This is a genomic window from Granulibacter bethesdensis CGDNIH1 (genome assembly GCF_000014285.2).
Classification (GTDB): domain Bacteria; phylum Pseudomonadota; class Alphaproteobacteria; order Acetobacterales; family Acetobacteraceae; genus Granulibacter; species Granulibacter bethesdensis.
Genome location: NC_008343.2, coordinates 2,032,501 through 2,145,891, shown reverse-complemented (window position 1 = coordinate 2,145,891; position 113,391 = coordinate 2,032,501). Strand labels below are relative to the sequence as shown.

The window sequence follows — 113,391 nt, the reverse complement described above, 5'->3', positions numbered from 1 at the left end:
GCATGCTGTGGTTCGGCGGCCTGATCGGGTTGGGCCTGATCATAACTGCTGGTGGCAGCGCAATTGCTGCGGGTAAGGCAATGAGGTTCTGGAATACGACCTCCGACACCATCGTGAAACTTCAGATGGCTCCTGTCGGTACGACGGCATGGGGCAGTGATCAGTGCAAGAACGATAAGGATGGAGAGGTTGAGGCGGATGAGCGCCTGAAAATCCTCGGTATTCAGCCGGGCCGCTATGACGTGAAGCTGAAACTGAAGCGCGGGCGGAGCTGTGTGGTTCATGATGTCGAGGCGAAGGAAGACGGCCCCTATGCTTTTGCAATCGGCGATGCCGATTTGAAGGACTGCTCACCCTGAGCCGGTAAGACAGAGATCAAAAAAGGGCGGTCCGGAGACCGCCCTTCATGATGATACAGGATCAAGCCGTTTCAGAAGGAAACGCGCACACCGCCATAACCGGCGATGGGAGCGCCCGGGCTGAGGCTTCTGGTATTGGTGGCATTGGGAGCCTGAAGCATCGGAACTTCACCAACCGGGGAGAATGTGCCGAACGTGGCATAGTTCTGGTTGGTCAGGTTCCGCACCATGCCGAACAGCTGCACGTTCTTCGTGATCTGGTAGGCGGTGTTGAAATCCATCACGAAGTAATTGCCGGTCCGCTGGTTCTGGTTGCCTTCATCGCCGATCAGATACTGGCCGCTTGCGGCACGCCCGATCAGACCCACGACCCATTTGGGCGTCACGGCCCATTGTACCCCGACCTTGAACACATGGGCGGGAATACCGGTGATGTAGTTGCCCTTGCGCACATTGACGAGCCCGTCATCAGCGTAAGGATTATCCTCGGAATTGAGCGTGAAATTGCTGCCATAGCGGGCATCGGTGAAGGAATAGTTGGCGAAGACCGACCATGCGCCCGCAATCAGGTTGACCGAGGCTTCCACGCCCTGCCGTGTGGTGGGGCCCACGTTCCGGAAATAGGCGCGCCCGGAGGTCTCGCTGGAGACGAAGGCCAGATCATCATCACTGCCGGTATGGAAATAGCCGGTATGCCAGTTGACGGTGGCGGTCTCGACCTTGTGATGACCACGGAACCCGGCTTCCCAGGTATGGGCCACAACCTGCTTCAGGGGCGGGTCACCGACGAAGAAGTTGGTCAGGCTGCACGGGGCGGTGGGATCGGCGCAGGAAAGCTCCGCCGGGGTCGGCGCGCGGTTCGATTCGGCATAGCCGGCATAGGCGGAAACGGAGCGCGTGATCTTCCAGGTCAGGCCGGCTGCGGGGTTGAAACGGTTATAGGAATGCTGCCCGTTCAGGCTGGTGCCGATCTGGTCGTTCAGCGCGATCTGGGCGGAGTTGAAACGCCCGGAGACGGTGGCGGCCAGTTTTTCGGTAATGTCGAACGTATCCGTGAAGAAAACACCGTAATAGTCGTTGCTGGTGTTCACCCGCACCGGCAGGACATTGGCAGTGGAGTCATCAACCTCGATGCTCGGGCCGCCAAAGCCGCGATCCAGGGTCAGCGGGCCGATCAAAGTGTTGGCAGTGAAGGTGCTGCGCCCGCCATCATAGCTGACACCGGCCACGAAATGGTTCTTATGGCCGAACACCGTGGCGGTATTCACGCCCTGTGCCGAGGCTCCGAACCCGTTGGTATCGGTCGCGGTGCGGTTCAGATAAGCGTAGGGGCCGCCCTCGTCATAATCGAAGCCGTGCTGGTTATACGGGCTGTTCTGTACGAAATTCGGAACATATCCGCCACGACGGGATTGCAGCGGGGGGCCATCCTCTGAACAGACCAGAGTGGGGTCATTATCGCACGGCTCGACCTCGGCCGCATCGCCGTTGAAGGTGCGCTGGGACAGATTGCTGTAATAGACATTTCCCTGCACCGACCACTCATCGGTCACTGTCACCGTGGTGCTGCCGACGACGCGGACATATTTGTTCCGGGTCTGGTCGGGATAGGTGAACACCGCACTCCGGTCTGCGGCAAGCAATTCAACCGGAGTCGTGCCGTTGCCGACAAGGATATTGTTGGCATAGGTCACGTTGACATGCGCTTCGGCACGGTCGCTGCGCCAGCCGATATCACCGTAAACCTGACGCGCCTGAGAGGGAGAATGCTGACGCCAGCCATCCTCGTTCATCCCGCTGGCAGCGATATAGGCGGACATCGTGCCGTCTTTGGACTTTACGCCATATTGTCCGGACAGGGTGATATTACCGAACGAACCGCCCGATACCTCAACCTGACCGCCCTGATAGTTGAAGCCGTCCTTCATGCGCACGGACAGGGCACCGCCCAGCGCATTCAAGCCGAAAGCAGGATTGGCACCGACCAGCTGTGTTTCATCAATGGCGATGCTGGGGATCAGATCCCAGTTCACCGTATCGCCAAAGGACTGGTTGAAGCGTGTGCCGTTGACATAGACCGCAAGGCCCTGCGGATCACCGGCCAGCGGAGAGGCGGAAAAGCCGCGATAGATCAGATTGGGCTGAAGGGAATTGCCCACCGCCTGATTGAAGGAAATACCGGTGCCCTGCTGTTCCAGCGAACGCAGCAGGTCCGCCGGGCCGGTTTTCTGGGTATCAAGCCCGGTATAAACCTGAGTGGCCGCGGGTACTTCCTCCCGGTTCAGGCCTGATCCCTGAAGAGGGGTCGTTCCCACTACCTGCAAGGAAGGCAGCGTGAAATTGGGTGTGTTGTTCTCAGCGGTAGACGAAGCGGCTGCCTGATTGCCTTGGCTCGCGGCATTCTTCATCGTTCCCTGTGCCATTGCGACGGCAGGAATAAAAGGCGCAACGGCGGCAAGTACAATTCTTTTTCTCATTGTGACCCCCTTTAACTCGTTGCGTCCTACAAATTAGTTTTTGGTAATGTCTATGGTATTTTGACCTTTAAAAGTATTTTGTTGGAAGCTGTGGCACATAAAATGAATATATATTTGCCGTATATGATATAGAATATGCATAAAATGCAGAAACTATTCTTCAGGATGCCATTCTGGCCTTGTTTAACACGCTCTTTACAAGGGCGACTGGTCTTGTTGCCGGCCTTTATCCTGCTGGTTGGTCTGATTGTTTCTCTGGCGCTGAGCCTTCACCGGGCCAACCACCGAATCCGGAATGAAATGGAGTCAGGTTTTCGCCTTGGGCGTGTGCTGGTGGAGGCCGTGCTGGTGACGGCCCGCGCTATGCCGACGCAGCAGGATGCGTTGACAATGGTGGCGCAACAGTTGCCGCGTGTCCGGCATCTGGACCTGTTACTGCTGCCTGCGCCTGAGATGATGGCGATGGGGATGCCGCCTTTGCTGGTCGGGCAGCGTCCGCGTGTGCCGCACTGGTTTGTCGATCTGCTGCCCCAGCCGATCGTCGCCCGGTCGTTTCCGGTGCTGTATCACGGTGCGATCATTGGCCAGATCATCATGATCGCCAATCCGTTCGATGAGATGAAGGAGGTCTGGGGAGAGCTGTGCCTGATCGCGGTGGAGCTTGCCGCAATCTCGGTTGCCATCGTGCTGCTGATCATGTTGGCCACGTCCCTGTCGCTGCGTCCGCTCAAGCGCCTGGCGGAGGGGTTCGAGGCTCTGGAGGCGGGGGAATATGCCACCCGTCTCGGCCCGGTAACGGTGGCGGAGTTGCAGCCGATCGCGGTTCGCTTCGACAGTCTGGCCGCACGGCTGCAACGCATCACGCAGGATAACCATCATCTGATCGACCGTTTGATCTCCATGCAGGAAGCGGAGCGGCGTGATGTCGCGCATGAGCTGCATGACGAGTTCGGCCCGGCTTTTTTCGCCATCCGGGCCGAGCTGGCCTCCCTGACCCGTTGGTGCAGGGATCAACAGCAGCGTGAGGAGCAGGCTGGCTTACCGATCCGCGAGGTGGAGAAGATCGAGTCGCGGGTCTTGTCGATCGGGTCTCTGGTCGATGCCATCCAGAACATAAACGCGGCCATGCTGGAGCGTTTGTGCCCGATGGTGCTGGAGGAAATGGGCCTGCCCGATGCGCTGGAGCGTCTGGTGGAGGACTGGCGGCGGCGCGTTCCCCAAACACAATGGGATATCATGCTCTGTACCGGGCTGGAGCAGACACAGACGGATCTGGCTCTGACCCTGTTTCGTCTGGTGCAGGAGTGTCTGACCAACATTGCCCGTCACGCCGATGCCAGACATGTGGAGGTTGGTTTTTTCTGGCTGCCTCCCCGGCTTCCCCCGCGGGAGAAACCAGCCGGAGCCGCGCAGGATTGCAAGACGGAGCCTGCATGGCTGGGCGTCTATGTGCGCGATGATGGCACCGGATTTTCGGGAGCCCCTTCTTATGGTTACGGTCTGCTGGGCATGACGGAGCGTGTCCGTGCGGCGGGGGGAAAGCTTTATATCGGCGATAATGGCCAGCCCGGTGCCGCAGGCAAGCTGGCGGAAATGATGATGGCCTCACAAAAGGCCGGGCTTTCCCCCGAAGAATGGGGGGAGGATGAGCCGGATGATGGTCACGATCTCTGGCTGCACGGCGGTGCGGTGATTTTTGCCGGAATTCCATGGCATGCGAAGGGCGGGGGAGTCGCTTCCCGTAGCCAATCGGCTAATATCCACGATCTATAAGAGGGTATCCCGCTGACGGTGCCGTCCGGGTGGTGCAGTTCGGTGGTGCTGTCCGGTCTGCCGCTGACGGCGCTGACGGTCTGAAGGATGCCGTATGAACGCGGGGAAGGAATACAGGATGAAGGTACTGCTGATCGAGGATCATCCGATTGTTCGTGCCGGATGCCGACGCTTGCTGACGGATTATACCCCTGCGCGCAAAATGGTTGTCGGCTCTGCTCAGGGTCAGGCTCAGGATCATGCCGAGGAGCGGGTTGAGGTGATCGAGGCCAGCACAGGTGCTGAAGGAGTGCGTCTGAACCGGGAGCACAGCCCTGCGATTGTGGTGCTCGATCTCAATCTGCCGGACATGCCGGGGCTGGAGGTTCTGGCCGCCATGAAGGCGGACATGCCTTCCCTGAAAGTCATCGTGTTCAGCATGTATGAGGATCCCGCTTTCGTCTCCCGCGCGCTGGAGGGGGGGGCTTCCGCCTATCTGACCAAGAATGACGATCCGTTCAGCATGCTGGAGGCATTGGACAAGGTGCTTGCAGGGGGAATGCATCTCGGCCCGAGGGTGGCCGAGAAAATCGCCCTCCACACGCTGCGGGAGCCGGATGACCCCCTGCGCCCGTTATCCCGACGGGAGCGCGAGGTGTTCGATCTGCTCGGTCAGGGACGCAGCCTGAACGAGATTGCCGTGATCCTTGGCGTCAGCTACCGCACGGCGGCCCACGCAGCGTTACAAATCCGCAGCAAGCTGGGCTATAATTCCGCGGCGGCGCTGATCAAATATGCGGTCGAACGGGCCAAGGGTAATGTTCCGGCCTGACGCGGCAAGGCCGGGATGTCAATGCATCCGGGGGGTTTTGTCATACAGATAGCGGTCAATGGCCTGAACCTGCGTATGCATGGTCTGGCCATCCCGCAGGATGGTGATGGCAACCCCCACGGGGGGCGCACCGCTTTGCCATAGCAGCCGCCACAGCGTCGCCAGATCACCCGGCTCCTTGCCATTGATGGCGATGATCTGGTCGCCCTGCCGCAGACCGGCGGCTTCTGCCGGGCCGTGTGGAACAACGTCGCTGATGAGGATTCCCGCTTCCTGTTCAGCGGCCAGCAGGCCCAGCCATGGCCGACTGGCCAGCCTTCTGCCATGGGTCAGCAGCTCTGGCAGAATGGCCTGCAGGTGAGAGACCGGAATGATCAGGTTGATGTCGAGCTGTCCTGCACCGACATCGCCCTGCTGCAACACCACGGCAGCAATCCCAAGCAGGCGACCGTCCATGCCGATCAGGGCGCAGCCACCCCAGACGGGATGCGGTGGGGTCACCAGCAGTGCATCGGGAATGTGGTATTCCCAGTATCCGGCAAATTCCTGACGGGCAATGATCCGCGTTTCCATCGCATGGGTGATGCCGCCGGAGGCTGCCAGAATCGCGCCGCTTTCGCTGGCGACGCTGGAGGAATCGCCGATCTGGATGGAGGGGCAGGCCAAGGCGTCAGCCGGACGGATCAGCGCAAAGCCGCTTTCATGATCCAGCGCGATGATATGACCCGGCGTGACCTGACCGTCCTGTGTCGTGATCCAGATCGCATCGGCGTCGTTCACCAGATAGGTCATGGTGATGACCATTTTTGTCTGGCTGGAACCGACCTCGATCGCGACACCGCTCCCGGTCCGCTGTGCGCCCTGATCGTCGCTGCCATCGGGATCAAACCCGTCCGGGCCAAGACAACGCAGGAAGACAATGCCTTGCAGGACAGCCTCCAGATCGAAGCTGTAATCCGAAGGATGAGGCTGCATGTTCTGCGGTATTTGCCACTGGTCTTCCGACATTGCCTGCCGTTTGCTCCTTCGATCCGCCTGCGCCAATGCCGCTGTAGCCAGCGGCACTGAAAATCACCAGCCCTCCACTGCACCCTCTGCCTGTCAGAGTCAGGAAATATTTTCATGACGATGGAATTGTCCCGAAGCTGCGGGCTTGATTCTTTCGGGTTTCGCTTTATCAAAACCTCGCTAAACTCTGATCCTCAAGGCATTTTTGGTCAGAGATAAAAGACTTGCCGCGATGACTCGCCTTGCCGGTCGTAAGTATCAGGCAGCGAGGAGGCTCGGGAGTATCCGCACGCTGGCTCCTGAGCCGGTGTAAACAGATGCAAGGGATGATATCCATGCGCGCCGTCCTTTACGGATTTTGCTTTTCCGCAAGCCTTGCCGCCGCAGCAATGGGGGGGGCTGTCCCGGCTGTGGCCGCTTCGGGTTGCTCCAGTCAGGCAGAGCAGGCGGCCTTCGATACCGTCGCCCTCCAGAGCGAATTGCAGGTGATCGCCAAGGCCTGCCACACCGAAGATGCGTATAACAGCTTTGTCACCCGCTATCGCCCGGCTCTGGCAGCGGCGCATCAGGATGTCAGCGCCTGGTTCCAGAAGGCTGCCGGGAAGTCCGCGCAGAAAGTCCATGATATTTTCATCACCGGCCTTGCCAACGGGCAGTCTACCAGTTCCCTCAAGGAAGGCAGCGATTTCTGCGTGCTTGGGACGCCGCTGTTTACGGAAGTGATGGCGTTGCCGAAAGACAGCATGCTGGCCAGCTATGCAGCCGGGAAGGATACGTATCCCGCCACTGCACCTGCCTGTCGGGTGTTGCAGGATGGGCCTGCCGTCTCCACCCCTTCTTCTTCCCGTCGCAGCAAGAAGCACTGAGCTGATCAAGGCAGGGTGCGGGAATGTTTTCGCACTCCTCTCTCTGAGCGATGGCATTAAAAAACCGCCGGGCTGTTGTCCGGCGGTTTTTTGTTCGGGTCGCGTCTTTACGTTTCAGCGCTTCTTGCTGCTGCGCTTATGCGCGGCCGTTGCCTTGGCAGGCTTCGGAGCGGTGACGGCGGGTGTGATATTCGTCTTGCCAGGGGTCACGGTCACGTTCACGCGCAGGATAGCATCCCCCGGCAGCAACTGGACCACATAGCTGTCAGCACCCTGATAGCCCGGATCGGGTGTGTAATCGGTGCGGGTGTCATAGCCGACACTGTGCACAACCACCTTGCCATGAGCCGGACGGGCGATCAGCAGGCCGGCCGTATAGGGGGTGCGATCAGGCTCCGTGACCTTGGCTGCGCACCAGCCACCGTCATTCTGGACGGTCATGGTGATGGCGCTTTCCTTGCCCGGGGTCAGGGTGACGTCCTGTGCGGAGCAGGACGGGGCTGCACCGACCGTATCCGCTTCATAAATGTAGGCAGGTTTGGATGGGGCTTCCGGCGGCTTCTGGCAGGCCGACAGGGCAAGCGCCATACATGCGATTGCAGGTCCAGTATAACGAAGAGTCATCAAAATCCTCCGCCGTATTGTGGCGCTTGTGCCGATCTGTGCGGTGACACTGCCATTCGGCCGCACCGTGGCATGCTTTATCGTTTGATCCTGTAAGGGGGAAGGCTGTCCGGGTATAATCCGTGCGCTTTTTCAAAAAAATAGCTGTGATTGATGACAGATTGTACGAAGGCCGCCAGGCTGCATAAAAAAACCGCGAGAAAAGAGGATTCTTTTCTCGCGGTCGAGGTCAACGGCACTCCTCCAACTTGCCGGGGGGCAGGAAAGGAAGGGGAGCCGTCTTTATTCAGCGGCCATCGGAATGATCGAGGCCGCATCCTCATTGGCGGCATGAATGGCGACCGGCAGGCGGTGATCCATCACTTCGTGATAGCGTCCGGTTTCGCCATCCAGCGCATAGACGCCGCCGGATTCGATGTTGAACACCCAGCCATGGAGCCTTAACCGACCATCCGCGACGGCTTCCCGTACGACGGGGTAGCTGCGCAGATTATTCAGCTGCAAGGCAACATTGCGCATGGCCAGGGTACGGACCGGATCGCCGCCGGTTTCCGTAGAGGGCAGGCCCTCGCACAGACGCTGGTGATCACCGCAGCCGTGACGCAGCCAGGATTTGACATGCGGCAGGGGTTCCAGCGCGGACGGGTTCATAATGGCCTTCATCGCGCCGCAATCGGAATGGCCACATACGACAATGTCACTGACCCCCAGCACGGCCACGGCGTACTCGATCGCAGAGCCGACTTCGCCGGTGAGAGAGGATTCATCTACATAAGGCGGAACGATGTTGCCGACATTGCGGGAAACAAACAGCTCTCCAGGGCCGCATTGGGCGATCATTTCCGGAATGACGCGGCTATCGGCACAGGAAATCATCAGCGCTTTCGGCTGCTGGCCTTCACGCGCAAGCTTTTCATACAGGGCCCGGTTCTGGGGAAAGACCTCGCCACGAAATCGGGCCATACCGCTGATGAATGTATCCATGGGACGGTCTCCTGTACTGTCCTGAACGATCCTCCTCAGGAGGAAGCGACCACCCGGCCGCCCCTGTGTTATGGCGCATGGATTTTTCGCAGTTGCAAAAAGCCCGTGACAAAATATGGCTGGCTGAAAAAACGCTTCAGCCGGTCTGTTGATCTTTGGTCGGGGTGGAATGCAGCGGCAGCACGATTTTGGCCTGTAATCCGCCACCTGTGCGGTTGGACAGGGTGATGGTCCCGCCTTCCCGCTCCACGATCTGCCTGACGATGGCAAGGCCCAGCCCCATACCGCCCGTGTCACGATTGCGGGAGACCTCGATGCGGCGGAATGGCTCCAGCACGTTTTCCAGCTCCGCCTCCGGGATGCCGGGGCCGTTATCCTCGATGAGGATTTGTATGTTGTGGTCGGTCGAGAACAGGGTCACATCGGCCCGGCTGGCATATTTCAGCGCATTGCCGATCAGATTGGCGAAGGCCCGCTTCATGGCTACGGGGCGCACCGTGTGGACACAGTGTTCAGGCCCGGAATAAGTGGCAAGCTGTCCGGCATCACTGGCATCATCCACCAGCGTTTCCAGCATGGTGGCCAGATCGGCGGGGCGGTGTTTTTCAGGATCCGTATCCCCGGCCAAAAAAGCCAGCACGGAGGAGACCATGGCCTCCATCTCGTCCAGATCGTCCTCAATGGCGGTCTGAGCCTCCGTATCATCCAGAAAGCTGGCGCGCAGCCGCAGGCGTTGGATGGGGGTGCGCAGATCATGCGAGACCGCTGCCAGAGCCTGAGTACGGTCATTGATGAGGTGGGAGATACGGGTCTGCATGGCATTGAAGGCCTGTGCCACCTGCCGCACCTCACGCGGGCCGCTTGGCTTGATCTGGACCGGTGGGCCATGGCCGATCGCATCTGCTGCCTGAGCCAGTGTCCGCAGGGGCAGACCCAGTGTTCGCACCAGCATGGCGGCGGCGGCCAGTACGCAGCAGGCCAGAATCGCCGCAGAGAGCAGACCACCATAAAATCCCGGCAACCTGCCCAGAACGCCGGTCGCGAAAAACACGATGGCGCTGTCACGGGGGCCATCCTTGTCGACATGACCCGGAAGACGCATGGTGCCGATCAGATCACGTCTGGTACCGATCAGGCTGCGGCCGCCCCGGCTCAGACGCAGCTCCACATTTTCGAGCAGATCCTGACTGTTGATCAGCAGCCCCTGCATCCGCAGCAGCCCGGCGTCTCGGGGAGATGTTGGGGGCAGGGACAGGGCATTCCCCGGCACGCTGAGCGTGCCGATCTGAACCGGATTGCTCGGAGATGTGCCGGCACCGGAGGCAAACCACCCGATCTGGAGGTCGGGAGAGGACAGGCGTTTCGCAAGGGCCGGCCGTTCTTCCTCCTCCGCCGCCATCAGCACGCGATAGCTCAGTGCCAGACGTTCGGCGACACGCTGGACGGCCAGATCGTCGGCGTAATAGATCTCGGTCTGTTCATAGACGATGGTGCTGCCCAGAAATTCCAGCAGCGTGGCCAACAGCAGCACCAGCGTCACGCGACCGATCAGTCCGCGTGGCCAGAGATGAAACCGCTTCATTCCCGTTCAACGTCGGCGGCGAACATATAGCCGACTCCGCGAATGGTGCGGATCAGGGGGCGTTCCCCGACGCGATTGCCGATCTTGCGGCGCAGACGGCTGACCAGCACGTCAATGCTACGGTCGGAAACATCGCCCAGCCGGGTGCGGGACAGTTCCAGCAGACGGTCGCGCCCGATTACCCGTTGTGCGTTTTCCAGAAAGCTCAGCAGCAGATCATATTCCGCACCGGACAGATCGACGACGGCGCCGCTGGGATCGGTCAGTTCGCGGCGCTTCATGTCGATCTGCCAGCCCGCGAAGCTTATTGTCTCGCTTTTGCCTTTCGCCGTTGGCTCGTTCACCGGGCCGCGTCGCAGGACGGCGCGGACGCGGGCCAGAAGTTCCTGTTTACCGAATGGTTTGGCAATATAATCATCCGCACCGAGTTCAAGCCCCAGCACGCGGTCCATTTCCTCGCCCCGTGCACTGACCATGATGATCGGCACCTGACTGGACTGACGCAGTGCCTTGCAAAGGTCGAAACCACTGCCGCCCGGCAGCATGACATCCATCAGGATCAGATCGGGCATCAGCTGTTCGATGGAAGGCCACATCTCCCGCCCGTCCCGCACGGCACTGGTCCGGAACCCGTTTTCACGCAGCACGCGCATAATCAGCACGCGCATACCGGGATCATCCTCGACCACGAGAATATAGGGGGCTCCGGCATTCTCTGCCGTCATGGCATTCTGTATCGTCTGATCAACCATGAACAAGCTGCCCTGAATGACTAAAAAAGAACGATTAAACTATCATTCCGTTTATTTATCGCCATAGGGCAGGGGACGATTCAGGCGGCTTCAGCAAAATTATGTAATAAATTTGCTGTCCCGGTCCTGATATGCAGCTTGTCTGCGGAGTGGTTGTCAGGAAAATGATGGCCCAGACTGACATCCAGCCCGTGTATGCTGCCCCGTTCAGGAACCTCTGCCCCTGGCGGTAGCAGCACGTCGACCATGCGCCCTTGAAGCGACAGCACAACCCGTGTGAAGGGTCCGGCCAGCGCAATATCCTCGACCCGGGCCAATTGACCCTCGGTCAAACGGATATGATAGGGACGTACAGAGAGCAAAGCCTTGCCATCCGGAAGGGCGGTTGCAAGGGGCGGGTGATGGGGCAACTCGGGCAGTGACAGATGGCTGCCGCGACTTTCCGCGGTGAAAGTAACTGTCTCGCCCAGAAAACGGTGCACGAAGGCGGTCTCGGGATGCGCTTCCAGATGCTGTGGACTGTCGATCTGCTGCAACTGTCCGGCCCGCAGGACGGCGACCCGATCGGCCATTTCCATGGCCTCCCCCTGATCATGCGTGACGAAGATGCTGGTCAGCCCGAGCTGACGATGCACCCCCCTCAGCCATGTGCGGATATCCTTGCGCACCAGCGGGTCCAGCGCACCGAAAGGCTCGTCCAGCAACAGGGTTTGCGGCTCAGTCGCCAGAGCGCGTGCAAGGGCGATGCGCTGTTTCTGGCCCCCGGAAAGCTGATCCGGCATGCGCCCGGCCAGTTCCGGCACCTGCACCAGATGAAGCAGTTCCTCTACCCGCCGGCCAATCGCGGCACGCGACGGGCGGCGTGAGCGTGGCAAAACAGTCAGGCCGAATGCGATATTGTCGGCGACGCTCATATGGCGGAACAACGCGTAGTTCTGAAAGACGAAGCCGATATTACGTTCCTTGGCGGGGGCATGCGTTACATCCCGCCCGTTGATCAGGATCTGCCCGGTCTGCGGTTGCAACAATCCGGCGATCAGGCGCAGCAACGTCGTTTTACCCGCGCCGGAGGGGCCGACCAGAGCGAGGAATTCGCCGCTTTCGATGGGCAGGGATATGTCGCGGACTCCTGCCTCCCCCTCGAAACCCAGGCTGATATGGCGCAGTTCGATGCTCATGGCGCGGCGTCTCCATACAGGGCAGCCAGAAAGGGGAAGAGGATGAGGTTCATCGGTTGACCACCGAGATCAGACGACGCAAGGCCAGAAAAGCAATGGAGGACAGCGCCAGCACTGCCGCCATGGCGAAAGCGGCCGCACTTTGATAGCCATCATACAGGGTCTGGATATGCACGGGCATGGTTTCAGAGACGCCTGGAATATGTCCGGAAATCACGGAGACCGCCCCGAACTCCCCCATTGCCCGGGCGGTGCAGAGCAGCACGCCGGACAGCAGCGCCCAGCCGATATCCGGCACCACGATACGGCGCAGCATAGTGCCGAACCCGGCCCCCAGCATCACGGCGGCTTCCTCCTGCTCTGTGCCCTGAGACTGCATCAGCGGCAGGATGGTGCGTGCGACATAGGGAAAGGTGACGAACAGCGTGGCCAGCACGATACCCGGTGTGGCGAAGGCAATCTGAATACCATGCTGTTGAAGGGCCGCCCCCCACCAGCCGCGTGTGCCGAACAGCAGGATCCACACCAGACCGGCCACGACCGGCGAGATGCTGAGCGGCAGGTCGATCAGCATGGAGAGCAGCTTCTGGCCGGGAAAGGAGAATTTGCTCAGCACCCAGGCGGCGGCGATCCCGCACAGCGTATTGACCGGCACGGCAATGGCGGTCACCAGCAAGGTCAGTCTGATGGCCGAGAGCGCATCCGGGTCGCTCAGGGAATTGAGAGCAACATAAACTCCCCCCCGCAACGCTTCGGCAAACACCGCAATCAGCGGCAGCAGCAGAAAACCGATCACGATCAGTAATCCCGCAAGCAGGCAGAGAATATTGCCGGCGTGCAGATGTTTTTTCCGGGTCATTTCTGACCTCCGGCGACAAGGCGATGCTTGCGGGAGGCGGGGGATGCCCAGTGCCGTTGCAGTGCGGCAACCAGCACAAGGCTGAGAGCGGAACCGGCCAGCATGACCAGTCCTATGCAGGCGGCCGATGCGTAGTGGAATTCCTGTAATTCGGAGACAATCAGGGTCGGTGCGATTTCACTGACCATCGGGATATTGCTCGAAATGAAAATCACGGAGCCATACTCGCCAACCCCGCGTGCGAAAGCCAGTCCGAAGCCGGAGAGCAAAGCGGGCAACAGGGCGGGCAGCATAACCCGCCGGAAGCTCTGCCATGGTGATGCGCCAAGGGTGGTAGCGGCTTCCTCCTGCTCGGCGGGAAAATCAGCAAGCACGGGAGCAACGCTGCGCACCACGAAAGGCAGGCCGATGAAAATCAACGCCAGCACAATACCGAGACGGGTGAAGGCAATCTGGATACCAATGGATGCCAGCGGCGCACCGATCCAGCCGGACGGGCCATACAGCGTGGCCAGTGTAATACCGGCCACAGCTGTTGGCAGGGCAAAGGGCAGATCAACAATCGCATCTGCCACAGAGCGGCCGGGAAAAGGGATACGCACGAGTACCCATGCCAGCAGCAGGCCGAGCGGAAGGTTAATGAGGGCGGCGATCGCTGCCACGCCAAAGCTGAGCTCCAGCGCGGCCAGGGCCCGTGGAGCCAGTACGGCATGCAGCATCTGCCCCATTCCGGCACTGGATGCTTTTGCAAACAGCGCCAGAAGAGGTAACAGAACCAGTGAAGAAACCCAGCCCATGGTCACACCGAAAGACAGCCAGAAACCGGGCAGGACATGATTGTCCGGAAACCGGAAGATGGTGCGGCTAAGGCTCAGGCCGGGCCGGACCGGGTCTGGTATGGTCAGGCTTTCAGGGTGACTCATCGGACAAGCTTACTGTTTCACGGGTGTGTAGATACTATCGAACACACCCCCTTCGGCAAAATGGATCTTTTGAACGGTGGCCCAGCCACCCAGGCTGCGAATATCGAACAGCTTGAGCGGTTTGAATGTCGCGCTGTATCGGGCCAGAACGGCAGGGTCAGACGGGCGGAAATAATGTTTTGCGATCAGCTCCTGTGCCTCCGGTGTGTAAAGCGTGTTCAGATACGCTGTGGCGGCTTCCCGCGTATGATGCCTGTCAACCACGGAATCGACGACCGCCACCGGCGGCTCCGCCAGAATGGATTCCGAGGGATAGACGATCTCGAACTCTCCCTTGCCCAGGTCACGCTGTGCCAGCAGGGCTTCATTTTCCCAAGCGATCAGTACATCGCCGACATGGCGTTGAATGAAAGTATTGGTTGAGCCACGGGCACCGGAATCAAGCACAGGCACATTTTTGTACAAGGCCGTGATAAACTCTTTGGCCTTCTGTTCATTGCCGCCCGGCTGGTGCAGGGCCCATCCATAAGCGGCCAGATAGTTCCATCGTGCGCCACCACCGGTCTTGGGATTGGCGGTGATCACCTGTACGCCGGGTTTGACCAGATCAGACCAGTCATGAATCTGTTTGGGATTTCCCTTTCTGACCAGCAGGATAATCGTGCTGGTATAGGGGGCTGAGAAATGCGGAAAACGGTTTGCCCAGTCTTTTGCCAGCAAACCATGGGCAGCCAGAGCATCGATGTCGATCGACAGGGCCAGTGTCACGACATCCGCCTGCACCCCATCCAGCACCGAGCGCGCCTGTGCCCCTGAACCGCCATGAGATGTTTTGACACTGATATCCGGGTGGCCTTCCGCATGCCATTTCTGTTCGAACAGGCGGTTGAAGTCTTTATAAAACTCTCGTGTCGGATCGTATGATACATTAAGAAGCGTGGTTACTTCCTCTGCTTGGGCTCTTGCGGGCATGCATGTGCTGACCGCACCCAGTCCCAGCAGAACGGTCAAGGAAAGACGTACGGTACTTTTCATGGAGTTGGCGATCCTTAAATTACAATTTTAGTCCGTTAATTACATAATTTTCTTATATCTTCTGTTAAATATATCGGCAATGGATTGTGTGAATTTTTTTTCACAATTTTTGTTGGTTGAATTTTTATAAAGCTTGTTTCGAAGTCGGTTTGTTGGATTGCCATGATTATGAATAAAACAAGTATTAAAGGATAAAAGGTTGCATTCTATGAAAATATGGCTCATTCTTTCTAAAAGAATGATGCTGAAATATGCGATGCAATCGAAAAGATAGTGGCATATTTTGATTAATTAAGTGGTATATTCAGCCTTTTGAAAATCTGTAAGCTTATAGAGTCCTCATTAAACATGCATTTTATGATTCAGCCAGGCTCAGCTTTATCCAGTGATACAGAAGAAGAAAGCTTCTCCGCTTCCGCATTGGATGAGGCTGAAGCACGCGCACGTCGGGCACTGGGCATCGGTGAAGGTGATGCAGCCCGATCGCATCCCGTAAGGGATGCGGTTGCGGCAACGATGCCGGAGGTATTCGCGCCTGCGTCGATAGACAGCCAGCAGACCCGCCATGAGCGCAGCCAGGATCGTAATGCTGCCGTGACGGGTCATGGTGCCGCACCGCGTGGATGGCGGCCTGCGGCACAGCAGATAAAGGGAGGCACCCACCAGCAGGCCAGACGCACACGATTCGTGCGTGACGGGGAGGTGCAGGTGGAGACAATCAATCGTGCGCGCCGTGATCCTGTTCCCGATGAGCGTTCCGCCGGTACCGAGCCCGATCAGGTGGCGGTCAATCTGCTGGAACAGGCACGGTCTGAAATTGATCGTCTGTTGCGGGCGCTGAAAGAGGCTCAGCAGACGGTTGAAAATCAGAAAACACGTCTCTACCACGCCGAACAGGCGAGAGATGAAGCGATTGCTGCTTTGAAGAACATGCGCGATCAGGCGCTAAAGCCGCGTCCTGTTCCGCCTGAACGGATGACGACATCTTCTTTGGAAGATGCGCCTGTTCGCACACGGCAGCCAAGAACATACGTAAAGCGGGTCAAGCGTGAAAAAGAGCCTCAGCCTGTGAAATGGTGGATCAAGGACTGATCCTTATATTTTTGATCCGGTTATGAGACTTTGTCAGGCGGCGCATCATGCGCCGCCTGAATCGTAACCGGAATAGCCTCAGCGGAGTGCCGCCGCGACGGCCGGACGGGCAAGGACGAAGAACAGCCCGGTTGCCAACAGCATGATGGCCGCGAAGATCATGAATATCTCAATATTGTAGAAAATCATGACGGCCAGTGCCAGAACTGCCAGCCCCAAAGCCAGTGCGGGCAGGACGGGATAGAGCGGTGCCGTATAGCTGCGTGGCATATCCGGTTCTGTACGACGAAGGCGGAACAGGCTGGCCATGCTCATGATATACATGGTCAGGGCACCGAAAGCAGACATGGTCACGATGGTGGTGGTCAGCGACTGACCTGCAATCACGATCAGATTATCGCTGTAGATTGCAGCCACGCCCACGATACCCCCGGCGATGGTGGCGATATAAGGGGTGTGGAAGCGCGGATGCACCCGGCCTAGAAAATGCGGCAGGAACCCGGCACGGGCCAGGGCGAAAATCTGTCGTGCATACCCCATGATGATGCCGTGGAAGGATGCAATCAGGCCGAACAGACCCAGCCAGACCAGCATATGCAGCCAGCCGCTGTGATCCCCGACCACGAAACGCATGGCTTGCGGCAGAGGGTCATTCAGATTGCTGAGCTTGCTCCAGTCACCGCTGGCACCTGCGAACAGCATGACGCCGAAAGCCAGCAGAACCAGCGTCACGATCCCGGCAATATAGGCGACAGGAATGGTACGGCGAGGGTTTTTGGCTTCCTCGGCGGCCATAGCCACGCCTTCAATGGCCAGAAAGAACCAGATGGCGAAGGGCGTCGCCGCAAAGATGCCGCCAAGCGTGGCGCTGGAAAAATAATCGCTTCCTGCCCAGCCATTATGGGTGAAATTGCTCCATGAAAAACCGGGTGAGACGACACCCATGAATACCAGCAATTCACCAATGGCGAGGAGGGTGATCACAAGCTCGAAGGTTGCCGCAATGGTGACGCCGATCACATTCAGCGCGATGAACACCGCATAGGCACCGAGCGCGGCTATTTTCGGATCCAGCGTCTGGAACTGCACATGCAGATAGGCACCGATGGCCAGTGAAATGGCCGGAGGCGCAAACAGGAATTCAATCAGAGTCGCAAAACCGGCAATGAAACCACCCGTCGGGCCGAAAGCGCGATAGCTGTAAGCAAACGGGCCGCCTGCCTGCGGAATGGCGGTGGTCAGTTCGGTGAAGCTGAAGATGAAGGCGGTATACATGGTGGCGATCACCAGTGTGGTGATCAGAAAGCCCAGCGTTCCGGCGGCGGCCCAGCCATAGCTCCAGCCGAAATACTCGCCGGAAATAACCAGCCCGACGGCAATGCCCCACAAGTGGAAAACATTCAGGCTTTTGTTGAGGGTGGGGACCGAGGGAGGAGGGGAAGAGGAGGGAGACGCCATGGATGATTCTTTCTCAGGTGGAACGTTTCATGAAGCAGCTGTTTGAAATCGTCGGCGTGATGACGTTTTAAAACGGGCGCTTTCTGCGCTGTTTTTGCGGATCATAGTGAAAAGCGCACTCTGATCCGGGTAGGCAAACCGGTCAGCCGGGCGGATCGGCAGAAAGGGGGGTGGGGACGGCTGCTCCCGGCAGAAGGGGGTCATCCTTCAGCGCCACACCGGTCAGCTTGCGGCTGCGGGCCTCGCTCATCAACCAGGTGAGCTTGTCTGCGGCGGTCGCATAAGACAGACCACCACCATGAATGTTGGAGATGCAGTTGCGTTCGGAATCCCGCCGTCCCCGTTTGGGATCATAGGTCAGATAAACACCGAGACTGTCGGCAGCGGTCAGGCCCGGCCGCTCCCCGACCAGGAGCGCGCAGAGCTTCGCGCCGATCCGCTCGCCAATATCATCTCCCAGCGCGACCCGTGCCTGTGTGGCGATCACGACAGGGGCGATACGCCATCCGGGCAGAAGCGTGATCACCTGTTGCAGAAACGGGGCCGCATGCACCTGCACGGCGGTGGAGGAAAGACCATCGGCGATGACGAACACCACATCCCAATCCCCTTTCTGCAACACATTTGTACAGTCGGGTGAAAGACGCCGCCCGAGATCGGGACGGCGGAGATAGGTGCCACGGCTATCGACATCGGCTTGCACCAGAATAGTTTCGCGTGGGGCCAGGGCCGCCTGAAGGGCTGCGGTATCCAGCGGCGTATGCACGGCATCTCTGGCGCACGCATGGGCGAGCTGAAAATCCAGCACATCCCGGGTGCGCATGGCGTCCCCGGCCCGGCCCAGTCCAATTCTGGCGCTGGTGGCGGCCCGTAGCTTCGCCCATGGATCGATGGTGGGGGTGGTCGTGTGGTCAGGTGGGTTCCCGGCTGATTTTTCAACCATGGGAGGTGGCCTCCGCGATCAGGCGCACCACGCGTTCATCCTGCGGGGGCAGAGCGCGTATGCGTCCGCTCCGGTCTTTCAGGTCCATCTGTTCCAGCCATGTCTCGAATTCCGGTGCGGCCTTCACGCCCAGAACCGAGCGCAGATACAGCGCGTCATGAAAAGAGAGGCTCTGATAGTTCAGCATCACGTCATCCGCACCCGGCACGGCGATCAGGAAGGTGACGCCCGCCACGGTCAGCAGGGTCATCAGCGTATCCATATCGTCCTGATCGGCCTCGGCATGGTTGGTGTAGCAAACGTCGCACCCCATCGGCAGACCCAGCAGCTTGCCGCAGAAATGGTCCTCCAGCCCGGCGCGAATGATCTGCTTGCCGTCATACAGGTATTCCGGGCCGATAAAGCCGACCACCGTATTGACCAGCAGCGGGTTGAAGGCCCGGGCCACGGCATAGGCGCGGGTTTCCACCGTCTGCTGATCCAGCCCGTGATGCGCATCGGCAGAGAGTGCAGCCCCCTGTCCGGTTTCGAAATACATCACGTTCTGACCGACCGTACCGCGTTTCAGGGACAGAGCTGCCTCATGGGATTCCCGCAGGATGGCAAGGTCTATCCCGAAGCCGCGATTGGCGGCTTCGGTCCCGGCAATGGATTGGAACACCAGGTCGACCGGTGCGCCGCGTTTCATGATCTCCAATGCATTGGTAACATGCGTCAGTACGCAGCTTTGGGTGGGGATGCTGTAGCGTTGACGCAGTTCGTCCAGCATTTCCAGCAGGGCAATGCAGTTCGGTACATTGTCGCTGGCCGGGTTAATGCCGATCACCGCATCGCCAGTGCCATAGAGCAGTCCGTCCAATGTGGCGGCGGCGATACCGCGCAGATCATCGGTGGGGTGATTGGGTTGCAGCCTTGTCGCCAGTCGTCCCTCCAGCCCCAGCGTATTACGGAATCCGGCGATCACACGGCATTTACGCGCTACTGCGATCAGATCCTGATTGCGCATCAATTTACAGACCGCGGCAGCCATTTCCGGTGTGATACCGGGGGCGACAGCGGCCAGAGCAGCTGCATCCGCTTCGTGGGAAAGCAGCCATTCCCGAAATCCCCCCACAGTCAGATGCGCGATCGGGGCAAAGGCGGCTGCATCATGCGTGTCGATGATCAGGCGGGTGACTTCATCGACCTCATACGGTACCACGGCTTCGTTCAGAAAACTGCGCAGCGGCAGATCAGCCAGAACAAACCGGGCCGCCACACGCTGCGCATCGCTTGAAGCGGCCAGCCCGGCCAGTTCATCGCCCGAACGGCGGGGGGTGGCAGCGGCGAGAACGGATTTCAGGTCATCGAAACGATGCCGCTCCCCGCCTGCGGTCGCGGTATGGCTTGCCACGGTGTATGTCCTTCCCTGCCGTTTTGGTCATGGAGGGCTGTATGCCGCTCAGGGGAGAATGCCTCCCACGATGCAGACCTTTTTCCAGACCATATCGTCTGCCGGATTGATGCGGCCATGCAATGTAAAAACCGACATTCATCTTTCAGAAAACGACGTGTGCCGTGCCGGAGTCTCTTGCCGGGTTGAAAGTGAGGCAGGATGGCGGGACCAGTATCCAGCCAGCAGCGAACCGGACAAATTGTGCCAGATCGAGAAAAAAACACCCGGAATGGCGGCGCTGGAGGAAATGTAAAGCCGTGCCAGGGTCGCTGCGAGGCCGGAATTCTGCATGCCGACCTCCAGCGCCAGCGTCCGGCAGACGGCTTCATTGAAACCGAGCAGGCGGCCTCCGAAATAGCCGCCGAGCAGCCCGGTGGTATTATGCATGGCGACCGCCAGAATCATCGGCGCGGCCTCGGTCAAGGTATTGTCGGGAACCGCAGAGACGATTGCGCCGATAATGATGATCACGGAGGCCATGCACAGGATCGGCAGCCCCGGCTCCACCCGTGTGATCATGGCGGGCATTGTCTGCCGCAGCAGCAGCCCAAGCCCGACCGGCAACAGCACGATCTCCACGATGCTGAGCAACATCGCTCCATAATCAATCGGAATCGTTGATGAGGTATAAAGCCAGGTCAGCAGCGGCGTCATGGCAACCCCGACAAGGGTCGAGCAGGCGCTGATCGTGACGGAGAGAGCGACTTCTCCGCCTGACAGATAGACCATGACGGTAGAGGCGGTTCCGCTGGCGACACTGCCGGTCAGGATCATACCGGCTGTCAGATCGGGCGGCAGGTGCAGCAGCCGGGCAATTCCCAGTGCGGCCAACGGCATGATCAGGTAATGCAGCCCCAGCCCTGCCAGAACCGGGGCGGGGCGGGTGGCAAGCCTGCGGAAATCATCAAGGGTGAGTGTAATCCCCATCGCCAGCATGACCAGAGCAAGCAATGGGCTGATCCAGGGCAGGGCGACGGCAAAAGGCTCCGGCCAGAACCAGGCGAGGACAGAAACAAGGATCGCAAGGACGGGAAAAACCCGTAATCCTGGTGCAGAGTTCAGCGGGACGATGCTCATGGCGGTCCTTCAATGAAAATAGCCTGATTATGAAATCAGAATAATCTATTTTACGGCTTACCGCATGCAGGCGGCTGGATGTGCGGCATTCCTGGAAATTCTTTGCCCCACCATCATAATCACGGAGCTGGTTCCGACCATTGCCCATGGGATAGAGCGCTGGAACCCTGAATGCCGATCCGGCGCTCCCTGAGACCTTTTTATCCGGTGACTGGCAAAAATATGCACCCGTGGCGGCTACCCTTGTGTGGGGCAAATGTCTGCTGGATAGATGATAGTTCGGCCTGATAAGTCAGGCATGGCGGGGCAATCATGGATGTGACGTGATTTGGTCTGTCAGAGACCCAGTGGATTGTCCGGAGCCGCCAGGATAATGCCAAGCCCATCACTGGTTTTCAGGGCGACGGCAGACAGACAGAGCGGTGTTTCATAGGTACCGTTGAAACTGTCTTTTCCCAGCACGCCATGCAGTGTCACAATATAGGGCGTTTTCCCCGGCGGCTGGGTATTGGTGCTTGCCTGGATGGCCCCGTTTGCCCCGACAAGCCCGGACAGGCGCAGGGCGCCATCGGCCGGAGCAAAGGTAAAGCGGCGGGAGGAGCGATCAATAACCAGCGTTGCACTGGAAGGGCCGGCGCAGCGATCCCCTGCATGACCTGGGCCTGTCGGCACGGTCTGGCCGGTCAAACGCTTGGTATATCCTCCACCCGCTGTGCTGGTGCAGGCCGCTGGAACAAGGAGAAACAATAAGGCGGCAGGTCTTATGACCTGAAAGCGTCGAAGTGCACGGATGAAAAGGCTGGAAGGCCGCATGAATAGAGGAATCGCAGATGCTTAAAGCTGGCTTAAAGTAACTTTGGCAGTGCCCTGGCTGATAATGCCCAGTTCTGCGGCGGCACCCCTTGAAAGGTCGATCACACGTTTGCGTGTGCCGGGGCGATCAGTAATGGTAACATCGACATAGCGACCACTATCGGCCAGTGTGACGCGTACCTTGGAGCCAAGCGGCAGCCACCGATGCGCAGCTGTCAGATTATGCTCATCAAAAACGGTCCCATCAGCGGAAACGCGGCCCCGGAACTTCTTGCCGTACCAGGAGGCAACTCCGGTCTCAATCGGTTTGGGCTGAACATCTTGCCCGGCAATGGTGCCTTGAAACGCAATGGCATGACGTGCCGGGGTGGTGGAAGGTTGAATACTGCCGGAAGCAGAAAAACCGTTGGCTGAATTGAACTTGCTCAGCTCACCGCTGTTAAGATCGTCGGCGCTAACGGTTTCGTCAGCATAAGCAGCATAAACCGAGCGGGGTGTGCTGGCGTGATGGGAAAAGTGCCGCGTGGAAACGTGATGGCTCGGTCGATGGGTGGTCGCGAACGCTTGACCTGCACTTCCCAAGACCAAGACTGAACTTAACAAGGCTGGAAAGCCTCGTTTACTAAGGTGGCGCATCGCCTGCTCCTGATCGGGACGCTCCGGAACGCACTATACCGAAACGCCAAACACAAAGAACGCGCACGCCACAGACGTGCACAATGGTGCTCGGCAGGTTAAAAACCTGACCGGAGGGTAGGGATATAATCTATCCCTTCATCGTGGTGGAGCCTGACTAGCAGACGTAGAGATATCATGTCCAGTCCAAATGACTCATCATTGGAAATATGGCAGGAAATAGGGCGGGTTTGTGGCAGCTATATTTTTATCAATATTTATCAACTGTTTTTTCTTCTTTGATGATGATGTTTTATTTGCTGCCAAAGATGCCATCGCATTGAGGACTGGATAGGTGCGATAAGTCGGGGAACAGGGAAAAGAAAAAATAAAGGACTAAAAACCTAAAATCCTAGGATTTTAGGACTAAATTTTTGGTATTTTTCCGAGATGATCTTATTATTACGAGATATAATCTCGTCTCTTTTAGATAGATCAAAAAAATTCAGATTTTTTCATCAAACCAGTGGCTGGCCTGCATGATGGCACGGGATGGCGGTGATAGAACACCGCCCAGAGCATGGAGGGTGGCCTCCAGTTCCGGCAGCTTCAGGATCAGGACCGGGTCATATTCATCATCGGCCAGAGACCGATGGGTTTTCTGCACCTGGGATGCAGTCAGATTGACCACCATGCGGTGGCCTATATCCAGCACATGGCTGTCTGGATGCTCGATCATAAGCAGGGGAACGCACTCAGTGACGGCAGCCGGAGAGATACCCAGTTCCTCCTGTAGCTCCTTCATCAGCTGTCCACGCAGATCCAGCCAGCCGTCAGGCAGCAAGGCCCCCGCATCTACACTGCCGGCGGGAGGCGTCTGCCAGTATCCGGCCTGATAGACCGAATGGCCTGCCCGCCGTCCGATGATGACGCCGCCTTCTTCGGGCCTGGCTTCCGGGCAGGCCAGAACGGAAGCGCACACAGCCAGGGGTCTGACGTGGAGGGCCTCATAGAGATCAGGGCGCTCCATCTGGGCGACAATGCGACGAAATTCCGTCATATGCCCGGTCAGCAGGGTGGGTGTCAGATCATCGGCGCTGAACACCTGGCCATTGAACAGTCTGCCGCCGGTGCGCTGAAGCGCTGATTGCCATATCCGCTCGACTTCCCGGTCCAGCGAGGCGGCAAGGGCGGGCATGGCGCTTGTGACACGCGCCTTGATCTCTGGTTCCACCGGGTAAACCGGCCATGCTGCCCGCTCTGCATGAGGTGGGGCAGGAGGCAGTGTGGACCGGGCCGGCATAGGTCAGGCTATATCCGCTATCAGATGGCTCAGCCTGATGCAGGCCGACTGGTCGGGAGAGGAATCCGCCGCATTCTCCAGTGAAAACCGGATGTCGTGCAGACCTTGCATCAGAGGGGTGGCGGCATTCCAGGTGGCTTGCTGTCCTGCAGGCAGGCGCAGCTCGCTTTGAAGGAGAACGGCCTGATCCCGGACGCGCCTGATGGTCATGGACAACTGGGCTATGCTGTCGGGATCACCCGGTGAGGCGATGATACCGCCAAGCCGGCTTTGGCCGCTGAAATCGCGTCTGATCGTCAGGCTGGTCGGGGTGGCGCCCATGCGGCCAGCCTGGATCAGAACGGCCTGATCATCCAGAAAACCGCTCTGCGACAGAGCAGGTTCCGTGCCATCCCATAGAACGGGTCGAAGCGTTCCGGTCTCAATCAGCCTGACCGGAGCAGGGCGGGAGTCAGAATGTCCAGCCCCCAGCCGTCGGAGCATCGTGACGCCCTCTCCTTGAACGGGTTCAAAGAGTTCGGCATCGGTCATGGCATTCAGAACATCCAGGGGGGAGTCGGCCTTGCGGCGCGAAATCAGCAGGGTTGTCACTGAATCAAGCCATGTGGAGGTGGAAGCGGAAAACAGGGCGGCCTCATCTCCTGACAGGGCGCATTTGATGGTGTCGGCGCTTTGCCATCCGAACTGATCCAGGATCTGCTTTATTCCATAGGCGCGCAGCTTCCCCCCGGATGGCTGGCCACCAACCGAGAGAGTCTCCCCCTCCACCGTGAAACGTTGCCACCCATCGCGGGATTGACGGTCCCTGCCGATATCCATGGGGCTGGCCCAGCCGGACGCTGCGGAAACTGCGCCATGCAGATGCGCAATCCCGGGGTAAGGCAAGGTGTTCATCAGCAGGGCGCGATAATGGGCTGTATCGGCCTCGACACAGAGAATATGTGCATCAGGGTAACGGTTCGCGAAATAGATCGCTGCAAAGCCTGCATGGGCGCCCAGATCCAGAATATGGCGCGGTGAAGCGGGCAGGGCATGATCGTACCAGCCATCCAGGAAAATGCCCCGGCAAATGGCGCTGTCATCCGTTCCGCACCGAATACGAATTGCGTGGGCAGTGCCCGGCAGATGGACCGTCAGCGGCCCCTGATAGGTTGCTGAAATCTCGCCCAGGACATCGAAATAGCGGCGGAGAAGGTTTTTATCCTCCGGTGCTGCGTGAATGGCGTTTTCAAGCGCGTCTTTCAGGGCAAGTCTGTCAATCTGGCCTGCCCCGATCCCGGTTGCTGTCACGGTCTGATGGCTCCTGCCGCATCGCGCCGGGCTGGAACCGTCAGTTGCAGCTCAGGGCCGGCCGGTACTATGCAGGAAGGGTTAATGGTTCGGTGGCTCATGTAATAATGCCGCTTGATGTGGGTAAAATTGACCGTATCGGCAATGCCCGGCACTTGGTAGAGCGCCCGCATATAATCCAGAAGTTCCGGATAGTCGCTCAGGCGACGAATATTACACTTGAAATGTCCCACATAGACGGAATCGAAACGGATCAGGGTGGTAAACAGCCGCCAGTCTGCTTCTGTGACGCGGTTACCACAGAGAAAATTCTGTCGGGACAGGCGGTCTTCCAGCCAGTCCAGCGTAGCGAACAACGGATATACGGCTTCTTCATAGGCGTGCTGGGTCGTGGCAAATCCAGCCTTGTAAACACCATTATTGACCGTGTCGTAGATACGCGCATTCAGCGCATCAATGTCATCCCGGTATTCAGGGGGGTAGAAATGAACCTGGTATTTTGCAACCGAATCAAAGGCATCATCAAAAAATCTGATGATTTCCGCTGATTCGTTGTTCACGATGGTTTCGCGCTGTTTGTCCCACAACACCGGCACCGTGACCCGGCCGGAGTAATCCGGTTTCGCGCGTGTGTAGATCTGGTGCAGATAGTCTGCACCGTAAAGCGTATCCGGTATGGTTGCTTCGCCCGGTTCGAAAGTCCAACCGTGATCTTCCATCAGCCAGTTTACAACTGAAACGGAAATAGCCTCCGTCAGCCCCTTCAACACACGGTAGATCAGGGTACGGTGTGCCCACGGGCAGGCAAGGGAAACATAGAGGTGATAACGCCCCGTTTCAGGTGGAAAAGGGCCAGCCGGGTCAATACTGTTTCTGAAAGAGGATGCATCGCGTTCGAAGCGTCCATCATGGGAGGCGGTATCATACCAGTCTGTTTTCCAGACCCCGTCTACCAGTAAACCCATGACCCTGCCTTTGGTTCAAGAGACCCCTTGTGAAGGAGTGTCATTCTGTAACCACTTCCTATTGGCTGGCCCACACGATTCTGTGTATCCATACCAGTGAAGTTAAAGAAATACTCCGCTCAGCTTTGTCGCCATTCAGCGAAGAAATGTCCATCCAACGTGCCGAGCGTCTGTGAAAATGACCGAAAACAGTTTCGGATGGTTCCCCGTCATGGGCTGCCAGGCGAACAATAACCCTGTCGCCTCGGCGTAGCGGAGCATTGGGAGAGACGATCAGGATGGTCCCTTCTCGAAAAAGCGGTGCCAGCGAGGTATCGTGGATTTCGATGCCATATGCTTCACGGTCTGCGACATCCGGCAGGCTGGTTTCATCCCGGGCGGAAGGCAAGGCGTTCCCTTCACCCTTGATCGGAAGATCCCGTAATTCGGGCAGGGAGAACAGCGGAATACGCCGGCCATAGTGGGTGTTTTGTCCGCTGTCTGCGGAAAGGGTCTCGGCGCCATTGACCAGAGACGTGAAGGCACCCAGCGATTCACCGGTCGCAACAAGAATTTTGGAAATACTTTCCGTGCTTGGCCAGCGTTGCCGTCCATCCGGCATTTGCCGTTTGGACAAGTTGAATGTTGTCGCATCCAGCCCTGCCCGTCTGGCAAGGCCGGAGGTCGACAGGCCCTTGATGGCGGCCAGAGTATCTATGGCGCGCCAGATATCCTCATGCTTCATATAGGAAGTCCTGCTCTGGACAGGGATATTCCACCAGATTGGATCTGGAGAGAGAATTCGAAAGTCCGGTTACTGATAAAAATCAGAACGCATAAAAATCAGCGTCGTTTCAGCACTTCACTATTATGGCGGGTGACGCCTTCGTGAGTGATCCGAAACTGTCCATCTTTTTCCTGCTGTGCCAGGCCCATCGCCTGCAGGCGATGGAGACAGGCCCCGTCCTTCAGCCCGTCCGGCCGCCCCGCTGCTCCGCTCAGGCTCAGCCGGTGGAGCGCGGAACGGCAGCAGGTTTCCAGATAGGGTTCGTTATAGACAAAGGAAGAGGCCTGGCTCATGCCGTTGAATAGCCACTTCTATGCTGTTCAATGCAAGGGTGTGAATGATGAAAACATCCCATCAGATATAGGATGCAAACGATCTTCTGGCTGGGTGGGCCACTGGCTGGGAGGACAATGTTGCCGCATGTCCCTCTTTCCTGACAGGCCGCTTTCCGGCAGAAGCGGATCATGTTGACTAATCTTCTCCGCCAGGCCGGATTTGCCGCATTGCGTCGTATGGATGCGGAGCATGCTCATGAATGGGGGCTGCGCGCCCTGTCGCTTGGTCTGGCCGGGCGGCAGAGCATGCCGGATGATCCGCGGCTGGCTGTGTCCGCATTCGGCCGGCGTTTTGCCCATCCACTGGGTCTGGCGGCAGGATTTGATAAAAACGCCCGTGTCGTCCTGCCGCTGCTGCGTCTGGGCTTTGCCTGGGTGGAGGCCGGGACTGTTACTCCACGCCCACAATCAGGCAATCCACGCCCGCGTTTGTTCCGTCTGCGCGAAGATCGGGCGGTTATCAATCGGATGGGTTTCAACAATGACGGGATTGCGGTTTTTCTGAACCGCCTGAAGCGGTTGAAGCATCATCCGGCGCCGATCGGTGCAAATATCGGCATCAACAAGGAGGGAGCCAAACCGGAGACTGATTACGCCGAACTGGCAGCAGCAGTCGCCCCTTATGCCGATACGATCACCGTCAATATCTCCTCCCCCAACACGCCCGGTCTGCGAGATCTGCAAGGAGAGGAAAAGCTGGCCGCTATTCTGGCCTCCATTAACCGTGCCGTGCCGCAGAGGCCACCTCTGCTGGTCAAGATCGCGCCCGACCTGTCTGATGAAGGGCTGGAGGGAGTGGTGCGATGCTGTATCGCGGCCGGGGTTGATGGTCTGATCATCTCCAATACGACGATTGCCCGTCCCGCAGGGTTGCGCAGCCCGTATGCGGAGGAGGCGGGCGGTTTATCCGGCAGACCTTTGCTGGCAACCTCCACCAGAATGCTGGGCCGTGCCGCGCTGCTGAGCGAACAATTGGCCCCCGGTCGTCTGACGCTGGTGGGATGCGGGGGGGTTGCCAGTGGTGCCGATCTGCTCGCCAAGATCGAGCATGGAGCGACCATGGTGCAGCTTTATTCCGCCTTTGCCTTGCAGGGGCCGTCTCTGTTGCCGCGTATCCTGAAGGAAACGCAGGCATTGCTGGAGGAACGAGGCTATCGGGATATTGCCGCAGCCAGAGGTAAAGCCTTGCAGGGTATGGTCCTGTGACGCTGTATCTGGACGGTATCGCGCCGCTGGCAGAGCGCTATCAGGGGTTTGTCGTCGATCTCTGGGGAGTGATCCATGATGGTCTGGCCCCTTACCCGGGAGCACTGGAGGCACTGAGGCGGCTGAAGCAGGCCGGCAAGCGGATCGTGCTGCTGTCCAATGCTCCGCGGCGGGCCGCTTCTGCCGCCGCTGCACTTCGTGTGCTGGGGGTAGGGGATGATCTCTATGACGGGATCGTGACCAGCGGAGAGGTCACCTATGATCTGCTTGTGACCCGGCATGATCCGTTTTTCGCTGCTCTCGGTCGGCGTGTGTATCATCTGGGGCCGGAGCGGGATCGCAACCTGTTGGAGGGAAGCGGGCTTGATCCGGTCTCATCGCCCGCTCAGGCTGAATTCTGTCTGAATACCGGCCCGGATGATCATCGTGATCCAACCAGTCTCGAACCATTCGAGGCCGAGCTTGCCGCCTGTCTTGCGGCAGGGCTGCCGATGGTCTGCGCCAATCCGGATATGAAAGTCATCAAAGGTGGCGTCGCCATTCTCTGCGCCGGTGCGCTGGCCAGGCGCTATACGGAGATTGGCGGAATCGTGCGCTCCGTCGGCAAGCCTGATGCGACTGTCTATGAGCCGGTCATGGCTGCGCTTGGCTGTGAGAGGGGAAATGCCGTGGCCATCGGTGACTCGCTGGCCACGGATATGGCAGGCGCCCGTGCCGCCGGGCTGGATGCGTGCTGGGTTCTGGGCGGCATCCATTGGCAGGAGGTTGCTGCCCATAGCGACAGCCTGCACGAAGGGGCCGTTTCAGTCCTTGAGCAGGCTGAGCACGCACCGCGTTATATGACGGCGCGTTTCAACTGGTAAGAAAGTTTCCGGCTTTGCGCCATGATCACTTCAGGCGTGCCCTGCCTCGGTAGAGAGCAGGTTGGGATCAATCTTTAGCTGGGCCATGGCGCCTTTCCATCTGTCCCCCGGACCGGTCTCGAAAATCAGCGTCTGGTTGGCTGGCGCAGACAGCCATGCATTCTGTTGCAATTCACGCTCAAGCTGTCCTGCGGTCCAGCTGGCATAGCCCAGTGCCAGAAAACCATGACTCGGCCCGTCACCGGTGGCGATGGCTTTCAGCACATCCAGACTGGCGGTCAGGGACAGGCCGTTCTGGACCGGCAACGTTCCTTCGCCCGACCAATCGGCAGTATGGAGTACAAAACCGCGTCCGCTTTCCATCGGACCGCCTTCCATGACCTCAATCCGGCGGATCGGCGGTGCAGGTGGCGTATCCAGCTGACTGAGCAGATCATCAAAACGCGGCTTATCGACCGGGCGGTTGATAATGATGCCCATCGCCCCCTCACCGGAATGGGCGCAGAGGTAGATAACACTCCGCGTAAAGCGCTCATCCTCCATGCCGGGCATGGCGATCAGAAGCTGTCCAGCCAAAGAAAGCGTATCCGCTGTCGCAACGGACGGCTTGGTGTTGTCATCAGGGGAGGGCTGTTCGTCTTTCATGCCCTATAGATTGTCAATCTTGGCCAATCCTGCAAGCGACAGGTTGAGATATGCTATTCATCAATCAGTCCAGATTGTCTGCCCAAACTGGGCTGGAGCCGATTTTGCTGGCAGACAGGCTGCTTCTGCGCTTCTGTAGACCGGACGTAAAACAGGGATTCCGCAGGCCGAGAGGGCCGCCGGGATTTCTTGTCGCATCGATCAATGACCATGGGATTGAAAGCAGGTATGACGATCAAAACGGGTGATGTCTTTCCGGCCATCAAAATCATGGCCTCGACGCCGGACGGTCCCAAGGAGGTGGAGACCGGAACGCTGTTTGCGGATAAGAAAGTGGTTCTGTTCGCCGTGCCGGGTGCTTTTACGCCGACATGCAGCGCGAAACACCTGCCCGGTTATCTCAATGCTCTTGAAGCCTTTCAGCAGAAGGGTGTCGATATCATTGCCTGCCTGTCCGTCAATGATCCGTTCGTGATGGGCGCTTGGGCCAAAGAGCAGGGCGTTGAGGAGCGTATCCTGATGCTCGCCGATGGCAGCGCCGTGCTGACCCGGGCGCTGGGGCTGGAGCTGGACCTGACAGCACGGGGATTAGGCGTGCGCAGCCAGCGTTTTGCGATGGTGGTGGAGAAAGGGGTTGTCACCCATCTGGCCATTGAACCACCGGGTGGCTTCGATGTCAGCCGGGCCGAGCAGATTCTGGCGGTGCTGTAGCCGCCGCGATCAGCCTTCCATACGGGCTTTGGTAGCCAGCTGATCGGCCCGCTCGTTCATCGGGTTGCCGGCATGGCCCCGGACCCAGCGCCAGTCGATCTCATGGCGGGCCGCGGCATCCAGCAGGCGTCGCCACAGATCCATGTTGGCGACGGGATCCCCCGACGCATTGCGCCAGTTACGACGCACCCAGCCATCTTTCCAGCGGGTAATGCCGTTACGCACATATTCGCTGTCGGTGTTCAGCACCACCTTGCAGGGCCGGGTCAGGGCCTCCAGTGCTGCGGCAGCGGCGGTCAGTTCCATCCGGTTATTGGTGGTCTCGGGGTCGAAACCGGAGAGTTCCTTCTCGGTGCCGCGATAGAGCAGGATCGCCGCCCAACCGCCGGGACCGGGATTGGGCTTGCAGCCCCCATCCGTCCATATTTCGACGATATTGCTCTCGCCCTGCATTGTATCCATGGCGGTTTGGTCAGAGGCCATAAGCACCTGCATTGGGAGCAGAGAGATGGAAACGCAGGCGATGGACGTAGTCCATGGGGTCTTTGCGCGTCACCATGGCACCCGGAGGTGTGTTCAGCCAGTCGAACAGACGTGTCAGTGCAAAACGCAGCGCGGCTCCCTGACACAGGACCGGTAAAGCGGCTTTTTCTGCCTCCGTCAGCGTACGGATGGCATTATAGCCACGCAGCAGGGCGCTGCCTTTGGTGATATTGTAGGCATGATCGCTTTCGAAGCACCAGGCGTTCAGGGCAATGGCTATGTCGTATGCCAGAGCATCGGTGGCGGCAAAATAAAAGTCGATCACGCCCGAAAGCCTGTCATCCAGAAAAAATACATTGTCGGGAAACAGATCGGCATGGATATGGCCGGCCGGCAGATCAGACGGCCATGCCGTCAGCACGCGGTCCAGCGCCTTCTGTAGTTCCTCGCCCAGACCGGGGGAGATTTCATCGGCACGGCTGCGGCAGATGGCCAGCAGGGGAGGCCAGCCTTCAGGTCCCAGCGCATTGAGGCGAGTCGGCGCATAATCTGCTCCGGCTTCATGCAGTTTCGCCAATACCTCTCCGACGGGATGACAATGTGCGACCTGCACCTTGCGTGGCCAAACGCCGGGCAGGAAGCCGGTTATGGCGGCGTGGCGGCCGCAGAGCATGCGCAGGGCCTGCCCATCCCGGCCCCGCACCGGCTGGGGGCAGGTGATGCCCCGTGCAGCCAGATGCTCCATCAATCCGAGAAACCAAGGCAGATCGTTCGGATCCACCCGTTTTTCGTACAGCGTCAGGATGTAGTCGCCGCCTGTAGTACGCAGCACGTAATTGCTGTTCTCTACCCCTTCCGCGATTCCGCGAAAGGCCACGGCGGTGCCGATATCGTATTCAGCCAGAAACGCGGCCAGCGCCTCATCGGTGACTTCAGTATAGACGGCCATGGGTGCGGTGCGGCCTGTAACAGGAGAGAAATAGGAAGGGTTACAGGGTATGGTATGCCATACCCCGAGGAGAAGAATTTAATGCAGGCGGGATCGGATGGCGTTCAGTCGCACAGGGGCGCAGGCAGCTTGAACACCACATCCTCACGGGTCACGCGGCGTTCTTCAATATCCAGATGATAGCGTTCGCTCAGCCGGTCCAGCAGCTCGTCAACCAGCAACTCGGGAGCGGAGGCTCCGGCGCTGATCCCGACGCAGTTGACGCCGTTCAGTACGGTCCAGTCCAGCGCACTGGCATTGGGCAGCAGAATAGCGCGCGGCGCACCGGCGCGTTCCGCCACTTCCCGCAGGCGCTGGCTGTTGGAGGAGTTGGGGCTGCCGATGACCAGCACCAGATCGGAATCCTCGGCAATTGCCTTGACGGCAGCCTGCCGGTTGGTGGTGGCATAGCAGATATCCTCGCGCTTCGGCCCCTCGATATCCGGGAAGCGGCGACGCAGCACGGCGACGATCTCGGCCGTATCATCCACGGACAGGGTCGTCTGGGTGATAAAGGCCAGCTTGTGCGGATCCTGCGGCTGAACGGCTTCAGCCTCTTCCGCATTCTGCACCAGCGTCATGGCACCGGGGGGGAGCTGGCCCATAGTGCCGACCACTTCCGGATGTCCGGCATGGCCGATCATCAGAATATGCAGGGAATCGGCACCGCCCCCGGCATAGTGGCGCTCGGCCTCCCGATGGACTTTGCTGACCAGCGGACAGGTGGCATCCAGATAGGACAGATCGCGCGCCTCGGCATCGGCGGGTACGGATTTCGGCACCCCATGGGCGGAGAAAACCACATGGGCATGCGGCGGCACTTCCTCCAGCTCCTCGACGAAGATGGCGCCTTTCTTTTCAAGGCTTTCGACGACATAGCGGTTATGGACGATTTCATGACGGACATAAACCGGCGCGCCATAGCGCTTCAGGGCTTCCTCCACCACGCGGATGGCGCGATCGACACCGGCGCAGAAGCCGCGCGGGCCAGCCAGCAGGATGCGCAGGGAGGGTTTATCGGTCATGAGCATTCACCGGCATGAGTCCAAGGAAAAGCCGCAAGCCCATCACGGACCGCAGACCGAGAGATAGAGAAGCTGCCGTTGCATCGCAACTCCGCCTGACCGGGGTGGAGAACATCCCTTGCCTGCGTACCGACTTATCTTGTCACCGTTGCAGTCGCGCCACCCGCTTCGTGCCTATTGTGATGTGCCTTGGGTGCATCATCCGGGGCAGGCGTATCAGAAATGGTTTTGGGGGACCTGATTAGTGATTTCCTTGCAACAGAAGGGGGATCGTTGCGTTATGCGATACGATCGTTCCTGTCCCGCTCAATGTAGCCAATTGCACCTTGGGAATGGATGGGCTGAAAATGTTCCCGGCCTGTAGGATCGGGTTCCCTTCCTGTCGGATTCTCTGACCGGTTGCTTACAAGGAGATGGTTTCCATGCTGAATCGTCTGACGAAAGCTTTCATTTTTGCTGGTGGCATGACTGCCGGTGTGGCGATGCTGGGTCTGCCGGCACAGGCCCATGATGCTGCGAAGCATGGTGACACCAAGGCAGCGGCCCATCATGCGCACAAGGATTTCAAGCATGCCGGCACGTATGGCACTGCCAAGGAAACGGAAGTTGATCGCCTGAACCAGCAGAGCCTGCAGGCCGCCCAGAAGGGCGTTGCCGATGTTCCGGCTGGTACCACGCCTCCGGCCGCTGCCGGCGTTCCGGACACCGGCACCAGCACGGGCGTTACAAAGTAAGACGCCGCTGGATCAGAACAGGAAAAACCCGGTAGGCTGTTCCTGCCGGGTTTTTCTATTGGCAGGCCCGCCGGTTTTGGGGTCGGTGACGGACTTGGCCGTCTTTCCACCGGAACAATGGCAATGGGCAGAAGTCGATTATCAAAATATGGCCTGAATGTCTGTCTGACGCTGGGCATAATGCTCCTGCCTGCTCCGCCCTGTCATGCCGCCTCCCTGCCTGAAAATTCCAGAGACCCGTTGCAGGCTGACATGACCGTCCGGCAGGTAGTGCGTGCGCTGCTGCGCGCCACCGATGCCCATCCCGCACAGCTGAACAATCGGGTGCTTTTCGAGCTTGATCTGTCGGGGCTGGATTTCCACCATGCTCAATTGTCCGGCAGCAATCTGTATGGCGTTAACCTGACGGATTCCAATCTCAGCGGTGCCGATCTGCGTGGGGCCGTGCTGGATCACAGCGTCATCACCCGCACCCGCTTCAGCCATGCCGATTTACGTGGGGCCAGCCTGTTTATGCTGGCCGCATTTTCCACTCTTGACCCGCTGGCGTCGGAAAGTCCCCGATTCGATGGGGCCGATCTGTCAGGAGCGAGGCTGATCGGGCGGCTGAATCGGGGGGATTGGCGAGGGGCGAAGCTCGTCGGAGCACAGTTTCAACTCGATAATCGTATGCTCGGAGCTTTTCCAACCGATCTTTCCGGCTGCCGGATGGATGGGGCCGATCTTAGCCGTGCCAATCTTGACGGGGTGATTCTGGAATTTACCCATTTCCAGGGAGCCAGACTAATTCATACTTCCCTGCGCCATGCTCATCTGGCCGGAGCCGATTTTTCGGGTGCTGATGTGACAGGTGCGGATTTTTCCGGCGCCCATCTGGAGGGGGCGCATTTTGATGGTGCGCGTGGTCTCGATTCGGCCAAGGGACTGCCAGCGCAATTCCGGACTGTAGCGTATCCATGAGACGATTTTTATCTCCCGGTCTGCGGTGGCCGGTGATGATGAGTGTGATGTTGGCGGCCATGGCGCTGTTGTCCTCATCTCAATCCCGGTCTGTAGAGGCTGCAACACCCAAGGCCGACCTGGCTCTGGTGCTGGCGGTGGATGTCTCCGGCTCCATGGATACCAGCCGCTACGTCCTGCAAATGGAGGGCATCGCCCGCGCTCTGGAAGACCCAGCCGTTGTGACTGCAATGCTGTCGGGGCGGCATCGTTCTATGCTGCTGGCGGTCGTCGAATGGGCGGACAGGCCCGTTCTGTCCGTGCCGTGGACATTAATCACCGGTCAGGCAGACGCCAATGCAGTGGCTGCCCGTATTCGTATGCTGCCCCGTGTTCCGGGCGATTTCACCTGTATGGCGCAGGCTCTGCGGATGATTTCCGACAAGACCCTACCCTCCATGCCGGCGCAGGTGGAGCGCGTCGTGATTGATGTTTCCGGCGATGGACATGACAATTGCAACAGCAGCCCTGATGTTCCCACCATGCGGGATATGCTGGCCGGCGATGGTGTGACCATCAACGGCCTGCCTATTCTGGAGGGAGATGAGGCCACGACCTTGAAAGGCTGGTATGCCAGCCATGTCGTCGGAGGGCCTGGAGGCTTTCTGGTGCCTGCAGAAAGTTTCCGGGAGTTCGGGGATGCCTTCCGCCGGAAATTCACCCGCGAGGTCAGCGCCTTGCCTGTGCCTGAATCATTGGCTCTGACGGCTTTGGAAAAACAGAAAGTGGTGCGGCGGTTCGGCGCAGGCTTTCATGAAACCCTGCTGGCTGAGCAGTTTTCCCATCGCATCCTGCACCAGTAAGCCCTCATTGGCGGCCAGTGTGGCGGGATTGAGCAGAACAGGACCATCCAGGTTGGTGGCTGTACTACGTCCTTCATAAAGCGTTTTCCCGGTTGCACGGTCGAACAGAGACATGCCCAGTGCGATCCGCCCACCGGAGGATGTGACATCCCATTGCAGCACGGTAAGCCGCATGACCAGCCGAGCCGAGTCGGGTTTGGCCTCGGACAACAGATTACGCGCCTCCAGTGCCTGCAGGGCGGCTTCTTCCACTGTTGCAGCCTGTGAGGGTGTGGCACCGCTGATGGGAGGTACCACCGCTATATCGGCCGGACCTTCAGCCGCCAGCGGCGCGCCCGGCGGATGATAGGGGCCTTCGAAAGGGTTGAGCGTATCGCATCCCGCGCAGCAGACTATCAGGAGCAGGGCGATAAGAAGTCTGGTGCATTTCATGTCGGCTATCGTTCACAGCCAGCGTTCATTGTCGAGTAACCGAACTTAACAACCTTTGGCGGTTATACGGCGGGCATGAAAAAAGCCACCGATGAGGGTGGCCTTTTCCAGCATCAATATTGTTCAGAACGCTGCAATCAGGCTGCGCGCAGAGCCTGGGGCAGTTTGCTGATGGCGGAGTCGATCAGCGCTGCATCGGCGTAAGGGCCGAATTCACGTGCCAGAATGTCCTTGGCGGCACGGCTGGCAATGTCGGCGGCGGCAAAGCGGACTTCATCGACAGCAGCCTTTTCGGCAGCGGCAATGCGGTCATTGGCCATTTTCTCACGGCGACGGATGCTTGCTTCCGCATCGTCACTGAGTGCTTGTGCAGCCCTGGCTGCTTCCGCATGAGCGGATTCCAGCAGACGTTTTGCTTCGGCCAGAGCCTGTTCCTTGCGGCGGCGGGCATCTTCCAGCATGGCCTCGGCCTCACGACGGAGCTTGCGTGCTTCGTCGAGATTCTGACGCACTTCGTCAGCATAGCTGTCGAGCTTGGAGGTCAGGGCCCCCCAGATTTTCCGGCCGAACAGCACGAAGAACAGAACAAAGGCAACGGCCACCCAGAAAACCGGATGGTGCCAGGGAGCGCCGCTGAGTTCATGAGCCTGCATGGCGATCCTCCGATATTAGCTGCGGGCGGCCAGCGCCTGACCAACAGCCTGTTCCACCGTATCCTGGGCGGGAAACTGGCCGGTCAGCCGGGCAATCAGGGCCTGTGTGGTGTCGGTTGCAACATCACGCAATGCGCCCATGGCGGTATCGCGGGAGGAAGCAATGCGGGCCTCCGCATCGGCAAGCTGCCGTTCCAGACGCGCATGCGCCTCGGCGGCCTCCTGCTGTGCCTTGGCCTTGGCGGCGGACACTGTTTTTTCGATTTCGGCCTGGCCTTCAAGATTGGCACGCCGGATGGCGTCGTTCATCTCTTCCACGGCGGCGTTGGCTTCTGCCTTTGCCAGATGGGCGGAGTCGAGGTCACCCATGATGGAGGCATTGCGATCGTCCACCACCTGGCTGACCTGGGGCAGCGCCCATTTGGACAGCAGAAGATAGAACGCAAGCAGGATAAGGGCCATCCACACCACCTGACTGGTGGTCAGCGGATTGGCAAAATTCAGCTGAGGCATCCCCTCATGCTCGGGACTTTCAGGGTCCATGGCATAAGCGATAGCCGGCAGCGTGCTCAGAACTGTTACGACAGTCCCAAGCAACACTTGACGGTACCCGGCGCGGCAGGCGCGAAGGGCGCCGTCGCGCGCGGTCGTCACGATCCCGCCCCGGGTCATCACTGGATCAGGCGAACAGGATCAGGAAGGCGATCAGCAGCGCGAACAGCGCCACGGCTTCCGTCAGGGCGAAGCCGAGAATGCCGATGCTGAAGACCTGGTCGCGGGAAGACGGGTTGCGTGCGACGCTGGCGATCAGAGAGGCGAAGATGTTGCCGATGCCGAGGCCGACGCCGGCGAGGGCGATGACAGAGATACCGGCACCGAGGGCCTTGGCGGCTGCGACGTCCATGGGTTCAGTTCCTTGCTTGATATGAAGGGGCGGAGATCAATCTGCGCGTCTTCTTAGTGCAGATGCACTGCGTCGTGCAGATAGATACAGGTGAGGATGGCGAACACATAAGCCTGAAGGAACGCCACCAGCAATTCGAAGCCAACGAGGGTCACGTTCAGTGTCATCGGCAGGAGTGCGGCGAAATAGCCGAACGTACCCAGAGCGCCGATCAACAGAAACATGAACGTGGCGAATACCTCGAACATCACATGTCCGGCCACCATGTTGGCGAACAGACGGATGGACAGGCTGACCGGACGAGACAGATAGGAGATGATTTCAATCGGCACGATGATGGGTGCCAGCGCCTTCGGTGCGCCCGGAGGAAAGAAGTAGGAGAAGAAGTGCAGGCCGTGATAGCGCAGGGCCACCGCCGTCACCAGCACGATCACCAGGACTGCCAGACCGCCGGTCACGGCAACATGGCTGGTATAGGTGAAGAAATAGGGGAACAGGCCGAGCAGATTGCCCATCAGCACGAAGAAGAACAGTGTGAAGATGAAGGGAAAGAATTTTTTTCCCTCATGTCCGATCTGCTCGATGCACAGGCCCATGATGAAATTATAGGATATTTCGACCAGGGATTGCAGGCGCCCAGGCACTACGGCACGCTGGCGCATACCCAGAGCGATGATGCCCAGGACGATGGCAGTGCCCAGAACCATGATTTCATTGGATTGGGTAAAATTCACCAGCCCGCCAATCGGGCCAAGGCCGTGATGCAGCCTGAACTGGCCGAGCGCGTCGATCGTGGGTTCTGCCGCCACCTTAATGCTCCATCACCTACCGCCGCCCGAGGGTGGCGTCATCTGCTTCGCTTTGGCCTTGACCGGCTGGCATACGGCGCAGGGTGCGCCATACGTTGAGAATACCGGCCGCGCCTCCCATCAGGATGAACAAAATCAGAAACAGGGGCATCGTACCCAGCCAGCGATCCAGACCGTATCCGATGGCGACCCCGACAATCAGTGCGGACACGAGGTCAGCACCGATTCGCAAGCCAATACCCATGGCAGAAGGGCCAGGGCTGCCATCAGGGGCCTGAAGCACGGAAGCCGGGTTCTGCCCGTCCGTCCCAAGACCCTGTCTGTTTCGTGCCGCATTCAGTCGCTGCGGAAAGGAAATTCCCCGGGACGATACTCCGGAAGTCGTTTCCTGACCCGGCTGCGACTGAGGCTGCCTGTTCTCGTTCATATCCATCCTCGACAAGTCGCCTTGCCGGAAGGCGACGGCTAGCTACCGGTGGGTAGGGGGAGTGTCAAGAAGCATGGGCTGTTTAGATGACGATTGCATCACCAGAACGGTCTTTTTATCCACTTTTCTTTCTCAATGTGCCTTATAAGCATTCAAGATCGTAATCCGGACCCGTATTTCATGACCCAGCTGCGGCCGCCCTTTCCCGTTTCATCTATTCGCATTCCTGATCAAAAGGACGGGGGTACGTCTCTTTCCCAGGAGCAGCTGGAGGCATTGTTCTATGGCGCAGTGCGTGAAGGCCGGGTTGATATGATCGAGGCATTTCTCGATTCCGGTATGGACCCTGACCGTCCGGACGCACGAGGTTTCCCGCCTTTGATTCTGGCCACCTATAACGGGCAGATTGAGGCAGGAGCCTTGCTGTTACGGCGTGGTGCGGCGGTGAATGCGGTTGATGCCAACGGCGATACGGCCCTGTCCGGCGTGGCGTTCAAGGGTGACGAAGCTGCGGCGCGGATGCTGCTGGAGGCGGGGGCCACGGTCAATCATCCTAATGCGGCTGGCCGTACCCCGCTGATGTTCGCGGTGATGTTCGGGCGTGAAATGATGGTGCGCCTGCTGATGGCGCATGGCGCTGATCCTGACCTGACAGATACGGAAGGCAATTCGGCGCGTGGCATCGCCGAGGCGCAGGGCGGTCAGGCTATGCTTGCCGCACTGGAACGCCGGGATTCCTGATGTGACCGGCACTCCTGATGTGAGATGAGTGAAGAAGGGGAGGCTGCGGAGATTATTCTGCGGCTGCCGCTTCTTCTCCCTCGACCATGGCAGTGGCGCGATGCAGATCGACGCTCAGCAGGCGGGAGATACCTCTCTCCTGCATTGTGACGCCATACAACCGGTCCATCCGCGCCATGGTCAGATGGTGGTGCGTGACGACCAGAAAGCGCGTGCCGGTTTCCTGCACCATATCGGCCAGCAGCATACAGAACCGCTCCACATTGGCGTCGTCCAGTGGTGCATCCACCTCGTCCAGCACGCAGACAGGAGCCGGGTTGCAGCGGAACACTGCGAAAATCAGCGACAGGGCTGTCAGTGCCTGCTCTCCGCCGGACAGCAGTGACAGTGTGGCCAGTTTCTTGCCCGGTGGCTGGGCATAAATCTCCAGCCCGGCTTTCAGGGGATCATCATCGCCGACCATGGCGAGATAGGCCTTGCCGCCCTCGAACATGCGGTTGAACAACGCCTGAAAATGCGTGTTCACCTGGGCGAAGGTGGCGTTCAGGCGTTCCCGCCCCTCCCGGTTCAGATGTCCGATCGAACCGCGCAGCTTGGCGATGGCGGTGCCGAGTTCTTCTTTTTCCCGATCGATTCCGCCAATGCGGGTTTCTATATCCTGTGCCTCGATCTCCGCACGCAGGTTGACCGGCCCCATCTCCTCCCGTTCTCGCGAAAGCCGTTCCAGCTTGCGGCGGGCCTTGTCCTCCGCCATGTCGGACAGCTCGGGGGGAATGGCAATGTCTGACGGCAGCGATGCCCCCGCACCGAGCCGCTCCTCGATCCGCTCCTGCACCGCATGACGGGCGGTTTCAGCCTGTGCGCATTGCCCGTCCAGACGCAGGATCGCCTCCCGCGCCGTAGCGAAATCCGCATCCGCCTGCCGTCTGGCCTCGCCTGCTTCCCTGTGTGCGTTCTCCGCCTGACGCAGCCTGTCGGCGGCCTGTCGGTGGGTTGTTTCCGCTTCTTCCAGCGCGCTGCGCGTATCCTGCATCAGCCGTGCAGCCTGTTCGGGACGGTCTGCCAGCGTATCGGCTTCCGTCAGCAGCGCCTGATGCCGCGTACGGAGTTCCGCGACATGGCGGGCGGCCGTATCGGCCCGCATCTGCCAGTCCGCACGTTCCCGGAGGAGCGTTTCCTGACGGGACGTAATCCTGTCCGCCTCGTTCCTTGCCATGTCCAGCCTGACGCGGGCGGCAGCAAGGCTGCTCTGGGCCGTGGCTGCCGCCTGCCGTGCGGTCTCCGCGGTTTCCTGAAGGCTGGCAGGATCGTCCATGGCATCACGTCGCTGGCGATGCAGGATCAGGGCGGCTTCGGCTTCCTGCCGGTCCGTTTCGGCCCGTTCGGCCTGCGGCTGGATGGCAGCCAGGCTGGCTTTCGTATCTGCGGCGCGCGCTTCCAGCGCGGCGAGGGCGGCTGTGGCACGGTCGCTGGCGCTTTCGGCTTCCTGCCTTGCCGCCCGCAGACGGTTTTCTTCGGCCAGTGTCTGATCCAGCGCGGCCTTTGCAGCATCTCTGTCCGCCGTCAGGATCGCGATGTCCGGACCGGATTCAACAGCAAGCCTGGCATCCTGCAAGGCAGCCTGAGCGGCTTCCCGCTCAGCGCGCAGCCGGTCGAGTTGGGGTGACAGCGCACCCAGACGGCTTTCTGCCTCCATGGCCCTGGCGGACAGGCGGGCGGCCTCTTCCCGTGTGGTCTGCATGGTGCGATCGGCCTCGCGCCGCCTTGCCGCGGCATTGTCCAGTGCTTCCCGGGCCTGTTGAAGGGTCGCGGCCGCTGCCTGGGCCTGCTGTCGCATCTGTTCCAGCGGCGGCAGAGCAGCCAGCAAAGCGGCCGCTTCCTGCGCGGCCTGTGTCGCTTCCTGATGCTCTGTCTCCAGACGGGCGCGACGGCTGGCGAGGGCGGTCAGATGGCTTTCGACCCGCTCCATGGCAGCCGCCAGGGTGGAATGGGCATTACGGGCTTCGGCAGCCTGTTTCTCGGCCTGCTGGCGGTTGCCGCGGGCAGTTTGTTCGGCGCTGATGGAGGCGGCTTCCTGCTGCTGTGCAAGCGCATAGGCCTGCAACGCTGCCTCAGCCCCCTGTTTGGCCTGCGCCAGCGCATCCTGAGCCGTCAGCAGGCGATTGCGCTGGGTCAGACGTATGGCGGCGGCACCGGGTGCCCCGGCGGCTATACAATGTCCGTCCCAGCGCCAGAGCGCGCCGTCGCGGGAAACGAGGCATTGACCGGGATGCAGTCTGGATTGCAACGACGGTCCCGTCGCCGGATCGGCGATGATACCGATATGGTCGCAGGCAAGGCGTAGCGCGGCGGGCGGCTCCATCAATGAGGATAATGGCACTGTGCCGGCCGGTAAAGGCTGCATCCGGTCCGGTGCTGCCGGCAGGCTGCGCCAGAAACGATCGGCGGCTTCATCCAGTGCGCTGTCCAGCGCATCCCCCAGCGCGGCACCGACAGCGCGTTCCAGCCCCTCCGGCACAGGCAAAAGATCGGACACGGGCTGAAAACCGCCTTTGGCCGTGTCGTCGTGACGCAGCAAGGCGGCAAGCCCATCAACCTCTGCCTGCAACCGCCCGAGACCGGCCTGGGCGGTGGCATGGGTCTCACGCGCTTGCTCATGTGCCGCGCGGGCAGCGATCCGGGCCGTTTCGGCGGATGCCAAGGTCTGCTCGCTGATGGCCAGAGCCTGCTCGGCCTGTGCCAGCGCTGTTTCTGCCGCGATACGTTGCTCCGTGGGCGGCAGGGAGGCTTCTGCTCTGGCCTGTTCCTCCATAACGGATTGGCGTTCTTCTTCGATCTGGGCAGCGCGGCGGGTGCTCTGTCCGGCGGCAAGGGTGGCACGTTCCCGGTCGCTGCTTGCGGTTTCCATGGCACGCTGCGCTTCGGCATGGTATGCTGATGCCTGTGCCAGTGCGGTTTCCGCCTCTTCCTGTCTGATCCGTGCCGTTTCAAGCGCGGCGGCGGCAGCTTCGGCTGTCTGTCTGGCGCCCTGCAGCGCGTTCTCTTCAATCCGTTGGCTCTGAGCAGCGGCGTGATCGCGTTCCAGAGCCTCGGTCTGGGCGGCGATGTTTTCAGCCCGGCTGCCTGCATCTTTCAGAACCATGTCCGTCTGGCTGCGCAGGGCCTGTGCATCGGCCAGGGTGCGGCGTGCGGCTTCGTAGCGTTCCACCAGCGGTGGACGGGCGGCTTCCACCTGCTCCAGAGCACGGCGGGCTTCTTCGACAGCCAGCCTTGCCGTGGCGGCGCTCTCCTGCGCGGTGGTGAGGATGGATTCTTCCACCAATTGGGCACGGGCCTCCGCCAGCGCGGCGGAGAGACGGGCATGCTCCGCATTCACCACCTGCAGGCGCTGTTCGGCGGCGGCGCGATCAGCCTCGGCGCTTCTGGCCTGGGCCATGCCCTCTGCGGCCCGGGCAGTGGCGAGATCGGCAGCCTGCGCCAGCCGGTCTGCTTCTTCCTCCAGAGCGGTTACGTCCCGCTCTGCCTCTTCCTGCCGGGCAGGCAGGGCGATCAGAGTATCACGCAGCGCCTGTTCTTCTGCGGCCAACCGTTCGAGTGCCTCAGTCGCATCTTTCAGACCGTCTTCGCTGTGATGCAGATCCTGTTCCGCCTGATGCAGACGCGCCTGCGCCTGATCGAGTGCGTTGCGGGCCTGTTCTTCGGCCTGCATCTGTCCTTCCAGGGCGATGCGGCGGCGTTCGAGGGCCGTACGGGCCACGGCTTCGGCCTCGCGTAGCGCGGGGAGAGCCTTGTCGGCCTCAAAAGCTGCAATCGTGGCGGCTTCTGCCTGTTGTTCTGCTTGCCGAAGCGCAGCGCGGGCTGCATCACGCGCCGTGGAGGCCTGATCCAGCGCCGCCATGGCCCGCGCTTGCAGCAGGCCCAGCCATTCCAGCTCCGCCTGCCTGACGAGGCCGGAGATATTGCGATACCGGCTGGCCTGTCGCGCCTGTTTTTGCAGACCGCCGAGCTGGTCCTGCAACTGACCGCGCAGTTCCTCGGCCCGTTCCAGATTGGTCTCGGCCTGCCGGAGTTTCAGCTCCGCCTCATGCCGTCTGGCATGAAGGCCGGTGATGCCGGCGGCTTCTTCCATAATGGCTCTGCGCTCTTCCGGCTTGGCGTTGACGATGCTGCCGACCCGCCCCTGACTGACCATTGCAGAGGAGCGGGCGCCGCTGGCCAGATCGGCAAACAGGGTTTGTACATCTCTGGCCCGGACCTCGCGACCGTTGATGCGATAGGTACTGCCGCCGCCACGTTCGATCCGGCGGCTGATTTCCAGTTCCGGAACCTCCCCAAAGGGGGGCGGAGCCTGACCGGCAACATCTTCCAGCGACAGCACCACCTCTGCCAGATTACGGCTGGAGCGATGGGCGGTCCCGGCAAAGATGACATCGTCCATCTCTCCGCCGCGCAGGGCACGGGCCGAGTTCTCCCCCATGGCCCAGCGCAGCGCTTCCACGACATTGGATTTTCCGCATCCGTTCGGCCCCACAACACCTGTCAGACCCGGCAGGATCTCAATGGATTGCGGGTCGGCGAAGCTTTTGAAACCGGCAATGCGGAGGCGGGAGAAGCTGACAGGCATGGGGGGCTGAAACTCAGGACAGGCCGGCGAAGGACACGAAATCGCTGTAGGACAGCGCGCCGGACTGCGTTTTCCCGTTGGTCAGGGCAAAGGTCGGTGTGCTGTTGATGTTGTATTTGATGGACTCCTGTTGCTGCCGTTCCAGCATGGCGCGTTTCAGAGCCTCATTATTGATGACGGCATCGAATTTGGCGCGGGACAACCCGGCCAACAGTGCCATCTGCGCCAGAGACTCTGTGACATTGCCATCGCGGTTGAAGGCCCAGCGATCCTGGCTGGCGAACAGCGCGGAGATGAACGGCTCATAACGTTCCTGCGGCAGGGCGCGGGCGACCATCGCGGCGCTGAGGGCAACCTGATCCAGCGGGAAATCGCGGAACACGATGCGGAGATGCCCGGTATCGATCTGCTTCTTGATCAGTTCCGGTAAAGTGTTCTGGGAGAAAGCCGCGCAATGGGTGCAGGTCAGGGAGAAGAACTCCATCACCGTTACCTTGGCATCGGCTTTGCCGATAGAGCGCTCTGACAGGAAACTGGACAGATCTCCACCAGAGGTGGCGGGGGCTTCGGCGCGGGCGGCCTGAATCAGCGGGAGGGAGAACAGAGCGGCCGTGCAGAAAGAGCGGCGGGTGATGGACATGGTGTTCCTCGTCAATATCTTCTTTACCCAGTAACGGGGTTTTGCCGCCAATGCGCGTCGCCGTCACCCCATCAGATGTCAGGGGACGAGTCGGGGCATTCTCTGCGTCAGCGTTTGCTCAGCATGGCGCTGCCCAGCCCCGCAAGCGCATCGCGTAATCCACCTTCCGGCAGACCGTCCAGACGACGCTCCACAGCGGCGCGTATAGCAGGTGTTTCGGCCCGGGCCGGGTTTTTCCGAACTGTGGGAGGTGCTGGGGGGGCTTCCTGTGTCAGACGGATGCGCTCGACCGCTTTGTTGCCCAGAAAGAAATTGATGCGTTGGATCAGTTGCGGCGTACTGTGTTGCAATTCCATCGCGGCCGGCCCGGTGCAGCCCAGCACCAGCGTGCCATTGGCCAGCTTGCGCGGTGTGGCGGTGGAGGACAAAACCGGCCCGGCAATGGTCGTCCATTCGGACAAAATAGTAGCGAGGCCCGGAGCACTTTTACGAAACACGGGTCGGGTAATGGCGGGCAGCAGGGCCGAGATGGCGCGCGGGCCGCGCTGAAAATAGGGCTGCGCCATGCCGTTACGGGGCTGGCGCAAGGGATCAGCTTGCCGCATATCGGCATCCGTGCCGCCCTTGATCCCGGATTTTTCCTTGGAACGATTACCCATTCCGCCTGCCTCTGCGCTTCTGGAGTGGTATGCCCGGCATCGCCGCTCCTTGCCATGGCGTGCGCTGCCGGGGGAAACCCCCGATCCTTACCGCGTCTGGCTCAGTGAGGTGATGCTCCAGCAAACCACCGTTACAGCCGTCATACCCTATTTCGAGCGTTTCATCACCCGCTTCCCCACGGTGCAGGCTCTGGCCGCAGCCGAGGATGAGGCGGTGATGGCCGCCTGGGCCGGGCTTGGTTATTACGCGCGGGCACGCAATCTTCTGGCCTGTGCGCGCAGGGTTGCCGGGATGGGGGCCTTTCCGAAAGATATCGAGGCTTTGCGGAGCCTGCCGGGGATTGGTGTGTATACCTCGGCGGCGGTGGCTGCGATCGCGTTCGGTATTCCCGCGGTGCCGGTCGATGGCAATGTGGAGCGTGTTACCAGCCGTCTGTTTGCCATTGAGGCGCCCCTGCCTCAATCCAGACCGTTGATTGCAGCGCAGGCGGCGCAACTGGGGACCGATCCAGTGGCGATGGAACAGCCTTCCGATTTCGCGCAAGCTCTGTTCGATCTCGGAGCGACGATCTGTACACCGCTCGATCCCGCCTGCGCGCTTTGCCCGTGGATGCGGTATTGCGAGGGGCGAAGGCAGGGGATTGCCGCCTCCCTTCCCTGCAAGGCACCCAAAAAACTCAGGCCGCAGCGATACGGGGTGCATTTCTGGCTGACGGATGAGCAGGGCAATGTGTTGTTGCGACGTCGGGCGGAGCGGGGCCTGTTGGGCGGCATGATGGAACTGCCGGGAACGCCCTGGCAGGACACTGTATGGCAGGAAGAGGATGCCTTATTCCACGCCCCCAAAGCGGAAACCGGCTGGCGAAAGCTCGGTGTGGCCACGCATGTGTTCACGCATTTCGCGCTCCACCTCACCGTCTATGCGGCGCAGGTCGGGCATCTTTGGGCCGATCCGGCACGGCAGGAGAAAAGTGCTTCCGTTGCCTTGCTGGATGAGGAGGCGCTGCCCTCCGTCATGATGAAATGTGTGGCGCTGGGCCGGGGAGGGCAAATGCCCGGTGCTGCCGATCCAGTCTCCGCAGCCATGGTGCCATCGTCAAACACACCAAAGCGGCGAGGAAGGCCGCGACGGACAGACCGCCAAACAGGCTGACGAACGCGGCAGGGGTCTGTGCTGTCTGGCTTGAGAAGGAGGATGTAGCGATGCCGGCGATCCGGCTGCCCGCATACATCGACAGACCCATGGTCAGCAGATAGCTGCCCATCATCAGGCTGTTCAGCCGCTTCGGCACATAGCGCGCGACCATGGCCAGCCCGAGACCGCCGATCAGTAATTCCCCTAATGCGAGCGCTCCATATCCGGCCACCATGATCCATGGCGAGACCAGCCTGTCCGGTCCGGCGATACGGGCCGCACCCCACCAGATCAGAAATGCGGTGCCAACGCTCACAAAACCGGCCGTGAATTTGGCGGCGATTCTGACATCGCGGCCTCGCCGCGCCAGAACCGTATATAAACCGGCCAGAACCGGCCCAAGCAGCATGATCCAGATCGGGTCGAGCGCCTGAAACTGCGCCGGTGTCCATGTCATCAGCGTGTGGCCGCCGAGGCGGAGCGCCGGAGAGACACCATGCACGGTGAACAGCGTCAGGGATGTCGACATCTGCTGATAGAATATGAAGAACATCAATGATTGCCCGGCCAGCGCATACATGATTGCCAGCCCCGGTCGCTCCTCTGGTGCAGCGCGGCCATAGCAGATGCTCCAAAGCATCAGCACGCCAAGGGCGGCCGCCATGTTGCACCACATCGCAAGCGATGCGGAATGCAGGAGTAGCGCGATGCCGATGATCAGGAATGCACAGCCAGCGCTCACCGCCAGGAGATGCGAGAGCGGGACCGGGTGGTGGTCCTTCTCGGTTCCTGTCCGGCCCAGCGATGATCGCATCATGCCATAACCGGCAATTCCCAGAGCAAGACCGAAAAAAGAGACTGCAAAAGCACTGTGCCAGCCTGCCTGTTGCTGCACCCATGGTGTCAGCAGCATTGAAACAGAGGAGCCGACATTCACCGCCATGTAGTACAGCGTGAAAGCGGCATCCAGACGCTGGTCCTGCCCTTCGTGAATGACCCGCACCAACGCCGCGGCATTGGGCTTGAACAGGCCATTGCCAACGGAAATCATGCCCAGTGCGGCAAAAGCCAGCGATGTTTCGTCAAGAACAGGGTCGGACCATGCGGTGGGCAGACCCAGCAGGCTGTACCCGGCGGTCAGGATCACGGCACCGCTCAGAGTGCAGCGTCGCGCCCCCAATACCCGATCTCCCAGCCATCCCCCCAGCACCGGTGTCGCATAGACGCTGGCGGCGAAGGCCCCGGCCAGCAGCACCGCATCATGGCTGGAAAAATGCAGTTTCTGTATCAGAAACAGCAGCAGGATCGCCTGCATGGCATAATAGCCAAAGCGTTCCCACAACTCGATGGACAGAACGGCAATAAAGGCGCGGGTCCGGTTATCCGGCTGTGTCAGAGGGGTGTTCACGATGGCGCTACGACAGTCTGTGGCATGGCAAGACAATTATACTGCCAGCAGCGCCTCGCTTCGTCAGCCGTCTGCGCGCGTCTTAATAGCCCGGAAAAAACGGATAGACCGGTGCAGGTGCATAAACGACCGGCGGCGGCGCATAGATCACCGGCGGTGGAGGTGGTGCATAAACGACCGGTGGAGGCGGTGCATAGTAAGGACGCTCCATCCCGCCAATGACGGCCCCCAAGGCCAGCCCGGCGACCGCACCGGCGGCGACACCACCCCAGCCGGGGCCGTGCCAGTGATGGCGAGGGCCATACCAGCCCGGCCCACCCCAGCCCGGTCCCGGAGGACCCCAGCCCGGGCCGCCGCGCCACCATGCATGGGCGGTGGCGGGTGTCAGCAGCGGCCCTGTGAGAGCGGCAGCCACCGCAAGAGCGGTAAAAGCCCGCACCATGGTTTTCATATCGAGCGTCCTTTCAGACTAACGCCTGATCAGGGAACGCCCGAATTATAACATCTTTGTGGCAGAATCCGTACGATTTCATGACCGCCGGATCAAAGGTCTGTCAGGAACGCTCCTGCGCCGCCTGTGGCTGAACATCCTCCTGCTCCTCGACCGGAGGGGGCGCCTGGGTATCACGCAGCACATCAATCGGCACCCATTCTCCGCGGAGTTCGAAAAACCAGAAGGTCCAGCCATTGCAGCTCGGCGCATTCTGCACGGCGGCCCCGACCTGATGGATCGAGCCGCGATGCGCTCCGCTGGCGATGGAGCCATCCGCCTGGACCAGCGCCGAGACCCGACGCAGGCGGTCCATCAGGATGCTGCCCATCGGGAGCAATCCCTGCTCTACCAGACTACCGAACGGAACCCGTTTCTGCTCCCGGCGGGAGGGCATGATGTTCAGATTATCCAGCGGTGCCGGCTCGACAGAGCGAAGGCGCCCGATGGCGGCCTCGGCATAGGCCGGGTGGCGTTCGATGCCGATGAAGCTGCGTTGCAGACGTTTCGCAACGGCGGCAGAGGTGCCGGTTCCGAGGAACGGGTCCAGCACGACATCACCGGGCACCGTGCTTGACAGCAGCACGCGATATAACAGGCTTTCCGGTTTCTGGGTCGGATGCAGTTTCAGCCCGTGATCGTTACGCATCCGCTCGGAGCCGGTGCAGAGCGGCAGAAACCAGTCGCTACGCATCTGGACATCATCGTTCAGGGTTTTCATGGCCTGATAGTTGAAGCGATGGCGGCTATCCTGCCCGCGTGCGGCCCAGATCAGGGTCTCATGCGCATTGGTGAAGCGGCGACCCCGGAAATTCGGCATGGGGTTGGCTTTTCTCCACACCACATCGTTCAGAATCCAGAAGCCGAGATCCTGCAGAATGGTGCCGAGGCGGAAAATATTGTGATACGCGCCGATCACCCAGATCGTGCCATCCTTGCGCAGAAGGCGGCGGCATTCGGTCAGCCAGGCCCGGCTGAACGCATCATAGGCCGCGTAATCGGTAAAGCGGTCCCAGTCATCATCGACACCATCGACGATGCTTTCATCAGGACGCCGTAATTCTCCCCGCAATTGCAGGTTGTAGGGCGGATCGGCAAAAATGCAGTCCACTGAGCCGGTGGGCAGCATCTGCATCACCTGCACGCAGTCGCCCAGCAGCACCTGATCGATCGGCAGTTCGCTGACGGTGTTCAAACGTCGCATTCCAGAAACCCCGCTCAATCGTGCCGACGCGCCCGGCAGGGCGTCAATGCTGATGGTATGAAATGTAATGTCATACGACGGCCTCCATCCGCATGGCGAGCAACTGGCGAACCAGTCCGAATGCAGTGCGATGATGCGGGGTAGGGCCGAATTCTGTCAGCCCGGCACGATGGGCCGGGGTTGGATAACCCGCATTGCGTTCCCAGCCATAGACGGGATAGCGACGGGCGAGCCGCGCCATGGCACGGTCCCGTACCACCTTCGCGATGATGGAGGCCGCGGCGATGGAGAGGCATTTTGCGTCTCCCCCGACCACACAGCGGGCGGCGCAGGGCAGAGCTGGTGCGCGGTTGCCATCGACCAGCGCCAGATCAGGGATCGTCGGCAGACGTTCGACGGCGCGCCGCATGGCCAGCATGCTGGCATGCAGAATATTCAAACGGCCGATTTCAGTGACGGAGGCTGCGCCGATGCCTATCGTGATTCCCGGTTCAGCCAGCAGGGCCGCAAAAGCCCGATCCCGTGCGGCAGCATCGAGTTTCTTGGAATCATCGATGAGTCCGGCCAGATGAGCCGGAAAACCGGAGGCAGGCAGCAGCACAGCGGCAGCGACCACCGGCCCGGCCAGCGGCCCGCGCCCGACTTCATCGACCCCTGCGACAAGCCCGCCTGCTTCTCTTTCCAGCCTGTCATCCGGCATCTGCATCCGCCCCCTCTCAGCCCCCTGCACGCAAGAGCGGCAGGAGATGCAAAGCCTCTGGCGGAGCCTTCAAACCCTGTTGAACCGCCGAGTCGCATCTTTGCCTTACCAGACGGATTCCGCGTCGTGGAATCCCGGACGTCATAAAAATATGCGGTGCAGTTGAAAAAGGTGGGGTGAGAGGATGCGACCGGATCACATGACTGCCGTTATCTCCGCAAGTTTTGCAACCGTGTTCATATTTCGCGCTGTTCCCGATTTTTCGAGGGGTAGGTGAAGGTGAGTATGCGCCATCCCGTCCGGGTAGAGGGCGAAAAGCTCTCGTTTTCCCGATCGCACCGGCTCATTCTTGAGCCCAGGGACATGATCGAGTGGATCGGCTGGGAGCACCCGATCGACGAACAACGCCATGACACGGTTGTCGGGTGAATCTGTAAAAGGGTTGCGGGCCAGTGTGTCGGCGATCTCGGTAGCGGTCCGCACGATCACCCCCACGCTTTTGCCAGCGTAAACATAGAGCTGATCTTCAAGGGCGGATCGCACCTGCTGCTCTGTCTTCTTGCTTTATAGGTTTTGACTTTTTTGAATCCAATTGTCTCGCATATCTACGTCAGCGTCGTCATCGGCAGTTTGCCGGTGCCGCCGACATTCACGGCGTGAAGCAAGGGTGCATATACGTTCAACGGCTCCCTCCGTGATTCACGACTGCCGACATGACGGGGCTGCGACTGCTTTTGCTGAAAAGGGCATGCCTTTCTCAGGCAGCCGAATCCACGGACTGCCAGATAGTGTTCAGCAGGCTCTTGCTGATTTTAAAATAAAGACAGTTGCCGCGCCTGTCTGTCGGCCTGTTTCGTGTTTTGCCTGCTAAGCTGGGATGGTGATGGGCTGGATGGATCGGAGACTGCTTCATCCGTTCCTGAGGAGTTTTGTGCGGCATGTGAGAACCGGGTCACGTCCAGCGGTTCCATGGCTGTATTAAGCCTGTAAGCCTTGACCGCACGCTGAAAACGGCTGCGCAGCATGGCGGCATAGGGACCATCCCCGCGGAAACGGCTATGAAATTCCGCATTGTTCAGCTTTCCACCTCGCATGCCCCGGATCAGGTTCAGCACTTTACGGGCTTTGGCAGGGAAGTGATGCTCCAGCCAGTCCCGGAACATGGGGGCGACCTCCTGCGGCAGGCGAAGCAGAATATAGCCTGCCTGTCTGGCCCCGACTTTGGCGGCCTGCTCCAGAATGGATTCGAGTTCTGCATCGTTCAGGCCGGGAATCATGGGTGCTGCCAGCACACCGGTCGGAATGCCCGCCTGTTGCAAGGCTTCAAGGGTCTGAATACGTCTGGACGGGCTGGCCGCCCGCGGTTCCATCAGCCGGGACAGGGTTGGGTCCAGCGTTGTCACAGAGAGATAGACCCTGACCAGTTTTCGCTCCGCCAGCCGTGCCAGAATATCGCGATCTCGCAGCACGCCGGCTGATTTGGTGACGATGGTGACGGGGTGTTCGAACCGCTCCAGCACGTCGAGGATCGAGCGGGTCAGGCGCAGGCTGCGTTCCACCGGCTGATAAGGATCGGTATTGCTGCCCAGCGCGATGGGGCGTGGCACGTAGGAAGGGCGGCTGAGCGCCTTGCTCAACAGGGAGGCGATTTCCGGCTTGAACAGAAGCTTGGTTTCGAAATCCAGCCCCGGCGAGTAGCCGAGATAGGCATGGGTGGGGCGAGCGAAGCAGTAGATGCAGCCATGTTCGCAGCCGCGATAAGGGTTGATGGCACGATCGAAACCGATATCCGGGCTGTCATTCCAACTGATAGCCGTGCGGCTGCTGTCGCGGATCAGGGTCGTCGGCAGCGCGGCTTGGGCATCTTCCAGACTACCCCAGCCATCATCCCATGGAACGGGTTGGTAACGGTCATAGCGGATACCGGGTTCCGATACAGCGCCTCGCCCTTTTCTGGCCAGAGATGGCATTGCCTCAGGCAGTTCCATCGGGGCATGAGAGGGGCATGGCATGGCGGCGTCACAGGCATGGTCTGAATGGGGGGATGACGATTGGCGGCCCATCGTTTGTTCCCTTTATGTTCTTTTTGCAGATTAATGCGATCCGGGCAAGGAGTCCAGAACAATGAATGAACAATCGGATACGCCATGCTCGAATGGAACAGAGCATGACAGTGCTTCATCCCTGTCTGATTCAGTGCGCCGCATGACACGCTCGGCCCGGGCGCGGCGGCTAAGGCGGTCGCCGATGATGTCCACACGGCTTTGGGTGCGGCGGATGGTGTTCTGGGGTGGTGCCGTGGCAGTTTCGCTGACCGCCATCGCGTTCGCAAAACTGGCGGACCGGGCGCAGGATGTGTTCAGCGCGGTGATCGCCCATGGTGCCTGGATCATTCTGATTCTGGCGCCATGCGGGCTGGTTGTCTCGTTTCTGCTGGCGCGACATGTCTTCCCCGGTTCACAGGGAAGCGGGATTCCGCAGGTGATTGCCTCGCTTGATCTGGCGGATGTGCGGCAGGTGGACAGGATTTTGTCCCTGCGCATCGCTGTCGGTAAAATTCTGCTGACCCTGCTGGGTCTTGCCAGCGGCGCCTCTATCGGCAGGGAAGGGCCAACCGTGCAGGTGGGGGCCTCCGTGATGCATGCGCTGGGTCGCTTGCTGCATCTGCCGACGCCGGAATTACGACGCAGCGTTGTGCTGGCAGGGGGCGCGGCCGGGATCGCCGCTGCCTTCAACACCCCGCTTGCCGGCATCGTGTTTGCGATCGAGGAGTTGAGCCATTCCTATGAGGCCAGAACCTCCGGCAATACCCTGGCGGCCGTGGTGATTTCCGGCGTTGTAACGATCGCTCTGGTAGGGAATTACAGTTATTTCGGCCATATTGATGCGACGATGCGGTTCGGACCATCGGAAGTGATGGCCATGGTGATCTGTGCGGTACTGGGGGGCCTGCTGGGTGGTTCTTTCAGTGCCTTGCTGATCCGTGCCGCGAAGGGCTTTCCTGGGGCGCTCGGGAGGTTGGTGAAACAGTATCCGGTGCTGTTTGCGGCATTGTGCGGCCTGATCGTGGCGATCACCGGCCTGCTCTCTCATGGTGAGACATACGGCACGGGATATGAGCAGGCGCGTGATATGGTGACCGGCCTTCCGGGCGATACAGAAGGGCTGAAATTCGCACTGTTGAAACTGGTGGCCTCGGCCGCATCCTATCTCAGCGGGATTCCGGGCGGGATTTTCGCGCCTTCCCTTGCTATTGGGGCCGGGCTTGGGGAATGGGTCGCGCGGCTGGTGCCGGGCCTTGCCGCCGGATCGGTGGTGCTGCTGGGGATGGTGGCGTATTTTTCCGGTGTGGTGCAGGCCCCGATTACGGCGGCCGTCATCGTGATGGAGATGGCGGATAATCAGTCGATGCTGATACCGTTGATGGCCACTTCGATGATGGCGTTTGCGGTGTCGCGTTTGGTGTGCCGCCGCGCCCTTTATGGTGCGCTGGCGCGGCGCTTCGCCATGACGATCCCCGTCCCGTCTCCGGTCAGGAAGACCGTGCAGGAGGAAGGCAAATGACAATTCATATTGGGGTATTGTTGTTTCCGGCAATCACGCAGCTCGACCTGACGGCTCCGTGGGAGGCCTTCCGGCATGTCCCCGATGCGCAGGTGCATTTGCTGTGGAAAGAGACCGGCCCGGTCATGGCAGAAGGCGGTATGCGTATCGAGGCCGACACGAAGCTTTCCGAAGCGCCCCAGCTTGATGTGATCTGTATCCCCGGCGGCAGGGGGATCAACGCTCTGCTGGAAGATCGGGAGGTGCTGAGCTGGCTCGTCAAACAGGCGGAAACGGCACGCTTCGTCTGCTCTGTCTGCACGGGGGCGCTGGTGCTGGGGGCGGCAGGATTGCTGCGCGGGAAGAAAGCGACCACCTACTGGGCGGCGCATGATTTTCTGGCTGCTTTCGGGGCGGAGCCGGTGCAGGCGCGCGTTGTGCGGGATGGAAAGCTACTGACCGGCGGCGGCGTGACAGCCGGGCTTGACCTTGCGCTCAGTGTCATCGCCGCCATGAGCGGGGAGGCATTGGCCCAGTCCGTTCAGCTTCAGATGGAATATGCGCCGGCACCGCCATTCCAGTCCGGGCGTCCGGAACAGGCGCCTCCTGCCATACGCGCCGAGGTGGAGGAGATGCTGGCAGAGGGGCGTGCCGCAAGACGGCAGATCATTGACCGTATCACGGCACAAAAACTGACAGAGTGATGGCTCAACGTTCTTTCAGGCGTGGCATCAGTTCCACAAAATTGCAGGGGCGGTGACGGATATCCAGCTGCCAGCGCAGAATATCCTGCCAGGCATCTTTCACCGCGCCGGTGCTGCCGGGCAGCGCAAAGATATAGGTTCCGTTGGCAACGCCTGCCAACGCGCGTGACTGGATCGTCGAGGTACCGATTTTCTGGTAACTCAGCATACGGAACAACTCGCCAAACCCTTCGATCTTTTTTTCCAGCACGCGGTCGAGTGCTTCCGGCGTGACATCGCGACCGGTGACGCCGGTGCCGCCGGAGGAAATGATCACGTCGATTTCGGGGTTGGCGATCCAGCCGCGGAAAGTGGCCTCCAGCGCATCCGCATCATCCTTGATGATTTCCCGCGTGAACACAGTGTGGCCTGCTTCCCCGATCATCGTGGCAAGCGCATCTCCGGACGTATCATTGGCCAGCGTACGGGTATCGGAAACCGTCAGGATGGCAATGTTGACCGCTACAAAGGCTCTGGTCTCATCAATGCGCGACATGCCGCAAGCTCCCCTGATACATCTGAAGGATTCTTTCTTAGAGCAATCTGACGGCGCTGTGAGTATCAAATGTGTGCGTAGACCGGGTTGATAAGGCGTTCAGATATTGTCCCCAAAAACCCGCCTTGTATCATTCGGTTATCGGAGGAGGGTAATATTCATCATGTCGCGATGCTGGAAAAAGACAGCTCGTATCATGTTGAAAAGATGATTTGGTGCTGCAAAAAATCTTTTGTTTTTCTCTGCATTTTTTGGAATTTGGAAAAATTATACACCAATGTCAGAAAATGCACTGCAGGAATCAGGAATAGTTATCTGCAAGCCATCACCCCTGGTTGATCGGCTGAAAGAATTTTCAGCCAATAATCCTTTTTCCCATCAAGCCGGGAATAAGGGTTGTCATTACCTTCACGCATTCGCATTGGGTGTCGAGCTTTGCCTGCAACTGGTGGCAGGCATTGTTGATATTAATCAGGCGATGTATCGCTTCTATGCATCTGGGGCTGCTTATGAACGAGAATGGCAGTCTTGCCAAAAGATAGCTATGGCACTGCAAGGTCTGAAAATCACCTCTGCTGCTTTGTTCAGTGAAGTCTGATTTTCATACGGTTCAGGCTCTGGCTGTCCGGGGTTGTCGCCGTGAAATGCGGAAAAATCCCGGCTGCCAGTTCGTCCAGACCGGGCGCGTCAATGCCAAGCCTCGCCGCGTAGATCCAGCTATATGTCAGGGTACGCTGGATGAAGCTGCGGGTTTCCGCGAGCGGAACGGCTTCGATGAACAGAAGCGGGTCATCATGATGCTGGATCTGGGCGCCCCAGCGGGCAAAGCTGTTCGGCCCGCTATTATAACTGGCGAGGATGCGCAGCAGGTCTCCACCCGTTACATCGCTATCCGCCAGATAGGCCACGTAGCGCTGTCCCAGCTTCAGATTGACCGCCGGGTCATGGAGCCGTGCTGCACCGGTATGTGTCTCTGCGACGTAATTCGCGGTTTGCGGCATTAACTGCATCAACCCGCGCGCGCCGACGGCGGATACGGCTGAGGCGTTGAAGTTGGATTCCACTCTGGTCAGGCCATAGACCAGTGCCGGAGAAATGCTGAAACCGCCCTGTGGTTTCAGGGCAGGCACCGGGAAGCGTGCATAATCATGCGGATGCCCATCGGCTGCCTGATTAAGGGCCGCAAGCTGGGCACTGAGATCATGCAGACCGGCCTTGTCGGCCACCAGCATCAGCGCGTGGATCATGGCGGTATTATCGCGCGATTGCCCGGCCAGACGCCTGAATTCCTGCTCTGCCCGATCCGGCTGCTCCACCTGAAGCAGGGCGAAGGCGGTTGTTCCGGCTTCGGTGGCCGAGATGGCTTCCAGATCGGCCGTGCCGAGGGTTTCTCTGGTCAGGGAGAGTGAACCTTCGATCCCCACCCCCAGAACACGACGGGCCAGCAAGCCATAGAACGTGCGCGGCTGCTCAGCAGCCCGATGCATCCAGACAGCATAATTGGCTGGATCGTGGCTGCGCAGATGGGAGCGTGCCGCCCAGAACGCTCCGGCGGTGCGAATGGCGGCTGACGTCATCTCCGCGCTCCATGTCGCCTCGAAATGCGCCATGGCCTGTTGATACTCGGCCTTGCGCCATAGCAGCAGCCCGGACACGTAACTGCCCAGCCCGACCTTGCCATGCCCCTGTTGTTCGGCGTCCAGCGCGATCCGCAGCGCTTCATTGTCCTGATTGAGTGTGAACAGAATTTGCGCGACTTCGGCACGAAGCTGTGCCCCGTAAGTTGCGGAGATTGACGTGTTGGCGGCAATCATCCGCAGGGCTGCATCGGCATGGCCGGAGCCTGCACGTTCATGAACGCTGTGATCCAGTCCCGGCAGGCGTTTGAAGCTCAGATCCTGAGGCGTGTCATCCTCGGGAACGGGGTCGTTGCCGGGCGTCGGGTCGAAGGTGACCAGCTGGGGGGCTGGGGGAAGCGTATCCTTTTTGTCTGCCTTGGTCAGCAGCAGAGCATGGATTGCCGGGGCGGAAGGATGGTTCGGATAATGGGCCAACCAGTCTTTCAGCTCGGCAGGTGTGCTTTTGTGGAACGAACCCAGATAGCGGTCAGCCAGTATATGGCCGAGCATGGCCTTGCCGAGTGGAAAGTTCGCATCAAGCCTGTCGGTCGCCTGTCTGGCTTCCGTCAGGTCGCCATGAGCCTGTGCATCGAAAATATGCCGTACCAGGGCTGCATCGCTGGGCGACAGCGGTTGCGGCAGCCCGGGGACGCCGAATTGAGGAGGATGGATCCGCGGCATCGCCATCGCCACTTCATCCATGGACTGAGCATGCCCACTGGCCGCACTGGCCAGAAAAGCCGCTCCCGCCAGCAGGGCACGCGCACCTGCCAGTCGGGAGATCGATTGTCTGATCCCACGCATGATGGGGGTGCGCTACACGCCAAAAGCGGTGCAGGCAAGCTTTCAGGGCTTCACAGCGCGACAAATATCATTGCCAAATCGCTTCGTGAAGGGGGGAACGCAACGTTTTTCAACGGTTTCAGCAAAAATATGCTCTGGTAGCATATCAGCCATCCAGTGCTTTTCGAAGGGTCAGTATATCTGCCCAGGCTTCCCGCTTGGCACCCGGATTCCGCAGCAGATAGGCCGGATGGAGCATCGGCAGCATCGGCAACGGCGAATCCAGTCCGGGGATGGTAATATCCGTCCATTTGCCTCGCAGCCGTCTTATTCCCACAGTGCTGCCGGTCAGAGCCTTGGCCGATACACCTCCCAGACACACCAGCATCCGGGGGCGCGCCAGCGCGATATGGCGCAGCAGGAAGGGCAGGCATTGGAGAATTTCGGTTTCGGTTGGGTTGCGGTTTCCGGGGGGGCGCCATGGAATCAGATTGGCAATGACGAAATCCCGTTCCCGCGTCATCCCTGCACTGGCCAGCATGCGGTCCAGAAATTTCCCGGAAGGGCCGACAAACGGTTTTCCGGCCCGGTCTTCTTCCGCCCCGGGTGCTTCACCAATCAGCATCAGCCCGGCTTCATAGGTGCCGTCTGAAAAAACCAGCTGCGTGGCTGTGGCCTTGAGCGGACAGGCATCGAATTGCTCCATCGCAGCGCGTAAAGCGTCCAGAGTGGATGCCTCGGCCGCTATATCCGCCGCCAGACGGGCGGCACCCTGTTGCGGTAACAGTGATGCGGTACCTGCAAAGGGTGCGGGTCTTTGAACGGCCTGGACAGGGACACTGTGCGGTTCAGGATGTGGGGCTGCGGCTGGCACCGTTTGCAGCTCCGCAGGGGCGATGCCGGAATGCGCCTGAGCAGGGGCCGTGACAATGGTGAAGCGGTCCACCGGCGAGTCACCGAGTGCCTCGTCCGCCCCCCATTCCAGTTGCAGGTGCAAAGCCGCGAGCGCATCCATGAGCGGTTATTCCGACCGAAACCGCACAGATGCAAGTGCGAAGAAAAGAAACTGTTCTTCCTGCCGATTGGCGGCGGGGCTGGGGATGGATAAGATGCCGTGCATGTCACAGAATTCTCTCCTGCCGGATATGCGATTTCCCGGATTTTTGAGCCGGGCCGGAAATGTACCCGCCATGACACCCATGAGGACAACATGGAGGCGCGGCATATTGCTGGCAGCCAGTTTGTTAGCGGGATGTGCTGCTTCTGGCGTAGGAAGCGGGTCGTCTTCGGGGATCGGCCATTTGCTGCATATTTCATCCTCTGCGGGGGCGCATCAGAGTGCTGCCGAGGATGCCAGCGCGCGGGCGTACGGTGATTTTCTCGCCGGACGACATGCAGCATTGCAGGGGGCTTTCAATCAGGCAGCCGATTCGCTGTTGCAGGCGATGAAAGCCGATCCGGGTAACCGTGATCTGGTAAGGCAGGCCTTTATCGCCTGTCTCATGGCCGGGCGGCCGGAGGCCGTTAATCTGGCCCGGCAACTGCCCGAAAATCCGGCGGCCCAATTGGTACTGGCCAATGATTCCGTGCGGGATGGGGATTGGGATGCAGCATCCCAGCGCTATGCGGGCATCGGTCAGAATGGTTTGACCCAGCTTCTTCAGCCCCTGTTTTCCGCCTGGACACAGGCTGGCGCCGACCGGATCAATGGTGCATTGAAAACCTTGCTGCCGCATATTCAGGGCGGACAGCTTCAGGGTATCTACGCGCTGCATGCAGCCTTGATCGCTGATCAGGCCGGTCGGAAGCAGGAAGCGGCCTCGTTCTATGACATTGCGGCCCATAGTCTGGGGGCGGAGAATCTGCGTCTGGTCCGCATCATGGCCAGCTGGCAAACCAGAGAAGGGCACCCTGAAGCCGCCATTCGTCTGTTGAACAATCTGGGAAGTGGGGGAGAGGTGCTGGGAATGGCGATCCCTGCGCTGATCGAAGCCAGTGCGAAGCCGGTTGTCCCCACACCCGCAGATGGCATTGCCGAGGCCTATCTGGCCTTGGCCGCGACGCTGCGCCAGCAGCCGGAAGGGGCGGACGCATCTCGCCTGTTGCTGCGCATGGCTCTGGATCTGCGTCCTGATTTTACGGAAGCCAAGCTGCTCTCCGCCGATATTCTCGATGCTGACAAGCATAAGCAAGGAGCATTGGAACAGCTCAGCGGTATCAAGGACAGCGATCCGTTGGCTCCTCTGGCTCAGGTGCGTCGGGTGGTGCTGCTGGATGAAACCGGTCATACCGATCAGGCGCTGGCCATTCTTGACAAGCTGTCGAAGCAGTTCCCCAGTTTTGCGTTTCCGCTGGTCCTGCGTGGCGACATCCTGCGTAACAAGCAGCAGTTCGAAGCCGCCCTGAACGCGTATGACAAGGCCATTGCTCTGCTGCCCCACCCGCAATCGCATGATTGGAGTGTGTTCTACAATCGTGGGGTGACGCTGGAGCGGCTGCATCAATGGCCGCGGGCCGAGGCGGATTTTCAGAAGGCACTCAGCCTGTCTCCCGATCAGGCGGCCGTGCTGAACTATCTGGGATATTCCTGGACGGAACAGGGAATGCATCTGGATCGTGCCCGTCAGCTAATCCAGCGTGCAGTGGAGATCAGGCCCAATGACGGCGCGATCATCGACAGCCTTGGTTGGGTGCTGCTGCGTCAGGGGGACCGGCGCGCGGCGGTGCGTTATCTGGAACGCGCGGCGGAGCTGGTGCCGAATGACCCGACCATCAACGGTCATCTCGGCGATGCCTACTGGGAGACAGGGCGCAAGCTGGAAGCACGTTATCAATGGCAGCGTGCCCTGAGCCTCAATCCCGATCCGACCGAGCGGCCACGGCTTGAATCCCGGTTGGAACAGGCGAATCAGGATGCGGATGCGTCCACGACCAAAATTGCCCCCTGACTCATGATCGTTGATCAGAACGTTGCTTTCGCTCCGGCAAAGATCAACCTGTACCTCCATGTGACAGGGAGGCGGTCGGACGGATATCATCTGCTCGACAGTCTCGCGGTCTTCGCCGAAGCCTGTGATGTGCTGCGCTATCGGGATGGCGATCAGGCGGCCGGGTTGGGTTTGCAGCTGGAAGGGCCGGGGGCAGAGACGCTGCGGGCCGAGCCCGATAATCTGGTGTTACGGGCGGGCCGTGCACTGGCTGCGCTTGCCGGGATCAAACCGCGTGGAACCATCATGCTCGACAAGCGCCTGCCGGTCGCATCCGGCATTGGTGGAGGCTCCTCTGATGCCGCGGCAGCGCTGCGGCTGTTGAGCCGTGTATGGGGGGTATCTCCCGCGGCGGAGGATCTGCACCGTATTGCGACCTCGCTGGGGGCTGACGTACCGGTCTGTCTCGAACCCGGCACCTACCGGATGCGTGGTATCGGTGAAAGGTTGGAGGCGCTGCCTGCCATGCCGGAGATCGGTCTGTTGCTGGCCAATCCGGGTGTGCCGGTGTCAACGCCGGAGGTGTTTCGCAACCGTGAGCACGGTTTCACGCCGGAGGCCACGCTGGCATCACGCTGGCCGGACATGGCGGCGCTGCTGCGTGATCTGCAATTATCCCGCAATGATCTTCAGCCTCCCGCCATGCGGCTTTGTCCCGCCATCGGGATACTGCTCCATGCTCTGGAAGGGTTGCCAGGCGCCCGCCTGACGCGCATGTCAGGCTCGGGGGCAACCTGCTTCACCTTGTTCGATCATCCCGATGCCGCGCGTGATGCCGCGCAGCTGTTGCAGGCGCAGAGTGGGATGGGTGGCTGGTGCTGGGGCGGCGGCCTGTATAAGACGGCTTCTGCGCTGGATAAAACGACCCTGTAAAGCCCCGCCTGGACGATACGCTGTTACTCACTTTTGCCATAATCGGACTGACCATGACCGCCACGAAAGCCGCCACGCTCGATCCGTCCTCCCCGCTGAAGCGGTTGGAAGATGAAAGCATCCACATCATCCGTGAGGTCGTTGCGGAAGCACGCCACCCCGTGATGCTGTATTCGATCGGTAAAGACAGTTCCGTGCTGCTGCATCTGGCGCGCAAGGCGTTTTACCCGATGCCGATGCCGTTCCCGCTGCTGCACATTGATACCAAATGGAAATTCGGGGAGATGATCGCCTTTCGCGACCGCATCGCCAAGGAATACGGTATCAAGCTGATTGTGCATACCAATGAGGAAGGCCGTGCGGCGGGGATCAATCCGTTCGACCATGGTGCCTCCATCTACACGCAGGTGATGAAGACAGAGGCGTTGAAACAGGCTCTGAAAGCAGGCGGTTATGATTTCGCATTCGGTGGTGCCCGCCGTGACGAGGAAAAAAGCCGGGCCAAGGAGCGTGTGGTCTCTATCCGTAGTGCCAGCCAGGCATGGGACCCGAAAGCGCAGCGCCCTGAATTGTGGGATCTGTATAATACCCGCCTCGGCCCGGGGGAGACGGCGCGCGTTTTCCCGCTGTCCAACTGGACGGAAATGGATGTGTGGGAATACATCCGGGCCGAGAACATTCCGATCGTGCCGCTGTATTATGCGGCAGAGCGTCCTGTGCTTGAGCGGGATGGCACACTGATCATGATCGACGATGACCGGATTGATCTGAAGCCGGGTGAGGAAATCCGCCCGCGCATGGTGCGTTTCCGCACGCTGGGTTGCTGGCCGCTGACCGGAGCGCTGGAAAGCACGGTCACGGATATTGATGGCGTGATCGAAGAATTGTCGAATGCCGCGGTTTCCGAGCGCGGCGGTCGTATCATTGATCGCGATGAAAGCGCCTCGATGGAACATAAGAAGCGCGAGGGTTATTTCTGATCTCGCAATAGTGCAGGACCATGAAAAAGGCGGCGCTGTTGTGATGGCGCCGCCTTTTTTCGATGGTTTTCAGCCTGTTGGTGTGGCGTCAGGTATATCGCCAGAGAGTACGGTCACAGCCTGCTGTGGGATGGCGAAGCGGATACCGGCTTCCTGAAAACGCTGATACATCCGCCGGTTGAATTCGCGCAGCACCGGGGTGCGACCTGTATCGGTGCAGGGAATCTGTCCGGTGATGGTGACACCGGAGGCATCCACTTTATCGACGCCGAATACGCTCAGATCGCCGGTGATCCTGTCGGAGAATTCTTCTTCTTCTCGCAGCTCGGCACCGATATCCCTGATGATCTGGCTGACCTTCGCTGTATCCTCCCCCAGTGCGAGCGTCACGCTGATGGCAGCATTGCCGATACCGCGATTGGCATTGGTCACGGTGGAGACGGAGCTGAACGGGATGATATGCACGGAGCCATCCCCCGCTCTCAGCCGAATGGTGCGGATGGACAGATGCTCTACCGTCCCGGACAGGCCGCTCAGGGTCACACTGTCTCCAACCTGCATGGCATTTTCCAGCAGCAGGAAAATGCCGGTGATCAGATCCTGCACCAGTTTCTGGGAGCCGAAGCCGATGGCAACGCCGACAATGCCTGCACCGGCCAATAACGGAGCGATATTGACGCCGATTTCGCTCAGCACGGTCATGATGATGATCGCCAGAATGACGATCAGCAGTGCCGTGCGGAACATGGGCAGCAGGGTGCGCATTCTGGCGCTGCGCACGTACTGGGCGCTGGCGGTCAGGCGGGCGAGATGCTTCTCGCTGGCGATATTGACGCTTTCCCAGATGATGACCGCCAGCGTGACCGTCACGCCGATGGTAATCAGCGCGGAGAGAAGACGACTGCCGACGGCACCCTGATTGAACCATATCAGGGTGGGAATACCCCAGCTTTGCAGCAGGATTACCAGCGTGGCCACAGCCAGCAAGGCGGAGAGAAGCCGTTTCAGATAGGGATAATAGAGATCCGCCCGCAACGCGATTTCCGGATGCCGTTCGCGGCTCTCGGGGGATGGTCGGACAATGCGTGACAGCAGGCCGAGCAGCAGCAGCGAGATAATCCTTGCCGCTGTCAGGATGGAAATCGTCACAATGGCGCCATGTGCCAGCCTGTGCAGGCCGTCTTCCATTTCCAAAGCCCAGACCAGCCAGAAGGCTGCGAGGCCGATCAGGGCTGGCCAGTGCCAAATGGGGGCCAGAGTACGGCGCAGCGCTGCCCATGATCCCCGGCCTTCCGCACCATGGGAGATGCGCTTCGCCACGGACGTCCGTTTTTGCAGGATGATGATGACGAGACAGAGGTAGATGGCCAGTGCCGTGATTTTGAGAATAGCCTCGACGGCAAGATTATACAGACCCAGACTGGCACCGATTCCGGCAATGGCGGCCCCGATCGTCTCGACGATGATCAGGCGTCGCAACCAGCGATAGCCATATTGCGCGAGGGAGTCCTGTATCCTGATCAGCCGGAGGGCTTTTGTCTCCGGGCGCAGCATGGTGCGTCCCAATACCAGTACCATGGCACCGAAAACGGTTGCCTTGATACAGGCCGTTGCAGGACCGCGAATTTCAGGGGAGGTGGTCAGCCATAAAAGCGCGCCTGCCGTCACCAGAAATGCACCAACTGGCAGGGCGGTGATGATGGCTGCCAGCAGAATGGAGGGAAAACGAGACAGGACCCGTTCCGCATGAATATGCTGTTGCGACCGCTCGGGAGGGGTTTCTTCCTCTCTATCCTCCTCATCCACCTGTTCTGCATCTTCATCCGATGATTCGGATGGCAGAAAACCCTCTTCTGTTTCAGCGGAGGATGAAGCGGCATGTCGGGCAAACAGACGGTTCAGGAATGGCGCCGTCAGCACGACGGTCCCCCATGCCGCCAGACCACCCGCCACCATGCAGGCAGTCAGTGCGACCAGGCTGCGCACCAGCAACAGCTTTCGCTCCGGCTGGCTCATCTGCCCTTGCAGCCAGTAATAAAAAAGCGGCGCTTCCGCGATGGAGCGTATGGAATGCTTGAGCCTGACAGCAGCATCATCCAGTGCCGAGCCGGACGATTTGATCAACTCCGCGCCCAGGCTGTTGGGAGCAAGCCCGGCTGTATCGGGTTTTGCAGAGGCTGCATTCGGCGTTGTCGGCGTGTCTTTTTTAGTCTGCTCCGGCGGGGGGGTGGTTGCAGCCGCTGGATTGGTATGGCCCGCTTTATCATCAGCCGCTTTGGGTGGCTGCGCCCGGTCGGAGGAAGAAGCCTTGTCGGCTCTGTCTGTTGGCAGCGTCTGAAGAATCCTGATGAGTTCGTCCCGTTTGCGGGCATCCCCCAGCACTTCCAGCGCGGCTTTGGTCTGATCGGGCGTCAGGGATGACGGGGCAGGGCGCGGAGGGGCTGCATCTTCCGCCCGGTTTTCCGCCCGCAGGCAAGCCGGCCAGATCACCAGCATCATGAGCAGGACAGGGAGCAGCCATATCGGGCCGTGGCGTTTCTGACTCATGGGCAATGGGGGACCATGGAAGCAGGCCCCTTGTCAATCATGGGAAGAATCAAATCAGGCAGCCGCCGAGGCATCCTCCGGCAGGGCATTGCCATAGCGGATACGGTCGGAAATCGTGCGAGCGAGACTCTGCACTGCTACAGTACCGTATTGCCGCTCCAGACGGCGAATGGTGAAATGCACTTTGGCCAGCCTGCGATAATGATCCAGAAACACGGTATTCACCACCGCTCCGCCAGCGGCCCCGATCAGCGGTATGGCCTGCATGGCGAATTTTTCCCCGATCCGCACGCCATAACGGCTGGCGACCTCTGAAAACAGCATGACCAGCGGACGGCCCTGCAGGAACAGGCGCGCGGACCAGTATCCGGTATCGGCTTCCTCTGACAGCGTTCCAAGCCTTCCCAGCGCAGGCCCCCCGAAGGCAAACACCTGAAGGCATGCCTCCCGCGCCTCCGGCTGGCTCAGATCTTCCCCTTCTTCCCGGGCGATAGTGGCGATGTTGCGCATGATCAGGAGGGTCGTCGCGGTTGCATCGGGCAGAAAACCGGCCATGCCTGCCAGGCCGCCCAGTGCACCGCTGGTTGCTGCGACGAAACGTGCACCTCCCGCGCTGGACAGGCGGCTGCCGTGGTCGATCCCCAGAATGGCCACATCGAAAGCACGCCGCAGGGCAGCCTCTGCCAGACCCTGGATTTTTTCGGCATAGCGCCGCGTCAGCGACAGGCGGTTGATACCAAAGGTCGCTGCCTGACCGATCAGCCCTGCCACCAGATCGGCCCCACGCACCAGCAGGCCGCGACTGTCATGCAGGGCGCGGACGGCTTCTTCCAGCGTCGCGGCATCGGCAGGGGTCAGGCTGAGACTGGCGGGGGTCAGGGCACCGGCTGAATCCCGGCTCTGGCTGCTTTCGGTCATGCGGATGGTCTCCTGATCCGTACGGTCATGCTTGGTAGCAGACTATAACGCGGGGGGTGGCCGGTGGTTGGCGTGTTTTTCCGTCTGCCTCTCATGATTGCCGGTTTTCATGAACGGGCATTTTCCTCTAGCACAGGCTGAAGCACCGGACCGGCATATCGCCGCCGGGCGAGAAAGCGGATTTTTCCTGCCGATGTTACGCCTGACTGAACTGAGACTCCCCCTTGATCATGGCCCGGCTGCGCTGGATGAGGCGGTGATCGCCCGGCTGGGCATTACGCCGGATGTGCTGTTGAGCAGCACGGTGTTTCGTCGCGGCTATGATGCCCGCAGGCGTTCCTCCATCGCGCTGATCTACACGGTGGATGTGGCGGTGAAGGACGAGCAGGCAGTGCTGGCGCGCTGTGCGGCGGATCACCGCGTGATGCCTGCCCCCGATACCGGCTATCGCTTCGTGGCGCAGGCTCCCCAGAATCTGCCCTCCAGACCTGTGGTGATCGGGGCTGGTCCATGCGGGCTGATGGCCGCGTTGATACTGGCGCAGACCGGCTTTCGTCCGATCATTCTGGAGCGTGGCAAGTCAGTGCGGCCCCGCACCAAGGATACGTGGGGGTTGTGGCGGCGTGGGGAGCTTGATCCCGGCTCTAACGTGCAGTTCGGTGAAGGCGGGGCGGGTACTTTCTCGGATGGAAAGCTCTACAGCCAGATCCGGGATCCGCATTTCTATGGCCGCAAGGTGCTGACGGAGTTCGTTGCGGCGGGTGCGCCTGAGGAAATCCTGACCATCAGCAAACCCCATATCGGCACGTTTCGTCTGGTGACGATGGTGGAACGTATCCGGGCCAGTATCGAGGCGCTGGGTGGAGAGTACCGCTTTGAAACGCAGGTCACCGATCTGGATATCGAGGTGTTGGCGGATGGTCGCCGGCAGGTCCGGGGTGTGGTGCTGAATAATGGAGCGCGCATCGCCACCGATCACGTCATTCTCGCGGTTGGTCACAGTGCCCGCGATACGTTCGGGATGCTGCATGCGCGGGGCGTCTATATGGAGGCCAAGCCGCTTTCGATCGGTGTGCGGATCGAGCATCCGCAGGCTCTGATCGACCGCAACCGTTTCGGGGATTTTTCGCGTCATCCCTTGCTGGGGGCGGCGGATTACAAGCTGGTCCATCATGCCTCCAACGGCCGGGATGTATACAGCTTCTGTATGTGTCCGGGGGGGACGGTGGTGGCGGCGACCTCCGAGCCCGGGCATGTCGTCACCAACGGCATGAGCCAGTATCTGCGCGCCGAGCGCAACGCCAATGCCGGGATCGTGGTCGGGATCACGCCGGAGGATTTTCCGGGGGACGCGACGATGGACCCGCTGGCGGGCATTGCCTTCCAGCGTCATTGGGAGCGCCGTGCGTTCGAGGCCGGGGGCGGTGGTTATAAAGCGCCGGCACAGAAGGTCGGGGATTTTCTGGCCGGACGGCCCTCTGTCTCATTGGGCAGCGTACCGCCTTCCTACCGTCCCGGTGTGACGCTGACGGATCTGTCCACCTGTCTGCCGGATTTCGCCGTTGCGGCGATCAGGGAGGCGCTGCCCGCTTTTGACAAACGCATCAAGGGCTTCGCAATGGATGATGCGGTGATGACGGCGGTGGAAACCCGCACCTCCTCCCCCGTGCGGGTCCGGCGCGATGGAACAGGGCAGAGCCTGAATACGTCGGGCTTGTTTCCGGCCGGGGAAGGGGCGGGATACGCAGGGGGGATTCTCTCCGCCGGAGTGGACGGTATTCGCATTGCCGAGGCCGTGGCGCTCAGCATCACCGGCAGTGCGACCCCCCTGAGCCGGGAGCCAGGGGGAGAGGCGATGACGGTCTACGGGTAAAACGCCTGCTGTGGAGGGGGATCAGTCTTCCGCCTCGGTATCCCCGTCCTTGGCTTCGGCTTTTTCCTTGGCGGCGGCTTTTTCGGCAGCGGCGGCAACCGAGGCAGGTTGCGCTTTGATCAGCAGTGCAATCAGTTGCTGGGAGGTATCGGCCTTGTCCTCACCGCGCACGGTGGCAATTTCGGAGGCAAAGCGATCAAGGGCCGTTTCAAAAATCTGCCGCTCGCTGAAGCTGCCATCCTGACTGCCTGCGTTGCGGCGTAGATCACGCAGCAACTCGGCCAGTGCCAGCAAATCGCCGGAGTTGATTCGCGCCTGATATTCCTGTGCCCGTTTGGACCACATGACCTTGCTGATTCGCGGTCGGCCGGACAGGGCGGCAATCGCTTTTTCCGCATCGGCCTTGCTGGACAGCTTGCGCAAGCCGGTCGTTGCCACCTTGGCGGCGGGCAGGCGGATGGTCATCTGGTTTTCAGCGAAAGATATCTGGATCATCTCGATCTTGTGGCCCGCAACATCCTGCATACCGACATGATCGACACGGCCTACACCATGGCCCGGATAGACCACCGCATCGCCGGTTTTAAACTGCTTGGCAGCAGGGCTGCTCTGTGCAGCGGTGGCGGCGAAGGCCTCATCGGTCATAGCCTTGGTGATAACGACGACTGCCATTGTTTCTTCTGGTGCTCCGGTCTCAACGCCCCGATCAGGCGAAGCAGGTCATATTGCTGGAGCAATCATACACGATCCTGCACGATTTTGCAGGTCCTCATGTGCGGTAGGGCATCATTCCTGCGTGTTTTTTTACATCCTTGTGGCAGGCAAAAAAAACGGAGCCGGTTTTCCGGCCCCGCAGTTGATCAGTTGGGGAAGACATCTGAAGTCGATGGATCAAGTGTATGAACGGAACCCGTCTCTCTCAAGTGACAATCCGGACAGATACCCTTCTGTCTGCCATGATGGCGAATACAACCCCATAAATGCCGGTGGATTGCGAAATCTTAACGCCTGATCTGCCGCTCAGTTCAAAAATAAAGGCTGAACTATGTCGGATTTTACTCTGTTTCCGCCCGGTTTATGACAATTCTGTAAGATATCGAAGAGTATACCTAAGGAGATATTATTTTATGACAGGATCGGCCGTGGCGCTGATGGTCATGCCGCTTAACAGGCTGTCATTCGGGTTGAGCAGGGACAGGAGCGGGGCCGGAGGATCCATCGTCGCCGAAAGGCTCAGAAAACGTGGATCGCGCAGAAAAGCTTTCACTGCGTCCAGAGCCGGCATGATTTTCGCCGGGGCACTTTGAGACAGCATGTCCATCTGCTGGAGCGTTGCCTGCTGTACCTGTTCCGGTGTTGCCTGGCGCTGCCGGCTGATCATGGTGACGATGTTTTTCATCAGTCCTGCCTCATTCCATGTGAGGCTCAGTGTAGAGAGTCTGGCCTGAAGAAAAGCCAGCGGTCCCCCGGTATCCAGCGCTGCAGGCGGTAAACCGACCAGCGCCCCGGATATCGTCAGGGTTCCTGCCTTCTGGACATCCGCCCGCAGCGAGCGGAGCCGCCATGTCTGGTTTCCTGCGGTGTAGTGGCTTTGCATGGCAAAAGAACCGGACAGACTTGTATATCCAAGCTGCCGCAGGATGTCCGTATGCGTCAGCGGGGCAATGGTCTCCTGAACGGAAGGAATGGTCAGATCCTCCACGGCAACATCCGTCTCCACATCTCCGGCAGCAGAGTGCGTTTCCCGGGAACGGGCATGTCCGCATGAAAAAGCAGTAGAGGACTGTTCCAGTTTGATGCCGCTGGTTTCAAAGACCACATTCTGACCAAGAGAGGATCGAGGGCGACCATGCCGGGCATCCTCGATCAGGGCGGCCAGATCAGCCCCGGTCAGTGCGCTTTGCCGGACTGTCAGATGCGCCGTCTGGCTTGCTTGCGGGATCAGGGCATCCAGCCCCGTGAAGCGAAGATCGGAGGTCTGACCCATCCCCCAGTGGTCGATGGTAAAGGTTTCGAAACGGGCCTGGACGGGACGTTCTTTTCCCTCTGCATCCTCATCGTTGGCCTTGGGCGGGTGGGGCAGGAAAACCACTGCCCATTCGGCCATATCCAACCGGTCAAAGCGCAGTTTTTCTGGGGCCATCGCTTCTTCTTCCCCTTTATCGGGGATGGTCAGCGCCTTGACCGTCACGTGTCTGGCGGTTGCTGTCGCCCGCTCTTCAGGCTCTGTTTCGGTGACATCCTCCAGATCGAGCTGTCCGATGGTATTGCCGGATACGGCATGGGTGGTATTGCCGGATACGTCATGGGCGGAGACCGTGCGGGCCGTGATGAGGTGCGTTTGATAGTGCAGCGTCACGTCATGCAGAATGACGCCCCGCTGCCACAAGGCTGGTTCCGCACTGGAATAGGTCATGCTTCCGTCAGGCCGGAGTCTGTTCTGAAAGGCCTGCAATTCCATCAGAAGTCGATTTTCCACCTTCTGATGCATCCACCAGTAGCCTCCGGTCCCGACGGCGGCGATGATCAAAGGCGCGGCAATCAGAATGGTTTTCCGTGACATGGGCGCGTGAGGTCCTTTGCAGACTGAAGCCGTTTGCGGCCTGTTTCATCCAAAATCAGACAGCACAGGATGAAATCAGATCGTTCCCGGAGCATTTTTGAAGGTGCGGGCGATAAAATCGATCAGCACCCGACAGCGTGGAGCCAGATGGCGTGTTGAGGCATAGGCGACAAACACGGCCAATGGTTCCATCCGATCCTGTGGCAACAATTCGATCAGTCGCCCTTCCTGAAGATCCTGCTCCACCATGTAATGGGGCAGGGCGGCAATACCGGCCCCCGCCAGAGCGGCACGGCGCGTGGCCTCGCTGCTGCTGCTGGAAAACCAGCTATGGACCGGCAGGGGTGAGGAGACGCCGCCGGTGATGAAGGCCCATGCGGTATCGCTGCCCGGTCCGGCATAGGTCAGGCAGTCGAAATCCTTCAACTGCGCAGGGGAGGAAGGTTCAGCCCGCCCATCCATATAGCAAGGGGCGGCAACCAGCAGGCGCCGCGCGCTGCCGATTTTCCGAACGATCATGGACGTTTCAGGCACTCCACCGACATACAGCGCCAGATCAAGTCCATCCTCAATCAGATTGACGGTTTCGTCGCTCAGTCTCAGGGCAATGTCGATATCGGGATACAGCTGATGAAAGGCGGCCATCTGCCCGGACAGATACAGGCCGAATGCAGTAGGTGAACTGAGACGCACCCGTCCGGAAGGGGGTCTGGCACCCCGGCCAATCGCTTCCTCAGCGGCTTCCAGCTGATCGATGATGCGGCGGGCATGTTCTCGCAGGGCCTCCCCTTCCTCGGTCAGATGCAGGTGGCGGGTGGAGCGCTGCACCAGTTGCGTGCCGAAATGATCCTCCAGCATGCCGATTTGCCGGGAGATCATCGGTTGGGACATGTTGATCCCCCGCGCTGCCGCGGAAAATGAGCCCAATTCGGCAACCCGGAGAAAAACCCGCATTGCCCGCAGCACATCGAGCATTGATATGTCCCGTCATCAGTCTTCGGTATTATTCTGGGCCGGAACCTGTTTTGACAAGCATGCCCTTTGCCGGGCGGTTTGATGGATAGCGCGGGAATGAGGCATGTTTTTCGTGCCGGATTGGGATGGGCAGGTATCATGGCCGCATTATGCGCGGCATCGCTGGCATTGCTGCCATTGGTTCTGATCCTGCTGGCGACGATGGTGCTGGACAGTCTGCGTGATGCAGCAAACATCATGCATTGGCTGCTGGAGGTGATGCTGCCAACGGGGATTGGTCAGCAAGGGCCACTTGGAAACGGGTTTATCCGGCTCCATCCATGGGACGTTGCCATAAAATCCGTTCCGGGGGCTTGCCTGATTGTGTCAGGTCTTGCCCTTCGGCTCCGGCATGCAGGTGATCTGGTCCCGGCACTGGTGATCATACCGCTTTATGCGGCCGGAGCATGGTTCAGTAGCGGGATGGTTCGGCTCCCGGTTGGCATCGCCATTGCCGCAGAAGCCATGCTCGTCATGCTGGCGGTGATCAGACCCTCTGCTGCGCGTTAAAAATTATGACCCTGTCGGTGTCGGCACACCGGCAACCGGACAATCGGCAACACCGGGTTCACTGCGGGTCAGGGCTTCGACTTTGGCGCGTGTGCCTTCAGGATCGGTGATCCAGTCGCGGTAGAAGGAATAGGGGCATTCCGCCTTGCCGCTGATATTCTCGCGGGAGGCAATGGTGCCGGTATACCCACGGTGCAACAGCTTGTAGAGATGGTTCTGCGATTGCCCGTTCCTGCGGGCATCGCGGATCAGGGCTTTGGAAAGCTGGGCATACTGGATGCCGTTTTCCTCCGTCCCGCATTCACCCAGGGTGCGTCCGTCGAACCCGATGATCGCGGAATGGCCGAAATAGGAATACACCCCGTCAAATCCAGCCGCATTGGCCACGGCCACATAGACGTTGTTGGCCCATGCCATCGCTTTGGCCATCAATATCTGCTGTTCCTTTGCGGGATACATATAACCCTGACAGCGTACGATCAGCTCTGCACCACGCATGGCGCAATCACGCCAGATTTCAGGATAATTGCCGTCATCGCAGATGATGAGGCTGATTTTCATCCCTTTCGGACCCTCAGACACGTAGGTCTGATCGCCTGGATACCAGCCTTCGATCGGTGTCCACGGAATGATCTTGCGGTATTTCTGAACGATTTTTCCGGTATCGTCGATCAGGATCAGCGTGTTGTAGGGCCGTTTTTCCGGGTGCTGCTCATGCCGCTCGCCAGTCAGGGAGAACACGCCCCATACTTTGGCCCGGCGGCAGGCATCGGCCAGAATATCGGTCTCCGGTCCGGGGATGGAAACGGCGGTTTCCATCATTTCGGCCTCATCATACATGATGCCGTGGGTGCTGTATTCCGGGAAAATCACCAGATCCATGCCCGGCAGACCGGTTTTCATGCCGATGATCATCTCGGCAATGGCATGGGCATTGCTGCGTACGTCCTCGATCGTATGCAGACGCGGCATTTTGTAATTGACGACAGCAACGCCGACTGTATCGGCAGAGCTGGAAATGTCACCATGCATCATGAGCCTGTTCCCCGCGACAGAAAATGATGATGCATGCTGCTCTTCTGTTCGATGGCAGAGGATACGTTGTTCTGCTTATTGACCTCGTCCGGTTTCGGAAGAATGAAAACCCGTCAGCGGGAGGCCAGCAATTTCATGACAACGGCTGCGGCAGCAGCCCGGTTTTCGACCCCGATCTTGGTGTAGATCTGTTCCAGATGCTTGTTCACGGTGCGCGGACTCAGACCCAGAATATCGGCAATGTCACGGTTCTGTTTGCCTCGGCCGATCCATAGCAGAACTTCAGCCTCCCGTGCCGTCACGGGCAGACGCTGATGCAGGATAGTCTGCTCCTCGGCTGGATCATTGATGATCAGGCGCATCAGGATCTCGTCCTCGCGTGAGGTGCCGAAGAACACGATCTCCACCTCCCGCGATCCCGTGCCTTCAGGAGAAAGCCGGCTTTCCACAACGACCCGGCGGCTGCCGGTCATCGCTTCACCGCTGGCGCATTCGGCGATCCAGGGCAGCAGAAAAGCAGGTAGCACCGGTCTGCCATCTGAAGCGCCCAGCAGAAGAGCCGCCTGTGGGGTGCTCCATGAAATATGCCCGGTGGCATCGACGGCAAACAGATAGCGCCCGGCGCGATCAAGTGCGACATGCGCACTCTGCATCAGACGCGCATTGCCGAGATGCACGGTAATGCGGGCCAGCACCTGTTCCGGAGAGACAGGTTTGGTCACGTAATCTACCCCGCCGCATTGCAGAGCCTGCACCACATGTTTGGTGTCGGTCAGGCCGGTCATGAAAATGACCGGAATCATGGCATAGGTTGGATGCTGTTTCAGGCGGCGGCAGGTTTCAAACCCATCCAGGCCCGGCATAATCGCATCCAGCAGAATGATATCGGGTGTGACCTGTTCGATCAGCGTCAGGGCAGCCTGCCCTGATTGTGCAACCAGAACGGTATAGCCGGCCATATCCAGCGCATCATGCAGGACGGACAGACTGCCCGGTGTATCATCGACCAGCAGGACGATGTCGCGTGGTGTCATGGAGCATTGCTGTCTGAAAGAAGAGGGGACGATTCTGCCGAAGTATGATCCAGCAGGGCTGACAGACCATTGAGGTCGAATTGATCCGCCAGATGGCGCAGCCGGTCGATATCGGGACGGGTATCCGGGTGGGTCGTGGCGATATCCTCCATTTTGTTGCGCAGACCGCGCATGTATCCGATGGCGAGGAGCTGGCGCAACTCATTACGCTGTCTGGCATCGAGTTTGGTCAGACCCTGCTCCGGCGGCAGGGCCGTGGCGCCGATGATCGGCAACGGCTCGCTTTTTGCGATCGTTTTATTTTGCAGATGCAGTCGCTGATGCAGAAACGCATAGAGCATGCTGATATCAACAGGTTTGCTCAACAGCCCGTCATGATGATCGCCTGCCATGCTGCCGCCGCTGATGGCCCCGGAATTGGCGGAGATGATCAGAATGGTCGCTTCACTGAAACCAGATTCACGCAGATAGCGCGCGACTTCCCATCCATTTAACCCCGGCATCTGGATGTCGAGCAGGAACAGGGCAACGACGTTGCCAGCGCGCCGCTGCTCTTCAGCCAGTTCAAGACAGGCCTGACCGTTGACGGCCTGAATGGCGGTGATTCCCAAAGGTGCCAGAATATCGCTCATCATATCACGATGGACCGGATCATCATCCGCAATGATCGCAGTCATGCCCGGGCGTAGCGTCGCGGCAATGGTGGCAGATGTAGGCTGAAGCGTTTCCGCAGGCGCTTCCGTACTCTGCTGTACTTCCGAGAGCATCAGGCGGATATGAAAAGTGCTGCCTTCGCCCAGCTTTGATTGCACGGTGATGTCGCCGCCCAGAATCTGCACCAGCAGTTTGGTAATCGTCAGTCCCAGTCCGATTCCGGGCATACTGGCATGCAGGGCGCCGGATGTGCGGTGGAACGGCTCGAAAATCCGTTCCAGCTCCTGTTCGTCAATACCGATCCCGGTATCGGTAATGTCGAGATCGGCAATCTGGCTGCGCCACCGCACACGGAAAGTTACCCGTCCGTAGCGTGTGAACTTGATGGCATTGGACAGCAGATTGATCAGAATCTGCCTTAACCTGCGCTCATCGGTATAGACCTGATCCGGCAGTGTCTCCGGGCGATCGAAGATGAAGTCGATGCCTTTCGCCTCCGCCTGAATGCGGAACATGCTGACAATCTGATCCAGAAAATCACCGAGCCTGACGGCATCACGGGCCACATCGATCCGTCCGGCCTCGATTTTCGAGATATCCAGCAGACCCTCGATCAGCCCGGCCAGATGTTCTCCGCTGCGGCGCATGATGCCGATGGCGCGCTGCCATCTGGGGGGCAGGGTTTCATCCCCATCCATCAACTGCGCATAGCCGAGAATCGCATTCAGGGGGGAGCGCAGTTCATGACTGGCCCCGACCACGAAACGGCTTTTGGCGAGGTTGGCGGATTCCGCCGCTTCCTTGGCTTTCTGCAGCTTGGCATCGGTGCGGCGATGGGCGCGGATCTCGTTCATCAGCAGCGCGGTCTGACGGCGGCTTTCCTCTCGTGCGACATGTCGGCTTTGAAGCGCCAGAACCAGCAGCCACGCGGCAATGCCTGAAATCAGCAGCATGACGCACCATGCCTGCCAGAAGGCGCTGCGTAACAGAGGGTCCGTCCGGGTCAGGCCGGAAACAGTCTGGTGATAAATCCCCAGCAACATCAGGCCGGTGCTGCCTCCCAGCATCGCAAAGACAATGCAGTAGCGTCCTCCCAGACTGTTCAGCACAGGTTGCAGGCGGGTGGGGGTAAGCCATTGTCGGATGCGGTGCCACTGGACTGAAAGCCTCGTCTCCGGTTTCTTGCAGAGATCATCGCACCGTGCATCGAGGGAACAGCACAATGAGCAGATTGCGTCGCCATAAGCGGGGCAATAGGCCGAATCCTCCGGTTCGAAGTCGTTTTCGCAGACCACGCAATGCAGACTTTGGCGATGCGCCCAGCTCCGCCTGGGTTTGCGCGCCAGATAGGTTTTACCCCCCGTTACCCATGCGATCACAGGTGCTGCCGCAAAGGCGGTTGCAAAGCCGAGAAAAGGCGAGAACACGCCAGCCGCAACACCGAACCATCCGGCCTGAGCGCAGAGGGAAACCGTAATGGCGGTCAGCATCGCTCCAACTCCGACCGGATTGACGTCCGGCAGATGGGCACGTTTGAACTCGATCTGTCGCGGAGCCAGTCCCAGGGCCCGGTTCATTGTCAGATCCGAAACGAGTGCTCCCATCCAGGCCGCGGCGATGCTGGAGTAATTATGCAGCGTGGCTTCGATGGCCTGAAAGACACCCAGCTCCATGAGTGCCAGCGCAATGGCAATGTTGAAGATCAGCCATACCACCCGTCCCGGATGGGCATGGGTCAGGCGGGAAAAAAAATTCGACCATGCGATGGAGCCTGCATAGGCGTTGGTCACGTTGATCTTGAACTGGGAGATGAACACGAACAGCGCTGCCAGAAACAGCGCGGCTGTCGGATGCAGGCCCAGCGAGCCGAAAGCGATCCGGTACATCCAGGCTGGCTGAATGGCTTCCATGGCGGGAATACCCGCATGGATGGCAAAAACCGCCAGAAACGACCCGGCCAGCATTTTCAGCATGCCGGGAAAAATCCACCCGGCTCCCCCCGCCAGAACGGTCATGGTCCAGCGGAACCTGTGACGTTCCTGTGTCTCTGCCGGGATAAAGCGCAGATAATCGATCTGCTCCCCGATTTGCGTGATCAGGGACATGATGATCGAGGCCGCTGCCCCAAAGCCCAGCCAGTCGAACCCATGACCGCCGGGCATGCCGGAAAGGGGTGAAATCCCCGCAAAACCAACCCAGAGACCCAGAATGTCGCGCCCGTTGAGAGCAATGGCGATGAAGGGTATGCAGTGCAGTACCAGCCATAAAGGCTGGGTCCAGAGCTGGACACGGTTGATGGCGGAAATACCGCGTACCACCACCGGGATCACGACGACAGAGCAGATCAGATAGGCCGCATAAAGCGGAATGCCGAAGCAGATTTTCAGCATCGAGGCCAGAATGACGCTTTCCAACGCAAAGAACAGGAAGGTAAAACTGGCATAGATCAGCGATGTGATGGTGGAGCCGATATACCCGAACCCTGCGCCACGGGTGAGCAGATCAATATCGACCCCGGCCCGGGCCGCCTGCAGGCTGATCGGCAGTCCGGCCAGAAAAATCAGCAACCCGACCGCGAAAATGGCGCTGACGGCATTGGTAAAGCCGTATCCCACCGTGATCGTGCCACCAATGGCTTCCAACGCGAGGAAGGAGATGGCACTGAGCGCGGTATTGGCAATGCGCAGGCCGCTCCAGCGCCGGGCACGCCTCGCTGTAAAGCGTAGCGCATAATCTTCCAGCGTTTCATCAGCGACCCAGCGATTATAATCCCTGCGGATGCGGACAATGCGCTGACGGGAAATCCAGGGGCTGCCTTCCGGCGATTCAGGGAGCGGTCTTTGGGTCATGTCGGGGGCAGTATGCCATAATGGCCCGGTTTTTTCGCCTGACCTTTTACCATCCTCGCCACCGTATGGCCGTGTATGGTGAGGGAGCCTCCCTTCATCCGCTATGCGTTGCCATACGTCATATGACGTATCCATGATTGGCGTCCGGCCGGACCAGTATGTCGCGAAGCGGAAACGATTTTTTCCTCCGACATGACCGTCAGGACAAAACATATGGCCGATCATTCCCCCTTTGATGCCTCCGATATGGACACTCCCCGTTCCGGCCTGCGTCGCCGCCTGTTGCAGGGCATGGCCGCACTGCCGGCCGCTGCCCTGCTGCCCGGCACATCATGGGCGGATGGCAAACCCGCCACCGCGGCAATCGACAAGACCGGGCTGGCTGTGACCGATGACACGGTGACAGTGGGTATCCTGCATTCCTCCACCGGTACCATGGCGCTCAGCGAAACCGGCTCCATTGAGGCGGAGAAACTCGCCATTTCCCAGATCAACGCGGCGGGTGGCGTGCTGGGCCGGCAGATCAAGTATATTCAGGAAGACGGCGCCAGTGACTGGCCGACTTTTGCTGAAAAAGCTCGCAAGCTGCTGGTGAACGACAAATGCGCTACGGTTTTCGGCTGTTGGACCTCTGCCTCGCGCAAGGCGGTGCTGCCGGTGTTCGAACAGTATAACGGGCTGCTGTATTATCCCACCTTCTATGAAGGCCTCGAACAGTCCAAGAACGTTTTCTACACCGGGCAGGAAGCAACACAGCAGATTATCGCCGGGCTGGACTGGGTCAACAAGGTGAAGGGAGCAAAAACCTTCTATCTTATCGGCTCCGATTACATCTGGCCGCGTACGTCGATGAAAATCGCCCGCAAGCACATCGAAAATCATCTGCCGGGCTGTAAGGTGGTGGGCGAGGATTATTTCCCCCTCGGCCATACCCAGTTCAATTCGGTGATCAACAAGTTCCGTCTGAAAAAGCCGGATGTCATCTATGCTGCCGTGGTTGGTGGGTCCAATGTCGCATTCTACAAGCAACTGAAAGCGGCTGGCATTGATCTGAGCAAACAGACCGTGCTGACCATTTCCGTGACGGAAGACGAGGTTCTTGGGATTGGCGGCGAAAATATTGCCGGCGCTTATTCATGCATGAAGTATTTCCAGTCCTTGAAGAACCCCAACAACGAGAAATTCGTCGCCGCCTTCAAGGAAGCCTATGGACCGAAAAGCGTCATCGGCGATGTCACACAGGCCGCCTATCTTGGTCCGTTCCTTTGGAAAATGGCCTGTGAAAAAGCCGGCAGTTTCGATGTAGACAAAGTTATTGCCGCGTCGCCAGGCCTGGAGCTGAAAACCGCGCCGGAAGGTTACGTCAAAATTGATCCCAATCATCATCTGTGGAGCCGCACACGGGTTGGACAGGCCCAGCTGGATGGCCAGTTCAAAGTGGTGTGGGAAACGCCGGATCTGATCAAGCCTGATCCGTTCCCCAAAGGATATCAGTGAGAAACCTGGCTGAATAAGGCAGTGAAACACGGAGGACAGGTTGATGGGTGGCTACTCGATAAGTGAACTCGGTTCCATCTTTGTGATGCAGGGGTTTTCCGGGCTTATCCTGTTCTCCGTCTTTGTGTTGATGGCGCTCGGCATGGCCATTATCTTTGGCCAGATGGGCGTCATCAATATGGCGCATGGGGAATTCATGATCCTGGGCGCTTATGTGACCTATCTGACGTCACAGCTTTTTTCTCAGTTTATTCCCGGTGCATTTGCAATCTATTTCCCTATTGCCGTCGTGCTGGCTTTCTGCGCCTCGGGCCTTGCCGGGATGCTGGTGGAATGGCTGATGATACGTCATCTCTACAAAAGACCGCTCGACAGTCTGCTGGCGACATGGGGTCTCAGTCTGATCATGCAGCAGATCTATCGCTCGGTTTTCGGGGCGCGTGAAGTCGGCGTCAATCTGCCTGAATGGATGATGGGGGCAACTCATCTTTCCGAAAGTATCGAAATTCCCATCAATGGTCTGTTGGTGATGGGTCTCACTACACTGATCACAGTCGGGGTCTATCTGCTGATGTTTCGCTCGGGATGGGGCAAGCAGGTGCGGGCTGTTGTGCAGAACCGCCCGATGGCGGCAGCTGTCGGGATTGATACAGAAAGGGTGGATCGTCGGACTTTCGGCCTCGGCTGTGGCATCGCGGGTGTGGCCGGGGCTGCGTTTACGATGATCGGATCCACCAGCCCGACTGCCGGCCAGCTTTACATTGTCGATACATTCCTTGTCGTGGTCTTCGGCGGTGCATCGAGCCTGCTCGGTACGATTGCCTCCGCATTCACGATTTCCCAGGCACGGTCCACGCTGGAATTCTTCCTCAGTGGTTCGATGGCTCAGGTAATCGTGCTGCTGTCGGTTATCATTATTCTGATGATCCGTCCGCAGGGTCTGTTTGTTCTCAAGGTTCGGCGCTGAGGAGCATATTTCACATGAACAGCAGTTTCCTCAATCGCAAAGATATTCTGTGTATCGGCTTGTTTGCCTTTCTGATCCTTGTTGTGTTTCCCCTTGGTCTCGATACGTTTCGCCTGAACCTGTTCGGAAAGTATCTGACCTATGGTTTCGTAGCGCTCGGTCTGGTGCTGTGCTGGGGTGACGCGGGTATTCTCAGTCTTGGTCAGGGCGTGTTTTTTGGTCTCGGCGGCTACTGCATGGCCATGTATCTGAAGCTGGAATCATCAACGCCGGAAGCGACCAAAATCCAGTCTACACCAGGTATTCCTGATTTCATGGACTGGAACCAGATTACCTCACTGCCATGGTTCTGGAAGCCGTTTCACAGCCTTGCCTTTACCATTTTTGCAGTTCCTGCAGTGCCGATGGTGCTGGCACTGGTGATCGCAATCGCCATGTTTCGGCGGCGGGTAGGCGGCACATATTTCGCCATCATCACGCAAGCCATTGCCGCCATTCTGACCATTCTGATCATTGGCCAACAGGGATATACCGGTGGGGTCAATGGAATCACCGATCTGCGCAGCTTTCATGGTTGGGATATCCGTACAGATCATGCCAGAAACGTGCTGTATTTCGTCTGCTGCGGCCTGCTTCTGGGCAGTCTGATTCTGCTTCAGTTTATCAGGCGATCAAAGCTCGGTCGTATTCTGCTGGCAATGCGCGATCGGGAGGATCGGGTTCGCTTCTCGGGCTATGACGTTGCGAGTTTCAAGATTTTTGCCTTTTGTGTTGCGGCAGCTCTGGCCGGAGTGGGAGGCGCAATGTTTACCCTCCAGGTTGGCTTCATGTCCCCGAGTTTTGTCGGAATCGTTCCTTCTATCGAAATGGTGATTTTCGCTGCTGTCGGTGGGCGTACCTCTCTGCTGGGTGCGCTGTATGGAACCTTGCTGGTAAACTGGGCCCGCTCCACCCTTTCAGAAGCGTTCCCCAATGCCTGGCTGTTTGCAATGGGCGCATTGTTCATCATTGTGACAATGGTGTTCCCCAACGGTCTGGCCGGATTGTATCGCAGCTATCTCGATCCCTATGTCAGCCGCCTGCTCGGCATGGGTAACAGACAGAATAATGCAGCCAAAGAAGTACTTTCTTCGACCGATACGCCTGTGGTTGTGAAGTAAGGGAGAAAGCTGTCATGTCATCAGAAACAGATTTTCTTCTGGCTGTGGAGGGATTGACCGTTTCATTCGATGGTTTCAAGGCCGTTAATGATCTGTCCTTCTACGTTGATCGCAATGAAATCCGCGTGATCATTGGTCCAAATGGAGCAGGGAAAACCACAGTTCTTGACCTCATCTGCGGGCGAACAAAAGCATCATCAGGGTCTATAAGGTTCCGTAATCATGAACTGACCACCTTGAAGGAGCATCAGATTGTTCGTGCAGGAGTAGGGCGTAAATTCCAGAACCCATCGATTTATGAAGATCTCACGGTTTTCGAGAATCTTGAGATTTCTTATCCGCGTGGCCGATCTGTGTTTGGAGCATTAAGCTTTCGGTGTGACGCAGAAGTCCGTTCCAGAATTGAGGAAATCAGCGAGATGATTTTCCTTCAGGATCGTCTTCATGAACGGGCCGAGTATCTTAGCCATGGTCAGAAACAATGGCTGGAAATAGGAATGCTGCTGATTCAGGATCCTGAACTTCTCATGCTCGATGAGCCGGTTGCAGGTATGAGCGTAGCCGAGCGGCAGAAAACCGCTGAGCTGCTGCACAGGATCATTGAAGGTCGCTCTGTACTGGTTATCGAGCACGACATGGGTTTTGTGGAGGATATTGCCCATAAAGTAACGGTTCTTCATCAGGGGCAGGTTTTGTCAGATGGAACCATGGCACATGTAAAGAATGACCCGAAAGTTATTGAAGTCTATCTGGGACATTGAGGAGACACGCTATGCTGACTACAAACGAATTGCGCGTGTCATATGGTCAAAGTGAAGTTCTGCACGGGATTGATCTTGATATTGGTGCAGGAGAAATTGTGGCTATTGTTGGTCGCAATGGCATGGGAAAATCGACGCTGATGAAATCGCTGATCGGGATGGTTCCCGGTAGCGGGGGGAAGATCATGCTGGATGGCACCGATATCACGACGATGAAAAGCCACCGCCGTGTTGAAACCGGCATTGCCTATGTTCCGCAGGGGCGTATGATTTTTTCAACGATGACAGTGACAGAAAACATTGAAACAGGTCTTTTTGTAAGAGGAAAATTGAAAATACCTTCTGATTTATATGAACTTTTCCCGGTTTTGAAAGAAATGGGTCGACGCCGTGGCGGAAACCTATCGGGCGGCCAGCAGCAACAGCTTGCCATTGCCCGTGCTCTGGCCACTGAGCCAAAGGTTCTGCTTCTGGATGAACCGACTGAAGGTATTCAGCCCTCCATTATTCTCGAAATGGCCAGAACACTGCGTAGAATACGTGATCAGAAAGGGCTTTCAATTTTTGTGTCTGAACAGGTTTTATCCTTTGCACTGGATGTTGCTGATCGGATCATGGTAATTGAAGGTGGCAAGATTGTTCATCAGGATACAAAAGAAAATCTTGATCAGGAAAAAGTAGCCCGTTTCCTGGCTGTCTAAAAATATAACCGGAAAAAATCAAACATTTGTTCAACGGGATGATGCCATGACTGATACGATCATCAAAATCGACCTGTCACAACCCGCTATCAGTAATGATATGGTGCATAATCGGTGGCATCATGACATTCCAATGGTTGCCACAGTCAAGCCAGGAGACGATTTTATTGTCGAATGCTATGACTGGACAGGCGGATTCATAAAAAATAATGACTCAGCCGAAGATGTTCGGGATGTCGATTTGACAACCGTACATTATCTCAGCGGCCCGATCGGTGTCGAGGGGGCTCAGCCGGGTGATCTGTTGGTTGTCGACTTTCTGGATATTGGTGCATTCCCGCATAATGCGTGGGGCTTTAACGGGTTTTTCTCCAAAAAGAATGGTGGCGGCTTTCTGACGGACCATTTTCCTTTAGCCCAGAAATCAATCTGGGATTTCCATGGCATGTTTGCCTCTTCTCGCCACGTTCCCGGCGTAAATTATGCCGGCCTGATTCATCCAGGCCTGATAGGATGCCTGCCATCTCCCGATCTGCTGGAAAAATGGAATGCGCGGGAGAAAGCGCTGATCGCAACCAACCCAAATCGTGTGCCACCTTTGGCCAATCCGCCTTTTGAGCCGACAGCCCATATGGGGCGTCTCAAAGGTGAGGCACGTGATGCCGCCGCCGCTCATGGTGCCCGCACCGTTCCTCCTCGTGAGCATGGAGGCAATTGCGATATTAAGGATCTGTCACGAGGGGCCCGGGTATTCTTCCCGGTTTATGTTCCAGGGGCCGGTCTATCCGTTGGTGATCTTCACTTCAGCCAGGGCGATGGTGAAATTACCTTCTGTGGCGCTATCGAAATGCCAGGCTGGATTCATATGCGTGTGAATCTGATCAAGGATGGAATGGCAAAGTATGGAATCAAAAATCCGATCTTCAAGCCGAGTCCCATCAAACCCGTTTACAGTGACTATTTGATCTTCGAGGGTATTTCAGTCGATGAGCAAGGCGAACAACATTACCTTGATGTCAATGTCGCCTATCGTCAGGCTTGCCTCAATGCTATCGAGTATCTGAAGAAATTTGGATATTCCGGTGCACAGGGATATTCGATCCTCGGCACTGCACCGGTACAGGGTCATATCAGCGGTGTGGTCGATATTCCCAATTCCTGTGCCACGCTCTGGGTACCCACGGAAATTTTTGACTTTGATATCAATCCGGGTGCGGATGGTCCCAGCGGTGGTGTAACACCTGGCCTGGTGGATATGCCGATTGCGCAGGATCTGTAAGGAGGTCTCCTATGCCGGTCTATGACTATCATTGTGAGTCATGCGGCGTTTTTACTGTGATGCGTCCGATGTCGGAGTTCGAGCAGCCTGCGTGCTGCCCGGATTGCGGCACATCTGCTCCGCGTGTGTTACTCACCGCACCATCATTTGCCGCTATGGATTCTGCCCGGCGAACTGCATTTGCTACCAATGAGCGCAGTATGCATGCGCCGCGCCGATCACGCGGGAGTCATCCATCCGGATGCTCCTGCTGTACCACAACGAAGGGAAAATCGAAATTGACGGCGGACTCACCGCCAGCCGCTAAAAGTTTTCCTGCCCAACGACCATGGATGATCAGTCACTAAGATTTCCATTTAAAAGGCCCTGCTTTAAAGAGCAGGGCCTTTTTTGTTACGAGAGCCTGTCAATATCAGGCTGAATACCTGAAGATGTTGGTAACCCATCATCCCCTGCTGCTAGAGCAGATACCAGCGTGTCGTAATAGCGGGAGAAACCCTTATAGGTTCGGATCGAAGGGTTTAGATCCCGTATCACACGATGCAGTCGGCGGCGCCATTTCGGAACGCGCTGAATTTCTTCTATACTGGCCAGATAGCCGCGAATGGAGAACAGGATGGCATTGCTGCGTGGCAGACGGAACAGACTTTGCAACTCGACACGAAGATGCACTTTCTGTTTTACATTTTCAGGTGTTACCGTCATACGATCCGGTCCCCAGACTGCATAATTCTCTGGGGACGTATCGAGGCGTGGATTAACGGTCAAAGTCCAATTCAGACGTCGCACAGGCTGCCCATATTGCAGTTTGAGCAGAAATTTGAGGGCTCGATCAAAGACCCCCATATCATGGGCTAAGGGCACAGGCGCATGCCATTCATGAAAGCTCATGCCTTTGTCGAAATTGAGTGACCAATCCGCCTGAGAAGTTACCATTCCGCCTTCGATGAACAGATTGTTATCTCGCTGATCCTGAAGGGTGAAATCTCCTTGAACCTGTCTGGTGATATACTCGAAGGGTGGTAAAGGCAGCGTAGATGCATCACCAAAAATGAAATTCTGCTCAATCGTCAGAAGACGATTGACCCAGCACCATTTGTCAGCAGCCTTCGTCAGGCTGAACCATTGAGGGTAGTCGGTAGACAGGGAATCCATCAGGAGTTCAAGCGTATCCCATTCGGCAATCTGAAGATGTGGCATGACCTGACAGCGTTTCGGGTCTTGCTCCAGAATGATTGCGCGCTCCCTGCATTCAGCGATGTAGTGCTCATCAATGTCGAATGCATGATGATAGGATGGGGATGGTCCGGATCTGACATGTGGTTCGGCATTCATTGAATACATGTATTTATCTTCAGGAAACGGAAACGGGAAACTGAGTATCGCTTCATCGCTGTTTTTGAAGTTATAATTACCCCGGAACGTTTCATCCGGCTTGAACTGCACAGTCATGACAGAAATCCCTTCTTTTATCGGTAAATCAAATATCAAGGGTCAGAGAAGGGCTGCATGCCCTTGAAACACAGATCATGATTTTTTTGTTTGTGGCGCGTTCCTGCTCATCCAGAAAGTCGTCGCGATGTTCTGGAATGCCATCAATCACACTGGTCAGGCATTGACCACAGGCTCCACCACGGCAGAGATAGGTCGGCTGGATACCAGCGCTTTCCAGAGCCTCCAGAATGCTGCTCTCTTCATCCACAAGAATGGTTTTCCCCGCTCGGCGTGCATGCAGGGTAAACGCTGTACCGGCCCGAGCCCCACCGAAACTTTCAGTCTGAAGGCTTGACGCAGGCCATCCCAGTGTGCGGCCTGTCTCCATGATGGCATCGGTCAGCTTTTGTGGGCCGCATGTGTAGAGAACGGTACCCAGAGGCTGTCTGCCCATCACGGCCTGAAGATCCAGTCGGGAGGATGATGGATCATCAGCCACGTAAAGGGTGATGTCATGGCCATGGAAAGGAGCCAGCAGGGTCAAAAAGGCATTCTTGTCTTCAGCTTTACAGGCATGATGCAGGCTGAACGAGGCGCCCCGGGCGGTCAGGGCGTGCAGATGCGACAGAATGGGGGTAATCCCGATCCCGCCGCTGATCAGAAGATGATGACGCGCCACATTGGAAAGGGGAAAGAGGCTGGATGGCCAGCTGATCTGAAGTTTGTCGCCTATCTTGGCCTGCTCATGAATCCAGTTTGAACCACCACGGCTTTTATCCACCTTTCGAACGACAATCTGATAGGAATCTGTCTTATCTGCCGGTCCGATCAGGGAATAAGCGTTTTTATGAGACCGTCTTCTCCCTGGTATCGACACGATGATATGGCTGCCTGTCGGGATAACGGGAAAAGCAGCAACTTTTATGGGAACAAAAGTCAGGCGTTTCAAAGTGGGAGAAAGTGGCTCTATATCAGACAGCCTGACATCTATCTGACGGGGTGTATTTTTGTGCTCTGTCATAGGGAAAGTGCCTCGGCCGAAGGAATTTCGCCGGGGTTTTCAGCATCAACCTGAAAACCCATATAGGCGCCATGCTCACGCGAGAAATGATCACGGACAAAAAGAGTTGCGTTGCAGCCATCACATTGGATGAGTGTGCTTTTTGCGCCATGATTGATGGTCTGACAGTGAACACAGTAAACCCGCCTGCTGACTTCTCCTGAGACGGCCAGATGAATTTCCGGGCGGGTCATACCAGCCTGCTGTGCCACGCGGTAACAATCCCATACGAAACTTTCCTGGCCAGCTGCATAGAGCCTCAGGCCCATGGTCTCTGTCCCAAGATAAGACTCAAGATAGCTCAGCAACTGGGTCTCAGAGCGGAACGGAAGGCAGAGACTGTTTGTCTCTGCATCCGGTGCCTGTTCCGGCATGATCCGGCTGTCAGGCATCACGTAAAAGGAGGAATGAGTGCAGATATCAGATCTGCTTCTCCATTGAGCGGCAGACCGGTCAAAAACAAACAAATGTCTGCTTCCTGTCGGATCAATTTTCAGATCCTGATAGACTGGCTTACTGAGAAGCATGTCTGCCGCTCTCCCTTTTTATCGTGGATGGGTTCTCAGTCGCAGGGGATCATAGAATGGCATGCGAACGATATTTGCTTGTGCTGATTCTCCTACAGATACCGCGGTGCCGAGCGCAGACAGGGAGGGCTTAATCGTGGCAATAGCCAGAGATTTCATCAGATATTGGCTGAAGATACTGCTGGTTACCTGTCCGACCTGAACACCATCATGGAAAATGGGAGTGCCGGCCTCGGCTGCTTCCTTGCTGAGTACTTCCAGACCGATAATCGTGCTGCGTTCCTGGCCGCGTAATGCTTCCAGTGCTTTCTTGCCACGGAAAGCTGTTTTCTGGAGGTCAATGGACCATCCCATATTGACCTCCCATGGGGTGGTATTTTCCGCCGGCATATCATAGGGGAAAAACAGCAATCCTCCCTCAAGGCGGACGATATCAAGGCAGGACCAGCTCACTGGAGCCGCACCATAGGATTTTCCGGCCTCCAGGATCATGTCCCAGATTGGGCCTGCTTCTTCTGAAGTGCAGAACACCTCATATCCCGTCTCTCCGGAATATCCACCACGTGCAATTCTGACCGGTTTTCCGAACAAGGTTGTTTGGGCATGGGAGAAATAGGATAGCGAAGATAAAGGTAATTCTGTATGGGGTTGCAGAATATCTCCTGAGAGGGGGCCTTGCAGGGAGAGGATGTGGACATCATCATCCCGCTCAGCAACTACATTATGCCCGACAATATCCTTCATGAGCACCGGCTCAAGTGTGCCGCCACCATGAGAAACACGGAACTCGGTCTTGCTATCAACATAGATAATGACGTCATCAATGATGCCGCCTTCATCATTGACAATGCTGGTAATCAGGGAGCTGCCAGAGGAAATTTTTGCAAGATCTGATGTCACCAGATTATTAAGAACAGCCATGGCATCAGGGCCGGAGACATTGATGATCTGCAATGCCGTAACATCAAAAAGCCCTGCTTTGGTTCTGACGAGAACGGTCTCATCATAAGGGTTTGATACATAGTTCTGAGGGATAGGCATCCCATTCCAGGATGCATCCATCTTTGATCCGAGTGCCACATGACGGCTGGTAAGGGCGGAGTGGCGTTCCGGGTATGAGATGGTCATTCTGCGGCCTCCAGACGGGGGTGATTCAGAAACGCTTCCATGCTGTCATCTTTGGCATCCATCCATTTCGTGTGGTGGCTGGGTGCCATCGTGCCAGTCAGGGTGGAGGGATAACTGCGATCACGATACGTAATGATCCCTTCCTCCTTATGGTGCTCCCATTCCTTGAACAGGGCTGCAATCCGGTCGACATCAAGATGGGGATAATCCGTCAGTGCTAGAAGATCGCGGACATATTCGGTCTGGAAATCAATCGCCTGGTAAGGATTTTGAATTTTTTCTTCCAGTGCTCTCCAGTGTTTTATGTCGGCATCCTGTGTAGCGGCATCCGGAAGGATGTAGCGTCCAAGAATGGCATCCCGTGCCAGCCATGCTTGTGCATCAAACATATTGAAAGTGTAATACTGATCCTGCATGCCAATATAGATGAGATCTGTATTCCCCTTCCAGAAAATACCCTTGTACAGATTAAGCGGATACAGGCGATTATTGGTTTTCAGGCGCATGGAATCCGGCAGGAAGGGAAATGAATGTTGGTATCCTGTGCAGAGGATAATGGAATCTACCTTTTTTGAAGTCCCGTCTTTGAAATAAGCTATGTTGCCTTTGACATGAGTCAGAAGGGGTTTTTCCTCAAACCCTTCCGGCCACTGAAATCCCATCGGGCGGGTGCGATAGCTGAACGTTACCGAGCGACAGCCATATTTCGCACACTGCGTTCCAATATCTTCCGCTGAATAGGAGCTTCCGACCATCAGGATGTCTTTACCAGAGAATTCATTGGCATCCCGAAAATCATGTGCATGCATGATACGACCGGGGAAGCTTTCGAAACCCTCGAAATATGGCACGTTTGGAACGGAAAAATGTCCGGTCGCAATGACCACATGGTCAAACGTATCGGTCTTGAGCGTATCTGTCTTTAAATCCTTGACCGTCACAGAAAAGGTGCGACTTTCCTGACTATAGTCAATCCATTTGACAGCATGATGGAATTTGATGAATTGTCTGACACCGGATTTTTCAATCCGGCCCTTGATATAATCATGCAGGACAGCACGAGGTGGATAGGATGGAATGGCGCGGCCGAAATGCTCTTCAAAGGAATAATCTGCGAATTCAAGACATTCTTTCGGTCCATTAGACCACAGAAAACGATACATGCTGCCATGCACCGGTTCACCGAATTCATCCAGGCCGGTACGCCATGTATAGTTCCAGAGTCCGCCACAATCTGCCTGTTTCTCGTAACAGACATACTCTGGAACCTCTGCCCCTGCTTTACGCGCACTTTCCATAGCGCGAAGAAATGCCAGACCGCTTGGGCCACCACCGATAATGGCAATTTTCTTTTTCATGATGAACATCCGTGTCTTGGATAAAGTGAACAGTCAGGAGCGGACTTTTGTTTTTTGTGGGTCATAGTGAGGAAATCCTACGACATGGGCCGGAATACGCAGCTGCATGCCGTTATCTTTTCCTATCTCAATTTGGGTTCCAGATACGGCAACCGACGGATCAATTCGTGCCAAGGCAATTTGGGAGCCAAGGATGGGCGAAAACACCGGGCTGGTGATAATGCCAACCTGTGCCATTCCATTATAAACGCCATCGCCATGAAAAACGGTGTCATTGCCTTCGATCACAAGTCCTGCCAGCCTGTTGCGATAAGCGCTACCACGTTCCAGAAGGGCAGTTTTACCAACATAATCGCTTTGTTTTTTCTGACTGACGACAAAGCCTATTCCCGCCTCAAAAGGATCGGTCTGATCACAGAATTCGTACCCAGCAAACGCCAGTCCCGCTTCAATACGCAGCATATTCAGAGCATCCAGTCCCGCTGGTTTGAGAGCATGATTTTTACCGGCCTCCATCACGGCATCCCATACAGAACCCGCATGTTGGGGATGGCAAAAAATTTCGTATCCCAGTTCTCCGGTGTACCCAGTTCTGGAAATCATGACAGGAGAGGGATCATGCTTTCCAAGCATGCCAGTTGAAAAATGAAACCATTTCAGGTCTTTTGCATCAGGTTGAGTCAGATAAGGACTAAAAACCGTGCTGAGGATTATTCTGCTCAGCGGTCCCTGCAGGGAGATATTGTGAAGCTGGTCTGTTGAGCTTCGAACCCAGACTTTGAAGTCTTTTTCACTGGCCAGCATACGCAACCAGGTGCCGCACCATTCCCGCCCACATATAAGACGGAATGTGTGCTGGCTCATGCGGAACACGGTGGCATCGTCGATCATACCGCCATGCGGATGACAAAGTGCTGTATAGACGATCTGCCCTATGGAAAGCTTGCTGATGTCGCGTGTAACAGCATAGTTCAGAAGTTTCTCTGCATCCGGGCCGGTGATTTCGAATTTTCTGAGGGCCGTCAGGTCGAACAGGGCGGCTTTTTCCCGACAGGCCCAGTATTCTTCAATGGCTCCACTGCCGCTGTATTCCCGTGGAAGCCAGAAGCCTTGATAGTCGATCATCTCCTTTGCCAGAGGTGATGTACGGCTGTGAAAACCTGATTCCCTTGTCAATCGTGCCTCCGTATGGCGCGTGATGCGATGGCCAATGCCTTTGGAAAACTGCGCCGAGGCATCGTATATGCGCACATGGATATCCGTAGGCATCCAACCATTGGCCGGGTCTATATCGTCAGGGCATGCGGAGCTGGCACAGACCAGATCGGTCATAGCCCGCAACAGTACGTAGTCACCCGGCCTTGACCATGGTTCTTCCAGAGAGATGGTCCCGTCAGGATTGACCTGTGTATTGAAAAAGAAATTGATGGCAGGCCAGGTTATCTGAGGTTTGATTCCATGATCCTCGAGGACTGCATTGAAATTATCAGTGCAGTTTGTATGTCCGGGATATCCCTGCGTTTCGTAATATCGCGCGTTACAGGCCAGCAGGAATGCATCATGGCGCCCGACTGTATCCTGTACGATCTCGACCAGCGGCTTCATAGTGCGATCGAAATATCGCGCATGGACGCCTGGGCTTGGATTGGCAACGCCGGTGAAGGTGCGTGTTACCGCGGCATCCAGCCCGTTCAGATCGCCATTTTTCAGACTCTGTGCATCAAAAGCCAGAAAGTCAGAGCATTGTTTACCCTGCACGTCGATAATCTGTATGTAGTCACCGGCCTTGACGGTGTAGGCGCGTGCGCTGGCGGGCGGAATATGAATTTCGGCCTTGACCGGTGCCAGCGGTGCCGGAAGACGCAGCGCTGTTTCATCCTGTGTAATATGAATAGCAATATCTGTTGCTGTATTGTGGCTGTCTGGCGTCATCACAGTTTTGGCTGATATCAGCACACAGACTGCATCATGGCGGGCCGTGACACTCAAGGCGGTCTTATCGGGTGTGCTGTCGTCAAACAGCCTCCATCCCATGATGGCCAACTCTGCATCCGTATAGCGTGCCAATACTGTGCCGGTGCGTTCCTGCGCACTTACCAGACCCGCCAGCATGTCCGGAGAAGGAGAAACGCTGGCATCCTCCGGCAAAATGAGGGAAGCTGTTGAAAGACAATACAGATCGACTTTCTGGCCGCCTTCGATATTGACCAGCATGAGCGACCCGCCTGCCGGTATTGTCAGCACTGTCCATTGGCCGCCACGAAGAATGGCACTGCTTCTGCTAGGAGTAGGTGTATCAGCAGGAAAGATGTCCAAGGAACATTTCCTCTGTTCAGTAATGTTGTCTTGCAGGAAAGGTAATTGCCTGGCAGGTCCATTCACAATAGTGCCAAGTGGCACTACAAAAACGGATAGATGTCTGTTTTTCAGGCAAATGCGCTTTGTCTCGGCGGGGTGGGGAGCAGTTTTTGGGCAATCATGATGCTGGCAAGCAGTCAGTTGTTTTCCCGGCACGGGTGATGCCCGGGCAAGCGGCATTCTGCCGGGAACTGGCCGTCACGATCAGAAAGGTCGGCAGCCGCCGATTTTATGAGGTTTTGCTGGATCTGCTGCGTGCTGTGATCGGACACGATAATGCCTGGATCATCCGCTATACGGCGCATTCACGGCAGGATGTGGTGCATACGGTGAACGTGCCGGTCCATATCCGTGAATTTTACCTGACGCGGTATCATCACGCGGATCCTTTTGCCCAACACTGGGCGCGCCATCATCAGCCTGGCGTGTATGTTCTGCGGCAGGTTCTCGGGCCTGACAGCACGGTCTATGGCGACGTTTATGCTCCGCGGGTACGCGTCAGTGACGAGATGGGCGTGTTTCTGCCTTCTGCCGGTCGGGCCTGTATCGTGCTGTTTCTGGTTCTGGCAGAGGGACGCTTCAGCGATCAGGACAGGCAGGGGGCCGAGGCCCTGTTCCCGATTCTGGAAGCTTTGCACCGGACACATCTGGCGCGCATGTTTGGAGAAGAAAAGGCCGTGGAGACGGCCCATCGTGGCTCCAGCCATTTGCATACCGACCCTTTATTAATTCTGGATCGTGTCGGCGTACCGATCTTTGCCAATACTGCATGGCGGCAGGCGGCTCGTTTATCACCGGATCTCAATGATTGCGCGGCATTGCCTGACAAACCTGGTCTTTTTCCTTTTGATGAAAAATACCATGTTCAAGTGGCGTGTTTTGATAAGGATTTTTCTCTGGCACCGGGTGGACGTGGAATCGTGCTGCTGAGCAAACCCGTGCAGGACACGACGCCTGCGGAACATGCTTCTTTTCCATTGCCTGATATCGCCATGCTGACGGGCAGGGAGCGCTCCTTGCTGACATTGATTTTGCAGCGCCGCTCAACCGGGGAGATTGCGCAGAGTCTCGGGATCGGAAAAGGAACTGTCAAAAACTATAAACTTCGCCTTTATCGAAAGGCGAATGTGACATCGGAACGTGCGCTGGTCGCGTTGTTCAGCCCTTTACTGGATGAGCCAGAGGAAGTGGTACGCACCGTGACGGCAGCCTCCCGCAGCCGTCAAAAAGCAAAAAAAGCGGATTAATTTGCCTTTCTGTTGCCTTGAACCTGATTTGTCCGCTTGCGCATCGGTTTTGATCAGGTTACGATTTTTAGAAATAATATTTCCTATCAAGAAAATTAAGGTGATCGCATCCTGAAGGGTGTCAGGCATCACCGACGGGAAAAGCCACGTCATGACCTTATGAGTATGGAGGAGCGTCATGAGTGAGGGTGCTTTGGATATCGCGTTGCCTGCAGGCGGTAAGGCAGTAGGCGAGACGGTGACAAAAACCGGCAATGAGCTGGTCCGTTCACTGACATGGGTAGATGCGTTCTGGGTTTCCAGCGGCGTGCCTGCCCTGGTTCTGTTCACGATCGGCTCGATTGCCGCGACGGTGGGCAATCCTTCCTGGGCAATCTGGATTATTTCAATCCTGTTCGGATTTTTGCAGTCTTTTACCTATGCGGAAATTGCCGGGCTTTTCCCGGAAAAATCAGGTGGGGCATCTGTTTATGGTGCTGTGGCCTGGGTGCGCTACAGCAAGCTGATCGCGCCGCTTTCGGTCTGGTGTAACTGGTTCGCATGGTCGCCGGTGCTGGCCATCGGCACATCGCTGGGGGCCGGCTATATTCTGTCTGTGCTGTTCCCGGCGGATAGTGTTGTGAACAGCTGGCAATGGACCCTGTTTGATCTGGGGATGATCAAGGATGGTCTGACTCTCCGGATCAACGCCACTTTTGGGCTCGCGGCTGTGCTGATGCTGTGTGTGTTTGCTATCCAGCATCGCGGGATTCTGGCCTCTGCCCGTATCCAGATGATTTTTGCGGTGGTGTCTCTGTTGCCGTTGTTGATCATCGGGCTGGTGCCGCTGCTGACCGGGGATCTGCCGGCCAGCCATTTCACGCCTTTTGCGCCTTTGGCCCATGACGCGGCGGGCAAGGTTGTGGCCGGGCATTGGGACATGGCCGGTCTTTCGCTGATGGCGGGTGGCCTGTTTATTGCGGCCTGGTCCACGTACGGGTTTGAAACCGCTGTTTGCTACACGCGGGAATTCCGTAATCCCAGCACGGATACGTTCAAGGCGATCTTCTTTTCCGGTCTGCTCTGTCTGGGGGTGTTCACCCTGGTTCCACTGGCTTTCCAGGGCGCTCTGGGGCTGGATGGCATGCTGGCACCCGACATTTACAGTGGCATGGGGGTTGGCCGTGCCATGGCGGCGATGATCGGGGCACAGGGGGTTATGCTGAATATCATCGTTGTCATGCTCGTGCTGACTTTGCTGCTATCGATCATGACGGCCATGGCCGGGTCATCGCGCACGCTGTATCAGGGATCGGTCGATGGCTGGCTGCCGCGCTATCTGTCGCATGTGAACCATCATGGTGCGCCGACCCATGCGATGTGGACAGATCTCTGCTTTAACATGTTGCTGCTGCTGCTGAGCGATAACGTATTCGTGCTGGCGGCTTCCAATGTCGGCTATATCATTTTCAGCTTCATGAACCTCAATGCAGGCTGGCTGCATCGGATTGATCGTCCGTTTCTGGCTCGTCCGTTCAAATGCCCGGCCTGGCTGCTGGGAACCGGGGCGGTGCTGGGTTTCGTCAACGCTTTCCTGATGGGGATGGGTGCAGGTGTATGGGGCAGTGGTACCTTGCTGACCGGCATCATCGTTGCGGCGATGGTCATCCCGGTCTTCCTGTTCCGTCATTACGTGCAGGATAAAGGCGTCTTCCCCGAAGCCGCGATCAAGGATCTGCATATGCAGAAAGAGGAAGGCGTGGAAAGCCGTGCCGGTCTGCTGCCTTATCTGGCTTTGCTGGGGGGTGTGCTGGCGGTGATCGCCGGGCGGCTGCTGTCTGCCTGATCCCGGCCATCGCGTCAGGTTGGTCGATAAAAAATGGAGGACCGGTCATGCCGGTCCTCCTTCCTGCCATGTTCAGTCTTGTATGGGATCAGGGTGTTTCAGGCAGGCCCAGCGCATGTCGCACTTCCTTGCGGGCAGCGGTGAAATCAGCCTGAAACCGGGGAGATTGCAGGAAATTACTGCCGATCACGCTGCCGGAGACCTTGCCTGCCTCGACATCGGTCGGAAAATGTACCCCGCCCATAATGCGGTGCAGCCCGTAAAGATGAGCACGGGCAAAAATCTCGGCGGCCTTCTCTGGCACCATGGCGGAGAGCACGATGGCATTGGCAAAGGCAAAGGCCGTATGTCCGCTGGGATAGGAGGCATTGGGCGGCTGCGGCACGATGGTGGTGATTTTCGGATCCGCCACGAAGGGTCGGGGCCTGTTGAATTCTTTCTTGGCATCCATGATGGCGATACGAATATCGTCGGACATATGCCTGAACATCTTGTCGGCCAGCGGCAGATTCTCCGGCTTGAAGCCCGGCCCCATGACATCGGCAAAGCGATAGACGCTGATATGGGCGTCTGCCTTGACGGCCGCGATCAACTCCGGTGTGCGGGCGGCTTCAGCCTTGCGCACGGTCTTCAGATCCTTTTCCTGCGCGGCGGAGCCGGGGGCAGGCGGGGGAGCCAGCACTTTTGCCAGCGGCAGGGTTTGGGCCGGGAAATACCATCCCGTGCGGGCGGCTTCGTCCTCTGCCGCATAAGCCGCAGGCAGGAAAGCCGTAAAGACGGCGGGGGTTGTCAGCAATGTCGCTGTCAGAAGGTGGCGGCACAGCGTAAGGCGTCTCGTCATGATTTTGTCCGGTCGATATGAGATGGGCATGCCTGATCAACACGATCTTTCTAGCAGAAAGAGTGATGAATGCATGGCGATAATGCCATGACGCAACGCGCTGTGCTGGAGGCGCAGGAACAGGATGCTGTGCAGGCTCAGCAGGCGCTATCGGGTGAGTCGGAGGGCAGGCCGAATTCCCGTGACAAAGCATCCGCCGCCGAGCAGTAATGGCGGCTGGAGCGGAACTGCCGCACCTGTATGAATTGCTCGCCGCCTGTGCGGTTACCTTCGCTGAGCCGGTAAATTTCCAGCGTGACGGGGCTGCGTCCGTCCCCGTCCTTCATGGCGGCGAGCAGGAAAGTCTGTGGAATCCCGTTCATTTTGCCACGGGCAAAGCGGACGGCGCGCAGGCCGGGAATGCCGTCCTGAGCGGCGGTAATCGTGTCCTGAACCGCAGCCTGCCCGGCTCCGCGAAGGGTCGGTCCGGCATTGATGGAGACGATATTCCAGCCTTCTCCCGCCATGGGCGAGGGTAGCAGAACGACGAAAACATCATTACGGGCCGGCGCGCTGCCACTATGGGCGGCGACGATCAACCCGACACGCCCGTCCGGGACGAAGTGCACCACGGTGTTGGAGCCATCCCGCAGGGTGATGGGTCTCAGATTGGTCAGGCCGGTATTGGCGGCGCAGGCACCCAGCGGGGCAAGCACCGGGGCCGTGCCCAGCAGCATCAGCAAACGGGCGGCACGGAAACGCCGCATGACCCCCGGCATGGCCTGCCTGCATGGTGCCGTCATGGTGATGTCCTTACGATGGAACAAAGGCGTCGGCGCGTTCGGCCTCTTTGAGCGGACGACCGAGATAGGCTTCCAGCACATCCTTCGGAGCACCATCCGCGACGATGCGCCCCTGATCCATCCAGATGACCCGGTTGCACCATTCCGCGACCGTGTCATGCGAATGGCTCGACAGGACCAGAATTTCGGAGTCTCTGACCAGCCCCTCCATGCGCGCCTTGGCGCGGCTCATGAAGCTGAAATCCCCGGCCGAGAACCACTCATCCATCAGCAGGATCTGCGGGCGGATCGAAGTGGCCAGTCCAAAAGCCAGCCGGATCGTCATGCCGGAGGAATAGACCCGCATCGGCAGGTGCATGAATTCTTTCAGATCGGCAAAGGTCTCGACGTCTTTTTCCAGCGCGGTGATTTCGTCGCGGGACAGGCCGGAATACATGCCGCGCAGACGAATATTGTCATGGCCGCTGAGGTCGGAATTGGTGCCCATCGTGGTATCGAGCAGGGCGTTGATGGTACCGCTGGCCCTCACGCTGCCGGTCGTGGGCTCATAGATACCGGCCAGCACGCGCAGCAAGGTGGTCTTGCCCGCGCCATTACTGCCGACCAGCCCCAGCCTGTCACCGGGACGGAGTGTAAAGCTGATATCCTGAAGCGCCTGCACGACCGTGCGCTTGCGGGCATCCTGCCCGAACCGTCCGGCCGAGGCGGCGTTGAACACGGCCCGTTTCAGGCTGCGGGCGTTGCCATGATAGAGCGGAAAATCCACTCCGACATTGCGGGCTTCCAAAAAGGCCATGTTGGTCAGATCCAGAATGCGATGCGCCCGCGCACGCGCGCGAACAGGAACCAGCTGCCGATGCACAGCAGGGTGCTGTAGACAAGGGCGGAGGTCCATACCTGCCAGCTGGGCGTCAGTCCCAGAAAGGGATCACGCAGAACGGCCAGCATGGCGTAAAACGGGTTCAGGGGCAGATAGTCCCGACCGTACAGAAGCTGTTCCGGCTTCCAGATGATCGGAGTGATATAGAACCCGATCTGCACGAGGTTGGAGACGATGGGCGGCACGTCACGGAAACGGGCGCAGAGAATCCCCATCATGATGGTCAGTGCGTATCCATCAATCAACCAGAGCAAAAGGGCCGGAATGGCACCGAACACAGCCTCGCCCGGCCAAATCCTGAAAAAGGCGAAGACGGCGATAAAGACCAGCATGTTATGGGCCAGAATCACCAGATTGCGGATGATGGACCGTGTGGCATGCACGAAAAAGGGCATGCGGACGGCACGGATCATGCCTTCCGAGGAGGTAAAAACAGCACAGCCATCCTGAATGATGTTTTGCAGAAAACCCCAGAGCACCAGTGACAGCGACAGGTAAGGCAGGAATTGGGCGACGGTCTGCCCGAGCAACTGGGAATACAGCAGCCCGAGCGCCAGGACCATCACAGCGGTGGAGAGGGTCATCCAGAACGGACCCAGCATGGAGCCGCGATAGCGTCCCTTGATATCCAGCAGCCCGAGCGTGCAGCCGAGCCGCATCAGCTTCAGACCGTCGGCGATATCCTGCATGGCAAGGCGGTTGCGCACCCTGAAACTGCTGCCGCTTTCCACAAAAAATTCTGTTTCACGCACGCTTCTCTGTCCCTGATGAGGCGGTTGCGTGGTCCGGACCACAGGATCCGGGGAAGAAAGATGATCCGGCAAGATGTCTACCTTATCCCAGCGGTGTCAGCGCTATTCACGGCATGTCCAGGATAGCACAGGGCCGTTATTGTCAGGACCGCATCTGCATCCGTGTGGCGAGTAGCCCGGAATGGGCGGTTGATACAAGCGCAAGCCGTTGCCAAGCCGTTGCATGGATGCATGAGTGAGCATGAAAAAACATCAGGACGTCAAGAAAATGCGATTTTCCTGATTATCGACTTGTGTTCAAAATCGCCTGCCTATAAAGGACTTACACGCCGTTCCTGAAAAGGAACATCAACGACGGCAGCCTTGCAGTCATGGGCGTCGCCGTGCCCTCCGGCCACATGCATGTGGCTGTGTCACGACGGAGAAACAGCCCGGATGGATCAGATCCACCCCCCCTCAGCATCGCTCCGCCGCAAGGCGTTCCGGCCCGCTTTCGGAAAACTCGCCTGCGTTGCCATGCTGGCGCTGATGACAGCCTGCGGCAATCATAGCGGCAGAGTGAACGAAAGTCAGGAGGCAGCGCAATACCAGGCGCGTGCATCCCGCAATTATTCTGCTCCCGGTTCCGCTGAAGATCCATGGGGTCCCTATATTTCCGAGGCTTCTCAGCGTTTCGACGTTCCCGAGCGGTGGGTCAGGGAGGTTATGCGCGTCGAATCCGGTGGCCGTCTGTTCCATAACGGTGATCTCGTGACATCGCCGGTTGGCGCGATGGGCCTGATGCAGGTGATGCCCGGCACCTATGACGAGCTGAAGGTACGTTACAGCCTCGGTGAAGATGCCTATGATCCCCACAATAATATCCTCGCCGGAACGGCCTATCTGAGGGAGCTTTACGACCTCTATGGGTCTCCGGCTTTTCTGGCGGCTTACAATGCCGGGCCGGGCCGGGTGGATGATCTGGTCAATAGCGGTCGCTCCCTGCCGCAGGAAACCCGGCGTTATGTGGCCTCAATCGCTCCGAATATCGACGGTCTCTATCCGATCAGCCGTTCTCCGGCCGAGCAGCTGGCTTCTACCACGCTCAGCTATGATCAGTTGACTACGGGGGGAAGCCATTTTTCCAGCCCCCGTGCCTATGCGGCGCTGGATCAATCTTCCTCCAGTCATGGGCGATCCCGCTCCACCGCCACGCATGGGCGGGTTCAGACGGTGCGTATGGCATCCAACTCCACGCATGGCGGCTCTTCCTATGGTCGACATGGTGCCCCGGTTGCCGCGCGTGTTCAGCTGGCATCGGCGACTTCCGCTCCGCGTCGTGGTGGCTTCAGCCTGATCAACAGGGCGGAAGCGTCCCCCATTCAGACGCGGGGGGTTGGAGGCGGGGGATGGGCTATTCAGGTGGGAGCCTATAACAGCCCGCATCTTGCCAAGGCAGCGGCGGCCAATGCCAAAGCCTCCGTGACTCATGGCCATACGGCTGTGGGCACCGTCAAGCAACGCGGTGCAACGCTGTATCGGGCGCGGTTGACCGGCATGTCACGGGAATCCGCTCAGGCTGCATGCAGTAAAATCAATCATGGCAAAGGCGGCTGCATCGTGTTGTCCCCGGACGCCCAGTCCTGATCCTGACTGGCGATCTCTGATTGAAAAAGGCAGCTTCCGGGCTGCCTTTTTTATATCTGCCCGTTTGCAGGATGGCATATGATCATCATAGTGGCGGGATGGCATCTGCATCTTCTTCCCGTCTCGTCGTTTTTGCCGCGCTGGGCGGTAATTTCGCGATTGCCGTCATGAAATTTGCAGCGGCAGCCTCCACCGGTTCTTCCGCAATGTTGAGTGAGGCGGTGCACTCGCTGGTCGATACCGGCAACCAATTGCTGATGCTGTGGGGCATGAGATGTGCGGCCCGTCCTGCCACACCCGAACACCCGTTCGGTCATGGGCTGGAGCTTTATTTCTGGAGCTTCATGGTGGCCGTGCTGATTTTCGGTCTTGGCGCGGGTGTCTCGATCTTCGAGGGGGTCGAAAAGCTGCGTCACCCCGTTTCTGTCACTCATGTCTGGCCGAATTACCTCGTGCTGGGCGGCAGCTTCGTGTTCGAGGGCATTGTCTGGCTGCTGGCAATGCGTGCTTTCCTCCGTCAGAAGGGAAGGCTGGGTGTGCTGGAGGCAGCACAGGCCAGCAAAGATCCGACCGTGTTCACTGTCCTGTTTGAGGATACCGCAGCATTGCTGGGTTTGTTGACGGCGGGGGTCGGGTTGGGGCTGGCCCAATGGCTGCATCAGCCGGCGTTTGATGCGATAGCCTCGCTGGTGATCGGCGGCATATTGGCGGTCACGGCGCTGTTTCTGGCGCGCGAAAGCCGCTCTCTGTTGATCGGCGAGTCTGCGCCTTTAGCGGTGCGGGAGCATATTCGGCGGATTGTGGCATCAGAACCCGGTGTGGTCTGTGCCAATGAAATCCTGACGATGCATTTTGGCCCGTCCGAGGTGCTGGTGGCGATCAGCATGGATTTCGAGAACCAGCGCAGCGCCGGGGCCGTTGAAGCCGCCGTTTCCCGGATCGAGCAGCGTATCAGAAACAACTATCCCGAAGTCAGGCGGGTCTTCGTTGAGGCGCAGGGCTTCGAGAGCCACCGTGCCTTCGATCAGCAGACTGTGCCCGGATAGGATGCAGCGGATTGCAACACGCTGGCGATCATGGCGGCATCGACATCCTCGACCCGCGCATCCTGCCAATGTGGTGTGCGATCCTTGTCTACCAGCAGGGCACGAATACCCTCCGCAAAATCGGGCAATCTGGTGACGGTCATGGCCATGGCCAGATCCCGGTTAAGGGCCTGTTGAAGCGTCAGCTTCTGACCGGTTCGCATCATCTCGAAGGTCCAGCACAGCGCGGCAGGTGATTTTTCGCGTATGGCGGCAAGTGTTTCCTCCCCCCATTGGCTTGTCTCGCCCGCAAGGGCGTCGAGAATGTCAATGAGCGAAGTGCCGGAGAAGCAGGTGTCGATCCGTGAGAAAACATGGTCAAAGGCGGAGGAAGGAACGGGAAGATCGGTTTCCACCAGTGCAGCCAGACCGTGTTTTTCCAGACCGGCGACAAGCTCGGACATTTCTCCGGGCCAGAGATGCGTGAGAAGTCCGGCAGCATGGGCCATCTCGGCGGGGATGGGGCGTCCGGTCAGTGCCATGTAAAGTCCGGTCCGGCCTCGCAACTGCGGTAGTACCTGGCTGGCGCCGACATCCGGAAACAGGCCGATGGCTGTTTCAGGCATACCGAAGGAGGCAGCGCGGGTCGCAACCAGACTATGGGCATGCATTGCCAACCCCATGCCGCCACCGACACATAATCCGTCGACCAGAGCAAGAACAGGCTTTGGATAGGTCGCAATGGTATGATCGAGCGTATACTCCTCGCGGAAAAATGTTTCCACGACGTCCATATCGTCGGCCAGTACGGCTTCCCGTAAACGCCTCACATCGGCTCCGGCACAGAAAGCGCGCCCGGTACCCTGCAATATGATGGCGGTGACGGCTGGATCATCACGCCAGAGGTTCAGAGTCTGCTGAATGGCTCGTACCATTTCCCCATTCAGCGCGTTAAGGGCCGAGGGGCGGTTGAGCGTGATCCAGCCGGTCGGGCCGCTCTGCCGGATTGCGACAGTCTGGACTGTGCCAGCCTGGATTGCGACAGTAGGGGCGGGGGAAATCAGGTTTTCTTGTTCCACAGGGCAACGATATTGGCGATGGCACCTGTCAGCAAGGCCCCGAGTATGCCTGTCACTCCAAATCGTTTTGCCAGGGGCGCGAGAGTGGCCGCAGTCGTGAATATACCAGCCAGTTCCGCCCGTGCTTGATCGCGCACCACCCTTGCTTCATGGGCGATCGGATCAGGAGAGCCTTTCAGTGCCAGCAGAGCGAAAATCAGCACGAAGAACAGATCGCCGCCCAGAATGATCCCCGCCGCACCGATCGGCGGGACATGAGGTTGCAAGGCGAGATAAAGGACAAGGTGCAGCATCATCAGGGATGCCCCCAGAAACAGCAGGGCAATGGCCAGGAAGATCACCCGCAGGGCGACCTGCCATGCCTGCCGTTTGAGGATCAGTCCCTCCGCCTCAAGGGCGGTACGTGCGAGGCGAAGGGTGCGCATGAATCGAGTCCCGTATCAGCGGAAGATACGGGCAATCAGCCATCCCGCGGCGCCGGCTGCAAGCAGGGCGACCAAAGGTCTTTCCTTCACGTGCTCACAAATCACACTGGAATGCTCACGCGTATAGCGCTGTGCATTCCGTGCTGCACTTTCGGCCCGGCCGGCTGCATCGGCCAGCGCCGGAGTAACACGGTCGTTCAACAGCGCTTCCACCTGCTCACGCAGGTGCAAAATCTGCTCCCGTGCGTCATCGGCAGAGGAACGGGAGCGGCGGAATAGCGCCATAAGGTTATCTCCTTGGTGCGTCATGCGTGACCCTGCACAAAATCAATACCGCACGAGATCGTTGGGATCCTGGTAGGAAAGACCTTGCCGCAGGGCCTGTTGCCTCTTTTAACGCGACGTCCTCATGGGCGGTTGCTTCATGAGCGTTCAGGTGGTTGGGTGCCGGAATGAACGCATCTATGCTTCTCCTCTCCCTTTCGGCAGTCTGCCTGTGTAGAAGCATCGGGGAATGAGTGGTCGCGCCTGCAATAATCCTGCCTGCCCCATGACGGAAAGAGGCCAGCCCCGCGTGTTTTTGGACGGATACCCTATCGGATGAAACCTCGCTTTGCTGGCATTATCGTGGCTGGTGTTGCCGCGATCATGACCCTTGTCACTTACGGGGCGGGGGCGCAGGAGAAGCGGGATACGTCGCCTTCTGTTCTGGGTGTAGGTTTTCTGCCGGGGGTCAATCAGGATTTCCTGCGCAAAAACATGCTGGTCGATCTGGAAGCACGTACGCATCTCAAGCTTCGTTTCTTCCAGTGGAATGGCGACGCTGATACACTCGGTCATCTGGATGGGCCGGCTGACAGCGTGCTTGAATGGCCGGAAGCAGCCCTGGATACTGCCTGCGAGCATGGTCTGGTGCTGCCGCTGACAAAAGTGCTGGACAATTCCGACCCTCATCATGCTGCGACCGGAGAAGCGGAGCAGGGCAATACTCACGCCGCGCCCGCACCACTCTCGACGATATCCCCCGACATTGTGAAACCATCCGCCACAGCAGGCAATCCGCAGCATAATCCTGTGCCGCACAAATCGACCGCCGCAGGGATAGACTGGTTGCCGCAGGGGCAGGGCAAATGCGGGCTGGGCGCATGGATGCGCAGCATGGTTCTGGTCTGGGATGTGTCCAAATTCCAATCCGTGGAAGGCTGGTCGGATTTCTGGGATATCGCCAAATATCCGGGCAAGCGCGGCTTGCATCGTGGGGCGGAAGGCAATCTGGAAATTGCCCTGATGGCTGACGGGGTATCGCCGGGCGATGTCTATAACGTGCTTTCCGGCAAGGACGGTCAGGATCGCGCCTTCCGCAAGCTGGCTCAGCTCCGTCCCTATATCGTGTGGTGGGAGACGGATGCGCAGGCCGTGCATCTGATGGCATCCGGACAGGTCCTGATGGAAAGTGCGCCGGCGGAGCGGATTTTTCTTGCGGACCGGGAAGCTGAAACGGGTGCTCCGTCGGCAACGGGAAAGACCCTGCGCTATGGTGTGCAATGGAGCGGCAATCTCTACCGGATTGGCTGGTGGGCGGCTCCATCCGGGGCCAATCCATTGATGGTGCAGGACTTTCTGAGAACATGGGCCGGTAAGGAGGTCCAGCAGGCCATGGCCGGGCAAACCGGCCTCGGCACTTTTTCCCCTGAGGCACTGGCAGGGTTATCACCGCAGATCATCCGCTGGATGCCCACGGCGGACAATCATTGGCAGAAGGGGCTGAAAATCGATGCCGCATTCTGGGCTAAAAATGGTGCGATGCTGAATGAGCGCCTCAACCAGTTGATGAAATAAGACCCTCCGCAGGGCATGGTGACAGAAGGAACAGGGCGGATGGCGCATAACAGCCTGTTGCAGGCCCCCGAGGATGAGGCACCGGTTATGGTGCTGCGACCGGAGGCCGAAACGGATATTCTGCTGGTGGTGGATCATGCCGGCCGCGCCATTCCCCGCCAGCTGGGTTTGCTGGGATTGGCTCCGGCGGAGCTGGACCGGCATATCGCATGGGATATCGGCATTGCAGGCGTGAGTGAGGCTTTGTCGCAGCATCTGGATGCAACCTGCATCATGCAGCGTTATTCCCGGCTGGTCATCGACTGCAACCGCCCGCTGCATGTGCCGAGCGCCATTCCCGAGATCAGCGAAGACACCTTGATTCCTGGTAACGCAGGGCTCGATGAGGCAGAGCGTGAAGCGCGGCGGGGGGAAATTTATGCCCCGTATCACGCCCGCATCGCCGCCGAGCTGGATCGCCGGGCCGAACGCAACACGGTTCTGGTGGCCATGCACAGCTTTACACCGGTTTATAAAGGCGAGGTGAGGGGAATGCAGGCAGGCGTTCTGTATAATCGCCACACGGCGCTGCCGCATATCATGCTGGACCTGCTGCGAGCGGAAAAGGGGCTGGTGGTAGGAGATAACGCCCCCTACAGCGTGAGTGACGAGACGGACTATACGGTGCCCTTCCATGCCGAGCGGCGTGGCCTCCCCTATCTGGAGATGGAAATCCGTCAGGATCTGATTGCCGATGCGGCAGGTCAGGCGGAATGGGCCGCGCGTATGGCGCGTCTGCTGCGCATCGGGATCAGCCGCCTGATCGGGTAGCTTGCTCCTGTTATTTACCGCAGTGCCGCTTCAATTTCATGCTGCGCCGGTGACGCTGTCTGTGCGCCGGGCTGGGTACAGCAGAGCGCGCTGGCGACGAGAGCGCGTCGGGCAGCCTCTATGGTGGATGCGCCCCTTTCCAGTGCCGCGGCAAGCACCCCGACGAAGCAGTCTCCAGCACCGGTCGTGTCGATGGCGGAGACCGGGAAAGCGGGCAGGGATGTTGTTGCTTCCGCATTGGCGATATGGACGCCGTCCGCGCCCAGTGTCTTGATCACGGTGCTGCCGAGCAAGGCATGAAGGGCTGCGGCGCTGTCATCGGTCTGGAGATGACGGGCCAGCCATGCGGCCTCATCTTCATTGACCACCAGAATATCCACGGATCGCATTGTTTCCAGAGGCAAGGAAACAGCGGGGGCAAGGTTCAGCACAGTCCGCATACCGGCCTGCTTCGCACGATGCAGGGCGGCCGCTGTTTCGTCCGGTGGAACCTCCATCTGCGTGACCAGCACGGTGCCGGGGAGCAGCCGGTTGTCCTCGATCCACGCTGCCCGCACGGCGCGATTGGCGCCGGGTGCGACGACGATGTGATTGCGTCCTTCATGGTCAATGCAGATGGAGGCCAGACCGGTTCTGTCCTGCACCTGGCGCACCGCGCTGAGATCAACCCCGGCCTGTTTCAGTCCGTATAGGGCAGCGTCGGCAAAACCATCCTGACCAACGGCCCCGATCATTCGCACGCTGGCACCATCCTGCGCCGCGGCCACGGCCTGATTGGCCCCCTTGCCACCCGGTGCGGTCTGGCTGTCGAGGGCAAGCAGGGTCTGCCCCGGCTCCGGCAGGGAAGGAACAGACAACAGCAGATCGAGATTGATCGAGCCAAAGACGATCATGTCTGCCGCCCTTTCCGATTCCGGAAGTGTTACGCGCCTTCCTGAGCAGACAGAGCGGCTTCCATATCCAGCCATTCCCGTCGGCTCAGTCCGCTGTTTTCCTGACGGACGGCTTCACCGTTCAACCGTCTGCGCAGGACGGCGAGCATGGCGGCAGAGAAGGTGAATGCACCCAGACGGTATTCGCGGAATGCGGCCATGGCCAGCGGTACCCATGCTTCTACGCTGCGTATCATGGCGTCTGCATAAACGCGGATCTCGTACTGCGCATGCGGATCGGCACGCAGGGACAGGAAATGCAGCAGGTTGTGCAGGTCGGTTTTCCAGTACCACTGGGTGTAGGTGTTCAGGGTCAGATTCATGCGCGCCAGCTCGCGGGCCAGTCCCTGCCGCTCTGGATCGGTTCCGTTTTCATTCAGCATGGCGAGGTAATGGGTGTGGCAGGTCTCCGCATCCTCGCGCAGCAGACGCAGTACCGTCGCGGCTTCCTCCCCCTGAAGCACATCGCCACGTCCCTGCCGGTTGCTGACGGATTGTGCCGCCAGATGCTCGGGCGCTGGGATATAGAATTCCCGATCCATCACCGAGTAGCGGGCCGAATATTCGTTCACATTGGCAGTACGATGGCGAATCCACTGCCGTGCCACGAAAATCGGCAATTTGATGTGATATTTGATCTCGCACATCTCGAACGGGGTGGAATGCCGGTGGCGCATCAGATAGCGGATCAGCCCGGCATCCTCGGTGACATGGCGGGTGCCCTTGCCGTAGGAAACGCGGGCCGCCTGCACGATGGCGGCATCATCCCCCATATAGTCAATCACACGGACAAAGCCGTGATCCAGCACCGGTACGGCTTCATACAGCATATTTTCCAGCGCGGGGACGGTCGCACGCCGCGTGGCGGTTGACTGGGCACGGGCGGCTTCAATATCCGCTTGCTGTTCTATGCTGAGTGTCATGGCTTTCCACTAACATGCCCCCAACCGTCAGGGGAGGGGATGATGCCAATTTGATGCATCCCTCTACCAAAGCAGGCAGTTATACCTTATATAGAAGTCGTCAGTTCGCTGACTATGGTGATAAACGGCGAGTGGAATAAGCGTAGTGGACCCGGGGGCGGTACCCGGCGCCTCCACCATATAACTCCGTTCTGCGGGGTTCATGGGGGCGAAACAGGCTCGACGCGCGCGGTAAAGACTCGTTTTTTGCCCGGCATGGTTCCGCCGTTATCGGGCCATATTACAGGTGCCAATGATAATCATGAGGCGCTCGCTGTCGCTGCATAAGCGATAAGCGCGGTTCGGGGGGCACCGGGCAACAGAAGCCCCCCACTTCCATCTTGCCCCACTTCCAGCTTCAGTGATCTGCCGGGATGGCTGTGGCATTCTTCCACCGTTCCCTTGCTTCCATCGCGTGGCGAGTCACGCTATTGCAAGGCAACGCGTTGAGGTGACCTTTGACATGACCGATACCACGGAACAGCGGCCGGAGAGCCTGCTCCCCTATGATGAATGGACCGAACAGGCGCTGAGGCAAGTCGTTGCCCGCGCGCTGGAGCATGTCGCCAATGATGGCATGCCGGAGGGCCATCATTTCTATATTACTTTTCGCACGGATTATTTCGGCGTCTCCATCCCCTCCCGTCTGAAGGCGCAGTATCCGCACGAAATGACCATCGTGCTTCAGCATCAGTTCTGGGATCTGGCGGTCGGCCCGGACAGTTTCAGCGTCGGCCTGTCCTTTGGCGGTGTGGCCAGCACGCTGCGTATCCCCTTTGCCGCATTGCTGGGCTTTGCGGATCCGCATGTCGGGGTGGGCCTTCGTTTCCAGGCCGATGAGCCAGGTGATGAAAACGCCAGTGAGGATGAACGTGACGATGAGGCGGAAGACGGATCCGAAAGCGGTAAGCTTGCAACCTTCCCCGGCTCTGCTGCCGCGTCTTCAACAGCTTCCCCTGCCACTGCCGAAGGAGAGCAGGAAAATGAAGACAGCGCATCGGCCCAGAGCGCGCCGCAGGTCGTGAGCCTGGATGCTTTCCGCCGCCGTAAGGACTGAAGCGGTATTTCTTTCTCCTCCCCCTCCCTTGAGCTTCAGGACTTCCCCCGATCATGGATGCCCATACCCCGAACGCTGCTTTCCCCGGCTTTGCCTACAGCCCGATGTTTCCGCTGACGCATGACGAGACCGTATGGCGTAAACTGGATATTGGGGGCCTCCGTGTATCGGAGCATGAGGGGCGGCGTATCCTGCATATTGCGCCTGAAGCCCTGACTGAGTTGGCCCGCACGGCATTTCACGATGTTGCGCATTTGCTGCGCCCTGCCCATCTGGCCCAGTTGCGCCGCATTCTCGACGATCCCGAGGCCAGCGCCAATGACCGGTTCGTAGCGCTTGATCTGCTGAAGAACGCGAATATTGCCGCTGGTGGCGTTCTCCCGATGTGTCAGGATACCGGCACCGCCATCGTGTTCGGCAAGAAAGGCCAGCATGTCTGGGTCGAGGGCGATGAGGAGGAGGCTCTCTCTCTCGGTGTGCATCGTACCTATACCGAGACCAACCTGCGCTATTCCCAGATGGCGCCGCTGACGATGTATGAGGAAAAGAATACCGGCAACAACCTGCCGGTTCAGTTCGATATTCTTGCCGTGCCGGGTGGCCATCATGCGGATGAGTTCCAGCTGATGTTTGTCGCCAAAGGTGGTGGGTCCGCGAACAAAACCTTTCTGTTTCAGGAGACGCGCGCGGTGCTCAGCCCTGAAAAGCTGCTGCCGTTTCTGGAAACGAAGATCAGGACGCTCGGCACCTCCGCCTGCCCGCCCTATCATCTGGCGATCGTCATTGGTGGCACCAGTGCGGAGACCACACTGAAAACGGTGAAGCTGGCTTCCACCAAATGGCTCGACACTCTGCCGACGCAGGGGGATATGACCGGCCATGCCTTCCGTGATCTGGAGTTGGAGCAGCAGGTGCTGGAACTGACCCGTTCCATCGGAATCGGAGCGCAGTTCGGCGGTAAGTATTTCTGTCATGATGTGCGGGTGGTCAGGCTGCCGCGTCATGGCGCCAGCCTGCCGATCGCAATCGGTGTGTCCTGCTCGGCCGATCGTCAGGTGCGGGCGAAGATCACGCCGGAGGGTGTGTTTCTCGAACAGCTGGAAACCGATCCGGCCCGCTTCCTGCCGGAAGCAACCGATGACATTCTGGGTGGCGAGGTGGTGCGCATCGATCTGAACCGCCCGATGGATGAAATTCGGGCCGCACTGTCGAAGCATCCGGTGAAGACCCGTTTGTCCCTGACCGGAACGGTGGTCGTGGCCCGCGACATTGCCCATGCCAAGCTGGCTGAACGGTTGGAGGCTGGTGAAGGACTGCCGGATTACATCAAAAACCACCCCGTCTATTATGCAGGCCCGGCCAAAACCCCGGATGGTATGCCGACCGGCAGCTTCGGCCCGACCACAGCCGGACGCATGGACAGCTATGTCGACGCATTCCAGAAAGCGGGCGGCAGTTTCGTCATGCTGGCGAAAGGCAATCGCTCGAAAGCAGTGCGGGATGCCTGCAAAACCTATGGTGGTTTTTATCTCGGCAGTGTTGGTGGCCCGGCCGCCCGTCTGGCGCAGGACTGTATCCGCAAGGTCGAAGTGCTGGAATATCCTGAACTCGGTATGGAGGCGGTCTGGAAGATCGAGGTCGAGGATTTCCCGGCTTTCATCGTGATCGACGACAAGGGCAACGATTTCTTTGAAGGATTGTCCTGATTCATTGCCCGTGACCTCCACCGGTGTGCCGGACGGGTTCTGGACTCGTCCGGTGACGGAAATTGCCCGGGATCTGGTGGGAATGACCTTGCTGGTTGATGGGTGCGGCGGCGTCATCGTTGAAACGGAGGCGTATGATCGGGATGATCCGGCCTCTCACAGTTTCTCCGGCCTCACCCGTCGCAATGCGTCCATGTTCGGGCTTCCTGGACACGCTTATGTATATCGTTCCTACGGCATTCACTGGTGCTTCAACATCGTGTGCGGCCCTGTTCCCGGTGGAGCAGTCCTAATCCGGGCGTTGCATCCGATGTTTGGTCTGGAGGCCATGCAGCTCCGCCGCGGTGCTATCCGGTTACGTGATCTGTGCCGTGGGCCGGGACGGTTGTGTCAGGCACTCGGGATCACTGACGGAATGGATGGCCTGTCCCTGTGCAGGCCCCCCTTCGACCTTCAGCCCTGTCATAAGACCGGTGAAGCATCAGACCTGATTGCGGCAGGTCCGCGTATTGGCATCACACGGGCCATCGAAACGCCATGGCGGTTTTATCAGGCGGAGTCGGTTTTCGTGAGTGGAAGCCGTTCCTCTCGCTTTCTCATCAATAAAGCCGGAAAGTAATATCCTTTGGCCACATCACCAAAGCCCTCATCCGGCGGTTCTTTCTACATGACTCCGGTGGGGCATGCGCAGATGGTTGCTGAATTGAAGCAACTGATGCGAGAGGAGCGACCGAAAATAGTCGAGATCGTCTCCTGGGCTGCAGGGAATGGGGATCGTTCGGAAAACGGTGATTACCTGTATGGAAAAAAACGTCTGCGCGAGATCGACCGGAGGGTCAGATTTCTGACCAAACGTCTGGAAAATGCGGTGGTGATCGATCCTGCAACGCAACCGCATAAGGACCGCATCTATTTTGGCGCCACAGTCACTTATATTAATGCAGCGGATGAAACGGTGCAGGTAACAATCGTAGGCGCAGATGAGGCCGATATGGCCTTGGGGCGCATCAGCCTGCTTTCACCGGTCGCAAAAGCGCTGCTGGGAGCCAGTAAAGGTGACGAGGTAACGGTTATCACCCCGGTCAAGACGGAAATTCTAGATATTCTCGATGTGGATTACCGCCCGTTAGCCTGATGTTTCGGTGCGGACCTGATCAGGGGAAAGGGAACGACATGCGTCATATCCATGTCATGATAACCCCATTCCGGCGCATTATCCTGTGTAGCCTGCATCGCCCTGATTGCGTCGGCCATTGAAGAAACCATGCAGGCTATGTCGGGGTTGCCATCCTCGTGAGCCTTGGCAACAATCTGGTCAAGATCGTTTACGTAATTCTGGAACTGACTGGAAGAATTCGTGGGGGTCATAGATGGCTCTTATAAACTTCTTGCCATGTGCAACATCATAATCGTGTGAATATGATGGTTGGTGTTGTGGAAATGCAAGGGCAAACACATTGTTTCATTGGATTTATTTTGAACCAGAGTAAGGAGGCTAATACCTCTACTTTAAAACAAATTATCTATTTTATAGACGGTAATTTGTATTATTTGGTTTAAATTTTGAGACAAAAATCTTAAATGAAACTCCTTTCCTAAAAAATCGCACAAAAAATTTTACCCTTTGGGGCAGGATGAAAATTTCACGTCTGTTATGTTTCCATAGAGGGGGTCCCTCTTGAGATGACGATTTTTTTTGCCATATCAGCTGTAGGAAAAGGGACGCCTGACTGCCTTTTGAGGGGTCGGCGTCTTCTGGTCGCCTGGGTATATAGGGACATGGAAGTATGGATATCGAGAAGTTTACCGAGCGGTCGCGTGGCTTTCTTCAGGCTGCCCAGACTATTGCGGCGCGGGAGTTTCATCAGCGCCTCGGTACTGAGCATCTGCTGAAAGCATTACTGGATGATGAGGAAGGGGCGGCGGCAGGTCTTGTGAGGACTGCCGGTGGCGACCCTGACGAGGCCCGTCGTGCCGTGGAGGCTGAAATCGCCCGGGTGCCGAAAGTGCAGGGTGCAGGGGCCGGACAGCCCCAGGCGACGCCGGACTTGATCCGTGCGCTGGACGCAGCGGAACAGGCCGCGAAGAAGGCCGGTGACGAATACGTGGCTCAGGACCGCCTGCTGCAGGGGCTTGCTCTGGCGGATGGTCCAGCCTCGCGTATTCTGAAGGAGGCCAAAGTCACTCCTCAGGCGCTTGAACGCGCCATTGGTGAACTCCGTAAGGGCCGTACCGTCTCCAGCCAGAACGCGGAGGCCACGTTTGATGCGCTCAAGAAGTATGCGCGTGACGTGACTCAACTGGCGCGCGATGGAAAGCTTGATCCGGTCATCGGTCGTGACGAGGAAATTCGTCGTACGGTGCAGGTTCTGGCCCGGCGCACCAAAAACAACCCTGTTCTGATTGGCGAACCGGGTGTCGGCAAGACTGCGATTGTAGAAGGGCTGGCTCTGCGTATCGTCAATGGCGACGTGCCGGAGGCTTTGCGCAATAAAAAGCTGCTGGCGCTCGATCTTGGTGCGATGGTGGCGGGTGCCAAGTTCCGTGGGGAGTTCGAGGAACGCCTGAAGGCGGTCCTGAAGGAAATTGAGTCTGCGAACGGCGAAGTCATTCTGTTCATCGATGAGATGCACACACTGGTTGGAGCCGGCAAGGCGGATGGGGCAATGGATGCATCCAATCTGCTGAAACCGGAACTGGCCCGTGGCGCACTGCACTGCATCGGCGCGACCACGCTTGATGAATATCGAAAGCATGTGGAAAAGGATGCGGCTCTCGCTCGCCGCTTTCAGCCTGTCTATGTAGAGGAGCCGAGCGTCGAGGATACGATCTCGATCCTGCGTGGCATCAAGGAGAAGTACGAACTTCACCACGGTGTGCGGATCACGGACTCTGCCCTGATCGCGGCGGCAACTTTGTCCAACCGCTATATTACGGATCGTTTCCTGCCGGATAAGGCGATTGATCTGGTGGATGAGGCCGCAAGCCGCCTGCGCATGCAGGTGGACAGCAAGCCGGAGGCGCTGGACGAACTCGATCGTCGCATCCTTCAGCTCAAGATCGAGCGCGAGGCGTTAAAGCGGGAGGATGATCAGGGCGCGAAGGAACGTCTTGAGCGCCTGCAAAAGGAACTGGCCGAGCTGGAGGAGAAATCCTTTGCCCTGACCACCGAATGGCGGGCCGAGAAAGACCGCGTTTCCGAAAGCCAGAAGCTGAAAGAACAACTTGATCAGGCGCGCAACGAAGTCGAGGTTGCTCAGCGTCGCGGCGATCTTCAACGGGCGAGCGAGCTTCTCTACGGCACGATCCCGGACCTTCAGGCAAAGCTGTCGGAGGCCGAAAATGCCGCGCACGGTAACGCTGGCAGCAGGCTGGTCAGTCAGGCGGTGACAGATGAGCAGATTGCTGCGGTTGTGTCCCGCTGGACCGGCGTGCCGGTGGATCGGATGCTGGAAGGCGAACGTGCCAAGCTGATGCGCATGGAAGATGAACTCCGTCAGCGTGTGGTGGGACAGGAGGATGCGCTGCGGGCCGTTGCCAATGCGGTGCGCCGTGCGCGGGCCGGATTGCAGGATCCCAATCGTCCGATCGGCAGTTTCCTGTTCCTCGGCCCGACTGGCGTCGGCAAAACGGAGTTAACCAAGGCTCTGGCCGAGTTCCTGTTCGATGATGACCGCGCCATGGTCCGCATCGACATGAGCGAATTCATGGAGAAGCATGCGGTCAGCCGTCTGATCGGTGCACCG

General features: G+C 58.5%; 104 protein-coding genes, 1 other RNA gene and 2 pseudogenes (2 of these 107 cut by a window edge). 40 read left to right on the top strand and 67 right to left on the bottom strand.

Annotated elements, in window-relative coordinates; genetic code table 11:
- Positions 1-359, top strand: partial view of a hypothetical protein gene (locus GBCGDNIH1_RS22055; protein WP_011632609.1) — the 3' portion only. It extends 79 nt beyond the left edge of the window; only the last 359 of its 438 coding nucleotides appear in the window; its start codon lies off the left edge, out of view; the stop codon is at positions 357-359.
- A gap of 71 nt (positions 360-430) precedes the next feature.
- Here GBCGDNIH1_RS22055 and GBCGDNIH1_RS22050 read toward each other — a convergent pair whose 3' ends face one another.
- On the bottom strand, positions 431-2,836 hold the full coding sequence (locus GBCGDNIH1_RS22050; protein ID WP_011632608.1) for a TonB-dependent receptor: 2,406 nt from the start codon (positions 2,834-2,836) through the stop codon (positions 431-433).
- Positions 2,837-3,049: 213 nt separating this feature from the next.
- On the opposite strand from GBCGDNIH1_RS22050, the gene GBCGDNIH1_RS22045 reads away from it, so the two are divergent.
- Complete coding sequence (locus tag GBCGDNIH1_RS22045; RefSeq protein WP_043453015.1) at positions 3,050-4,609, top strand: HAMP domain-containing protein; 1,560 nt, start codon at positions 3,050-3,052, stop codon at positions 4,607-4,609.
- Positions 4,610-4,703: 94 nt separating this feature from the next.
- Complete coding sequence (locus GBCGDNIH1_RS22040) at positions 4,704-5,420, top strand: response regulator transcription factor (RefSeq protein ID WP_011632606.1); 717 nt, start codon at positions 4,704-4,706, stop codon at positions 5,418-5,420.
- A gap of 18 nt (positions 5,421-5,438) precedes the next feature.
- Here GBCGDNIH1_RS22040 and GBCGDNIH1_RS22035 read toward each other — a convergent pair whose 3' ends face one another.
- Positions 5,439-6,485: a S1C family serine protease gene (locus GBCGDNIH1_RS22035; protein ID WP_011632605.1), complete on the bottom strand. Its 1,047-nt coding sequence runs from the start codon at positions 6,483-6,485 to the stop codon at positions 5,439-5,441.
- A gap of 278 nt (positions 6,486-6,763) precedes the next feature.
- Here GBCGDNIH1_RS22035 and GBCGDNIH1_RS22030 point away from each other — a divergent pair, with 278 nt between their 5' ends.
- Complete coding sequence (locus tag GBCGDNIH1_RS22030; protein WP_157692029.1) at positions 6,764-7,294, top strand: hypothetical protein; 531 nt, start codon at positions 6,764-6,766, stop codon at positions 7,292-7,294.
- A 114-nt stretch (positions 7,295-7,408) separates the two neighbouring features.
- Here GBCGDNIH1_RS22030 and GBCGDNIH1_RS22025 read toward each other — a convergent pair whose 3' ends face one another.
- The 8 genes from GBCGDNIH1_RS22025 to GBCGDNIH1_RS21990 form a co-directional block, all read right to left on the bottom strand.
- Positions 7,409-7,918, bottom strand: coding sequence for a hypothetical protein (locus GBCGDNIH1_RS22025; RefSeq protein WP_125911040.1), 510 nt, complete (start codon positions 7,916-7,918; stop codon positions 7,409-7,411).
- A gap of 282 nt (positions 7,919-8,200) precedes the next feature.
- The gene (locus GBCGDNIH1_RS22020; RefSeq protein ID WP_011632602.1) at positions 8,201-8,902 is read right to left on the bottom strand and encodes a carbonic anhydrase; all 702 of its coding nucleotides are present in this window, start codon (positions 8,900-8,902) and stop codon (positions 8,201-8,203) included.
- A gap of 136 nt (positions 8,903-9,038) precedes the next feature.
- A complete protein-coding gene (locus tag GBCGDNIH1_RS22015; RefSeq protein WP_011632601.1) occupies positions 9,039-10,484 on the bottom strand; it encodes an ATP-binding protein in 1,446 nt (481 codons plus the stop codon).
- Complete coding sequence (locus GBCGDNIH1_RS22010; RefSeq protein WP_050748466.1) at positions 10,481-11,236, bottom strand: response regulator transcription factor; 756 nt, start codon at positions 11,234-11,236, stop codon at positions 10,481-10,483. Before GBCGDNIH1_RS22010 ends, GBCGDNIH1_RS22015 begins: the two co-directional genes overlap by 4 nt.
- Positions 11,237-11,316: 80 nt before the next feature.
- The gene (locus GBCGDNIH1_RS22005) at positions 11,317-12,414 is read right to left on the bottom strand and encodes a sulfate/molybdate ABC transporter ATP-binding protein (protein WP_011632599.1); all 1,098 of its coding nucleotides are present in this window, start codon (positions 12,412-12,414) and stop codon (positions 11,317-11,319) included.
- A gap of 49 nt (positions 12,415-12,463) precedes the next feature.
- Complete coding sequence (locus tag GBCGDNIH1_RS22000) at positions 12,464-13,273, bottom strand: sulfate ABC transporter permease (protein ID WP_011632598.1); 810 nt, start codon at positions 13,271-13,273, stop codon at positions 12,464-12,466.
- Positions 13,270-14,196 carry a sulfate ABC transporter permease subunit CysT gene (gene cysT / locus GBCGDNIH1_RS21995; RefSeq protein ID WP_011632597.1) on the bottom strand — a complete coding sequence of 309 codons (927 nt, stop codon included), beginning with the start codon at positions 14,194-14,196 and terminating at the stop codon, positions 13,270-13,272. Before cysT ends, GBCGDNIH1_RS22000 begins: the two co-directional genes overlap by 4 nt.
- A gap of 9 nt (positions 14,197-14,205) precedes the next feature.
- Positions 14,206-15,231 (bottom strand): sulfate ABC transporter substrate-binding protein, encoded by a 1,026-nt coding sequence (locus GBCGDNIH1_RS21990; RefSeq protein WP_011632596.1) that lies wholly within the window; start codon positions 15,229-15,231, stop codon positions 14,206-14,208.
- Between the two features lie 357 nt (positions 15,232-15,588).
- Between GBCGDNIH1_RS21990 and GBCGDNIH1_RS21985 the strand changes: the two genes are divergently transcribed.
- Complete coding sequence (locus GBCGDNIH1_RS21985; protein ID WP_125911039.1) at positions 15,589-16,323, top strand: hypothetical protein; 735 nt, start codon at positions 15,589-15,591, stop codon at positions 16,321-16,323.
- A gap of 78 nt (positions 16,324-16,401) precedes the next feature.
- Here GBCGDNIH1_RS21985 and eat read toward each other — a convergent pair whose 3' ends face one another.
- The 11 genes from eat to GBCGDNIH1_RS21930 form a co-directional block, all read right to left on the bottom strand.
- Entirely contained in the window at positions 16,402-17,781 is a 1,380-nt protein-coding gene (gene eat, locus GBCGDNIH1_RS21980) for an ethanolamine permease (protein WP_011632593.1), read from the bottom strand.
- Between the two features lie 142 nt (positions 17,782-17,923).
- Entirely contained in the window at positions 17,924-18,724 is an 801-nt protein-coding gene (eutC, locus tag GBCGDNIH1_RS21975) for an ethanolamine ammonia-lyase subunit EutC (protein WP_011632592.1), read from the bottom strand.
- Entirely contained in the window at positions 18,717-20,117 is a 1,401-nt protein-coding gene (locus GBCGDNIH1_RS21970; protein WP_011632591.1) for an ethanolamine ammonia-lyase subunit EutB, read from the bottom strand. The genes eutC and GBCGDNIH1_RS21970 overlap by 8 nt, the downstream gene beginning before the upstream one ends.
- Before the next feature lie 138 nt (positions 20,118-20,255).
- On the bottom strand, positions 20,256-21,236 hold the full coding sequence (locus tag GBCGDNIH1_RS21965; RefSeq protein WP_011632590.1) for a ketopantoate/pantoate/pantothenate transporter PanS: 981 nt from the start codon (positions 21,234-21,236) through the stop codon (positions 20,256-20,258).
- Positions 21,237-21,572: 336 nt separating this feature from the next.
- Positions 21,573-21,923, bottom strand: coding sequence for a hypothetical protein (locus GBCGDNIH1_RS21960; RefSeq protein WP_125911038.1), 351 nt, complete (start codon positions 21,921-21,923; stop codon positions 21,573-21,575).
- Positions 21,924-22,070: 147 nt separating this feature from the next.
- The gene (locus GBCGDNIH1_RS21955) at positions 22,071-22,685 is read right to left on the bottom strand and encodes a septal ring lytic transglycosylase RlpA family protein (protein ID WP_011632588.1); all 615 of its coding nucleotides are present in this window, start codon (positions 22,683-22,685) and stop codon (positions 22,071-22,073) included.
- A 484-nt stretch (positions 22,686-23,169) separates the two neighbouring features.
- Positions 23,170-23,967: a phosphohydrolase gene (locus GBCGDNIH1_RS21950; RefSeq protein ID WP_011632586.1), complete on the bottom strand. Its 798-nt coding sequence runs from the start codon at positions 23,965-23,967 to the stop codon at positions 23,170-23,172.
- A 3-nt stretch (positions 23,968-23,970) separates the two neighbouring features.
- Positions 23,971-25,257 carry an O-methyltransferase gene (locus GBCGDNIH1_RS21945; RefSeq protein WP_011632585.1) on the bottom strand — a complete coding sequence of 429 codons (1,287 nt, stop codon included), beginning with the start codon at positions 25,255-25,257 and terminating at the stop codon, positions 23,971-23,973.
- Positions 25,254-26,222, bottom strand: a complete 969-nt coding sequence (locus GBCGDNIH1_RS21940; protein WP_011632584.1) for a glutathione S-transferase family protein — start codon at positions 26,220-26,222, stop codon at positions 25,254-25,256. Before GBCGDNIH1_RS21940 ends, GBCGDNIH1_RS21945 begins: the two co-directional genes overlap by 4 nt.
- 58 nt (positions 26,223-26,280) lie before the next feature.
- Positions 26,281-26,946, bottom strand: coding sequence for a S24 family peptidase (locus GBCGDNIH1_RS21935; protein WP_011632583.1), 666 nt, complete (start codon positions 26,944-26,946; stop codon positions 26,281-26,283).
- Between the two features lie 98 nt (positions 26,947-27,044).
- Positions 27,045-27,281 carry a hypothetical protein gene (locus GBCGDNIH1_RS21930; RefSeq protein ID WP_011632582.1) on the bottom strand — a complete coding sequence of 79 codons (237 nt, stop codon included), beginning with the start codon at positions 27,279-27,281 and terminating at the stop codon, positions 27,045-27,047.
- Positions 27,282-27,452: 171 nt separating this feature from the next.
- On the opposite strand from GBCGDNIH1_RS21930, the gene GBCGDNIH1_RS21925 reads away from it, so the two are divergent.
- On the top strand, positions 27,453-28,529 hold the full coding sequence (locus GBCGDNIH1_RS21925; RefSeq protein ID WP_011632581.1) for a quinone-dependent dihydroorotate dehydrogenase: 1,077 nt from the start codon (positions 27,453-27,455) through the stop codon (positions 28,527-28,529).
- Positions 28,526-29,392, top strand: coding sequence for a TIGR01459 family HAD-type hydrolase (locus tag GBCGDNIH1_RS21920; protein ID WP_011632580.1), 867 nt, complete (start codon positions 28,526-28,528; stop codon positions 29,390-29,392). Before GBCGDNIH1_RS21925 ends, GBCGDNIH1_RS21920 begins: the two co-directional genes overlap by 4 nt.
- 30 nt (positions 29,393-29,422) lie before the next feature.
- Here GBCGDNIH1_RS21920 and GBCGDNIH1_RS21915 read toward each other — a convergent pair whose 3' ends face one another.
- Positions 29,423-30,037 carry a YqgE/AlgH family protein gene (locus tag GBCGDNIH1_RS21915; protein ID WP_011632579.1) on the bottom strand — a complete coding sequence of 205 codons (615 nt, stop codon included), beginning with the start codon at positions 30,035-30,037 and terminating at the stop codon, positions 29,423-29,425.
- Positions 30,038-30,265: 228 nt separating this feature from the next.
- Here GBCGDNIH1_RS21915 and GBCGDNIH1_RS21910 point away from each other — a divergent pair, with 228 nt between their 5' ends.
- Entirely contained in the window at positions 30,266-30,748 is a 483-nt protein-coding gene (locus GBCGDNIH1_RS21910; RefSeq protein ID WP_011632578.1) for a peroxiredoxin, read from the top strand.
- Between the two features lie 9 nt (positions 30,749-30,757).
- On the opposite strand, the gene rnhA is transcribed toward GBCGDNIH1_RS21910, so the two are convergent.
- The 3 genes from rnhA to ispH form a co-directional block, all read right to left on the bottom strand.
- Positions 30,758-31,231 (bottom strand): ribonuclease HI, encoded by a 474-nt coding sequence (gene rnhA / locus GBCGDNIH1_RS21905; RefSeq protein WP_025287217.1) that lies wholly within the window; start codon positions 31,229-31,231, stop codon positions 30,758-30,760.
- Positions 31,221-32,180 (bottom strand): homoserine kinase, encoded by a 960-nt coding sequence (locus GBCGDNIH1_RS21900; protein WP_011632576.1) that lies wholly within the window; start codon positions 32,178-32,180, stop codon positions 31,221-31,223. The genes rnhA and GBCGDNIH1_RS21900 overlap by 11 nt, the downstream gene beginning before the upstream one ends.
- Before the next feature lie 104 nt (positions 32,181-32,284).
- Positions 32,285-33,250: a 4-hydroxy-3-methylbut-2-enyl diphosphate reductase gene (gene ispH / locus GBCGDNIH1_RS21895; RefSeq protein WP_011632575.1), complete on the bottom strand. Its 966-nt coding sequence runs from the start codon at positions 33,248-33,250 to the stop codon at positions 32,285-32,287.
- A 416-nt stretch (positions 33,251-33,666) separates the two neighbouring features.
- Between ispH and GBCGDNIH1_RS21890 the strand changes: the two genes are divergently transcribed.
- The 3 genes from GBCGDNIH1_RS21890 to GBCGDNIH1_RS21880 all read left to right on the top strand — a co-directional run bounded on the left by GBCGDNIH1_RS21890 (position 33,667) and on the right by GBCGDNIH1_RS21880 (position 35,780).
- Positions 33,667-33,978 (top strand): hypothetical protein, encoded by a 312-nt coding sequence (locus tag GBCGDNIH1_RS21890; protein WP_125911037.1) that lies wholly within the window; start codon positions 33,667-33,669, stop codon positions 33,976-33,978.
- A 180-nt stretch (positions 33,979-34,158) separates the two neighbouring features.
- Positions 34,159-34,938 (top strand): pentapeptide repeat-containing protein, encoded by a 780-nt coding sequence (locus tag GBCGDNIH1_RS21885; RefSeq protein ID WP_162288476.1) that lies wholly within the window; start codon positions 34,159-34,161, stop codon positions 34,936-34,938.
- On the top strand, positions 34,935-35,780 hold the full coding sequence (locus tag GBCGDNIH1_RS21880; protein ID WP_011632572.1) for a DUF1194 domain-containing protein: 846 nt from the start codon (positions 34,935-34,937) through the stop codon (positions 35,778-35,780). The genes GBCGDNIH1_RS21885 and GBCGDNIH1_RS21880 overlap by 4 nt, the downstream gene beginning before the upstream one ends.
- Here the strand turns inward: GBCGDNIH1_RS21880 and GBCGDNIH1_RS21875 are convergent.
- From GBCGDNIH1_RS21875 to GBCGDNIH1_RS21850, 6 genes are all read right to left on the bottom strand, one after another.
- Complete coding sequence (locus GBCGDNIH1_RS21875) at positions 35,670-36,212, bottom strand: DUF4136 domain-containing protein (protein WP_043453004.1); 543 nt, start codon at positions 36,210-36,212, stop codon at positions 35,670-35,672. The genes GBCGDNIH1_RS21880 and GBCGDNIH1_RS21875 overlap by 111 nt on opposite strands.
- 137 nt (positions 36,213-36,349) lie before the next feature.
- A complete protein-coding gene (locus GBCGDNIH1_RS21870; RefSeq protein ID WP_011632570.1) occupies positions 36,350-36,865 on the bottom strand; it encodes an ATP synthase subunit b 2 in 516 nt (171 codons plus the stop codon).
- A 15-nt stretch (positions 36,866-36,880) separates the two neighbouring features.
- The gene (locus tag GBCGDNIH1_RS21865; RefSeq protein WP_025287210.1) at positions 36,881-37,537 is read right to left on the bottom strand and encodes a hypothetical protein; all 657 of its coding nucleotides are present in this window, start codon (positions 37,535-37,537) and stop codon (positions 36,881-36,883) included.
- 7 nt (positions 37,538-37,544) lie between these two features.
- Entirely contained in the window at positions 37,545-37,769 is a 225-nt protein-coding gene (locus GBCGDNIH1_RS21860) for an ATP synthase subunit C family protein (protein WP_011632568.1), read from the bottom strand.
- Positions 37,770-37,822: 53 nt separating this feature from the next.
- Positions 37,823-38,578, bottom strand: coding sequence for a F0F1 ATP synthase subunit A (locus GBCGDNIH1_RS21855; RefSeq protein ID WP_011632567.1), 756 nt, complete (start codon positions 38,576-38,578; stop codon positions 37,823-37,825).
- Positions 38,579-38,594: 16 nt separating this feature from the next.
- Positions 38,595-39,005, bottom strand: a complete 411-nt coding sequence (locus tag GBCGDNIH1_RS21850; protein WP_050748556.1) for an AtpZ/AtpI family protein — start codon at positions 39,003-39,005, stop codon at positions 38,595-38,597.
- A 180-nt stretch (positions 39,006-39,185) separates the two neighbouring features.
- On the opposite strand from GBCGDNIH1_RS21850, the gene GBCGDNIH1_RS21845 reads away from it, so the two are divergent.
- Positions 39,186-39,746, top strand: a complete 561-nt coding sequence (locus GBCGDNIH1_RS21845) for an ankyrin repeat domain-containing protein (protein ID WP_025318610.1) — start codon at positions 39,186-39,188, stop codon at positions 39,744-39,746.
- 52 nt (positions 39,747-39,798) lie between these two features.
- Here the strand turns inward: GBCGDNIH1_RS21845 and GBCGDNIH1_RS21840 are convergent, their stop codons facing one another.
- The 3 genes from GBCGDNIH1_RS21840 to GBCGDNIH1_RS21830 form a co-directional block, all read right to left on the bottom strand.
- The gene (locus tag GBCGDNIH1_RS21840) at positions 39,799-44,370 is read right to left on the bottom strand and encodes an AAA family ATPase (protein WP_011632564.1); all 4,572 of its coding nucleotides are present in this window, start codon (positions 44,368-44,370) and stop codon (positions 39,799-39,801) included.
- Between the two features lie 13 nt (positions 44,371-44,383).
- Positions 44,384-45,010, bottom strand: coding sequence for a DsbA family protein (locus GBCGDNIH1_RS21835; protein WP_043453001.1), 627 nt, complete (start codon positions 45,008-45,010; stop codon positions 44,384-44,386).
- A 107-nt stretch (positions 45,011-45,117) separates the two neighbouring features.
- The gene (locus GBCGDNIH1_RS21830; protein ID WP_011632562.1) at positions 45,118-45,669 is read right to left on the bottom strand and encodes a DUF721 domain-containing protein; all 552 of its coding nucleotides are present in this window, start codon (positions 45,667-45,669) and stop codon (positions 45,118-45,120) included.
- Between GBCGDNIH1_RS21830 and GBCGDNIH1_RS25045 the strand changes: the two genes are divergently transcribed.
- Positions 45,668-46,822: an A/G-specific adenine glycosylase gene (locus GBCGDNIH1_RS25045; RefSeq protein ID WP_080504549.1), complete on the top strand. Its 1,155-nt coding sequence runs from the start codon at positions 45,668-45,670 to the stop codon at positions 46,820-46,822. The two genes, GBCGDNIH1_RS21830 and GBCGDNIH1_RS25045, sit on opposite strands and share 2 nt — an antisense overlap.
- Here the strand turns inward: GBCGDNIH1_RS25045 and GBCGDNIH1_RS21820 are convergent.
- From GBCGDNIH1_RS21820 to GBCGDNIH1_RS21795, 6 genes and pseudogenes are all read right to left on the bottom strand, one after another.
- A pseudogene (locus tag GBCGDNIH1_RS21820) lies at positions 46,800-48,119 on the bottom strand (peptide MFS transporter); the annotation flags it as partial. The gene GBCGDNIH1_RS25045 and the pseudogene GBCGDNIH1_RS21820 sit on opposite strands and share 23 nt — an antisense overlap.
- A 175-nt stretch (positions 48,120-48,294) precedes the next feature.
- Positions 48,295-48,663 carry a hypothetical protein gene (locus GBCGDNIH1_RS21815; protein ID WP_011632560.1) on the bottom strand — a complete coding sequence of 123 codons (369 nt, stop codon included), beginning with the start codon at positions 48,661-48,663 and terminating at the stop codon, positions 48,295-48,297.
- 103 nt (positions 48,664-48,766) lie between these two features.
- Entirely contained in the window at positions 48,767-49,906 is a 1,140-nt protein-coding gene (locus GBCGDNIH1_RS21810) for a site-specific DNA-methyltransferase (protein WP_043452997.1), read from the bottom strand.
- Positions 49,907-49,976: 70 nt separating this feature from the next.
- Positions 49,977-50,606, bottom strand: a complete 630-nt coding sequence (locus GBCGDNIH1_RS21805; protein ID WP_043454341.1) for a ribonuclease HII — start codon at positions 50,604-50,606, stop codon at positions 49,977-49,979.
- Between the two features lie 195 nt (positions 50,607-50,801).
- A pseudogene (locus GBCGDNIH1_RS21800) lies at positions 50,802-51,155 on the bottom strand (DUF1697 domain-containing protein); the annotation flags it as partial.
- Positions 51,156-51,418: 263 nt separating this feature from the next.
- On the bottom strand, positions 51,419-52,594 hold the full coding sequence (locus tag GBCGDNIH1_RS21795; RefSeq protein WP_408874668.1) for a PA0069 family radical SAM protein: 1,176 nt from the start codon (positions 52,592-52,594) through the stop codon (positions 51,419-51,421).
- 136 nt (positions 52,595-52,730) lie between these two features.
- Here GBCGDNIH1_RS21795 and GBCGDNIH1_RS21790 point away from each other — a divergent pair, with 136 nt between their 5' ends.
- Both GBCGDNIH1_RS21790 and GBCGDNIH1_RS21785 read left to right on the top strand, forming a co-directional pair.
- Positions 52,731-54,170 carry a chloride channel protein gene (locus GBCGDNIH1_RS21790; RefSeq protein WP_011632555.1) on the top strand — a complete coding sequence of 480 codons (1,440 nt, stop codon included), beginning with the start codon at positions 52,731-52,733 and terminating at the stop codon, positions 54,168-54,170.
- Positions 54,167-54,853, top strand: a complete 687-nt coding sequence (locus tag GBCGDNIH1_RS21785) for a DJ-1/PfpI family protein (protein ID WP_011632554.1) — start codon at positions 54,167-54,169, stop codon at positions 54,851-54,853. The genes GBCGDNIH1_RS21790 and GBCGDNIH1_RS21785 overlap by 4 nt, the downstream gene beginning before the upstream one ends.
- Before the next feature lie 4 nt (positions 54,854-54,857).
- Here GBCGDNIH1_RS21785 and moaB read toward each other — a convergent pair whose 3' ends face one another.
- Positions 54,858-55,388 (bottom strand): molybdenum cofactor biosynthesis protein B, encoded by a 531-nt coding sequence (moaB, locus tag GBCGDNIH1_RS21780; protein ID WP_025318619.1) that lies wholly within the window; start codon positions 55,386-55,388, stop codon positions 54,858-54,860.
- A gap of 277 nt (positions 55,389-55,665) precedes the next feature.
- Here moaB and GBCGDNIH1_RS21775 point away from each other — a divergent pair, with 277 nt between their 5' ends.
- Entirely contained in the window at positions 55,666-55,986 is a 321-nt protein-coding gene (locus GBCGDNIH1_RS21775) for a hypothetical protein (RefSeq protein ID WP_043452994.1), read from the top strand.
- Here GBCGDNIH1_RS21775 and GBCGDNIH1_RS21770 read toward each other — a convergent pair.
- Complete coding sequence (locus GBCGDNIH1_RS21770) at positions 55,973-57,811, bottom strand: lytic transglycosylase domain-containing protein (protein WP_011632551.1); 1,839 nt, start codon at positions 57,809-57,811, stop codon at positions 55,973-55,975. The two genes, GBCGDNIH1_RS21775 and GBCGDNIH1_RS21770, sit on opposite strands and share 14 nt — an antisense overlap.
- A gap of 145 nt (positions 57,812-57,956) precedes the next feature.
- Positions 57,957-58,805 carry a uracil-DNA glycosylase gene (locus GBCGDNIH1_RS21765; RefSeq protein WP_011632550.1) on the bottom strand — a complete coding sequence of 283 codons (849 nt, stop codon included), beginning with the start codon at positions 58,803-58,805 and terminating at the stop codon, positions 57,957-57,959.
- Between the two features lie 286 nt (positions 58,806-59,091).
- Between GBCGDNIH1_RS21765 and GBCGDNIH1_RS21760 the strand changes: the two genes are divergently transcribed.
- The 3 genes from GBCGDNIH1_RS21760 to cysD are packed head-to-tail and all read left to right on the top strand — an operon-like array spanning position 59,092 to position 62,630.
- A complete protein-coding gene (locus GBCGDNIH1_RS21760) occupies positions 59,092-60,738 on the top strand; it encodes a tetratricopeptide repeat protein (protein WP_050748465.1) in 1,647 nt (548 codons plus the stop codon).
- Between the two features lie 3 nt (positions 60,739-60,741).
- Positions 60,742-61,650 carry a 4-(cytidine 5'-diphospho)-2-C-methyl-D-erythritol kinase gene (locus tag GBCGDNIH1_RS21755; protein ID WP_011632548.1) on the top strand — a complete coding sequence of 303 codons (909 nt, stop codon included), beginning with the start codon at positions 60,742-60,744 and terminating at the stop codon, positions 61,648-61,650.
- Positions 61,651-61,703: 53 nt separating this feature from the next.
- Positions 61,704-62,630 carry a sulfate adenylyltransferase subunit CysD gene (gene cysD, locus GBCGDNIH1_RS21750; RefSeq protein ID WP_011632547.1) on the top strand — a complete coding sequence of 309 codons (927 nt, stop codon included), beginning with the start codon at positions 61,704-61,706 and terminating at the stop codon, positions 62,628-62,630.
- Between the two features lie 69 nt (positions 62,631-62,699).
- On the opposite strand, the gene GBCGDNIH1_RS21745 is transcribed toward cysD, so the two are convergent.
- Together GBCGDNIH1_RS21745 and GBCGDNIH1_RS21740 are read right to left on the bottom strand one after the other, a co-directional pair.
- Positions 62,700-65,177, bottom strand: coding sequence for a mechanosensitive ion channel domain-containing protein (locus GBCGDNIH1_RS21745; protein WP_050748464.1), 2,478 nt, complete (start codon positions 65,175-65,177; stop codon positions 62,700-62,702).
- A gap of 54 nt (positions 65,178-65,231) precedes the next feature.
- On the bottom strand, positions 65,232-66,095 hold the full coding sequence (locus tag GBCGDNIH1_RS21740) for an EcsC family protein (RefSeq protein ID WP_011632545.1): 864 nt from the start codon (positions 66,093-66,095) through the stop codon (positions 65,232-65,234).
- A 193-nt stretch (positions 66,096-66,288) separates the two neighbouring features.
- Between GBCGDNIH1_RS21740 and GBCGDNIH1_RS21735 the strand changes: the two genes are divergently transcribed.
- Positions 66,289-67,968 (top strand): NAD(P)/FAD-dependent oxidoreductase, encoded by a 1,680-nt coding sequence (locus GBCGDNIH1_RS21735; protein WP_043454318.1) that lies wholly within the window; start codon positions 66,289-66,291, stop codon positions 67,966-67,968.
- A 21-nt stretch (positions 67,969-67,989) separates the two neighbouring features.
- Here GBCGDNIH1_RS21735 and GBCGDNIH1_RS21730 read toward each other — a convergent pair whose 3' ends face one another.
- From GBCGDNIH1_RS21730 to GBCGDNIH1_RS21720, 3 genes are all read right to left on the bottom strand, one after another.
- Complete coding sequence (locus GBCGDNIH1_RS21730; RefSeq protein ID WP_011632543.1) at positions 67,990-68,640, bottom strand: CarD family transcriptional regulator; 651 nt, start codon at positions 68,638-68,640, stop codon at positions 67,990-67,992.
- A gap of 448 nt (positions 68,641-69,088) precedes the next feature.
- Positions 69,089-70,531 (bottom strand): hypothetical protein, encoded by a 1,443-nt coding sequence (locus tag GBCGDNIH1_RS21725; RefSeq protein ID WP_011632542.1) that lies wholly within the window; start codon positions 70,529-70,531, stop codon positions 69,089-69,091.
- A gap of 75 nt (positions 70,532-70,606) precedes the next feature.
- On the bottom strand, positions 70,607-71,485 hold the full coding sequence (locus tag GBCGDNIH1_RS21720; RefSeq protein ID WP_232449718.1) for a LysR family transcriptional regulator: 879 nt from the start codon (positions 71,483-71,485) through the stop codon (positions 70,607-70,609).
- A 117-nt stretch (positions 71,486-71,602) separates the two neighbouring features.
- Between GBCGDNIH1_RS21720 and GBCGDNIH1_RS21715 the strand changes: the two genes are divergently transcribed.
- Positions 71,603-72,055 carry a hypothetical protein gene (locus tag GBCGDNIH1_RS21715; protein WP_043452988.1) on the top strand — a complete coding sequence of 151 codons (453 nt, stop codon included), beginning with the start codon at positions 71,603-71,605 and terminating at the stop codon, positions 72,053-72,055.
- Between the two features lie 3 nt (positions 72,056-72,058).
- Here the strand turns inward: GBCGDNIH1_RS21715 and GBCGDNIH1_RS21710 are convergent, their stop codons facing one another.
- The 3 genes from GBCGDNIH1_RS21710 to GBCGDNIH1_RS21700 form a co-directional block, all read right to left on the bottom strand.
- Positions 72,059-73,090 (bottom strand): aliphatic amidase, encoded by a 1,032-nt coding sequence (locus GBCGDNIH1_RS21710; protein ID WP_011632539.1) that lies wholly within the window; start codon positions 73,088-73,090, stop codon positions 72,059-72,061.
- A 113-nt stretch (positions 73,091-73,203) separates the two neighbouring features.
- Positions 73,204-74,124 carry a response regulator transcription factor gene (locus tag GBCGDNIH1_RS21705; protein WP_011632538.1) on the bottom strand — a complete coding sequence of 307 codons (921 nt, stop codon included), beginning with the start codon at positions 74,122-74,124 and terminating at the stop codon, positions 73,204-73,206.
- A complete protein-coding gene (locus GBCGDNIH1_RS21700; protein ID WP_011632537.1) occupies positions 74,121-77,627 on the bottom strand; it encodes a hybrid sensor histidine kinase/response regulator in 3,507 nt (1,168 codons plus the stop codon). Before GBCGDNIH1_RS21700 ends, GBCGDNIH1_RS21705 begins: the two co-directional genes overlap by 4 nt.
- Positions 77,628-77,840: 213 nt before the next feature.
- On the opposite strand from GBCGDNIH1_RS21700, the gene urtA reads away from it, so the two are divergent.
- Genes urtA through GBCGDNIH1_RS25155 form a run of 7 tightly spaced genes read left to right on the top strand, consistent with a single transcriptional unit; the run spans position 77,841 to position 84,339 of the window.
- Complete coding sequence (gene urtA, locus GBCGDNIH1_RS21695; protein WP_011632536.1) at positions 77,841-79,124, top strand: urea ABC transporter substrate-binding protein; 1,284 nt, start codon at positions 77,841-77,843, stop codon at positions 79,122-79,124.
- Between the two features lie 40 nt (positions 79,125-79,164).
- Positions 79,165-80,091, top strand: a complete 927-nt coding sequence (gene urtB, locus GBCGDNIH1_RS21690) for an urea ABC transporter permease subunit UrtB (RefSeq protein WP_011632535.1) — start codon at positions 79,165-79,167, stop codon at positions 80,089-80,091.
- Between the two features lie 14 nt (positions 80,092-80,105).
- Positions 80,106-81,251: an urea ABC transporter permease subunit UrtC gene (urtC, locus tag GBCGDNIH1_RS21685; RefSeq protein WP_011632534.1), complete on the top strand. Its 1,146-nt coding sequence runs from the start codon at positions 80,106-80,108 to the stop codon at positions 81,249-81,251.
- Between the two features lie 14 nt (positions 81,252-81,265).
- Positions 81,266-82,012, top strand: a complete 747-nt coding sequence (gene urtD / locus GBCGDNIH1_RS21680) for an urea ABC transporter ATP-binding protein UrtD (protein ID WP_011632533.1) — start codon at positions 81,266-81,268, stop codon at positions 82,010-82,012.
- An 11-nt stretch (positions 82,013-82,023) separates the two neighbouring features.
- Complete coding sequence (gene urtE, locus GBCGDNIH1_RS21675) at positions 82,024-82,713, top strand: urea ABC transporter ATP-binding subunit UrtE (protein ID WP_043452986.1); 690 nt, start codon at positions 82,024-82,026, stop codon at positions 82,711-82,713.
- Between the two features lie 46 nt (positions 82,714-82,759).
- A complete protein-coding gene (fmdA, locus tag GBCGDNIH1_RS21670; protein ID WP_011632531.1) occupies positions 82,760-83,992 on the top strand; it encodes a formamidase in 1,233 nt (410 codons plus the stop codon).
- Between the two features lie 11 nt (positions 83,993-84,003).
- Positions 84,004-84,339, top strand: a complete 336-nt coding sequence (locus GBCGDNIH1_RS25155; protein ID WP_011632530.1) for an FmdB family zinc ribbon protein — start codon at positions 84,004-84,006, stop codon at positions 84,337-84,339.
- Positions 84,340-84,385: 46 nt separating this feature from the next.
- Here GBCGDNIH1_RS25155 and GBCGDNIH1_RS21660 read toward each other — a convergent pair whose 3' ends face one another.
- Genes GBCGDNIH1_RS21660 through GBCGDNIH1_RS21635 form a run of 6 tightly spaced genes read right to left on the bottom strand, consistent with a single transcriptional unit; the run spans position 84,386 to position 91,815 of the window.
- A complete protein-coding gene (locus tag GBCGDNIH1_RS21660; protein WP_043452984.1) occupies positions 84,386-85,444 on the bottom strand; it encodes a heme-dependent oxidative N-demethylase family protein in 1,059 nt (352 codons plus the stop codon).
- A gap of 28 nt (positions 85,445-85,472) precedes the next feature.
- A complete protein-coding gene (locus tag GBCGDNIH1_RS21655) occupies positions 85,473-86,447 on the bottom strand; it encodes a PDR/VanB family oxidoreductase (RefSeq protein WP_072563978.1) in 975 nt (324 codons plus the stop codon).
- On the bottom strand, positions 86,444-87,013 hold the full coding sequence (locus tag GBCGDNIH1_RS25150) for a dimethylamine monooxygenase subunit DmmA family protein (protein ID WP_011632527.1): 570 nt from the start codon (positions 87,011-87,013) through the stop codon (positions 86,444-86,446). Before GBCGDNIH1_RS25150 ends, GBCGDNIH1_RS21655 begins: the two co-directional genes overlap by 4 nt.
- An 18-nt stretch (positions 87,014-87,031) precedes the next feature.
- Positions 87,032-88,141 carry an aminomethyltransferase family protein gene (locus GBCGDNIH1_RS21645; RefSeq protein WP_011632526.1) on the bottom strand — a complete coding sequence of 370 codons (1,110 nt, stop codon included), beginning with the start codon at positions 88,139-88,141 and terminating at the stop codon, positions 87,032-87,034.
- Positions 88,138-89,499: an NAD(P)-binding domain-containing protein gene (locus tag GBCGDNIH1_RS21640; protein ID WP_043454307.1), complete on the bottom strand. Its 1,362-nt coding sequence runs from the start codon at positions 89,497-89,499 to the stop codon at positions 88,138-88,140. The genes GBCGDNIH1_RS21645 and GBCGDNIH1_RS21640 overlap by 4 nt, the downstream gene beginning before the upstream one ends.
- A 33-nt stretch (positions 89,500-89,532) precedes the next feature.
- The gene (locus GBCGDNIH1_RS21635; RefSeq protein WP_198353661.1) at positions 89,533-91,815 is read right to left on the bottom strand and encodes a DUF1989 domain-containing protein; all 2,283 of its coding nucleotides are present in this window, start codon (positions 91,813-91,815) and stop codon (positions 89,533-89,535) included.
- A 152-nt stretch (positions 91,816-91,967) separates the two neighbouring features.
- Between GBCGDNIH1_RS21635 and GBCGDNIH1_RS21630 the strand changes: the two genes are divergently transcribed.
- On the top strand, positions 91,968-93,104 hold the full coding sequence (locus GBCGDNIH1_RS21630) for a helix-turn-helix domain-containing protein (protein ID WP_125911035.1): 1,137 nt from the start codon (positions 91,968-91,970) through the stop codon (positions 93,102-93,104).
- A gap of 178 nt (positions 93,105-93,282) precedes the next feature.
- Entirely contained in the window at positions 93,283-94,929 is a 1,647-nt protein-coding gene (locus tag GBCGDNIH1_RS21625) for an APC family permease (RefSeq protein WP_011632522.1), read from the top strand.
- An 88-nt stretch (positions 94,930-95,017) separates the two neighbouring features.
- On the opposite strand, the gene GBCGDNIH1_RS21620 is transcribed toward GBCGDNIH1_RS21625, so the two are convergent.
- From GBCGDNIH1_RS21620 to GBCGDNIH1_RS21605, 4 genes are all read right to left on the bottom strand, one after another.
- Positions 95,018-95,770 (bottom strand): acid phosphatase, encoded by a 753-nt coding sequence (locus GBCGDNIH1_RS21620; RefSeq protein WP_025318638.1) that lies wholly within the window; start codon positions 95,768-95,770, stop codon positions 95,018-95,020.
- 137 nt (positions 95,771-95,907) lie between these two features.
- The gene (locus tag GBCGDNIH1_RS21615; protein WP_011632520.1) at positions 95,908-96,552 is read right to left on the bottom strand and encodes a hypothetical protein; all 645 of its coding nucleotides are present in this window, start codon (positions 96,550-96,552) and stop codon (positions 95,908-95,910) included.
- Between the two features lie 10 nt (positions 96,553-96,562).
- Positions 96,563-97,348: an ABC transporter ATP-binding protein gene (locus tag GBCGDNIH1_RS21610; protein WP_011632519.1), complete on the bottom strand. Its 786-nt coding sequence runs from the start codon at positions 97,346-97,348 to the stop codon at positions 96,563-96,565.
- Between the two features lie 5 nt (positions 97,349-97,353).
- The gene (locus tag GBCGDNIH1_RS21605; RefSeq protein ID WP_125911034.1) at positions 97,354-98,184 is read right to left on the bottom strand and encodes an ABC transporter permease; all 831 of its coding nucleotides are present in this window, start codon (positions 98,182-98,184) and stop codon (positions 97,354-97,356) included.
- 435 nt (positions 98,185-98,619) lie between these two features.
- Here GBCGDNIH1_RS21605 and GBCGDNIH1_RS21600 point away from each other — a divergent pair, with 435 nt between their 5' ends.
- Entirely contained in the window at positions 98,620-99,810 is a 1,191-nt protein-coding gene (locus GBCGDNIH1_RS21600) for a lytic transglycosylase domain-containing protein (RefSeq protein ID WP_072563976.1), read from the top strand.
- A 98-nt stretch (positions 99,811-99,908) separates the two neighbouring features.
- The gene (locus GBCGDNIH1_RS21595) at positions 99,909-100,856 is read left to right on the top strand and encodes a cation diffusion facilitator family transporter (protein ID WP_043454298.1); all 948 of its coding nucleotides are present in this window, start codon (positions 99,909-99,911) and stop codon (positions 100,854-100,856) included.
- Here GBCGDNIH1_RS21595 and GBCGDNIH1_RS21590 read toward each other — a convergent pair.
- The 3 genes from GBCGDNIH1_RS21590 to GBCGDNIH1_RS21585 are packed head-to-tail and all read right to left on the bottom strand — an operon-like array spanning position 100,835 to position 102,624.
- Positions 100,835-101,914 carry an enoyl-CoA hydratase/isomerase family protein gene (locus GBCGDNIH1_RS21590; protein ID WP_011632515.1) on the bottom strand — a complete coding sequence of 360 codons (1,080 nt, stop codon included), beginning with the start codon at positions 101,912-101,914 and terminating at the stop codon, positions 100,835-100,837. The genes GBCGDNIH1_RS21595 and GBCGDNIH1_RS21590 overlap by 22 nt on opposite strands.
- Entirely contained in the window at positions 101,896-102,339 is a 444-nt protein-coding gene (locus GBCGDNIH1_RS24890; protein ID WP_011632514.1) for a hypothetical protein, read from the bottom strand. Before GBCGDNIH1_RS24890 ends, GBCGDNIH1_RS21590 begins: the two co-directional genes overlap by 19 nt.
- 15 nt (positions 102,340-102,354) lie before the next feature.
- Positions 102,355-102,624, bottom strand: coding sequence for a hypothetical protein (locus tag GBCGDNIH1_RS21585; RefSeq protein ID WP_025318642.1), 270 nt, complete (start codon positions 102,622-102,624; stop codon positions 102,355-102,357).
- A 315-nt stretch (positions 102,625-102,939) separates the two neighbouring features.
- Here GBCGDNIH1_RS21585 and GBCGDNIH1_RS21580 point away from each other — a divergent pair, with 315 nt between their 5' ends.
- Both GBCGDNIH1_RS21580 and GBCGDNIH1_RS21575 read left to right on the top strand, forming a co-directional pair.
- Positions 102,940-104,178, top strand: coding sequence for an ABC transporter substrate-binding protein (locus GBCGDNIH1_RS21580; protein ID WP_011632512.1), 1,239 nt, complete (start codon positions 102,940-102,942; stop codon positions 104,176-104,178).
- Positions 104,179-104,217: 39 nt separating this feature from the next.
- The gene (locus GBCGDNIH1_RS21575) at positions 104,218-104,988 is read left to right on the top strand and encodes an N-formylglutamate amidohydrolase (protein ID WP_043452981.1); all 771 of its coding nucleotides are present in this window, start codon (positions 104,218-104,220) and stop codon (positions 104,986-104,988) included.
- Between the two features lie 14 nt (positions 104,989-105,002).
- On the opposite strand, the gene GBCGDNIH1_RS21570 is transcribed toward GBCGDNIH1_RS21575, so the two are convergent.
- Entirely contained in the window at positions 105,003-105,881 is an 879-nt protein-coding gene (locus GBCGDNIH1_RS21570; protein ID WP_011632510.1) for a ribokinase, read from the bottom strand.
- A 29-nt stretch (positions 105,882-105,910) separates the two neighbouring features.
- A complete protein-coding gene (gene thyX / locus GBCGDNIH1_RS21565) occupies positions 105,911-106,843 on the bottom strand; it encodes an FAD-dependent thymidylate synthase (RefSeq protein ID WP_011632509.1) in 933 nt (310 codons plus the stop codon).
- Positions 106,844-106,903: 60 nt separating this feature from the next.
- On the opposite strand from thyX, the gene ssrA reads away from it, so the two are divergent.
- The 5 genes from ssrA to greB all read left to right on the top strand — a co-directional run bounded on the left by ssrA (position 106,904) and on the right by greB (position 110,780).
- Positions 106,904-107,217, top strand: a transfer-messenger RNA (tmRNA) gene (gene ssrA, locus GBCGDNIH1_RS21560).
- A 128-nt stretch (positions 107,218-107,345) separates the two neighbouring features.
- Complete coding sequence (locus tag GBCGDNIH1_RS21555; RefSeq protein ID WP_043452979.1) at positions 107,346-107,939, top strand: SspB family protein; 594 nt, start codon at positions 107,346-107,348, stop codon at positions 107,937-107,939.
- 53 nt (positions 107,940-107,992) lie between these two features.
- Positions 107,993-109,645, top strand: a complete 1,653-nt coding sequence (locus tag GBCGDNIH1_RS21550) for a fumarate hydratase (protein ID WP_011632507.1) — start codon at positions 107,993-107,995, stop codon at positions 109,643-109,645.
- Positions 109,646-109,655: 10 nt separating this feature from the next.
- The gene (locus tag GBCGDNIH1_RS21545; RefSeq protein ID WP_232449642.1) at positions 109,656-110,264 is read left to right on the top strand and encodes a DNA-3-methyladenine glycosylase; all 609 of its coding nucleotides are present in this window, start codon (positions 109,656-109,658) and stop codon (positions 110,262-110,264) included.
- Positions 110,265-110,312: 48 nt separating this feature from the next.
- The gene (greB, locus tag GBCGDNIH1_RS21540) at positions 110,313-110,780 is read left to right on the top strand and encodes a transcription elongation factor GreB (protein WP_050748461.1); all 468 of its coding nucleotides are present in this window, start codon (positions 110,313-110,315) and stop codon (positions 110,778-110,780) included.
- On the opposite strand, the gene GBCGDNIH1_RS21535 is transcribed toward greB, so the two are convergent.
- Positions 110,762-111,013, bottom strand: a complete 252-nt coding sequence (locus GBCGDNIH1_RS21535; RefSeq protein WP_011632504.1) for a hypothetical protein — start codon at positions 111,011-111,013, stop codon at positions 110,762-110,764. The two genes, greB and GBCGDNIH1_RS21535, sit on opposite strands and share 19 nt — an antisense overlap.
- A 419-nt stretch (positions 111,014-111,432) precedes the next feature.
- On the opposite strand from GBCGDNIH1_RS21535, the gene clpB reads away from it, so the two are divergent.
- Positions 111,433-113,391 carry the 5' portion of an ATP-dependent chaperone ClpB gene (gene clpB, locus GBCGDNIH1_RS21530; RefSeq protein ID WP_011632503.1) on the top strand. It continues 639 nt past the right edge of the window, so only the first 1,959 of its 2,598 coding nucleotides appear in the window; it begins with the start codon at positions 111,433-111,435; its stop codon lies beyond the right edge, outside the window.

Coding starts and splice junctions, on each gene's coding strand:
- GBCGDNIH1_RS22050 (WP_011632608.1), bottom strand. CDS start 2,836: ATGAGAAAAAGAATTGTACTTGCCGCCGTTGCGCCTTTTATTCCTGCC.
- GBCGDNIH1_RS22040 (WP_011632606.1), top strand. CDS start 4,704: ATGAACGCGGGGAAGGAATACAGGATGAAGGTACTGCTGATCGAGGAT.
- GBCGDNIH1_RS22030 (WP_157692029.1), top strand. CDS start 6,764: ATGCGCGCCGTCCTTTACGGATTTTGCTTTTCCGCAAGCCTTGCCGCC.
- GBCGDNIH1_RS22025 (WP_125911040.1), bottom strand. CDS start 7,918: ATGACTCTTCGTTATACTGGACCTGCAATCGCATGTATGGCGCTTGCC.
- GBCGDNIH1_RS22020 (WP_011632602.1), bottom strand. CDS start 8,902: ATGGATACATTCATCAGCGGTATGGCCCGATTTCGTGGCGAGGTCTTT.
- GBCGDNIH1_RS22015 (WP_011632601.1), bottom strand. CDS start 10,484: ATGAAGCGGTTTCATCTCTGGCCACGCGGACTGATCGGTCGCGTGACG.
- GBCGDNIH1_RS22010 (WP_050748466.1), bottom strand. CDS start 11,236: ATGGTTGATCAGACGATACAGAATGCCATGACGGCAGAGAATGCCGGA.
- GBCGDNIH1_RS22005 (WP_011632599.1), bottom strand. CDS start 12,414: ATGAGCATCGAACTGCGCCATATCAGCCTGGGTTTCGAGGGGGAGGCA.
- GBCGDNIH1_RS22000 (WP_011632598.1), bottom strand. CDS start 13,273: ATGACCCGGAAAAAACATCTGCACGCCGGCAATATTCTCTGCCTGCTT.
- cysT (WP_011632597.1), bottom strand. CDS start 14,196: ATGAGTCACCCTGAAAGCCTGACCATACCAGACCCGGTCCGGCCCGGC.
- GBCGDNIH1_RS21990 (WP_011632596.1), bottom strand. CDS start 15,231: ATGAAAAGTACCGTACGTCTTTCCTTGACCGTTCTGCTGGGACTGGGT.
- GBCGDNIH1_RS21985 (WP_125911039.1), top strand. CDS start 15,589: ATGATTCAGCCAGGCTCAGCTTTATCCAGTGATACAGAAGAAGAAAGC.
- eat (WP_011632593.1), bottom strand. CDS start 17,781: ATGGCGTCTCCCTCCTCTTCCCCTCCTCCCTCGGTCCCCACCCTCAAC.
- eutC (WP_011632592.1), bottom strand. CDS start 18,724: ATGGTTGAAAAATCAGCCGGGAACCCACCTGACCACACGACCACCCCC.
- GBCGDNIH1_RS21965 (WP_011632590.1), bottom strand. CDS start 21,236: ATGAGCATCGTCCCGCTGAACTCTGCACCAGGATTACGGGTTTTTCCC.
- GBCGDNIH1_RS21955 (WP_011632588.1), bottom strand. CDS start 22,685: ATGCGCCACCTTAGTAAACGAGGCTTTCCAGCCTTGTTAAGTTCAGTC.
- GBCGDNIH1_RS21950 (WP_011632586.1), bottom strand. CDS start 23,967: ATGCCGGCCCGGTCCACACTGCCTCCTGCCCCACCTCATGCAGAGCGG.
- GBCGDNIH1_RS21940 (WP_011632584.1), bottom strand. CDS start 26,222: ATGGGTTTACTGGTAGACGGGGTCTGGAAAACAGACTGGTATGATACC.
- GBCGDNIH1_RS21935 (WP_011632583.1), bottom strand. CDS start 26,946: ATGAAGCATGAGGATATCTGGCGCGCCATAGATACTCTGGCCGCCATC.
- GBCGDNIH1_RS21930 (WP_011632582.1), bottom strand. CDS start 27,281: ATGAGCCAGGCCTCTTCCTTTGTCTATAACGAACCCTATCTGGAAACC.
- GBCGDNIH1_RS21925 (WP_011632581.1), top strand. CDS start 27,453: ATGTTGACTAATCTTCTCCGCCAGGCCGGATTTGCCGCATTGCGTCGT.
- GBCGDNIH1_RS21915 (WP_011632579.1), bottom strand. CDS start 30,037: ATGAAAGACGAACAGCCCTCCCCTGATGACAACACCAAGCCGTCCGTT.
- GBCGDNIH1_RS21910 (WP_011632578.1), top strand. CDS start 30,266: ATGACGATCAAAACGGGTGATGTCTTTCCGGCCATCAAAATCATGGCC.
- rnhA (WP_025287217.1), bottom strand. CDS start 31,231: ATGGCCTCTGACCAAACCGCCATGGATACAATGCAGGGCGAGAGCAAT.
- GBCGDNIH1_RS21900 (WP_011632576.1), bottom strand. CDS start 32,180: ATGGCCGTCTATACTGAAGTCACCGATGAGGCGCTGGCCGCGTTTCTG.
- ispH (WP_011632575.1), bottom strand. CDS start 33,250: ATGCTCATGACCGATAAACCCTCCCTGCGCATCCTGCTGGCTGGCCCG.
- GBCGDNIH1_RS21890 (WP_125911037.1), top strand. CDS start 33,667: ATGCTGAATCGTCTGACGAAAGCTTTCATTTTTGCTGGTGGCATGACT.
- GBCGDNIH1_RS21885 (WP_162288476.1), top strand. CDS start 34,159: ATGCTCCTGCCTGCTCCGCCCTGTCATGCCGCCTCCCTGCCTGAAAAT.
- GBCGDNIH1_RS21880 (WP_011632572.1), top strand. CDS start 34,935: ATGAGACGATTTTTATCTCCCGGTCTGCGGTGGCCGGTGATGATGAGT.
- GBCGDNIH1_RS21875 (WP_043453004.1), bottom strand. CDS start 36,212: ATGAAATGCACCAGACTTCTTATCGCCCTGCTCCTGATAGTCTGCTGC.
- GBCGDNIH1_RS21870 (WP_011632570.1), bottom strand. CDS start 36,865: ATGCAGGCTCATGAACTCAGCGGCGCTCCCTGGCACCATCCGGTTTTC.
- GBCGDNIH1_RS21865 (WP_025287210.1), bottom strand. CDS start 37,537: ATGACCCGGGGCGGGATCGTGACGACCGCGCGCGACGGCGCCCTTCGC.
- GBCGDNIH1_RS21860 (WP_011632568.1), bottom strand. CDS start 37,769: ATGGACGTCGCAGCCGCCAAGGCCCTCGGTGCCGGTATCTCTGTCATC.
- GBCGDNIH1_RS21850 (WP_050748556.1), bottom strand. CDS start 39,005: ATGAACGAGAACAGGCAGCCTCAGTCGCAGCCGGGTCAGGAAACGACT.
- GBCGDNIH1_RS21845 (WP_025318610.1), top strand. CDS start 39,186: ATGACCCAGCTGCGGCCGCCCTTTCCCGTTTCATCTATTCGCATTCCT.
- GBCGDNIH1_RS21840 (WP_011632564.1), bottom strand. CDS start 44,370: ATGCCTGTCAGCTTCTCCCGCCTCCGCATTGCCGGTTTCAAAAGCTTC.
- GBCGDNIH1_RS21835 (WP_043453001.1), bottom strand. CDS start 45,010: ATGTCCATCACCCGCCGCTCTTTCTGCACGGCCGCTCTGTTCTCCCTC.
- GBCGDNIH1_RS21830 (WP_011632562.1), bottom strand. CDS start 45,669: ATGGGTAATCGTTCCAAGGAAAAATCCGGGATCAAGGGCGGCACGGAT.
- GBCGDNIH1_RS21815 (WP_011632560.1), bottom strand. CDS start 48,663: ATGAAAACCATGGTGCGGGCTTTTACCGCTCTTGCGGTGGCTGCCGCT.
- GBCGDNIH1_RS21810 (WP_043452997.1), bottom strand. CDS start 49,906: ATGCGACGTTTGAACACCGTCAGCGAACTGCCGATCGATCAGGTGCTG.
- GBCGDNIH1_RS21805 (WP_043454341.1), bottom strand. CDS start 50,606: ATGCCGGATGACAGGCTGGAAAGAGAAGCAGGCGGGCTTGTCGCAGGG.
- GBCGDNIH1_RS21795 (WP_408874668.1), bottom strand. CDS start 52,594: ATGGAACTGCCTGAGGCAATGCCATCTCTGGCCAGAAAAGGGCGAGGC.
- GBCGDNIH1_RS21790 (WP_011632555.1), top strand. CDS start 52,731: ATGAATGAACAATCGGATACGCCATGCTCGAATGGAACAGAGCATGAC.
- GBCGDNIH1_RS21785 (WP_011632554.1), top strand. CDS start 54,167: ATGACAATTCATATTGGGGTATTGTTGTTTCCGGCAATCACGCAGCTC.
- moaB (WP_025318619.1), bottom strand. CDS start 55,388: ATGTCGCGCATTGATGAGACCAGAGCCTTTGTAGCGGTCAACATTGCC.
- GBCGDNIH1_RS21775 (WP_043452994.1), top strand. CDS start 55,666: ATGTCAGAAAATGCACTGCAGGAATCAGGAATAGTTATCTGCAAGCCA.
- GBCGDNIH1_RS21770 (WP_011632551.1), bottom strand. CDS start 57,811: ATGCGTGGGATCAGACAATCGATCTCCCGACTGGCAGGTGCGCGTGCC.
- GBCGDNIH1_RS21765 (WP_011632550.1), bottom strand. CDS start 58,805: ATGGATGCGCTCGCGGCTTTGCACCTGCAACTGGAATGGGGGGCGGAC.
- GBCGDNIH1_RS21755 (WP_011632548.1), top strand. CDS start 60,742: ATGATCGTTGATCAGAACGTTGCTTTCGCTCCGGCAAAGATCAACCTG.
- cysD (WP_011632547.1), top strand. CDS start 61,704: ATGACCGCCACGAAAGCCGCCACGCTCGATCCGTCCTCCCCGCTGAAG.
- GBCGDNIH1_RS21745 (WP_050748464.1), bottom strand. CDS start 65,177: ATGAGTCAGAAACGCCACGGCCCGATATGGCTGCTCCCTGTCCTGCTC.
- GBCGDNIH1_RS21740 (WP_011632545.1), bottom strand. CDS start 66,095: ATGACCGAAAGCAGCCAGAGCCGGGATTCAGCCGGTGCCCTGACCCCC.
- GBCGDNIH1_RS21735 (WP_043454318.1), top strand. CDS start 66,289: ATGTTACGCCTGACTGAACTGAGACTCCCCCTTGATCATGGCCCGGCT.
- GBCGDNIH1_RS21730 (WP_011632543.1), bottom strand. CDS start 68,640: ATGGCAGTCGTCGTTATCACCAAGGCTATGACCGATGAGGCCTTCGCC.
- GBCGDNIH1_RS21725 (WP_011632542.1), bottom strand. CDS start 70,531: ATGTCACGGAAAACCATTCTGATTGCCGCGCCTTTGATCATCGCCGCC.
- GBCGDNIH1_RS21720 (WP_232449718.1), bottom strand. CDS start 71,485: ATGCGGGTTTTTCTCCGGGTTGCCGAATTGGGCTCATTTTCCGCGGCA.
- GBCGDNIH1_RS21715 (WP_043452988.1), top strand. CDS start 71,603: ATGAGGCATGTTTTTCGTGCCGGATTGGGATGGGCAGGTATCATGGCC.
- GBCGDNIH1_RS21710 (WP_011632539.1), bottom strand. CDS start 73,090: ATGATGCATGGTGACATTTCCAGCTCTGCCGATACAGTCGGCGTTGCT.
- GBCGDNIH1_RS21705 (WP_011632538.1), bottom strand. CDS start 74,124: ATGACACCACGCGACATCGTCCTGCTGGTCGATGATACACCGGGCAGT.
- GBCGDNIH1_RS21700 (WP_011632537.1), bottom strand. CDS start 77,627: ATGACCCAAAGACCGCTCCCTGAATCGCCGGAAGGCAGCCCCTGGATT.
- urtA (WP_011632536.1), top strand. CDS start 77,841: ATGGCCGATCATTCCCCCTTTGATGCCTCCGATATGGACACTCCCCGT.
- urtC (WP_011632534.1), top strand. CDS start 80,106: ATGAACAGCAGTTTCCTCAATCGCAAAGATATTCTGTGTATCGGCTTG.
- urtD (WP_011632533.1), top strand. CDS start 81,266: ATGTCATCAGAAACAGATTTTCTTCTGGCTGTGGAGGGATTGACCGTT.
- urtE (WP_043452986.1), top strand. CDS start 82,024: ATGCTGACTACAAACGAATTGCGCGTGTCATATGGTCAAAGTGAAGTT.
- fmdA (WP_011632531.1), top strand. CDS start 82,760: ATGACTGATACGATCATCAAAATCGACCTGTCACAACCCGCTATCAGT.
- GBCGDNIH1_RS25155 (WP_011632530.1), top strand. CDS start 84,004: ATGCCGGTCTATGACTATCATTGTGAGTCATGCGGCGTTTTTACTGTG.
- GBCGDNIH1_RS21660 (WP_043452984.1), bottom strand. CDS start 85,444: ATGACTGTGCAGTTCAAGCCGGATGAAACGTTCCGGGGTAATTATAAC.
- GBCGDNIH1_RS21655 (WP_072563978.1), bottom strand. CDS start 86,447: ATGACAGAGCACAAAAATACACCCCGTCAGATAGATGTCAGGCTGTCT.
- GBCGDNIH1_RS25150 (WP_011632527.1), bottom strand. CDS start 87,013: ATGCTTCTCAGTAAGCCAGTCTATCAGGATCTGAAAATTGATCCGACA.
- GBCGDNIH1_RS21645 (WP_011632526.1), bottom strand. CDS start 88,141: ATGACCATCTCATACCCGGAACGCCACTCCGCCCTTACCAGCCGTCAT.
- GBCGDNIH1_RS21640 (WP_043454307.1), bottom strand. CDS start 89,499: ATGAAAAAGAAAATTGCCATTATCGGTGGTGGCCCAAGCGGTCTGGCA.
- GBCGDNIH1_RS21625 (WP_011632522.1), top strand. CDS start 93,283: ATGAGTGAGGGTGCTTTGGATATCGCGTTGCCTGCAGGCGGTAAGGCA.
- GBCGDNIH1_RS21620 (WP_025318638.1), bottom strand. CDS start 95,770: ATGACGAGACGCCTTACGCTGTGCCGCCACCTTCTGACAGCGACATTG.
- GBCGDNIH1_RS21615 (WP_011632520.1), bottom strand. CDS start 96,552: ATGACGGCACCATGCAGGCAGGCCATGCCGGGGGTCATGCGGCGTTTC.
- GBCGDNIH1_RS21610 (WP_011632519.1), bottom strand. CDS start 97,348: ATGGCCTTTTTGGAAGCCCGCAATGTCGGAGTGGATTTTCCGCTCTAT.
- GBCGDNIH1_RS21600 (WP_072563976.1), top strand. CDS start 98,620: ATGGATCAGATCCACCCCCCCTCAGCATCGCTCCGCCGCAAGGCGTTC.
- GBCGDNIH1_RS21595 (WP_043454298.1), top strand. CDS start 99,909: ATGGCATCTGCATCTTCTTCCCGTCTCGTCGTTTTTGCCGCGCTGGGC.
- GBCGDNIH1_RS24890 (WP_011632514.1), bottom strand. CDS start 102,339: ATGCGCACCCTTCGCCTCGCACGTACCGCCCTTGAGGCGGAGGGACTG.
- GBCGDNIH1_RS21585 (WP_025318642.1), bottom strand. CDS start 102,624: ATGGCGCTATTCCGCCGCTCCCGTTCCTCTGCCGATGACGCACGGGAG.
- GBCGDNIH1_RS21580 (WP_011632512.1), top strand. CDS start 102,940: ATGAAACCTCGCTTTGCTGGCATTATCGTGGCTGGTGTTGCCGCGATC.
- GBCGDNIH1_RS21575 (WP_043452981.1), top strand. CDS start 104,218: ATGGCGCATAACAGCCTGTTGCAGGCCCCCGAGGATGAGGCACCGGTT.
- GBCGDNIH1_RS21570 (WP_011632510.1), bottom strand. CDS start 105,881: ATGATCGTCTTTGGCTCGATCAATCTCGATCTGCTGTTGTCTGTTCCT.
- thyX (WP_011632509.1), bottom strand. CDS start 106,843: ATGACACTCAGCATAGAACAGCAAGCGGATATTGAAGCCGCCCGTGCC.
- GBCGDNIH1_RS21555 (WP_043452979.1), top strand. CDS start 107,346: ATGACCGATACCACGGAACAGCGGCCGGAGAGCCTGCTCCCCTATGAT.
- GBCGDNIH1_RS21550 (WP_011632507.1), top strand. CDS start 107,993: ATGGATGCCCATACCCCGAACGCTGCTTTCCCCGGCTTTGCCTACAGC.
- greB (WP_050748461.1), top strand. CDS start 110,313: ATGACTCCGGTGGGGCATGCGCAGATGGTTGCTGAATTGAAGCAACTG.
- GBCGDNIH1_RS21535 (WP_011632504.1), bottom strand. CDS start 111,013: ATGACCCCCACGAATTCTTCCAGTCAGTTCCAGAATTACGTAAACGAT.